Raw genomic sequence first — 115,343 nt, 5'->3', positions numbered from 1 at the left:
AAGACTTCTTCTTTAATATTTTTTTCGTTGTCTAGGCTGTATTTTTTTTGTTCCCAAGTTTCTGGGATAATTTTTATTTCTTCTTCGCTGCCGTCTAATACGACGCTTATTTCGTCACCATTAATGTAGGATACTTCACCAAGTTTTCCGTTGTAATATTTTTTATCAGGCGAAGTGTCATTTCTGATAAACATAACCTGAGAACCAATTTTAAGCTCTAAAGTCTGTTCATTAGGATATTGATTTTCCTTAAAATCTCCAACAATTTCCGCATCAAAAAAGTGAGAACGATGTCCTAATTCTTTTAGCTTTTGTTGATTGATATTATCTGCCATCTTGTTATGAGAACAGAGATAGACGTAGGATTCTTCCTTTGGGTCAAAATCCGGGTCGTAACGAGAATTAAGTTCATTAAAATCAATATTGGCTGTGTCTCCGTTTCGGATCGCATTAAGAATTTCGAGAAACTTTTCATCCGTCTGTCGATATACTTTTTGAAGTTCAATCGTGATAAGTGGATAGTCTTCTAGAGCTTTAGCATTAAAAAAGAAAGGCGAAGCATAATACTGATTGAGTAGATATTCGTCTCTAACAACGGGTGGCAACTGATAAAGATCACCGATAAATAGCATCTGTACACCACCAAATTTCAACGGATTTCTTCGGATATGACGCAGTGCAAAATCCATCATGTCTAAGACGTCGGCGCGCAACATAGAAACCTCGTCTATAATGATGATTTCTATCTCGCGGAGAAGTTTCAGTTTATCTTTTCGGTATTTAAAATGCGGCATAAGATCCGCAATATTATTGGCGATATTTTGGTCTATTCTTTCTGTCGTTGGTATAAAAGTCCGCAACGGTAGCCCGAACATGGAGTGGATGGTTACACCGCCAGCATTAATGGCTGCAATACCCGTTGGGGCAATGATGACGTGTTTCTTTTTGGTCTTTTTCACCAAGTTATTAAGGAAGGTGGTTTTCCCAGTTCCTGCTTTCCCGGTAAGAAAAATACTACGATTGGTATGTTCTATGAGATCAAAAAGTGCGTCGTTCATTATATTAATTTGCGGATGTTTTATTTAATTTGGCTTTTACAAAATAACGAAATTTATTATTTCAGTCTTTTAGGATTTTGTTTTAAAAAACTTTCCCAGCCGGTGTAAGATTTGTCTTGAGATAAAGTCCCTGAGTTAAAGTGATGACAGACCGCGACGGCTAGTCCATCTGTGGCATCCAGATATTTGGTCGGGAATTCTTTCAGGTGGAGGAGGTTTTTTAGCATGCCCGCCACTTGCTCTTTGCTGGCATTTCCGTTACCTGTTATCGCCATTTTAACTGATTTAGGAGAATATTCTGTAATGGGAATATCTCGATGCAAGCTTGCCGCCATAGCAACACCTTGCGCACGACCTAACTTAAGCATACTTTGTACATTTTTTCCAAAGAAAGGCGCTTCTAGAGCAACTTCATCAGGATGATACTCGTCAATTAAAGACAATGTACGGTCAAAGATATGTTTCAGTTTTGTTTCGTGGTTATCGTATTTTTTAAGAATTAATTCGTGGATGGCAATGAGTGACATTTTACCCGCTTTAATTGTGATAATCCCGAATCCCATAACAGCAGTGCCGGGATCAATTCCTAAAATAATTTTCTCAGTTTGCATTAACGCAAATTTACGTTAACATTTTTAAAAAGTTTAATCAATTTTAATTTGATGTCAAATAATAGTTTAATTTTATACCTCACATTAAATCATCGATATTTATGAAAAAATTAATACTTATTTCTGCAATGAGTGCGACATTCGGAATGGCTCCAATTGCCATTTATGCTCAGAAAGCAGATGCTCCTATCTTTGTTAGTAATACCGAAGGTATTAAAGAATATACCCTGAAAAATGGGATGAAAGTCCTATTAATCCCGGATGCTTCTCAGAGTAATATGGTTGTAAACATCGTTTATAATGTAGGATCTCGTCACGAAGGCTATGGCGAAAAAGGAATGGCTCACTTGTTGGAGCACATGCTTTTTAAAAGTACTAAAAAATTAGGCGATATCAAGAAGCAATTATCTGATAAAGGTGGACAGGCCAACGGGACAACTTGGTATGATAGGACTAATTATTATGAAGTCTTCCCAAGTAATGATGAGAATCTTCGTTGGGCGTTGGATATGGAGGCAGATCGTATGATTAATGCTACCATTCTTCAATCTGATCTTGATAAAGAGTTTTCTGTGGTAAGAAATGAATTCGAGATTGGAGAAAACAATCCAGGTGAAGTATTGCAAGAGAGAATTGTTTCTACAGCTTACCTGTGGCACAATTACGGAAATTCTACCATCGGAAGCAAGGAAGATATAGAAAGAGTGAAAGCACCTACGCTAAGAAAGTTTTATGAAAAATTCTATCAACCAGATAATGCAACATTAATTGTAGCAGGAAAATTTGATGAGAAAAAAGCTTTAGAATATATTACTCAATATTTTGCATCAATTCCTAAGCCGACAAGAGTTATTGATCCTACTTATACCGTAGAACCTGCTCAAGATGGAGAACGTTTTATAGAGCTAAAACGTACCGGAGATAGTAAAGTTGTTGGAGCATTATACCACACTACGCCTTATGCGGATAAGGATTATGCAGCGTTGGATGCGCTATCTGAAATTTTAACGTCTGATCCGTCAGGTTATCTATACAAAGCATTTGTTGATACACACAAAGCGGCTTCTGTCTATGCTTGGCAACCAACGGTGAGAGATGCAAGTTATATGTATTTTGGGTTAGACGTTCCGGCAGATAAAGATGTTAAAGCAACACAGGGAGAATTCCGTACAGAGTTGGATAAGATTGCTTCTATTAAATTTACGGATGATGATGTAAAAAGAGCAAAAGCTAAAATATTAAAACAACTAGAAAACACTAAAAATAACACGATTGGCTATGCTATTAATTTAACAGAAATTATTGGCGCTGGTAATTATAAACTTCAAATGTTATACCGCGATAATATCGAAAAGTTAACTAAAGAAGATATCCAACGTGTTGCGACCAAATATTTTAATAACAACAACAGAACGATTGGAGTCTTTATCCCAACTAAAGACGAAGTCAGAGTCAAAAATGTAGAATATACAGATCCTCAGATTGTAAGCCTAACCAAAGATTATAAAGGTCGTGCAATAGAGAAAGAAGCTGCACCTTTTGAAGCAAGTATCAAAAATCTTAAGGCTAATCTTACAGAATCTAAGCTAAGCAATGGTCTGAAGTATGGCGTGATCAAAAAAGAAATTAAGGGTGGCAAAGTACTAGCAAGTTTCCGTTTTCCTGTTGGTAATCAGAGTGATCTTAAAGGAAAATCAGATGTAGCGTCATTAATGGCTCAGGTTCTTAAAACTGGTACAAAAACGCATACTAAAGAACAAATTCAAGATTTATTGGATGAGTGGAAGTCCAGTTTAGGTTTCAGCTTTAGCGGTCAGACATTATTTGTTAACGTCAATACTTACAAAGAAAATTTAACCAAAGTAATGGGCTTGTTAAAAGAGATTTTGACAGAATCTACTTTCCCAGAAGCAGAATTGGTTAAGACTGTTACAGAATATAATACTTACCTAGAAAGTTCGTTAAATGATCCGCAGACTTTGGCTTTCACAGAAATAGAAAGACAGACGCAATCTTATCCTAAAGAAAGTATCTATTACACAGCGTCCATTAAAGAACAAATTGACAACAACAAAAATGTTAAAAGAGATCAATTAGTAGCATTTTATAATTCTATTTTAGGAAGTAATAATGGCGTTGGTAGCATCATTGGTGATGTCGATCCTAAAGCGGCTGGTGATCTTATAGAGTCTACTTTCGGGAAATGGAATTCTAAATCAAAATATGAATACATTAAGCCAGAATTATTTTCAACTAAAAAGTTAGATAAAGATATTGTCACTCCGGATAAAGAAAATGCAGCGGTTGTTGGTAAAGTAAGTTTTGCAATGGACAGAAACAGCCCAGATTATCCAGCATTAATTATGGCTAATGAGATCTTAGGAAGCGGTGGTTTCTTATCTGCAAGAATCCCAATGCGTCTTCGTGAGAAAGAAGGTATCAGTTATGGTGCAGGATCTTACATTAGTGTACCAGTTAATAACAATGTTGCATCTTGGGCATATTATGCATTTTTTAATCCAACTAAAAAAGATGCCGTTAACAAGGCTGTAAAAGAAGAAGTTGCTAAAGCAGTGAAAGATGGTTTTACACCAGAAGAAATGAAATCTAATCTAACCTCTTGGCTTAACTCTCGTAAGACAGGATTAGGTAATGATGGGACATTAATGAGTTTAGTTAATGCCAAATTACAGTACGATGTTCCTTTAGAAGATTACGATAGCTTAGAAGCAAAAGTATCTGCGCTTAAGCTAGATCAAGTTAATGCAGCGTTAAGAAAGTATATTTCAGAAAATCAATTAACGTCAATCTTTGTAGGAGATTTTAACAAAAAATAATTAATTAGTAATTATTAATGAAAAGTCTGGGTATTATTGCTCAGACTTTTCTATTTTTATAAGAGCACAATTTATTTAGTATGGTAAAGAATATTTACGCGTTTATAGCTTTGATGTTAAGTTTTCTGTCGATGGCGCAAGTCGGGAATTTAGAAATTCTTAATGAAAAAGGGAATGTCAAGAAAAATAATCCGGTTAGGTTAGAAAAATTAGAGGTTACGACGAAGATTGTTGGCAACTTGTCTAATACCATTGTTACGATGGAGTTTCTTAATTCGTCCAATAACATTCTGGAAGGGAGATTAACTTTTCCTTTGCCGGAAGGCGTGACAATAAGTGGCTATGCGTTAGATATTAATGGGAAACTGAGAACTGCCGTTCCTGTAGAGAAGGAGAAAGCTAAAGAAGTTTTCGAAAGTATCGTTCGCAAGAAGGTTGATCCAGGTATTATTGAGAAAGTTGAAGGCAATAATTTCAGAACACGCATCTATCCAATTCCTGCCAAAGGAAAAAGAATTGTGCAGATCTCTTATAATCAGAATTTGAAAACCTCTAATGGCCAATTGTATTACAATTTCGTGTTTAACAAAGATTTGACAATCCCAGAATTTAATCTTAATGTTCAGGTTTTTGATGAGGTTAACATTCCAAAATTAGAACAAAGACCAGACGGTGATTTTAATTTTGTAAAACAAGGCAATGTCTGGACTGCGAAAATGTCGCAAAAAGATTTTAAGTCTAAAACTAACCTTAGAGTATATCTAGAGCCATCCTTACAACCCAAGTTAATTAGTCAAGCTGCTTCTGGCAACTATTATTTTTTGTTGAATGATCCAATTGTGGGGAAAACTAAAGCTAGAGTTCTTCCTAAAACAATCGGACTCATTTGGGATGCTTCTCTGAGTATGATTAATAGAGATCTTAAAAAGGAATTACAACTTTTAGAAGATTATTTTAAGTTAAATAAAAATGTTACAGTTAGAGTGGTGCTGCTTAATAATCGATGGGGTGATGAGAAACAATTTAATATTTCTAACTCTAACTTTGCGGAGCTAAAACAATATTTATCCAATATCAATTACGATGGCGGGACAGATTATAGTCAATTGAAAAACATGGATGTTGATGAGTATTTGTTTTTCACAGATGGTATTTCTGGCTTCGGAGATTTGAAACTTAATCTTAAAAAACCAGTTTTCTGTATTACTTCTAATGTGACGTCCAACTTTAGTCAATTGCAATATATCAGTTCTAAGACGGGTGGTGAAGTGATTAATATTGCATCTAATGATCTTAAATCTGAGATTAAAAAACTCTTGTTTAGTAATTTGAAATTTCTAGGAATAAAGCCTAATTCTGCGATAACTGAAGTGTACCCGAAAACAGGAAAAACCATTGATAATGCCATTAATATAGCCGGAATATCTAGTGCAAAATCTACAGAAATCACCTTATTGTTTGGTTTTGATAATCAAGTTACAGAAGAGAGAAAAGTTAATCTTGATTTTGAAAAAAATACGTCTAACAACTGGAATATTGCGCAAGTCTGGGCTCAGAATAAAATTGAAGAACTAGAACTTCAGCCTAAAGAATATCAAAAGGAAATAAAAGCTATTGGAAAACAATTCGGGATTGTGACATCTAACACAAGTTTAATTGTTTTAGAAAACCTAGATGATTATGTTAAGCACAACATTATTCCACCAGACGAGCTACGAGCAGATTATGATAAATCCATGAAATCCAGACAAGACAATGCAACTTCTGCACGAAAAAATATTATGAGCCGTGCAGAGAATATGACAGAAGAGCTTAAGACGTGGTGGAACACAGATTTTTCTAATATTAAAAAATATCCAAAAGTTGACCAAGTTGCAGCCCAAGCAGATAGACCTAATAACAACCCAAGATCTAGAAGTGATACGACCAACGCCAATCAACAAATAGAAGAAGTTGTTGTCGTAGGATATGCTACACAATCAACTATTAATAGAAGCTCTTCTTCTGTGGTTACTATAGAAAATGCTTTAGCTGGGAGCGTTGCAGGTATAAGAATAAATACAGTGATCGATGAGATCAAAGCCAATGTTAGAACTTTAGACATAAAATCTACAGAAGCTTATATGACACATTTTGAAGCCTTAAAATCTGCAGATTCTATCTATAGAAAATATCTTAAACAAAGACCAGAATATAAGGACACGCCAAGTTATTACTTTGATATTGCCAATCTGTTATTCAATCTTAATGAGAACGAACTGGGCTTGAGAGTGCTGAGCTCTATCACAGATTTGGATTTAGAAAATGAAGAACTTTATAAGTTGGTTCTATATCAATTAAAGAAACAAGGCGTTAATGATAAGTCTGTTTTTATAGCCAAGAAAATTCTGGATTGGCGACCAATGGATCCACAAAGTTATAGAGATTATGCTTTGGCTTTAGAAGATAATGGCGAATATCAGGAAGCATTAACTCAACTTTATAAGATTTTTATAAGAGATTACACTGAAGAAATTGCGGCGAGAGATTTTATGATTGAAGAAACTGTTTTAATGGAGCTTAATCAGTTAATTAACTACAGAAAAGCTAGTCCAACCGATATTAACCCTAAACTTCTGGCAGAGCTTCCTGTTAACATAAGAGTGGTTCTTAATTGGAACAAAGACAATACGGATATTGATCTTTGGGTGACAGATCCTAATGACGAAAAGTGCATGTATTCTCATGAAAAAACAGAAATAGGCGGGAGGATCAGTCAGGATTTTACGGGAGGATTTGGGCCAGAACAATTCCTCTTGAAAAAAGCTATTAAAGGAAAATATAAAATCGAAACCAACTTTTACGGTGATGATCAAGTTTCAATTTCTGGACCGACAGCCTTGATGGCAGAAGTATTTCTTAACTATGCTTCTGGTAAGCAAGAACGGAAAATAGTAGTTTTCCAAAGTGCTAAAAAAGACAATGGCGGAGATAATAATGGTGTATTAATCGCCGAATTTGATTACTAAATATATAATAACAAACGCCTAAGAAATTTCTGAGGCGTTTGTTATATATTAATAAGAAGTTTTTTTAAACAAAATAAAATTCATTCAGTTTTTCCTCGCATAAAGTTTTCACAACATCAATCCATCGGTCTTCGTCATTAAGACAAGGAATGTAATGGAAGTTTTCTCCGCCTCCGTGCAAGAACTGTTCTTTTCCTTCTACAGAAATTTCTTCCAAGGTTTCTAAGCAGTCTGATACAAAAGCCGGACAGACAATCGCTAAGTTTTTTATGCCTTTTTTGCCAATGCTTTCAAGGGTTTCGTCGGTATAAGGTTCCATCCATTTATCTTTTCCCAACCTCGACTGGAAGGTGACCATTACTTTTTCTTTAGGCAATCCTAGTTTTTTAATAACAGAATTGGTAACATCAAAACATTGATGACGATAACAAAACTGATGACTCGGATTGTTTTCTCGTGAGCAGCAATCGTTTAGATTACATGTGTTGGTAGGATCGGTTTTATAAATATGTCTTTCTGGAACGCCGTGGTAAGAAAACTGCAACGCATCGAAGTTCTCGGGAAGCTTTTCCTTTATACTTTCTGCTAGACAATCGATATAAATATCTCTGTTGTAAAAAGGCTGAATGTAATTGATCCTTACCTGCGGAAATTTCTTCTTTCTAACTTCTTCTGCTTTCTCAATCACCGTTTCTGTGGTGCTCATTGCATATTGTGGATAGAGCGGGAACAACACAATTTCTGTTATGCCTTGGTCTACCAGTTTTTTGATGCCCGTTTCTATGCTCGGTTCTGAGTAGCGCATGCCTATTTCTACAGGGACATCTACTATTTTTTGTAACTTTTCTTGGATCTGTTGCGTGATGACAATTAGCGGAGAACCTTTATCAGTCCAGACTGTTTTATAGGCTTCTGCCGATTTTGCGGGTCTGGTTTTTAAGATAATGCCTTGTACTAATAGTGCGCGCCCTATCCAACGGTAATCTATAACGCGCTCGTCCATCAAAAACTCATCCAAATAATCTCTAACATCATTAACTGATGTAGATTTTGGAGAACCTAGATTAACTAATAAAATTCCTTTCTTTGAGTTTGATTCTTGCAAGATTTTAGATTTTAATTAAACAAAAATTATCCGTTAACGGCTTCTACAGATTCTACCAGTTCTGGTACAAATTGTTTTAAGATATTTTCGATACCATTTTTAAGCGTCGCTGTTGACGAAGGACAACCGCTACAAGCACCTTGTAAAAGCATCTTGGCAACTTTACTGTCTTCATCATATTCCATTAGGGAGATTTTGCCACCATCATTTTCTACAGCTGGTGCCACATATTCCATCAAGATGTCGCTGATTTTCTGCTCATTATCTGTATAATCTCTGTTAAGGATTTTCTGTACAGGATTCTCGTGTTGCTGTGCTTCTACGTTAGAAATAGGATTACCCGCTTGCAGATAATCGGCAACTTTGGATCGTACTTGCGTCATGATCTGGTGCCACTCGTACTGATGATCTTTGGTCACAGCGACAAAATTATCACTGATAAAAACTTCTGTTACAAAATCGAATTCGTCAAACAATGCTTTAGCCAAAGGAACGCCTTCTGACTCTTCAACATTTTTGCACTCGATAAAGCCGTCTAATAACATCTTGCTTGCCACAAACTTCATGACATTAGGATTAGGTGTCATCTCAGAATAAACTTGGTAGAGTTCTTTCTTTTTCTGAAGATAGATTCTCGGGTTAGCGAGTAACTCGTCTTCGATGACATTTTTTAGACTTTCCGAAATATGTTCCCATTCTACAGTGTCTTCTTTGGCCACTGCGATAAAATTGGCTGTGATAAATATTCTGCTAACGAATGGATAGTTAAATAATTCCTGAGCTAAAGGAATCTCTGAAATATCAGATTCTCTATCCAATTCTAAAGATCCCGGAATTAAGTTGTAATCTGCTACAAACTTAAGGACTTTCGGGTTTTCTGTAGGCTCTATTAAAATTTGTCTCATTGACTGATTTTTTCTAATGCAAAATTATCGTAATTTGGTGGAAGAAAAAAATGTTGTTCTTCAAGAAATAGTGTATAACACGTGATGATTAACGTCTTAACGGTTTTTGATTCTTTCTATCATGATCATTGGATATGGTCTGGATTTTGAAAGCTTAGAATTATACCTAATTAAAGACAAATTTTATTTTAAAAACTAAATTTAATTAGCCCCGATAGAAGCGGCATCCTTTACTGGGCGAGTGAGGTGGCGGAGCGTAGCGGAGCCGTCCGAGCGAGCTAAGGAAAGATATAGCTGAAAGCGTGATGAAGCTACTAATAACAAAAACAATGGCAATAGTAAAAGAACTTTTAGGGAAAACACCAGTAATGGGTGAAAACGTATTTTTGGCTGAGACAGCAACGGTTATCGGTGATGTAACGATGGGTAACGATTGTAGCATTTGGTATAATGCTGTGCTGAGAGGCGATGTGCATTATATAAAAATGGGTGACAAGGTTAATATTCAGGATAACGCAATGATCCATTGTACGTATCAAAAGAGTCCAACAATCATCGGAAATAACGTCTCTATCGGTCATAACGCCATAGTGCACGGTTGTCTCATAAAGGATAATGTATTGATAGGGATGGGAGCCATTGTGATGGACGATTGTATTGTAGAGAGTAACTCTATTGTAGCGGCAGGTGCTGTTGTAACGGCTAATACACACATCCAAGAAGGCGAAATCTGGGCAGGTGTACCCGCCAAAAAAGTGAAAGATATTTCGCAACAATTAATTGAGGGTGAGATTAAAAGAATAGCAGATAATTATGTAAAATATTCTAGCTGGTATAAATAATGAAATTTCTTACTAATATTTGGAGTTTGTTGAAGGATACCTTTAATGAATTTATGAATTCTTCTGCTAGTAAAGACAGCGCTAGTATTGCTTACTATGCTATTTTTTCGCTGCCCGGATTATTGATTATCGTGATTTGGGTAGCGGGAAATTTCTTTGGAGAAGATGCCATCCAAGGTGAGATTACCAACCAATTTCGGGGATTGATGGGCAAAGATGTTGCTCAGACTGTCCAGAGTATATTGACAAGTGCGGTGCTAGATAAACAAAATATCTGGATGAAAATTTTAGGAATAGGGACTTTGATTTTCGGGGCAACCACCTTATTCTTTCAGATGCAAAGTGCTCTCAATAACCTTTGGGATATAGAATCTGCACCCAAAAAAGCTTGGCAAAAATTTCTTCTCGATCGCGCCAATTCCTTAGGCATGATTCTCATTATTACATTTCTCCTGTTGGTAAGTATGGTGCTGTCCTCCATGTTAGGATTAGCTAATAATCTTATCACGAGTTATTTTGGATTTAAAACTTATGTCCTTATGCAAGCGACTAATTTTGTATTAGGATTTGCGGTGGTCACTTTGTTATTCGCATTTATGTTTAAGGTTTTACCAGATATAGAAATCTCTTGGAGATCTTTGTGGATGGGCGCTATTGTAACGGCTTTGTTATTTAATATCGGGAAAATGTTGTTGAGTTTTTATTTTGAATATTCTAAACCGACGACTGTTTTTGGAGCGGCAGGGACTATTATTCTGTTGATGATGTGGATTAATTATAGTTGCCAATTGATATTTTTCGGGGCCGAATTTACCAAAGTCTATGCCTACAAATACGGCTATAAAATAAAACCATCGAAGTTTGCCAAATGGACTGCGGCGAAAATATTGAAAGATCAACAATCCGAAAAGTCTACTCAGTATCCATCTTAACTTTTAGTGTTATTTAGATAAAAAATGAAATTTGTTTCAAATTAAGCTTCAGGATTTTTATGCTGAGATCGCTATGTTAATTATTTGAGATCAATAAAATTTGGCATATTTTTAGTTATTAGGTTTTACCTACTACCATTTGTAACAAAATAATGATTAGTAGGACAAATTGAAATATAAAAACCTCATATAACATGAATTGGTTACAACATTTTTTAATATTATGCTCTGGAGGAAATATTCATTTACTCAAAAAATCCCCTTCAGAATGGAATAAATTTTCCGGAATAGGAGGGATTGTCCTCTTTACGGCAATCTTTGCAACATTGTCGGCAGGTTATGCAATTTACACAGTTTTCGATAATGTATGGACGTCAGTCGGTTTCGGAATATTGTGGGGATTAATGATTTTTAATCTTGATAGATATATTGTTTCGTCCATTAAGAAAACAGGAAGTTGGTGGCATCAATTGTTAATGACTTTGCCAAGGTTAGCGCTCGCGACGTTCTTAGGAATTATTATTGCAAAACCTTTAGAATTAAAAATCTTTGAGAAAGAAGTTAACAAACAACTTAATACGATTATCCAGCGGAATAAAAAGCAACTTCAAACCGAAATGAATGCCAGGATTCTACAACAATCTGGTCCTTTTGATACAGAGAAAAAACAGATTGCGAGTAAAACTTTAGAATATCAAAAAGCCTATGATTCTGCAGCGGTAGAATTAGAAAAAGAAATTTTAGGAACTAAAACAGGACTTACAAGTGGTAAAGAAGGTTATGGTTCTAACGCAAAACGAAAAGCTGAGCTTAAAAAACAACGCAAGCAAGACCTTGAAAATTATCAAAAACAAGTGGCTTCTCGACAAGATTATTTGGATAAAGAAATTTCTAAAGTCTATACCAGCTTAGAAAGTGAAAGAAAAAATACGGACGTTTTCGAGGATAAATTCAATGGTTTTGCAGCGCGATTACAGGCATTGGATGAGTTGGGACAAAACTCTGCCATTATAGCTTTGGCGGCATCTTTTATCATGGGATTGTTTATTTGTCTTGAGATTTCTCCTGTGTTAATCAAGTTGATATCATCTGTTGGGCCTTATGATTATCTTTTAGAAAAAACCGAAAATGAATTCAGGCTTTATGCTAAAGAAAAAATTGAAAAAGCAAACTTTGCTACTGATCATAGGATTGAAACTTTTAAAGATGACCTGAACCGAAAAACGTAATATTATTAATCTTTAGAAGAAATCTCATTGGATTAGTCTGAGATGAGAAAATAGTTTTGATACGATAAACATCAATAAAAAAGTGCCTGATATTTCGGGCACTTTTTCGTTTTTTGAAAAATTAAATAGTGATAAAAGTATTTATTTTTTGATGAATTTATAATTAGTTTTTAGTTCTTCTAAAGTGAATTTTGCAGGGACAATTTCTTTCCCATTTTTTGTAATATAACCGTACTGGCCAGATCTATTTTTGACCATTGCCCAATCTTTATGTTGCTCCCCAAAAGGCCATATTTTTTCATAAATGACGGGAGTAACTTCTTTACCAGATTTATCCAATAATCCGTAAGCATCGGACACATTTTTCACTAATATAAAATCACCATTTTTTTCGATTTTAGAATAGATTGGTTGCACCACAATTTTTTTGTCCTTGTTGATAAAACCGAAAGTCCCCGCATTGGTTTTTACCATTGCCCAACCTTTATTGTAATCATCATAGGCATAGACTTTAGCATATTCTGATTGTGCCAATGCAAGACTACTAATCCAGACAAAAGCGCAAATTATTAATTTAGTTTTCATAGTTTTTAGATTTAATTAAATTTGACTTTAATGTTAGATTTTTCTGTGGCGTTAATTAATTTTGAAATATCATCCGCTGTAAATTTACCCCTAACATCTACAAAAACAGCATTGTTGTCTTTAGAGTTGATGGTTATCATTAGGTTTTTTATCATGTCATCATTTTGTAAAGCATTAATTTTTATGATATTACCATCATTTTTGATCGATGCCCATTCTTCAAATTTTTGATCTTTAAGATGTTGGTTGAAATCTGTAATGATATTTGCATTAATATGATCGGACATCATTAACTTTACTTTAGATACTTTCTTTACTAGATCGATAACTTCCTGACTTTCTCCGTCATTTCTTAATTGGGTTTTAAGATAATTTTTTGCCAGAAAAGTTGGGACATTAATGCTCGTGAAGTTGGCTTGTTCTCTATAGTAGCTTGTGTTGAAAAAATCAATAGAAGGTTTACTAGAAACGACACAAGAGCTCAGACTTGCTAGTAATATTGCGACAATACCTAGATGTAAAACTTTTTTCATGGCTTTGATATTAATTAATTTGAGTAATGCTTGCTCCTGTTATTTTTTTAGCGTCTGTCACAATACTCGTAGGATTACCTTTATATTGAATAGATGACGCTGATGACGCCGAAGCCGTTAATGCGTCACTCACTGCCAATTTTACATTACTTCCAGAAGAGGCACTTACTGTAGCTCTCTTGGTTGAGAAGTTAACAGCATCACATGATGCGCCACTAGATACGCTGTAGGCAACTGTATCTGCATTGCCGGTTAATTTTATAAAAGATCCACTAGAAATGTCTAATGCTAAGTTACTTGTTTGTAAGTTCATTTTTACTGTAGATCCAGAGCTTAATTGAAGAGCAGAGGCAGATGATATTTTGAAATCACCCTCTACTCTTGATCCAGATGAGGTCTCTATGGCTAAAGCACGATCTGTAATAGTGTTAGTAGCTTCGAAAATAGCGCCTGATTTGGTTACAATTTTATTCATTTTTGGTGAAGAAACTGTTACAGAAAGATTTCTAATATTAAGATTTCTGACTCCGTTATTTCTGATAAATATTTTTAAAATACCGTTTTCTACTTCGGTAATAATATGTTGTTGTTTTTCAGGATCTACATTAACAACAACAGAGTAGTCGTTAGCTTGTGTGTACTTTACCAATACACCCGAAGATAGCTCGATACCATCAAAATTACTTAACTTTCTTACGCTACTGACATTAGTATTAGTAGAATTGATGCTTGATATTGGGCTAAGCGCAGTAACATTCTTAGTTTCCTCAATCATTTTAGAAACGTCGTCCATAGAGATTTTTCCGTCTAACATCATGAGAACACTGGCATCTTCGGAGACAATATTTAAGATTAAATTATCAAGCACACCGTTGCTGGCTTCCTGGGAAATAAATTTGATTTTATTATCCTTGCTATTAACTGTGATAAGCTCTTCGTATTTCAAAGCTTTGAGAGATGTATTAATCTCATTTTGAATACGTGTTGTCTGATCTAATATTTTTTGATCTGCTTTGTCAGGATTCATTGAGCTGCGAGGCTTCTCTAGGACTAACATTTTTAGACCATTTACTTTTCCTAAAAGCGGTTGGATGCGGTTAAGATCTTCATCATTTATTTTTAAACTACCAAGAAGACGAAACATTGGTTTTGCTATTTTGATAGACGTGACACCTTCTACATCTTGATATTGGTCAAAAAGTTGATTTAGTTTTTCAGATTGACCAAAAATGTTGGTGGATAAGAAAAAAAGGACGAATAATATTGATAACTTTTTCATGATTTATTTATTTAAAATCAAGTGATAAATTTTTTACACTTTGGGCGTGATCTACGGTTTTGCTTACGTTACTTGCAAGATAATTGACTGCATCTTCTGTTAATGAGATTGCTTCTTGCTCGTTATAGACTGGTTTTCCGTTAATAATCACATAATTAGGGTTGTAGGCATAATCAGTTGTTTGTGATTTGCTTGTATATTTTGTTTTATTCGTTGCCGGGTTGGTTACTTTCTGCTTGGACGCCGGCGTCGTTGCAGTTTTCTCCATAATGATCTTTTCTGGTGATTTCTTATTAGGATTAGAAATCTGTTGTTCTTGAGTAGGATTTTCTACTACGTTGTGTTGTTGTGTTGTTTCTGTATGAATGATAGCTTCTGGCTCAGTATCTTGTTTTACAACTGTTTTTAGAGGTTTTGTAACCTCTCCAGATTCTTCATTAATAAAGAGATAACCTCCCAGAACTCCCATAAACATGACAAGACTTGCTGCCATCCAATAATTCTTAAGACCATGTCCGAAACTAGGTCTAGCCTTAGTTATAGGAATAACAGGTGTCGCATTGTTTTGGTCAGGGCTTATGCCTTCTGCTTTCGATAAAAAATCATCGAAACTCATCTCTAATCTTCCTTCTTTCTCATCTTTAAGAAAAGAAAAATAAGGATTGTCGCTTTGTTCTTTTAAGAGTTGCTCTTCTTCTGGTGATAGCGCTTCACCTTCAAAAAAGTTATACTCCAAGTCCTTGTATCTGTCGATTTTCATACGCGTAAAGTTTGTTAATGGCTTCTCTCACCTTCTGACGGGCCCGCATCAGGTTTATTCTAACTGCATTTTCTTCCATCTCGAGAATCCCGGCTATCTCAGAAATGTCATGTTCTTCTACATCTTTAAGGTGGATCACCATCTTTTGTTTTTCGGGCAGATCATTGATAAATTTCAAGATATGCTCTTTTAGATTATTGGTTTCTATCTGATAAAGGTCTGATCGTCCGTATTCTAATTGTGCAAAATTCTGTTTGACATCATGGTGCTTCAGCCGGTTGAGGCACTCATTTTTCACACATCTTAATACGTACGATTTTAGATTATCTATAGAAATTAATTCTTCTTTTTTTTGCCAAAATTTCATCATTAAATCCATTGTTACATCTTCGGCTTCATCACCGCTGGTTACAAAACGTTTCGCAAAGCGATACATCTCATCCTTGAGTGTATATATCGATTCTTGAAACTGTTCTTTAGTCATATAATCAGCGTTGTTATAATAAAGACATTTAGAATTGCAAAAGTATTACATTTAAAAATAAAAAAGATTAGATTAAAAACTAAAGTATTGATATTCAGGATAAAAAAATGAGCAATAGAAAAGTCTATTGCTCATTTTTAATTGATATGAAAGTGAAATTAATTTTTATCCCAGAAAAGCTTTGTCGTTACTGCATCACCACCAATTTTTGCAGCGGCAGCATTAACATTTTTTTTATTAAGTGTATATTCTTGGTCAGAGTATATCATTCTTACAGGGACTCCTGCAACATTTGAGTTAGGTGGATTAACCAAAGAAGGTGTGTCCAATCTTCTTACAAAATTCCACGCTGCAAATGCTCTATTATACATGGCTACCCAAGCTTCTTCTCCTATAGATTTTTTCCAGTTAGCAGCGTTGTAAGGGTTAGCAATAAGGTATTTTGTAGCAGCTTCTGTTGGTAATCCATATTCTGACATAGACTCCGTTATAGCAGTACCATACAAAGTTTCGGCTGTATTACCCATGTTAAATCCTCTTGCAGCAGCTTCTGCTTTCATGAATAAAACTTCTGAATAGCTCAATAAGTTAGATGGTGTTGTCGTTTTTTTAAAGCTATCAGCAACGTGAGAATAGTTAGCATAGGTATTAAGAGAACCGTAGATACCTCCTACATATTGTCCATTAACCTTTGTGAACCAAGCATCTCTACGAGGATCTGCTTTGGTGTTCATCATGTTAACTAAAACATTTGATGGAACAAAATCATCTCTGTTAGATGCTACTAAGTTGTCAAACAATGGGTTGGTAAATGTCACTCCGTCATACACAAAAGTATAAGAGTCTGATGTTGTAGTCATTACGCCTGAGGCAATTGCTTCCTCTGCTAATTGTTTCGCTTTTGCAGGATCTACATCAGATAAATTAAGTGCTAGTCTTAATTTAATAGAATTGGCCAGTTTTTTCCATTTATTCATATCGCCTTTGTAAGCAATATCGTTGGTCTCATAGCCTTTTGAAGATGTTTTAATCTTTGTAATTGCGAAATCAATTCGTTTAATAAGATCATTATAAATGGTTCTCGCATCATCATATTTAGGTGCGAAACCATTGTCATAAGCCTTTAATGCTTCAGAATAAGGAACATCTCCCCATGTATCTACTACGTTTTCCCAAACAAAAATTTGAGAAATTTCATTGGTCGCCCATTTATTGTCTGCAACAGCAGGATCATTGGTTTCCTTTGCTAATGCATCTTGTGCTTTACTGAAATTATTGAGGCTATATACATACATTCTTTGGAAATGACCTCTTGGCTGTGATCGAGTGATGAGGTTATAATTCATCTCATCAACGTAAGTTGTCTCAGACCATTGTTGTGTAAAGAATCTATAATTATTAAAGTTAACACTTGGATTATCTATATAATAAAATTCTTGATATTGCCCCATTGACAACAATACGCCAGAAGTTAAGTTAGATGGATGCTTTTCGTCATTATTTAAAAGTGTTGTATCCCTCTCGCAAGAAGAAAGTGCAGTCACTGCTATTGCTAAACCTAGAAAGGCCTTATATATTTTTTTCATTATAAATTTGATTTAGAATTTGAATGTTACATTAACTCCGACATCTCTTGTTGTTGGCAAAGAACCAATAGAGTAGCCATAGCCTCTTACACCACCACCAAGAGTTGATTCTGGATCAGCATAAGGTAAGTTTTTGTGTATTATCCATAGGTTTCTTCCAACGATAGATACTTTGGCTTCGTTAACAAATGTTCCTTGTAATAATTTTTTTGGTATAGCGTAGCTGATACTTGCTTCTCTAAGTTTTACAAATGATCCATCATATACATAATCTTTGGTTGGTCTTTTCTGATAGCCCTGGTTGCCATAGATTGACCCATCAAACGCAGTTGTGTTAACCTGACCTGTCTGTGTAACACCAGGTAAAATAACTTGACCTGTTCTATAGTCACCTTGTGCCGTATTAGTATATAGACCAGTAGAAGATGCATAGTACATATCTGTTGAGAAAATATCTCCACCTTTTCTCACATCAATTAAGAATGATAGAGTTAGTCCCTTATAAGAGAAAGAGTTTCTCACACCTCCAATCCAATCGGGTGTTGTATTACCAATAATTTGGTTACCGTTAAGCTTATAGAAGCCTTTAGCATCAACAATTTTATTCCCATTAGCATCGTAAGTATAGTCGGTACCTCTAATCGTTCCCCACTTTTCTCCTTCGGTTGCATTAACAGAAGCACCTCCTTGTATGCTTGTTAATAGATAGTTACTAACATCACTTGTTTCATTATGAAGTAATTCTACAACTTTGTTTTCATTTTTAGACCAGTTGATGTCCATATTCCAAGTGAAGGTATTAGTTTTTATAGGAACTAAACCTAATTGGAATTCTATCCCTTTATTGTCAATTTGCCCTGCGTTAACCATAGCAAAATTAAGTCCTCCCCCTGCTGAAATAGGCAATTGAAGAATTTGATCAAAGGTTTTGGTCTTATAAAATGCCGCATCAAAATTTATTCTACCTTTCAAGAATTGGAACTCTGTCCCGAATTCATATTCTTTAGATCGTTGTGGTTTTAAGCCTTTATTAGGCAAGATAGTCTGGCTATTTTGCATAACGATGGAATTGTTAAACAAACCAGCATAAGAATAATAGAACTGTAACTGATAAGGGTCTGCTGTACCGCCCACTTCAGCATAATTCGCTCTTACTTTCCAGAAACTTAACCATGAAGGTTTGATAAATTCGGATAGGATGAATGATCCTGTAAATGAAGGGTATCTGAATGTGTTATCGCCCTTAGGAAGCGTTGATGTATTATCTACTCTAAAAGTAGCATCTAAATAAAAGAATTTATAAAAATCGAAAGAAGTAGTTGCATAGGCACTAGACGTCACAGTTGTATAGACATTTTCATCCGGAGGCAGTATTGGCAATTTAGAATTAGCCAATGCGTATATGCCTGGTGTCTCAAGTCCTCCTTCAGTAGATGCATAGATTGAGTTAGAATAATTACGACGTACGTTAGCTCCAACAATTCCACTAACATTAATATCTTTTGTGATATCAAACTTATAATTAAAGAATAAATCATAATTAGCTTCAGAAGTCACTAAGTTTTGTCTACTAAATCCAGAACTTACATTTTTTTGAGACGCTCCAAAAGTTTTTGGAATAGAGTTAGGTGCTAATCTATTCTCGAATAAAGTGGTAGCGTTATCATAAGAAACCTTTCCTGTTAAAGAGAATTTTTTATTAAAATCATAAGTAACCTGAGCATAAGAGAAGCTTCTCGTTCTGTCATCCGTACCGTAACTTTGATAACGTTGATAATATGGGTTATTCCAATATGCTGCTACAGGGTTAGTTGCACTTTTTAAATTCCAAGTTCTGTTAAGTTCTCCACTATTATAGTATGCATCTCTAACGTCTGCAATATCTACGTTGGTTTGCCACCATTGTCTAAAACCACCAACGAGGTTACCAGAATAGTTAGCATCATTACGTCCTTTAGTTTGTTGCATTACTAATGTAGAATATACTGTAGCATGCAATTTATCAGTTAGATCATAATTAATTTTGGTAGTTATGGTGTTTTTTCTTAGATCTGAGTTAGGTAATAATCCGTTAGACAGCATATTGTCATATGACAACATAAAATTATTACCTTTTTTACCTTTCTCTAAAGTGATACCATTGACATAGCTAATCGGAGTTTCGAAGAAATGAATTGGTCCACGCTTAGCAGCAACATATGGCGTTGCTTTCTTATAATTTTTAGAATTAGGATCAAAAGAATCCCATTGATAAACTAAAAGATTCGGGTCGTATGCAGGGCCCCAAGAAGCATCATCACCTAGGTTAAGATAGGGTTTTCCATCAACAGCTGTTTCTTTAAATTTCAGTGCATATCCAGCACCATATCTAGTTTGATATTCTGGAAATGTAGATTTATCTATAAAACCAGCTTGTATAGAGCTAGAAAGTGTTACGCCCCAGCTATCATCATTACCACTTTTTCCATTTTTAGTTGTGATGACGATAACACCATTAAGTCCTCTTTCTCCATATAGAGCAGATGCTGCTGCACCCTTCAAAACATTAACAGAAGCAATATCGTCTTGGTTGATATCGGAAAGTAAATTTCCCATATCCTGATTGGATTTTGTATCGTAAGTAGAAGAGTTATTAACAGGTGAGCCATCAATTACGATGAGCGGGCTTGCACCTCCTAAACTTTTGATTCCTCTAATAACTAAGTTTGAAGATCCTCCAAAATTACTATTAGTATTAACTTGTAATCCAGCAACTTTACCAGATAGTTGAGAAGCAATATTCCCAGTATTAGTTGTTCCTTCAAAAAGCTTATCAGCCTTTACCTCTTGAGATGCGTAGCCTAAAGATTTTTTTTCTCTTTTAATACCAAGTGCTGTTACTACGACCCCGTCAATATTAGTTAACTTAGTGCTATCTTGTTTTTTTACTTGTGCATTGAGCATAGCAAAAGAAGAGGATAAAACAATTGCCAAAGCCGTACTTGTCAATTTCTTCATATTAGTTATTTTTTTATGATCTCACAAATATGTGAAACTTTATTAAAAAAACAACAATAAATGTTAATTTTTGTTAATTTATATTTAATGAAAATAATTTTTTATTGTAAGTATTGGTAAATCAGCTAGTTGTGATTTTTTTTAATGATATGATAATTTAATATTTAATAAAAATTAATACGAAAAACGAAATAATATATTCAATTAAGCTTCATAAAATCACCAAAATAAGAAGCTAAGTGCGTTTTTAATAATTATTAAAAATATATTTCAATATATTTTTGTCCTCGTCAGTTAAAGTGACTTTACGACGTTCCATAACTTTTGCAGATACTTCGTAGGCTTTTTCTAGTTTAAATTTTTCATCACATTTCATGCCGCCCCAAGAGAAGTTTTCTACAAGATTAGGCGGGAAGTTTGGTTTGAAAATATTAGCAGCAATACCAACAATTGTCCCAGTGTTTAGCTGAGTATTAATCGCAGTTTTAGCATGGTCACCCATGATTAATCCGCAAAACTGAAGTCCTGTATCTTCGAATCTTTTACTCTTATAGCTCCAGAGTTTTACCGAGGCATAATTGTTTTTAAGGTTAGAAGAGTTGGTATTTGCGCCAAGATTACACCACTCTCCAATAACCGAATTACCGACAAAACCGTCGTGTCCTTTATTGGTAAATCCAAAAATCACAATATTATTCACCTCGCCGCCTACTTTGGAGTGTGGACCAACGGTTGTAGCGCCGTAGATTTTTGCTCCTAGATTAAATTTAGAACCTTCACACAAAGCAATTGGCCCACGTAGATTACAGCCTTCCATAACTTCTGCATCTTTTCCGATGTAGATTTTACCAGTTTTGCAATTAATCGTTGCCAATTCTACCGAAGCACCTTCTTCTATAAAGAGATCTTTCTTATCGCCAAGAAATCCGCAAGTTAAAGATAATGGCTGAGAAGTTCTGCCTTTTGTTAATAAATCAAAATCAAAATCAATGGCTTTATCGTTAAAACTGAAAAGATCTGTCGGTTTTTTAAAGAACAATAATTCCTCCGTAATATCGGTCATTTTTTCAATCTGATTAAGAGAGAAATTGTCCATGTTGATATTGGCGGCAAGAAGTTCGTTGTCGTATACAAGAGCTTCTCCGGGTTTTAGGTTTTTAATTTGAGTTAAAACCTCATCGCTTGGTAAAAAGTTGGGAACCAAAAAAAGGCTTTGTTCGTCTGCTGGTTTTTTATATTTCTCTTGTAAAAAATCCTCGGTAATGTAGGATGTTTTTTGGATATCAAGAAGTTTTTGCCAACGTTCTGTAAAGGTCAAAATCCCTACACGCATTTCTGCAATAGGTCTTGTGAAGGAAAGCGGAAGAAAGTCTTCCCAATATTGTGCGTCTGAAAATACGAGTTGCATTTTTAGTTTAGATGTTAGATGTTAGACTTTAGAAATTAGACAAGAGTATATTAGATTTAATTTCTAGCTTCTGTTGTATAATTTCTACCCTTACAAAAATAACAAAAAAACCTCTCGGAAATCCGAAAGGTTTTTAGTATTTCAATAAATTTCTAAAATTATTTAGAGAATTTTTTGTATTTGTTCATGAATTTGTCAACACGTCCTGCAGTATCAACTAACTTCACTTTACCAGTGTAGAAAGGGTGAGACGTAGAAGAGATTTCCATTTTGATTAATGGGTACTCAGCACCTTCATATTCGATGGTGTCTTTAGTGTCAGCAGTAGATTTACAAAGGAACATTTCTTCGTTACTCATATCTTTGAAAACTACTAATCTATAGTTACTTGGGTGGATATCTTTTTTCATTTCCAGAAATTTTTAAATTTTTAATTAAATATGAGTAGAGAAGTAATGGCTTCAATAACTCTGGTTTTGAGACGGCAAAAATAAGAATATATTTTTTATTCTGCAAATTATTCTATGTAGTTTCTCGCTGATATTTTAAAAATTAAAGCATTGTTGTAATTCTCAAAATTCAAATTGTTTAAATTACATCGTATTAATCGAACAATTTTTAATTGCCTTTTTTAGAGGTGGAGGTGTTATTCTTATGAAAAAAGTTGCCCTTTGCAGGACAACTTCCGTTTAATTAGTTTTAATAAAATCTATTCCCAATCATAGGTTTTTTCAAGCGAAGACCTTTCTTTAGATGCGGTTCTTATGCCGCCTGGAGAGCCTTGTGTCGGTAAACCTTTAAAGAATTGTTGCCTTTTCCTATCATATAATCTCACATATTCTTGTATATCGATGATGTTGATATTATCCAATGGTGGATGATAACTAACATTGTCTTTATTCTTAAGATCTATAGATACGGCTTTCCACATATAATAACCTAGACCAACAACTTTAGCTTCGAGAATGAGACCTGGCAATCCATAAAATTTAAAAGGACCAGCACTGTAAGGGAGATCTTTTGTAAAATAAACTTCTATCATGCGTCCTCTAAAATTAGTAGTTGCTTTGAAACATAGATAATTTAATATTTTTTTTTGACTCTTCTCATCAACCTCCCAAACTATTTTCACTAAAGGATCTTCAACTAGAAATATATTTTGTTTATCCCTACCAATAGATTCTGTGAAAATGAAGGTTTTCCCTTTTTCATTGTTGCTTAAGTCTGAATAAAATGTTGGAGAGAACTGATTATCAAAAATACGATGCACTTTTTCATCAGGCATTTTAATATTACTTAACGAGTCTTGTATAGATATTGACTTGTTTTTATTACTACTGATATACAGCGTTTCTTTGCTACTTGCAATATCAGATGGTATAAATAAATATTCTACCTTGATTTGTTGGGCTAATAACAATTGTTGAAAAAGGAAAAAGAAAATAGAATAAAATTTCATGCATTTGGTTTTTAAGCTTTAATATTCTCAAATGTACAAAAAAGCCACTAAAATTTTAACAATAGTGGCTTTTGTTTTGTGATCTAAAGTTTTACTACTTTGATTTGAATTGATTAATTGCATTAACTGTAAAGTCAGAAAGCACCAATTGTCCGCTAACGGCGGCGCGTTCTGTTAAGAGATCATCCCAATGTTCGGTGCCTTTCCAGAAGATTTCTTTAAGATGGAACATGGCTTCAGGGTTAGAACTCGCTAATTTTTCTGCTAAAACTTGAATCTCGGCGTCCATTTCTTCTGTGGTTTCATAGACGTCCTGGTACAGATTTTTTTCGCGTGCCCAATCTGCCGAATAAAACTCAGTCGCATTAATTGCTAATTGTGCAAAAGCTGCCGTTCCGATCTTTTTTTCGACAACTGGGCCGATGACGAAAGGTCCAATGCCTACGGCCAATTCGCTGAGTTTAACAGCAGCATTTTCTGTGGCAAAGGTGTAATCTGCAGCACAAGCAATGCCAACACCACCGCCAACAGCTTTGCCGTGAATTCTGGCAATAATTAATTTGGGTGACTTTCGCATGGCGTTAATCACATTAGCAAAACCTGAGAAAAAACTTTTCCCAGTTTCAAAATCTTGAATTGAAATCAATTCATCGAAAGATGCGCCAGCACAAAAGGCTTTTTCGCCACCACTTTTTAGGACGATGACTTTGGCGTCTTTGTTTTTGCCCAACGCTTCAATTTCGTTAGCGAGGTTTTTTAGTTGGCTTCCCGGCATCGAGTTGCTCTGCGGATGGAAAAATTCGATAGTTCCGATTCCGTTTTCTATGGTTGATGTTACGTAGGCTTCCATTTCTTTTTTATGTTGAATATTAAATCTTGGCACTCATCTCGCAGCCCGACTTGAGCGGAGCTCATTTTTATTTTTTGTCCTTCGACGCACTCAGGCTGACAAAAATGAAAATAGCGGGAGCGGAAGGCGGATTAAGCTGCCCAAATCTATAAATTAATCTTGATTAAGTTTCTTTACCATTGTTAGAATTGTCGCGATAGCAACGGTTTCTCCGGTTTCGTCATAGACATCTACCAGCCATTTTACGATGCCACGTGCGGCTTCGTCCTCGCGTTTTTCTTGTTCTATTTTTTCTTTACAGGTAAACTTAACGCCAATGGTCATCCCTGGATAAACAGGTTTTACAAAACGACATTCGTCTAAGCCGTAATTGAGTAAAACAGGGCCTTTTCTTGGGTCAACAAATAATCCTGCAGCTTTACTCAAAATGAAATAGCCGTGCGCCACAGTTCTCTCGAAAATGGTGCCTTCCAAGGATGTGGCATCCATGTGAGCATAAAAATTATCTCCCGAAACATTAGCGAAATTAGTGATGTCAGCTTCTGTAACAGTATGTTTTGCTGTGATATAAGTTTCGCCAACTTTAAGTTCTTCAAAATGTTTTCTGAATGGATGGATCCCATCATCAAACTGCTTACCACCGTACTGATATTGTTGTGTAATATGCGTTAAAGTCGTTGGAGAACCTTGGATCGCTGTACGTTGCATGTAATGAAGAACGCCACGTTTGCCACCCATTTCTTCGCCACCACCAGCGCGCCCTGGACCACCGTGAACCAACATTGGTAATGGAGAACCGTGCCCCGTACTTTCTTTGGCACAATCCGAATTGAGAATTAAAATCCTACCGTGCATAGACGCTGCGCCGATGACAAATTCTCTCGCAAAATCATCATCTGCCGTCACGACAGAGCAACAAAGTGAGCCTTTGCCCATTCTTGCCAAGTCAATCGCTTCGTCGATATTGTTGTAAGGCATAATCGTACTTACAGGGCCAAAAGCCTCGATGTTGTGGACATCTGTATTTCTAAAAGGATCTGAATTGACGAATAATATTGGTGAGATAAATGCTCCTTTGTTTTTGTCAGCACCTTTCACTTCGAAATTGTCTAAACTCCCAAAAACAATTTCTTGAGTTTTGGATAATTCCTGAACTTTCTCAGAAACTTCCTTCACTTGATCTTTATTAGCCAAAGATCCCATTCTAACCCCTTCTACATTAGGATCGCCAATAACCACTGTTGATAATCTGTGACCTAAAGCGATCTGTACATCTTCTACAAGGTTTTTCGGGACAAGCAATCGTCTCACTGCTGTACATTTTTGACCGGCTTTAGTAGTCATTTCGCGAGAAGCTTCTTTAATAAACAAATCAAATTCTGCCGTGCCAGGTTTTGCATCTTCGCCTAAAACCATCGCGTTAAGAGAATCGGCTTCCAAATTAAATGGTACAGATTCTTCGGTGATTTTTGGATGAGATTTAAGCATTTTCCCTGTTGAGGCTGATCCTGTGAAAGTGACAACGTCTTCAGAAGTGACATGGTCTAAAATTCCGTTAGCAGAACCGCAGATTAATTGTAAGCTTCCTTCTGGTAAAATCCCTGAAGCGATAATTTCTTTAACGACAACTTCCGTTAAGAAACTAGTTGCTGTTGCTGGTTTCACGATGGCAGGAACGCCAGCCAAAAGGTTGACCGCAATTTTTTCCAACATTCCCCAAACGGGAAAATTAAATGCATTGATATGAATGGCTACACCACGTTTGGGCGTGCAAATATGATGTCCGATAAAAGTACCTTCTTTGGATAACTTCACCGCATCACCATCCACGTAATATGGTAAATCAGGAAACTGCCTTCTAAGCGACGCATTGGAAAATAAATTGCCAATGCCACCCTCGATGTCTACCCATGAATCTGCTCTAGTAGCACCAGTTGCCCAGCTTACTTTGTAGAATATATCTTTCTTATCCATTAAGTGAAACGCTAATTTCTTAAGCATTAAACCTCTTTCTTGGAAAGTCATTTTTCTCAGTAATGGCCCACCAACTCGTCTGGCGTAATCCATCATTTCTGCAAAGTCCAAGCCTTTGGAAGTTGCTGTCGCCATCAAATCACCGTTGATGGAATTGTATAAAGCTTGGCCTTCTCCTTCTCCTTTTATCCAACGTCCTAAAGCATAATTTTCTAGTTGCATCATTTTTTTTAGATTTTAGAAATTAGATTTTAGAAGTTAGATGAGAATAGTTCTAAACTCTAACTTCTTTCTTCTAACCTCTGATTATTAAACTTTCTCAATAATCACGGCGTAACCTTGTCCAAGGCCTACACACATGGTTGCTAAAGCGTATCTTTTATTTTGGTTATGAAGTTCATACATTGCAGAATTAAGGATTCTTGCGCCACTCATCCCCAATGGATGTCCGAGTGCAATAGCGCCGCCATTTGGGTTGATTCTAGGATCGTTGTCCTCTAATCCCCAAGCTCTGATACATGCTAAACTCTGTGCCGCAAATGCTTCATTCAATTCGATAATATCAATATCATTGAAAGTCAGTCCTGCTTTTTTAAGGGCCAATTCTGCGGCTTTTACAGGGCCTATTCCCATTAATCTAGGTTCTACACCAACAACGGCGCTAGAAACAATTCTTGCTTTTGGCGTTAAATTAAATTTTTTAGTAGCTTGTTCTGATGCTAAAAGATTAACCGCCGCGCCATCATTTAAGCCCGAAGCATTACCTGCGGTTACCGTTCCATCTTTTTTGAAAGCCGTTCTTAATTTAGCAAGACCTTCTAGAGTGGTGTCATTTTTAGCAAACTCATCTCGATTAAAAATTAAATCATCGCCTTTTCTTTGAGGTAAATTAACCGCTACAATTTCTTGAGCTAATCTTCCGTTGTCTTGTGCGGCTTTGGTTTTCATTTGAGAATTCAACGCAAATAAATCCTGATCTTCACGAGAGATATTATCACGTTCTGCAACATTTTCTGCCGTTTCTCCCATAGCATCTACACCGTACATTTCTTTCATTTTCGGGTTGATAAAACGCCAACCGAAAGTCGTGTCAAAAATCTTAGCGTCGCCACCAAAGGGCGTTTCGGATTTTGAAATAACCAATGGACCGCGCGTCATATTCTCGACTCCACCAGAAATCATTAAGTCTGCATCGCCCACTTGGATTGCTCTGGACGCGCTGATAGCAGCCGATAAGCCAGAGGCGCAGAGTCTATTAACGGTTTCTCCTGGTACGCGGTAATCCAGGCCAGAAAGAAGACCAGCCATTCTTGCGATGTTTCTGTTGTCTTCTCCTGCTTGATTGGCACAACCTAAAATCACATCAGCGATTTGAGATTGATCGATATTTTTGTTTCTTTCTAATAATGTTTTGATGACAAATGCCGCCATGTCATCAGGACGAATGTTGGCTAGGCTTCCTTTGAGTTTTCCGATGGGTGTGCGGACGCCGTCTATTAGGTATGTTTGGTTCATTATTTAGTTTATAGTTGTTGGTATTTGGTTTTTAGAATTATGAATAGAATTTCTTATTCTGGGTTGCTAAATTTCTGATGATTGGACTGCATCTATAGCGGTCTTCATGATAGAAATGATAGAGTTTATCCAATTCTTTCTCTAGTTTATCTAAGCCGAATTCATCTGCCCATTGCAATAATCCTTTGGGGTAATTAACACCTTTGGTCATTGCCAGATCAATGTCTTCTACCGAGGCAATATTTAAGAAATAAGCATCTGCAGCTTCATTCATCAACATTATTAAGATTCTGGTAAAGATTTGATTTAATAATTCTGGGTTTTCATTGGGTTTGATTAGTTCTGCAGCTTCGGTATAATCGTAAAATCCTCGTCCTGATTTTCGTCCGAAGTAACCCGCTTCAAATAATCGCTTTTGAGTAAATGAAGGTTTGAATTTAGGATCATAGAAAAACTCTTTGAAAACACTTTCCGTTACGCGATAATTAACATCATGACCAATAAAATCCATCAGTTGGAAAGGTCCCATTCTAAAGCCTCCAAGACTCGTCATGGCAAAATCTATCGTCGCACAATCTGCTATCCCTTCCTCTAAAATCCTAACCGCTTCTCCATAAAAAGGTCTCGCCACACGATTGACAATAAAGCCTGGTGTGTCTTTGGCAATAACGGGAAGTTTGCCCCAAGAATCAACCAGAGATTTGGTTTTAGCGATTAACGCTTCGTCCGTTTGTACTGCAGGGATAATCTCTACCAAAGCCATTAATGGCGCTGGATTAAAGAAATGAATCCCAATCACACGGTTAGGCTTTTGACAAGCCGACGCAATGGATGCAATGGATAATGATGAGGTATTGGTTGCCAAAATACAATCGTCAGAAACAAGGTTTTCTAGTTTTTGAAACAAGTCTTTTTTGATTTCTAAATCCTCGATAATGGCTTCTATGATTAATTCGGAATTAGACAGCGCTTCTAATTTGGTAATCAGTTTTATATTATTGAAATAGGTTTCTGCATTCTCGTAAGAAATTTTGCCTTTTTCGGCTAGCTTTTGAAAGGTTGCTTCTAAGTTTTTTTCTGCTTTTTCTAAAGCTAAAGGATTGCTGTCGTAGAGCGAAACATCGTTGCCTGCTGTTGCAAGAACTTGTGCTATGCCGCTTCCCATTGCGCCACTACCTATGATTGCTATTTTCATTTATTTAAAGATATTAGACATCAGATGTTAGACATTAGACGTCAGAAATTAGATTTTTAATTTCAAATTAACTCACCACCACATTATCACATCATTATATCACTTTAGTGGCATTTAAAATAATCAAATGGTTCTTGGCAAGCATCGCATTGATATAAGGCTTTGCAGGCTGTTGACCCGAATTGACTAACCAGATGTGTGTGCGTAGAGCCACATTGTGGACATTCTACAGCGTCTGACTCTGCGAACAAATCATTGTGATTCGATTTTGAATAGACAGGTGGTGCTATGCCGTACGCTTTTAGTTTGGCTTTGGCTTCATCTGTCATCCATTCTGTTGTCCATGCTGGGCTCAATCTGTTGGTGACTTTAACATTTTTAAATCCTTTTTCGATGAGTTTTAACTTGATGGACATATTAATCATGGAAGTCGCTGGACAACCCGAATAAGTGGGTGTTGCAACAACCTCAATATGGTCACCATCCAAAATTACCTCTCGTACAATTCCTAAATCCAAGATGTTGAGAACGGGTACTTCAGGATCCTGAACTTCCTTTAATATTTGCCAGATATGTTCTTCTGTTATGGTCATTTTTTTATTACAAAGACGCTAATTATTTTACCATTCCATTCCGGGGTAGGTGCGTTGCATATATTGCATTTCTGCTAATAAGTAGCCTAAAGCTTCGGTATGTTGTCCGTCTTTGCCACCTACTAATTGTCTGGATTTAGCAAAGTCGACACTTAATGTTGCTTCGTCTAAAACTTGAGTAACTACCGTTAACCATTGGTTCTTGAATGTTGTAATGTCAGGCATCATACCTTCATTAATCAATTCTTTTTCCCAAAGAGTAGGGATGAAAAACTCGTCCGTATAATCCACCAATTGGTTAATAGACTCTTGGATTTTGTCATGACTCTCTGCAGTGCCATCACCTAGGCGGATGACCCACTCTGAGCTCCATCGTTGATGATAAGTCGCTTCTTTAAGAGATTTTTCTGCAATGGCTGCTAGTTTTTCATGATTAGATTTTGCTAATTCTGTTAAGAGCAAAACATGATAAACATCAAAGAAAAACTGTCTGGCAATGGTATCTCCGAAGTGTCCATTAGGACGTTCTACCAACAATAGATTCTTATAATCTCTCTCGTTACGGAGAAAGGCTAGATCATCTTCGGTTTTGCCTTCACCTTGTGCTTCTGCTGCTAACTCGTAATAATGGGTAGCTTCTCCCAAGATGTCCAAAGCAATATTAGACATCGCGATGTCTTGCTCCAGAACGGGGCCTTTACCACACCACTCGGACAGGCGTTGCCCTAAGACCATACTGGTATCAGCAAGATGTAAAAGATAGTTGAGTTTATTATTTGTAGTCATTTTAATTTAGTTTTCTTATCCTATTAGATTGATTAGGATTTGATATTAATTGAGCTTGAAATAAAAGCAAGCTTGTTAGTTGTAAAAAGCAGGCTTGCTATTAGTCCATGACAAGCTTGTCGTGAGGTCGTGACAAGCTTGTTGTATGCTCGTGGCAAGCTTGTCTCTGTAAAGGCTCTATCCATAGCTGTTGGCGAGGGCTAGTTTTTACATATTTTTCACTTCCTCAGGAACGTGATAGAAGGTCGGGTGTCTGTACACTTTGTCCTCCGATGGCTCATAAAAAGCACCTGCGTCATCTGGGCTAGATGCCGTGATAAACTGAGACTCTACGACCCAGATGCTCACGCCTTCTGTCCTTCTGGTGTAGACGTCACGCGCATTTTGTATTGCCATTTCTGCGTCTGCTGCGTGAAGACTGCCAACGTGCTTATGATCTAGACCTTGACGGCTTCTGATGAAAACCTCCCAAAGTGGCCATTCTGTATTTTGCATAATATTTTAGATTAGAGACAAAAAGATTAGAGATGATGGGCTTTAATCTTCGTACTTATTTTATACTGTTTTTCTTAATTCTTCTGTTCTTAGTTTTCTTTTTTCGTGGTAGGCTGTTGCGGCTTCTCTTACCCAAGCACCATCTTCGAAGGCTTTTTTTCTAACGCTTACACGCTCTTTATTGCACATTCCGTTGCCTTTAACCACCTTCCAGAACTCATCCCAATTGATCTCGCCGAATTCATAATGACCTGTTTCTTCATTAAATTTCAGATCAGGGTCAGGAATGGTTAATCCTAAATATTCTGCCTGAGGAATGGAAACGTCCACAAAACGCTGTCTTAGCTCATCGTTGGTAAATCGCTTGATTCTCCACTTCATAGACATTTCTGTATTGCCAGATTCCGAATCTTTAGGCCCGAACATCATTAAGGTTGGCCACCACCAACGGTTGAAGGCATCTTGTGCCATGGCTTTTTGCTCTGGTGTACCTTGGCAAAGCTTCATCATAAGCTCATAACCTTGACGTTGATGGAAACTTTCTTCTTTACAAATCCTAACCATTGCTCTCGCATAAGGACCGTAAGATGCTCTGCATAATGGGACCTGATTAAGAATTGCAGCGCCATCTACCAGCCAGCCAATAGCGCCCATATCTGCCCAAGTCAAAGTCGGATAATTGAAAATGCTTGAGTATTTGGCTTTCCCAGAATGTAGGTCATTAATGGTTTCGTCTCTTGTAACGCCAAGCGTTTCGGCAGCACAATAGAGATACAAGCCGTGACCCGCCTCATCTTGGACTTTGGCCAGAAGGATTTTTTTACGATTGAGGCTTGGTGCTCTGGTAATCCAATTGGCTTCTGGTAACATGCCTACAATCTCAGAATGGGCGTGTTGAGAAATCTGACGAATCAGAGTTTTGCGATATGCATCTGGCATCCAATCTTTTGGTTCGATACGGATTTCGTTGTCTATTTTGTTTTGGAAATGATCTTCCAAGTTGATTTCTGTTGTTTCCATACTGTGTTGTTTTAATGGAATTTCTTTACTTATTTTTTCTTTAACGTAAATAGCCTAAGGTTTTTTTTCATTCTGTTGAGATTCCTACGGAATGACAAATTTGGTGCTTATGGCTTCTCTTGTTTTATGCTAAATCTATTTGATATCAAAATTAACTACAACCTCTGCAGAACGTGGATGCGCCTGACATGACAAGATAAATCCTGCGTCTAGCTCATCTTGCTCTAAGGAGTAATTAATATCCATTTCTACTTCGCCTTTTTCTAGTTTACACTTGCAAGTCGCACAAACCCCACCTTTGCAAGCATAGGGTAAATCTGCTCCATTCTGTAATGCGGCATCCAAAATGGTCTGTCCGTGATATGCCAAATCCATGTTAAGAGCTGATGCATCTAGCTTAACCACAACTTTGCTGTATTGGTCATCTGCACGATTAACGGCTTCTTTGTGTTCCTTTTTCTTTTGGGCAGATGCCGCACTGTAAAATAACTCAAAGTGTATCTTTTTAGCATCCAATCCTGCGTTAACCAAAGTATCGCGAACGCCTAAAATCATATCTTCTGGGCCACAAAGAAAAACCTCATCTATCTTATCAGCGGGAATAATGTGATTAAGGAAGAATTGAGCTTTGTCAGCGTTAATTCTGCCACTTAAGATGTCTGCATCTGCCATTTCGCGGCTTAAGATGTGATACACGCTAAGACGTTGCATATATCTATTTTTAAGTGCTTCTACTTCTTCTTTGAAAATAATACTGGCTTTATTACGGTTGCCATAGATCAAAATGAATTGACTGTTGGGCTCGTTTTTCAAGACAGATTTAATGATAGAAATGACAGGTGTAATCCCGCTTCCTGCAACAAAAGCCACATAAGTTTTCTGGTGGTCTTGGTGAAGTTCTGTAAAGAAAGTGCCTTGTGGTGGCATTACTTCTAGCACGTCGCCTTCTTTGGCAAGATCATTAATATAAGAGGAGAATACGCCTTCTGATATTTTTTTGACCGCCACTTTAAGTTCGTCTTCGCAAGGGCTGGCACAAATGGAGTAGGAGCGGCGAATTTCTTCTTGTCCGTCTTTACTTTTAAATGTCAAATATTGACCTTGTTTAAATTGAAATAATTCCTTTAAGTCTTCTGGTACGTCAAAGCTTACCGAAACGCAATCGTTGGTTTCTCGATTGATGCGTTTGATTTTTAAAGGATGAAATGAGGTTGACATTATAGTATTAAAAGTTTAATCCGTTAAGTAATATGGTAGAAAGTTCGTGTTCTAATTCTTCGGGTGATATGTCTCGGCTTGGCTTGTACCAAAGCTCGATCCAACGCAATGAAGATAAGATGGTGAAAAGTGCCACGGAGACATTCATAGTTTTGAATTCTCCAGCTTGCATGCCTTGTTCTAAGATATTGGCAAAGCTTTTCTCGTAGGACTTTCTGATGGCTTTGTATTCTGTTTTTTTCTCTTCTCGGAGGTATTTCCAGTCATTGTTAGCGACAGAAACCGATGCTGCATCATTAATCATTAAGTCGATATGAAGCTTGATAACCAAACTTAATTTCTCCTGAAAGCTGAGTTGCATGATTTCTATCTCCGACAATTGTGAAATGTACGCTGCTGCAATTTTGAAACAAATCAATTCTAGAATTTCGTCCTTAGATTTGATATGATTATACATGCTGGCGGCTTCCATGCCTACTTTTTCTGCCAAGTCACGCATGCTTGTACCTCCGAAGCCTTTTTCTCTAAATAGTTTGGCCGCTTCGAATAAAATCAATTCTTTTTTATTGACTTTGGCTTTTTTCTCTATGTTAATCGCTTGTGTCATCTTAATATTTCAAAAGATTTTCAATACTGATTTTCAACTTTTCTGCGTTAGGTAACATGGTTTCTTCTAAAACAGAATTAAGCGGAATAGCAGGCATATTCTCTGCGCCAATCACTTTAACTGGGGCGTCCAGATCGCGGAAACATTGGTCAGAAATTCTTGCGGCAATGCTCTGTGCAAAAGAATTGTTAACCGGTTCTTCTGTTAAAACAATGCAACGATTATGTTTTCTCACACTTTCGAAGATTCTGTTCTCGTCCAATGGCGCTAAAGTTCTTAAGTCTATAATTTCTACTTGATTATCGAAATGTTTCGCCGCATTAGATGCCCAATAAACACCCATTCCGTAAGTGATAATGGTTAATGTAGGTTTGTCTTTTCTGCTGTCACAAAGAATCACTTCTCTGGCTTTCCCTAATGGAATGATATAATCCTCGTCTGGCTCTATGGTTTTAGCATCTTCAGTACCTTCAATTTTTGACCAATACAAGCCTTTATGTTCTAGCATCACAACAGGATTAGGGTCGTAGTAAGCTGCTTTCATTAGACCTTTAAGATCTGCACCAGTTGATGGATAAACAATTTTAATTCCTCGGATATTGGTTAAGACACTTTCTACCGAGCTAGAGTGGTAAGGACCTCCGCTTCCGTAGGCTCCAATCGGAACTCTAAGAATCATAGACACAGGCCATTTGCCATCTGATAAATAACAACTTCTCGCCACTTCTGTAAATAACTGATTGAGGCCTGGCCAGATGTAATCAGCAAACTGAACTTCAACAATCGGCTTTAGTCCAACAGCGCTCATCCCAACGGTAGATCCAATGATAAAAGCTTCTTGGATAGGTGTGTTGAAGACTCTCTTGTCGCCAAATTGTCCAGCCAAAGTAATCGCTTCTCGGAAAACTCCGCCTAATCTTGCGCCTACATCTTGTCCATATAATAAAGCTTCTGGATGTTTTGCCATTAATTCTCTAATTGCAAACAATGCGCAATCTACCATTACGGTTGGGATTTTGCCTTCTGGTGCGCGGATTCCTTTTTCTTCTGTGATAGGCGTTGGAGCAAAATCGTGGGTGAAAAGATCTTCTGGTTTAGGATCTTCTGCCAACAGCGCTTTTTCGTAATCTGCCTTTACAAGGGCAATAGCATCTTGTTCTATCTGATGAATTTCGGCATCATCAATCCCGAATTCTGATAATTTTTCTTTTAATTTTGGTAAAGGATCTCTAGTTGCTGCTTCTTCCAGATCATCGCGGTACCATTCTTTTCTTACGCCAGAAGTGTGATGATTAAGTAACGGAACTTTAGCATGAATCAGCATCGGACGTCTTTCATCACGAATGATTTTAATACATTCTTTAACGGTTTCATAAGATTTAATAAAATCTGTTCCGTCTATGGTTCTGGCTTCGATACCTTCAAAACCTTGTATGTATTTCGATATATCTTGCGCTCTGATTTCTGAAGCGTGCGCAGAGATATCCCACTCATTATCTTGAACTAAATATAAAATAGGTAATTGCTTAAGCGCAGCCATCTGGAAAGCTTCTGCGACTTCTCCCTCTGTGCAACTTGCATCTCCTAGAGAACATACCGCAATTGGTTTTTGGTCAAAATCTTCTGATAATTCTAGTTCTTCCAGGTACTTAAGCCCCATTGCAACACCAGTTGTTGGGATAGCTTGCATACCAGTTGCACTACTTTGATGAGGTATTTTTGGCATGTCATCACGGCGCAAACTTGGGTGAGAATAGTAAGTTCTTCCTCCCGAAAAAGGATCATCTTTTTTTGCTAATAACTGTAACATTAGCTCGTAAGGTTTCAATCCAATGGATAGCAAGACGCTGTCGTCTCTATAATAAGCACTTAAAAAATCTTGAGGTAAAAGTTGTAATCCTAACGCAATCTGAATGGCTTCGTGGCCACGAGATGTTGCATGAACGTATTTTGAAGCAATACGCTTTTCTTCTTCAAAAAGTTCTGTCATGCTCTTAGCGGTGAACATGAGTCGGTAGGCTTTTTTCAAAAAATGTTCTAGATTAGTTTCTAAGGTGATATTCTGTGATTTTGTGATTTCCATAGATTTTTATAAATTAAATATCCTCAGTGTTTTCATTTTCAATTATTATTTGATTAAATAAAACAAGAGGAAATTATTGTTGCTACTTTTAATTGAAGTAACAATAACATAAACAAATATAACAAAAAACCCGAAACTAACAAATGTTAGTTAGTGAATTTTATCAGTAATTGGGATTCTGTTGGTTTTTGGTTGATAGAGAAAAAAAAATATTGTAGTTTTGGACATCTAATTATAATTGAATGAAATTAAGAGTATTATTAGGATTTGGTTTTTGGGTAGCATTATTAATGGTGTCATGTAATAATGATGACATTAGCTTTGAAAAACCTTCACAAATGTTACGATTTTCAACGGATACCGTATTTTGTGATACCGTTTATAACCAGATGAGATCCGAAACTTATGCTGTTAAAGTTTATAATAAGGATAATAAAAATGTGCAGATTCCTAAGATCTATCTAGAGTCTGGCGCGAGTTCTCTTTACCGTATTAATGTGGACGGAAAAGCGGGTACTAGCTTTAATAATGTATCATTAAGAAAAAATGATAGTCTTTATATTTTTGTAGAGATTGCGCCTCTTGCTAATGCTCCAGAAGCTATTGCTGAGGATAAAATTGTTTTTGAGTCACCAGCGGGACAGCAGAAAGTTACTTTGTTTTCTGTAGTGCAGGATGCAGAATATTTTATAAAAACGGATTCTAATCCTAACATTTTAAGCCAAAATACAACTTGGACTAATAATAAAGCTAAAATTATTTTCGGGGATTTAACCGTTGCTGAAGGAAAATCATTAAACATCGAAAAAGGAACTAAAGTCTATTTTCATAAAAAAAGTGGACTTAATATTTCTAAAAATGCAACACTTAATATTAGAGGAGAATTAAATCAAGAAGTCATCTTACGTGGCGACAGAAATGACACGCGTTATGATACTTTGCCGGCTAATTGGAATGGTATAAAGATGGAGCAAGCCTCTTTGCTTAATATGAACTACGGAAAATTATTCGGGGGGAATATTGGACTTCAGCTTAAAGATAATAAAGCGGTTATCAATAACTCTATTATTCATACGTTTCAGAATTTTGGTATCTATGCTATCGGCGCAGATCTGAAAACTAATAACGTTGTGATGAACAATTGTGGAGAAGCGGATCTTGCTATTTTTAAAGGAGGTAAATATGATCTTACACATACAACTTTTGCCAATTATTGGAATCTTAATTCAGCGTTATTAAGTTACAGCATTTTTGCCACTAATTCTTGGAGTGACAATGGATCAACAGTTAATGGGGCACTAGATTTTAATATGAAAAATTCTATCGTGTATGGTGATCGTCCTAATACCATGCTTTTTGCGCCGGTCACAGGACAGACTTTCGCGTATAAAATCCAAAATTCTTTGTTAAAAGTTGGAGATAAAGCAGGATTTGTATTTGATAATAACAGTAATATTATTAACTCGATTAAGAATGTGGATCCAAAATTCATGAATTTCTACACGCAGAAAATGAACATGAGAGTTAAAAATGATTCTCCAGCAAAAGCAAAAGGTAATCTAAATTTCACAACATTACCAACCGATATTACAGGTGTTGCCAGAGGTTCTCAACCAACAATGGGCGCTTATCAATAAAATATGGAAATCATAAAGCTGCAACGAGAGGTTGATAATTGGATAAAAACCATAGGTGTTAGATATTTTAATGAACTAACCAATATGGCGATGTTGACGGAAGAGGTGGGCGAAGTTGCCAGGATTATTGCCAGACGTTATGGCGAGCAATCCGAAAAAGAATCGGATAAAACCAAAGATCTTGGAGAAGAGTTGGCTGATGTTTTGTTTGTGACTTTATGCTTAGCTAACCAGACGGGTGTGGATCTCCAAGCTGCTTTTGACAATAAAATGAAAGTTAAAACAGATAGAGATAAAGATCGACATCAGAATAATGAAAAATTAAAATAGTAAGAAACGAGATGTAAGCATTTTGATAATTCTCTCACATCTTGAATCCGAAATCTTAAATCTTAAAAAAATGATTATAAAACAGTCTGAACTTATAGACGGAAAAAATATACAAATTACCGGTTCGAAAAGTATTTCGAACCGTCTTTTGATTTTAGCGCACTTATTCGGGAATATCGATATGATTAATTTATCCAATTCTCAGGATACAACTTTATTAAAAAAAGCTATCGAAAGCGATGCTGACGTTATCGATATTCATCATGCAGGTACGGCGATGCGTTTTCTAGCATCTTACCTTGCGATACAAGAAGGAAGAAGGACTGTATTAACGGGTTCTGATCGTATGAAGCAACGCCCTATAAAAGCTTTGGTAGATGCGCTTAGAGATCTTGGTGCAGATATTACTTATCTAGAAAATGAAGGTTATCCGCCTCTTAAAATTGTTGGTAAAAAGCTAACTAAAAACGAGGTAAATATCCCAGCAGATGTTTCTAGTCAATTTATCACATCTTTGGTATTAATTGGAGGGAAATTAGAAAATGGATTAACCATTCATCTGGATAATGAAGTAACCTCAAAGCCTTATCTAGAAATGACTTTAACCATGTTGGGTAGTATTGGGATTAATGCTAAATACCAAGATAATAGTATTTTTATAGAATCACATTCTGGCTCGTTGCGCACTAATCATTATGAGGTAGAAAGCGATTGGTCATCTGCATCTTACTTTTATTCTTTAGCAGCAATTGGTAGAAAAATTGTTAGCCTGAAAAGCTACAAAACGCTTTCGCTACAAGGCGATAGCGTGATTAAAGAAATCTATTGGAAATACTTCGGAATTAACACATTGTCTGATTTTGCGGATAATAGCATTACATTAATGCCAGAAAATAACTTTGAGAGCCCAGAAAAAATAATTTTGGACATGAATGATTGTCCAGATATTGCCCAAACGCTTTGTGTGACGGCATCTGTCTTGAAATTTCCGTTTGAGATTTCTGGATTAAAAACCTTGAAGGTTAAAGAAACAGATCGATTGGTTGCTTTGCAAAATGAACTAAAAAAAATGGGCGTAGCAACAATTATCACCAATGATACAATAGAATCAGTAAGTTTTGGGGAAGCAGATCAGCATATCCAAATCGAAACTTATAACGATCACCGTATGGCAATGGCTTTTGCGCCAGTTGCTTTGGTTAGTGATATCGAAATTTTAGATGAAAATGTAGTCGAAAAATCTTATCCCGAATTTTGGGATGATTTTGATAGTGTTACAGAAATCAAATCGTAGAACAAAAGTAGAAATCTAGCAATAGTAGCCCCGATGGAAGCGGCATCCTTTTTTTAGCTGGGCTCCTTGACAAGCTCAAAGTGAAAGCGTTGGCAGAAAAAGATACAGCGGACAGCGGGACTTATTGTCTTAGAATACATAATTTTTATTGCTCCTTAAAAAAGAAATGTCAAAAGTATATATCATCACAGGCAGCTCAACGGGCATTGGTTGGGCACTAGCAGAATATTTTGGTAAGCAAGGTCATAAAGTCTATGGGCTGAGCAGAAAGTTAACAGAAAGCTCTTTCTTTACTTGTATACCGACGGATGTTACCAAGAAAGAACACGTAGATAAAGCAATTGCAGAGATTTTGGCGAAAGAAAGTAGAATTGATGTTCTTATCAACAATGCCGGAATGGGAATGGTTGGCGCTGTAGAAGATTCTACGCAAGAAGATATTCTTAACCTTTTTAATCTTAATCTGGTAGGAACGGTGCAGATGATGAGTGGCGTTTTGCCAACGATGAGAGGGCAAAAGATGGGTCAGATAATCAATATTTCTAGTATTGGTAGTGAGATGGGTTTACCGTTCCGAGGCTTTTATTCGGCGTCAAAATCCGCGGTAGATAAAGTGACAGAAGCCATGCGTTATGAGGTTGATCAATGGAATATTGAGGTGTGCAGCCTCCATCTTGGTGATATCAAAACTAATATCGCAGATAACAGAATTAAAACTGAAGTATCTGCGCCATACAAAAGTATTTTTGAGAAAGTCTATGCTTTGATGAACGCCCATGTGGATAAAGGTAACGATCCGCAAGAGGTTGTGGATTATATAGAAAAGCTACTTCTCAAGAAAAAATGGAAAGCGCATTATTATTTTGGGGCATTCGGGCAGAAGATTGGTGTACCTCTCAAGTGGATCTTGCCACAGAAAGTCTATGAGAATCTAATGAAGAAATATAATAATCTTAAGTGATTTCTGTTATTCTAATGTCTGGAAAATGCACTATTGAAGAAGTTTTGGTACATATTTTTAATTTTAATCTCTGTTGTAGTTAATGCTCAGAAACATGAGTATTGGCTTATTGACAAAGATTCTAAAGAGAAAAATGTCGTCCAGGATTCTGTTAAAGCGGTTAAGTTTTTAGATAGTTTATCTCAATCATCTTATTTCTATGCCAGCTTAAAATCAGTTAACAAACTTAATAATCATACCGAAATTATCTATGATAAAGGGCCTAACTTTAATCAAGCTCGGGTAAGATTTTCGGATTCTTTGGTTAAAGATCTCGGATTGCCTAAAGAAATTTTTGTAAAAAATCTTGATTCTCTTCGGCAAAAAATTAATCAGAAATACCGTGATAAAGGTTTTGCCTTTAACAGAGTGAAAACCAAATTTATCAAAATGAATGATAAAGTGCCGGAGATTAATATCTCTGTTGTGCCAGCATCCCAAAGAAAAATTAATGGTTTTGTACTGAAAGGTTATGATAATGTGCCAAGAAAATTTGTGAAAAACTTGGAGAAAGCCTACCTCGGAAAGACTTATGATGATAAAAATTTGGTAGCTATTAATAACAGTTTGGTAGGTCATCCTTTTATCACTTTAGAAAATCCTCCTCAGACTTTGTTCACCAAAGATTCTACACAAGTTTACCTATTTATGCAAAAGCGAAAAACCAATAGTTTTGACGGTATGGTTGGCTTTGGGAATGATAAAACAGAAAAATTTACGGTTAACGGTACGCTTAATGTGGCGCTGAGAAACATGTTTAATAGTTTCGAAAGTATTGCCCTCTATTGGCAACGTAATCCAGATAAAGGACAGACTTTTGACCTTCAGGCGGATGTTCCTTATACTTTTAATAGCAATGTTGGGGTTAATCTTAATGTTAATATTTATCGACAAGATTCTACTTTCGCTAACGTAAAATTCCGTCCGTCTTTGTATTATCATCTTTCTGAAAAGCAAAAAATTGGTCTTCGTGGTACTTTTGAAACCTCGGCAGTTTTGGACTCTTTATATTCACAAGCTGTAGACTTTCGTAAGCAAGGTGTTGGATTATGGTATCAATATCAGAGCGGAAGTGATGTCGCCTTGTTTCTTCATAAGACTAACATCCGCGTAGAAGCTGACTTTCTTAAAACGACTTATGACAAGACTAATGAGAATGTTAATCAACTGAAATATTTTATTTCTGGCGAACATAATTTTCATATTAATGGCAATCATTACCTTAATATAAGGGGAGAATCTGCTTTAATGAGCTCCAAAAAAGAATTATCCATTAATGAGCTTTTGCGCTTCGGTGGGTGGAATTCTTTTCGGGGTTTTAACGAGTTGAGTTTGATAAGTGACTTTTATGCTTATGGCGGTGCAGAATACCGTTACCTTGTCAACGATCAGGCATTTTTTGATATTTTTGCGCAGTATGGACATATGAGCAATAAGTCTCTTAATATTAATCCAAGCTTGTACAGTTTGGGTTTAGGTTTCAATTTCTTTTTACCAATTGGGCTTATGAGTTTCCAGATTTCTAATGGAAATCAATTTGGAAATCCGTTTAAATTTAACGAAACCAAAATCCATTGGGGTATTGTTAGTCGGTTCTAAAAAATAAAAAACCTGCAAAATTTCTTCCGCAGGCATTACCAAAATTCTAGACTACAAAATGACGTCTAATGGTTATTAGTTTTGGGTTTTTGGTTATTAGTTTTATTTTTAATCATATTTAATTTATACAAGATCAATTTTATCTATAATATTTTAATAACGGTATATTAATGATATATTTTTCGCTTTGTCATTTTATTTATATTACTGAGGGTGCAAATTTGGGCTAATTATTATATTTTTCCTATTTTTGCGCGAGTAGTATTTGGGTAGTTTATGATACTACCTAGCGGGTAGTTGGTTAATTATCTGTAAATAAATAGATTAGTATTTTTTTATTCTTGAAAAGTTGAATATGAGTAAATCATTATTATTTTTTTTTGGTCTATTATTTCAGTTTAGTTTTTGTCAAACTATTAATTCTGAAAGGCTCAATACAGAGATTGCTAACTTTAATGACAATTACCAATATCAAAAATCTATTATAAGGCTAGAAGAGATTATTAATAATAAAAGATCTACAGCTTATGATCGCTATAATGCATACTTACAAAAGTCTTTAACCTATAAAAGATTATTTAATTATCCAGAGGTTTTAGAGAATCTTAATTTGGCATTAGAAGTGTCCGAAAATCAAAATTTTCACGAGGAAGCAGAAGTTAGAGTTCTTACAGAGCAGATGTTTGTAGAATTTGACTCTAGAAAATATGAAGAAGCTAGAAAATTAATTAGCATTTTACAGCTTAAGAACACCAATCTTTTGCGCGGAGAGACGCAGGCTTTCTATCTTGGAGCCATAGCGGTGATGGATATTTTTGACAAAAAATATGACCAAGCACAATTAACGCTTGACGATGCTATTGCTATTTTGAAAAGTGAAAATCCCAAACACCTACCGTTGATCTACAGTAAAATGATTGGGATTGCAGAGCATCTTCGGGATGAGGAATTGGCGATTAAAGCTTTCGAAGAAGGTATTTTTTATGCTAATAAATATAAGTTAGATCTCTATCGTATTTCTCTCTATTTTACAATGAGTCATTTTTATTTTACAATAGAAGATTATAAGAATGCTTACATATATCAGAGCAAAGGGAGTGATGTTTCCTCCAGATATAATGCTGCTTTTCGCAATGGTCAATTAACGGTTTTAGAAAAAAGTATCATACAGAAAAGAAATAATGTAGAGATAGATTACCAACGAAAGTTAAAATATGCACTCGGATTTTCTAGTTTTATTCTATTGGCATTTTTAATTGTGGTCATCAAGCTTTACAAAGCTAATCGTCAGAAAGGCCTCCTTATCGAAAGAGAAAATGTCAGAATGAGGATAGAGTTAGAAACATTAGCCAAAGAAATAGATGATACAGGAGAAGAAAAACTTCAGACCGAAGATTTCGATTTAACAGAAAGACAATTAGAAATTATAAAGTTGGTAAGAGAAGGCAAGACTAATAAGGAAATAGGAACAGAACTTTTTATTTCAGAAAACACCGTAAAATACCATCTTAAGATCATTTATAATGTTCTGGGCATAGAAAACCGCTGGGATCTCAAACCTTAATTATAGGAGCTATTTAACCCAATTAATTTTTTTGGAGCAATTCCTGCTGTCCACTATATCTTTTTTGCCAACGCTTTCACTCTGAGCCTGTCCAAGAGTCCAGCCACAAAAAAAGGATGCCGTTTCCATCAGGGCTATGAGATTGATTTTGTAAAGCGATTGAGTATTAATAAATTAATTTTAGTTAATATCAATCAGATAATTTTTAATTTTCCGTAAAAAGTTATAATTTTGCCAAGAAAGTAAAAATGTCTATTCATAACAAAATTGTAGAAACGGCTATCACTTTCGATGACGTTCTTCTCGTCCCTTCTTACTCAGAAGTTTTACCTAATCAGGTTTCTCTCAAATCAAGACTTACCGACAAAATTACGCTTAATACACCCATTGTTTCCGCAGCGATGGATACTGTGACAGAAGCAGATTTGGCAATTGCTATTGCAAGAGTTGGTGGTTTGGGATTCATCCATAAAAACATGACTATTGCAGAGCAAGCCTCGCAAGTTAACCGTGTAAAAAGATCAGAAAACGGAATGATTTCTGATCCCGTAACTTTATCTAAAGACCATACTTTAGAACAAGCCAAAGATCTAATGGCTAGATATAAGATATCAGGTCTGCCAGTTGTAGACGCTGATAATGTATTGATTGGGATTATCACTAATCGTGATGTAAAATATCAGGAGAATCTAGGATTAAAGGTAGAAGATCTTATGACCAAAGATAATCTTATCACTTCTGATAAAGATACTAATCTAGAAAAAGCTAAAGAAATTCTTCTTAAAAGCCGTGTAGAAAAATTGCCAATCGTTGATAAAAAGAACAAATTAGTTGGACTAATTACTATTAAAGATATCGACAATCAATTAGAATATCCTAATGCTAATAAAGATGCTAAAGGAAGACTTATTGTAGGTGCAGGAGTAGGTGTTGGAGAAGATACTATGGACAGGATTAAAGCATTGGTTGCTGCTGGTGTAGATATCGTTGCAATAGATTCTGCACATGGACATTCTAAAGGTGTATTGGATAAAATTTCAGAAATCAGATCAACATACCCAGAGTTAGATATCGTTGGTGGTAATATCGTTACAGCAGATGCCGCTAAAGATCTTATTAAAGCCGGCGCTAATGTATTAAAAGTAGGTGTTGGTCCAGGATCTATCTGTACTACAAGAGTAGTTGCAGGTGTTGGTGTGCCTCAGCTTTCTGCTATCTATAATGTTTATGAATATGCCAAAAAGAAAAATGTGGCTGTTATTGCAGATGGTGGGATTAAGCTGTCTGGTGATATTGTAAAAGCTATTGCTAGTGGTGCTGGAGCAGTTATGTTGGGTTCACTTTTAGCAGGAACTGAAGAAGCGCCTGGGGAAGAAATTATTTTCCAAGGAAGAACTTTTAAGTCTTATCAAGGTATGGGAAGTCTTTCTGCGATGAAACGTGGCGGTAAAGAGCGTTATTTCCAAAGTGAAGCTAAGAAATTTGTCCCAGAAGGTATCGAAGGACGTGTACCTTACAAAGGGAAATTGGAAGATGTGATTTTCCAGTTAACGGGAGGTCTTAGAGCTGGGATGGGCTATTGCGGCGCAAAAGACATCGAGGCTTTACAGAAAGATACTAAAATGGTAATGATTACTGGCAGCGGCTTGAAAGAATCTCATCCACACGATGTGATTATCACGCAAGAAGCACCTAATTATTCTTTATAAAAACTCAAAGAAGCTGTTCTATTAGAACAGCTTCTTTTTTTTTTGCTATAAACAATTTAAACAAAAAAGGAATTTATTTTTTAATAAACTTGAACTCTCTTTTACCTTCATCTTTCGATGTGATATACAAGATGTAAGTTCCGGGATTTAATTGAGAAACATTAATTTTAGAACTAAAGTTTTCGGATTGGATAAGTTGCCCAGACATGGTGTAAATCATAATTTTTTCTCCATTTTGGATGCCAGAAATATTAATAATGCTAGTCACGGGATTAGGAAAAAGCTGAATTTTACCTTTGTCAAGATCATTAACTGCTAAAGTTGTGGTATGTACATCACCGGTCATATTGGTATTTGTAGGGCTTAGGTTACCACCACATTTAGATTCTGTAATGCTTTTGTTTTCTTCCCAAATTCCGATAGCAGGACTTGGGGGATTGCTGGCATTATTATTTCCCTTGGAGTTATAAAAAACGAGATAAGGATTGATGAAATCTCCATTTCCAGAATCTGCTAAAAATTCCCATCTCTTTAGAGTATTATTCCATTGGATTTTGAACTCGCAAGTGCCAAGACCACTACAACTTTGTTCTCCATCCACAGGTGTAGTGATATAGACTCCTTTGCCTTGTGCATCTGTCTCGGTTTTGGTAAAGATATAATTGTTGTCGTCAAATAGATTAGGACAACCATTAAAGTTAATCGTTTGCGCATTGGTATTAATTAACATTAATGATAATGCGAAAATTGAATATAATTTTTTCATAATCTTGGTTGTTAGTTTCGTGATGGGTATCTGCCTTCTAATGCTATAATACACTTAAAGGTAATGTAGGGCTGTATATTATTGTGCGATTGATTTCCTCCAGTTGGATTAACAACGTTAGGATTCATAGTTACTAGGTTTTCCGTAGTAAAATTTGCATACTCCTTGTCCAATACTTTGGTGTCAGCAGGTAAGTTGCCTGTTGGAGAGTTTTTGTTTCCAACCGAAGATACGGCATTAACAGTGTGGGTATGAGCTGGCATTTCATTAGTTGTTAATGTATGGGATTCTGTTCCACCAATTACTCCTCGTTTATAGGTGGCATCATCATCTCCAATTAAAACTCTATTTTGGATATTAGGTAATGCAAAAGTTGTTAAGCCATTACCACCATAAGTTGTTCCTAATAGAGAAAATAATGCTTGATTTTGATTTATTGATAATTCTTGACCATTGCAATCTGCCCATCCTTTTGGAGCAAAGGTGAAAGAAACATAAAGCATCTGTCCTAAATATGGTTCGAAAGCTTGTCCCTTAATTTTCAGAGAACTCATTCCCAAAATCATAAAGAGTAATAATGTATAATTTTTCATTTTTTTTAATTTTATGTTTAATTTTTTGGAGGAAAATTCCCGTGTAGTGAGATAATACACTTGAGAGCGGCGTACGGCTGCATGTTATTGTGTGGTATATCACTTCCTGTTACTCCAATCATGTTTTGACTCATAGTGGTATTAGTAGGTGCGTCAGAGTATTCAGGATCTTGTACTTTAGTATCTGCGTAAAAATTATTGGTTGGCAGATGATCATTTCCTTCTATTTTAACGGCATTCACGGTGTGGGTATGCGTAGGTAATTCTGAGGGTTTGAGAGTCACACTAGATTCACCATTCTTATTTCCTATTGGATATTTTTGGCTAGCACCTATTATAGTTCTGCCTTGCATATCAGGTAATGCAAATGTAGTCGTGCCGTTACCCCCAAACTGAGTACCTAGTAAAGAAAATAAATTGGAGTTTTGAGCTATGGATAACAATTGTCCATTACACTGTGCCCAACCATAAGGAGCAAAATCATAGGGTACCCACATAATTTGACCTAGATAAGGATTATACGCTTGTGCTGATGTTTTAATAAATAATGTAAGGAAGAGAGCTGCTGATAGTATTTTTAATTTTTGCATAATTTTATCTTTATTTACTTATGGGTGGCTAGGATATATTCCAGACATAGAAATAATACATCTCAGTGCTAATGTTGGCATCATATTATTATGCGGGGAGTTACCACCAGCCATATTAAGCATTGTAGGTTTCATCGTTGTTTTAGACGCTGTATCTGTTGTATTAGAGTATTCTTTGTCTAAGGCTTTGGTATTAGCAGGTATACCGTTGGTTGGAGAATTCTGAGTGCCTACAGATGTCGTAGCTCTTACAGGGTGGGTATGAGATGGCATTTGATTAGTTGTTAAAGTAACACTTTCTGTACCTCCAGTTTGTCCTAGTTGATATGTGCTTAGGTTTTTGCTTGTGCCGTCATCTATAATCACTCTGCCTTGGGCATTAGGTAGTGCAAATGTTGTCTGTCCGTCACCGCCGTAAGTGGTGCCAATTAAGGAGTATAGAGCCTCGTTTCCAGAAATTTTTATTAATGACCCGTCACAATCATGCCAGGTAGATGGTGTAAAATTGTAAGGGACAAACATAATCTGACCAAGAAATTGATCCTGAGCAATGGCGAGGCTCGGGAAAAAAAATAAAAGAGAAAGCAGTTTTATTGTTTTCATAAACATAATGATATTATAATATCAAAATTAGATTAATATAACCTTTTGTAAAGAAAAATAGGGGTGGACAAATGGGGGACAAATGATTTTACAAATAAGTAATGCTGATAATCAAAGTGTTGAATTTTTATAAAATAAGTTGAAACTAAATATCAAATATTTTAAGTAAAATATGCTAAAGTTTAGGCTTATATTTTAACTAAATAAATGATAATAAAAAGCAAAAAAAATCTCCAAACTCATTGTTATAAATGAATTTGGAGATTTATAATTTTAAAATCTATAAAATTATAATCGCTTATTATCCTTCAATAAGTTCTTGTAATTCCATCCAACGCATCTCATAATTTTCTAGTTTGTTAGATAGTTGCTCTAGCTCAGCAGAGAGCACGGCAATTTTTTCGTAATCCGCTTCGTTGTTGAGTTGTTCTAGGATTTTGTTCCTTTTTTGCTCTAGATCGGGCATTTCTTTTTCTAAATTTTCTAGCTCGCGTTGCTCTTTGTAAGAGATTTTTTTCTTGGCAATTGTTGGTTTTGGCGCTTCTACTTTTGGCGTTTCGGTAATGATAGGTTTAGCAACTTCTTTTTGTTGGTTTTTTTCATCTTTGGATTTCTTTTCGTATTCTCTATACTCAGTGAAATTACCTACAAAGTTTTTAATTTTTCCTTCACCTTCAAAAGCCAAAATATGATCCACAATACGATCCATAAAATAACGGTCGTGAGAAACGATGATTAACGTCCCTTGGAACTGTTGCAGGAAGTTTTCCAGAACTGTTAGAGTAGGAAGGTCAAGATCATTGGTTGGTTCATCAAATATCAAAAAGTTAGGGTTTTTGTACAAAACATACATCAAGTGAAGTCGTCTTTTTTCGCCGCCCGATAATTTTGAAATTGGAGAATATTGCGTCTGATCATCAAACAAGAATAATCTTAAAAACTGTGATGCAGAAAGGCTTCTACCGTTAGCTAACGGATAATGTTCTGCAATATCTTTAATAAAATCAATCACGCGTTCGTTCTCTTTATAGACTAATCCTTTTTGAGAAAAATACCCGAAAGAGATGGTTTCTCCCGTTTCTATTTCGCCACCGTCATATTTCTCTAAGCCTTGGATAATATTAAGAAGGGTAGATTTTCCGGCGCCATTTTTTCCAACAATACCGACTTTCTCACCACGCTGAAATTGATAACTAAAATCCTTTAATAATAACTTATCGCCGTAGCTTTTGCTAATGTTTTTTAACTCTAAAATTTTATTCCCAAGACGTTTCATCTCAAATTCTAGTTCTAGAGCTTGCTTGCGAGTATCAGTTTTTGCAACTTTTTCAGTTTCGTAGAAGTCATCAATTCTACTTTTAGATTTGGTTGTTCTTGCTTTGGGTTGTCTGCGCATCCACTCCAATTCTTTGCGATAAAGGTTGTTAGCCTTGTCTATGGTAGAGTTGAGGTTGTCTTCTCTAATCATCTTATTTTCTAGATAAGTGGCGTAAGAACCGCTGTGCAGAAAGAGTTTTTGGTCTTCCATTTCCCAGATAATGTCACAGACGCTGTCTAAGAAATAACGGTCGTGCGTTACGAGAAGCAAGGTGATTTTGGCTTTGCTGAGGTAGTTTTCTAACCATTCCACCATTTCTACATCAAGGTGATTGGTAGGCTCATCCATAATGAGAAGTGTGTGGCGATGTTCTGCTCTGGTTTCTGTTAATAATTTTGCTAATGCAACACGTTTTATTTGTCCGCCAGAAAGCGTACCCATTTTGGCTTCTAAGTCAGTAATTTTAAGCTGAGATAAGATCTGTCTCATTTCATTTTCTAGATCCCAAGCTTTGTGTACTTCCATGTCTATCAATGCTTTTTCTATAAAATCATTGTCTGTAGAAAGTAGTGATAGATGATAATTTTTTAATGCTAAAATCGGTGCCGAATCTAAGGTCATCATAAATTCTTCGATATTGATATTAGGATCAAAATCTATTTCTTGGTCAAAAAGAACTACTTGGATATCTTTATTAATGATTGCGTTGCCGCTGTCCGCGATTTCTTTGCCCATCAATATTTTTAGAAGAGTAGATTTTCCGCTTCCGTTTTTGGCAACAATAGCGATCTTATCGCCCTCGTTAATATGGAAGGTAATATCTTGAAACAAAACCTTTATGCCATAAGATTTGGTTAGGTTTTCTGCGGTAACGTAATTCATTAGAGAATTTTTAGGTTAAATTTTATCCCGCGAAAATACGAAAATTAAACGGTTGTCTTAAGTGATGCTTTATGACATATTTATAAAAGCCGTGTTATGTTATAGGGTTCTAAAAAAAGATAAAAAGTATAATAAGTGAAAAGCGGGTTAATACTTGCTAATTTATGTTAATAGTAAGTTAATCATTGTGGCTCGTCTCAAGAATTTACTATCTTAGAATTATCAAATCTGATGTTATGAGAAAGATGATCTGTTATGGGGAAGTTCTGTGGGATATTTTTCCGAATAATAAAATAGCTGGAGGTGCCCCTTTGAATGTAGCTGCTCGCTTATCTTCTTTTGGGGTATCAAGTAGGATTATTTCTAAAATAGGAAATGATGCCTCTGGTAGAGAGTTATTAAGATGTATTCAGAATAGTAATCTGACGGGTGTTTTTGTTGAGATAGATGCTAATTATGCAACTGGTGAAGCTAGAATTATTACTGATGTAGAAGATGACATTATTTATGATATAGCTTATCCTGCCGCATGGGATAAGATTCTTCCTAATCCAGTGACAGAAGAAGCTGTGAAGAATGCCGATGTCTTTATTTTTGGGTCTTTGGCGACTCGCGATGAAGTAACGAGAAATACTTTATTTCATTTTCTTGACATGGCAAAATATAAAGTATTTGATGCTAATGTCAGAAAGCCTTATTGCGACATAGATATGGTTTTTTCTTTGATGAAAAAAGCAGATTTTATAAAAATGAACGATGAAGAATTACTTTATATTACCAAAGCTTTGGGCTCAGAAGCTGATGCTTTAGAGATTAATATATTGTTTTTATCGGAGATTACAGAGACCGAGGATATTTGTATTACGAGAGGTCATGATGGAGCTGTATTACTAACAGGAGAAAATTTTTATTCTCATCCAGGTTTCTCTGTAGATGTTGTAGATGCTGTAGGCTCGGGCGATAGTTTTTTGGCAGCCTTGCTTTCTAAGTTTTTCGAGACAGATAATTATGAGCAATTGTTAGAATTTGCTTGTGCTGTTGGTGCAATAGTTTCTACTAAGAAAGGAGCTGTTGGGAAAATAGAGTTTCATGAAATAGAAAATTTAATCCAAGGTCAACTGCTTTAATGACCAATAACTGCCGTTGTAGATATTAAGGTCAACTTTGACGTTAATGCCATATGCTATTCCTTTTTCTGAAAATTGCCAAAATAACCAATTCTCTTCTGGGGAAGGAGCAGGGACGTCATTGTAGTTGGCAAGCCACAAAGGATATTCTGAAAAGTCATCTTTTAGCACATCTTTATAATAATGATAGTAGGTGTAGATAATAGGTTTAGTGCCGTAGGTTGCTTCCATTATTTTTAGCCAGACTTTAAGATCTTCTACCAATTGTTTTTTTGATTTTAGACGAGGAAGTTTTTCTATATCCAAAACAGGCGGTAGATCTCCGGACTCTAACTTTACAGTTGCCAGAAAAGAGTTGGCTTGTTTTATAGGATCTTCATCTGGGCGAAAGAAGTGATAAGCGCCTCTAAGTAAGCCATGTTGCTTTGAAGTTGTCCAAAAATGATCAAAATTTTTGTCCGTTTTCTTGTTTCCCATAGTTGCTCGCAATAAAACAAATTTTAGAGGAATTGCTCTATTGCCAATACTTAGACTATCCCATTTTATATCTTCTTTGTTTTGATAATGAGAAATGTCAAAGCCAAATGTTTTAGTCGCATAACCTCCAATAATTCTATTAATTCTTGCCTCCTCGTCTTCAGTGTTTTTAAGCTTTTTATGCTCGAAGCGATCGAAGTATGATGCATAATAAAAAATAATTGTCTCTTTGAGATAATAACCTGTTCCCAATAAACCAAGCACTAAAATACCCAACAATATCCATCTTTTTTTGAGATAGTTTTTCTTTCTTTGTTGATGTCTTTTATGAGTTGTTTTTTTTCTAACAGGTTTTCTGGGCATAGTTGCAAAATTACGAAAAGACTTTTTGTTGATAAGCTTTAATTATTGAAAATCAATTAACAGAAAGTATTTTTTGAGAGGACTGATTAATTAGGAAATGGTCACCAGAAGTTTTACTCCATAACGCTTTAGCTAAGGGGCTTTGCTCTGAAATGATAAAGATTTTTTGATTGTCAAATGTGATTTCTCCCAGCGAAGTTGCAATAAAGAAAATAGCTTTTTCTGTTGTAACAATAGTACCTAGAGAGACGTTTTTCTTAAGGAGGGTTGGTACTTTTTTCAAGACTTGTAATTGATTATTAACTTCATTAAGTTGCTTTTGGAGATTGTTGATTTCTTGTTGTAACATTTCTCTTCCAGTTTCATATTTGTCGCCCATGCTACTTTTAGTATCATTATTAGAGGCTCTAGTTTCTTCAATTAGGTTGTGGAAAGCATTGGCTTTTTCTTCTAATTTTAGTTGGATGAAGTTTATAAGTTTTGATTTGTCAATATCGATCATCATAATCAGAAAACGCCCTTTCGGGCGCTTATTTTTTTAAGAATTAAACTCTTTATCCCATTCTGTTGCGGCATCGCATAGCGTTTCATAAAACTCAGCACCATATTTTCTGGTCAAAGGTTCTTTCAAGAATTTATAAACTGGTACTTGCAGCTCTTTTCCTAGAGTACAAGCGTCGTCACAGATAGGCCACTCGTGATAATTGAGTGCAGAAAAAGTACGATATTCTGTTACTCGGATAGGGTATAGGTGACAAGAGATAGGCTTTTTCCAGTCGATAACGCCATCTTCGTAGGCTTTTTCTATGCCACATTTTGTCCAGCCTTTTTCGTCAAAGATAACATAAGCACATTCAGAATTATCTACCAATGGCGTAACAAGATCTCCCTCGAAATCTGTGATGTGCGTGCCTTGCTCTTCTATAGCTAATACGCCTTCTGGACGTAAGTAAGATTTTATTTTCGGGAAAATCTCTTCCAAAATAGGAAGCTCGCTTTTATCAAGTGGTGCGCCAGTGTCTCCGTCTACACAACATACGCCTTTACATTTTGAAAGGTTACATACAAATTCTTCAGAGAAAATATCTTCAGAAATTAGTTTATCATCAATCTGGATCATTATAAATTGAAATTAAAATAAGGTGAAATTTTATAAATTAAAAGGCAAAAGAAAATGAGCCATACGCCAGATTCTTGCATCCAATATTTAGGAAAAAACTTTAGCATCCTACTAAGAATTATACTTGCCGGAAGTGCTAAGAGTAATATATATTCGTGGTTTTTCCCCATATAAAGGACTATGCTTGTTAATTGTGCTATACTAAACATTAATAAGAAAGTGTACTTATATTTGCTACTAGGACTTTTTTCGTTAAAATGATTAAAGTGATCTATTATAGCATAGATTAGTAATAATACAATTGGAATCAAAAAATACAACGGAAAATAGTCTGTCAAGATTTTGAAATCTCTATTAAAAGGTAGATAATAAGGATTCCAGCTTCTGTAGTCAATAATATACATCAGTCCAAAATAGCTTAAACTGATTAATAAAGCTCCAAATATAAATCTAAAAAAATTAAGAGCAGCATTTCCTGATGTCACAAAAATATGTATCCCAACAAAAATAATCATTGGCCAACATTCTGGAGCAAAAAGAAAGTTAGTCGTTAACAAGGCGCCAACCAATAAGTAAGAACCTTTCCTTAATCTATCACTATTATCAGTTAATATAAACAACAAAAAAGAGTTGATAAGCAAGGTGACAGATAGCCCTAAGCCAATATTACCGGGATAAAAGGCAAAAACTAAAAATGTATATAAAAATAAAGGAAGATGTGTCTGATAATTAAGCGCAATTCTGTTAAACAAAAAATAGCCCAATGCAAATCCTGCAAAGGTAATTATAGTATTTCCTATGTCTAATGTATTGATGTCTAGTGTGTTGAATCCAATTATAATCAACAGTAGAAAACCAATATACACTGGAATCGAAAAAATATTGCTTTCTTTAGAAAGTAATCGAAACATTTTTTATAAATTTGTGCAAAGTTAATTTAAAAAAGGAAAAGCAATGACATCTTTTTGGTTGTTCTTAGGTAGTGTTTTCAAAGGGACCTTTGGTTTTTTTGATTTTGCAGGTAATTTTCTTAACTGGATACTATTTTTTGTAGCTAGTGGATTTTTCTGCTATTGGTGTTATATCTTGATTGTAACACTTGGAGGTGATAAGGATAAAAAATATCATTCTGAAACAGAAGGTAAATTCCCTTACTACGATCCTAAAATTTATAAAAACGAAGGTTAAATAAATTGATTATATAAAAAAGAAAAACCCGATTCTTTAGAGAGTCGGGTTTAACTTTTTATATAAAATTATTTATGACAAGGCACTACTAGGACAGGTATGTGTGATTTTTTGGTTAGATCTTTAGTTAAGCTCCCAATAAAAACATCATACATTCCACTTCGTCCGTGAGATCCCATTACAATGTAATCTGCATTTTTTTCTGTCGCGTACTCTAATATAACATCCGCTGCAATACCTTGCTTCAGGAGGTGATCAGCCTCAACACCTTGAGAAATAACGCGCTGTTCTAGGCGATTAAGCTCCTGTAACTCAAACTTAATTTCACTCTTTTCAAGCTCTGGGAAATATTGAAATCCCATATCGCCAACTATAAATCCTACGTCAGAAGGCGTTACATGGATCAAAGAAATTTTAGCATTAAGGTCTTTAGCAAAATTAACAGCATAATCTAGCAATGCATCTGTTTTGTCAGAAAAATCCAAAGGCAAAATAATCGTTTTCATAGCGTAACATTTTTTGAAATTAATAAATCACTTAGCGTGTATTAAAGATACAACAAAAATCTAGCCTTTCCATTAATTTGAGATTAATAATCATTAGGGCGGCATTTCGGGCTGTGCAGGGGTTTCGTCCCAAAAAAAGCCAGACACCATAATGTCCAGCTTCTATTTTTTTGTGACCGCTCGCTTCGCTCGCGCCCTTACCATCCCGGCCGCGCTGCGCAAAGAAGACCTATTACTGTATCCTTAGAGAGAATAGTTTTTTATCTTCGATATAAGCATCTAAGACATCGTTTTCTTTTACCTTTCCCACACCTTTTGGTGTTCCTGTAAAAATAATGTCGCCAATTCTCAAACTGAAATATTGAGAAGCAAACACAATAATATCATCAATATTGAAAATCATATCCTTAGTATTACCATCTTGTACAACTTGTTGATTAAGTTGCAGAGAGAAGCCAAGGTTTTCCAAATCAAATTGAGCCTTCGGGAAAAAGTCGCTGATTACTGCGGAGCCATCAAAACCTTTTGCTAATTCCCAAGGGAGACCTTTCGATTTCAATTCGGATTGTAGATCACGCGCCGTAAAGTCTATACCAAGTCCTATTTCTTCGTAATGTTTAGCGGCGTTTTCTTTTTGGATATACTTGCCACCTTTTGATATTTTAACCGCAACTTCCAGTTCATAATGGATGTCGTTAGAAAATTCGGGGATATAAAAATCAGTGTCACGCTTGAGTATTGCCGTATCAGGTTTTATAAAAATAACCGGATTTTCTGGGATTTCGTTACCTAATTCTTTGGCATGTTCGCTATAATTACGACCGATACATATAATTTTCATCTTTAGTTTTATTTAAAAATGGGTAGTTAGAATTTACTTAACAATTGGATTTTGGTCCAGATTTTTTTTGTGTACAGCGGGAAATCAGCATTCTGAAGCCATCCGTAATAACCAAGATCTTTCTGGAAAACGCTTTTTACCGTCTGACCTTTATATTTCCCAAAGTTGAATGTTTCTTCTTGCTTGTCATTATAACCGATAAAACCTGCAAGATCTGCATTTTTCTGATGGAAAGAATATTCGCTAAGTCCAGCAATATCGTTAGGTAGATCTTCATATTTGCCAACTTGAGCGTCTAATACTTCAAAGGTTGCTAAAGTATCCGCTTCTGCAGAGTGAGCGTTTTCTAAAGCTTTGTCGCAATAAAATTGATAAGCAGCGCTCAAAGTTCTTGGTTCTTTTTTGAAGAAAATCGTCTGTGCATCCACAAAACGATGCTTGCTAAGATCGAAATCTATCCCAGCTCTCAACATTTCTTCTGCCAAAACAGGAACGTCAAATCTGTTAGAGTTGAATCCTCCAAGGTCAGAATCCTTTATCATTTCCAAAACTTTAGAAGCAATTTCTTTAAAGCTTGGCGCATTCATCACGTCTTTGTCGTAGATGCCGTGCACAAGGCTAGATGCTTCTGGGATTGGCATTCCTGGGTTAACCAACCAAGTTTTGCTTTCTCTGGATGCGTCTGGGTTAACTTTTAAGATACAGATTTCTACAATCCTGTCAGACGAAACGTTAACGCCAGTGGTTTCTAAATCGAAAATACAAAGCGGTTTGTGAAGTTTAAGGTTCATTATTTTAATTTGATAATTTGAAAAATGGGGTAATGGGATAATTTTCTTCTGACTTCTTACTTTAGTTGCTTTTGAAAGATTAAAGAAATCAACATGTAATATAAAATCACAAGCGGAATGCCTGTTGTTTTTAAAACAACTAATATTAGAATTGCGCCAATTAATAAAGCAACTTTTGGATAATTGTCTTTTAGTTGCATGGATTTGAATTTCATTGCAATCATTTTTATGGGAGAAATTAGCAACCATGATGAGATAATTGTTACAAGAATAATCATCCACTCATTGGAAAATAATTGATTAAAATGTCCCATTTCTAAAAATGAATAATACAACCCGAAAATTAAAATAGTGTTACTTGGTGTGTTTAATCCTTTAAAATAATATTTCTGATCTTCGTCTAGATTAAAAATAGCGAGTCTAAGACAAGAGAATAAAGTAATTAATAATCCAAAATATTTAATTTCAAAAGGAAAATCAATGCCTAGGAAAGTATTGCCAAACGGTTCTAAAGCTTTTAACATTACCATTCCTGGTAAAACCCCGAAGCTCACCATGTCTGCCAAAGAGTCTAATTGTACACCGAGATCACTATTAGCCTTAAGCGCTCTTGCTATAAAACCATCAAAAAAATCTAATACTAGAGAGATGATGATGCATAAAGCGGTAATTTGATAATTTCCAGAGAGCAGATGGATGACACCAATACAACCAGAGAATAGATTGCCTAATGTAAAAGCGTTCGCAAGATTATTCTTTATAAAATTCATAGTACAAAAATAAGAAAACTATTCTTGAGAACTTCTTTCTATCGAGAGATTATCATAAAGTCATCAAGCAACTCATAAAATACTTATTTTTGCATCATGAAAAACTTTAGATGGCAAGAGTTGCTTGTCTTATTATATAGATTGTTTTTGGCTTATTTCTTTTATCAGATTGCAAGGTTATTGTTTTGGATATTTAATAAAGATTTAATAAAAATAGATTCGGTGTCGGATTATTTTTCTTTGTCTTATTATGGGATTGCTTTTGATACTACGGCGATATTGTATGTTAATTCTGCTTTTATATTGTTGAGTCTTATTCCGATTGTTATTAATTCTAAAAAATCATATCAGAAATTCTTAATGTATTGGTATTTTGTGACCAATGCGATTGCATTTTCTTTTAATTTCGGAGATTTTATTTATTATAGATTCAGTCAGAGTAGATTAACGTCTGCTGTATTGTCCGTTGGAGAGAATGAGAGCAATTTGGGCAAAGTGTTTTTACAATCGGTGATCGATCATCCTATGGTGATTATTTGGTTTGTAGTTTGTCTTTTAGTTTGGGCTTTATTGTATAAAAAAGTGAAGGTTACAGAGCGCAAACCAGATAATCTATATATTTATTTTGCATCCGGAGTTTTAGTTTTATGTGCTGTGGCAACCTTGGTTGTTGGTGGTATTAGAGGTGATTTTAAACATAGCACGCGCCCGATAAACTTGGTAGATGCTAATAAACATGTCAAAAATCCTTTACAAGCCAATATCGTTCTTAATAGTGTTTTTTCATTTTTTAGAACGATTGATACTAATGGTTTTAAGCTGGTTCACTTTGTGGATGATTCTTTTATAGAACAAAATATCCATCCTTATAAAGAATATAACAGAACGGTTGATGAAAAACCAAATGTTGTTATTTTTATCATGGAAAGTTTTGGGAAAGAATATTCAGGTGCGTTTAACAGAGATACGAAGATTAAAGATTTTGTCTCTTACACGCCATTTTTGGATAGTTTAGCTCAAGAAAGCTTAATTTTCACTAATGCTTTTGCTAACGGAAGACAATCCATTCATGGGATGAGTTCTGTGTTGGCGGGGATTCCGAGTTTGGCAGATGCCTTTACATCGAGTCCATATTCTAACCAAAAAATACAATCTATTGTGTCTGTGGCTAACGATTTGGGTTATGATACCAGTTTTTATCACGGAGCGCCCAATGGTTCTATGGGATTTCAAGGATTTGGGAATATATTGGGCTTCAAACATTATTTTGGTAAAACCGAATATAATAATGATGACGATTTTGATGGAATGTGGGCAATTTGGGACGAACCTTTTTTTCAATATTATGCTAAAAATGTTGGGAAGAAGCAACCTTTTCTAAGTACGATGTTTTCGGCATCATCACATCATCCATTTAAAATTCCGGAGCAATATCAAGACAAGTTTAAAAAAGGACCGTTAGAAATCCACATTCCGATACAATACACGGATTTTGCCTTGAAAAAATATTTTGAAATAGCCAGTAAGCAAGCTTGGTTCCATAATACTATTTTTGTGATTACAGCAGATCATACCAATCAAATCTATTATCCAGAATATCAAAAAGTAATGAACCGTTTTGCGATTCCGTTATTGTTTTATTCTCCCAATCCTAAGTTTAACCTAAAAGGCGTAGATGATCGTCTGGCACAACAGACAGATATCTATCCAACGTTGGCAGATCTTATGGGTTATCACAAAAAGATTAGAAGTTGGGGTAGAAGTCTAGTTTCTGACAAAAATGAAGATCCTATCATTGTTAATTCTAACGCCATCGAAGAACAAATGATAATTGACAATTACATCTATGTCTTTAATGGTAAAGATGTGACGGCTATTTATGACAAAAATGATTTAGGTTTTTCTAAAAATCTTATCAATCAACCAAAAAATAAAGAGCAAGAGTTAGGCATATTAAAGGTGAAAGCGTGGTATCAAGACTATATGGATCGTGTTATTAACAGAAAATTATATTAATGGCATAAGAATTTCTAAGTACTTTATAGAAAAAAGATTGCAGTTAACGATTATTTAATTATTTTTAGCCAATGTTAAATTAAGTTTAAATATAGAATCAAATTACAATTAATCAATAAAAATCGATACAATGAAAAAATTAATGTATGCCTTTGTAGCCATTTTCTTTAGTGTATTATCTTACGCTCAAATTGAGGGAAAATGGAAGACGATAGATGACGAATCAGGAAAAGAAAAATCTTACGTAGAAATTTTTAAAAAAGCAGATGGGAAATACTATGGTAAAGTAATACAACTATTAATTAAGCCAGAAGATCCTAACTGTAGCAAGTGTAAAGACGACAGAAAAGGAAAACCAATCGTAGGGATGGAGGTAATTAGAGGATTGTCTAAAGACGGTAATGAGTTCACAGGAGGGACTATTACCAACCCTAAAGACGGTAAATCTTATAAGACAGAAGTCGTAAGAGATGGTAATACTATTAAGGTCAAAGCTATTGTTTTTGGTATAGCAGTAAAGACTCAGGTTTGGCATAAAGTAGATTAATAACAATCCATTTTATATAAGACAAAGCAAGCTTTTTTCAAGCTTGCTTTTTTTATGTGATGCGAATAATAAAAAATTCTCTATTTTTGTACTCTAATTTTTCGATATATATGAAAGAATATACATTTCGTGAAGTCATTGCTCAAGCTATGAGCGAAGAAATGCGCAAAGACGAATCCATATTTCTTGTAGGAGAAGAAGTGGCAGAATATAATGGAGCCTACAAAGCATCTAAAGGTATGTTAGATGAATTTGGTGAAAAAAGAATCATTGATGCTCCTATTGCAGAACTAGGTTTTACAGGTATTGCTGTAGGCGCTGCTATGAATGGTAACCGTCCAATTGTGGAGTTCATGACCTTCAACTTTTCTATGGTTGCCATAGATCAGATCATCAATAATGCTGCTAAAATGTTCCAGATGAGCGGTGGACAATGGAATGTGCCAATCGTTTTCCGTGGGCCAACAGCATCAGCAGGACAATTAGGAGCAACACACTCGCAAGCTTTTGAAAGTTGGTATGCCAACTGTCCAGGGCTTAAAGTAGTTGTACCTTCTAACCCTTATGACGCAAAAGGATTGTTGAAAACAGCAATTCAGGATAACGATCCAGTTATTTTCATGGAGTCAGAGCAGATGTATGGCGATAAGATGGAGATTCCAGAAGAAGAATATTACATCCCAATCGGTAAAGCAGACATCAAGAAAGAAGGAAAAGACGTAACCTTAGTATCTTTCGGTAAAATAGTGAAGTTGGCAATGCAAGCAGCCGAAGATCTAGAAAAAGAAGGAATCTCTGTAGAAGTTATCGATCTTAGAACTGTTCGTCCATTAGATTACGATGCGATTTTAACATCAGTTAAAAAGACCAATCGTTTAGTTGTTTTAGAAGAAGCTTGGCCATTCGCTTCAGTTGCTTCTGAGATCACTTATATGGTACAACAGCAAGCATTTGATTATTTAGATGCTCCAATCAAGAGAATTACCACGCCAGATGCACCAGCGCCATATTCGGCAGCATTATTTGCAGAATGGTTTCCAAAACTTGAAAAAGTTAAAGAAGAGATTAAAAAAGCAATGTATATCAAAGCTTAATTCATATAAAACTCCTGAGCAATCAGGAGTTTTTTTGTTTCTAGGAGCTTAATCCCGCTTTCCGTTGCAATCTTTTTTGCTCGGCAATTTTGTAATTAATAAGAACTCAACAAAACGCAAAAAAGGATTTTCACTATAATCGGGGCTAGGAGATTTGTCATCCAATCAACATTCATTATAAACACAATATTGCCATTACGTAAGAAGCCTAACAAAGTGTTTCGACTTAGTCAATCGATTTCTACGGAATGACAAACTTACTTTTTGATTTTGTTTTTGCTTAGTATAAGCGCCTTTGCCAATCTTAAAATATTTTCAATACTGACAAAAAATCTTATCGGTCTTTGCGTTATAAATATTTAGATGAAAAAAACTTCTTGATAATTTTAAAAATAACTCTGTAAAAATTTGCATATCCAAAAAATAGTTATACTTTTGCAACTCAAAATGAGATGTAAAATATGTTAATAATTCCAGTAAAAGACGGAGAGTCTATCGACAGAGCGTTAAAAAAGTACAAAAGAAAATTTGATAAAACAGGTGTTGTTCGTAAACTAAGAGCAAGACAGCAGTTTAACAAGCCTTCAGTTGTAGGAAGACAAGCACTTCAAAAAGCAGCTCATAAGCAAAGATTGCAAAGCAAAGAAGAGCAGGCATAAGCCAAAGTTCTACTTTAAAACTTATAAAAAACACTTTCAAATTCTTATATTTGGAAGTGTTTTTGCGTTTATACACTTTATATATAAACTATGCTAGAGAAATTCTTGGATTATATTACCATAGAGAAACGGTATTCTCCCCATACCATAACATCTTATAAAAAAGATTTGCAAGACTTTGCAGACTTTGTATTAAAGACCGAAGCCTCGGACAATCTGAAAACTGTAGATAAAAAAGTAATTCGTAATTTTATTGTTCATCTTAGCGAACGTGAAATAGCCAAAAGAAGCATTAACAGGAAACTTTCTTCACTAAGGAGCTTTTATCTTTATCTATTAAGAATAGGCGATGTAGAAAGCACGCCAATGGAGACTGTTGCTTCGCTTAAATTTTTTGTAGAAAAACAAATTCCGTTCTCTCAAGAAGAAATGCAACAGTTAGAAGTAGAGGTGGAGCGTAAAGCTGATATGACACTTTTAGAAAAGTTGATTATAGAAACGCTTTACCAGACGGGTATGAGAAAGTCAGAATTATGTAATCTCCAATACCAGAATGTTGATTTTTCTAACATGGAGCTTAAGCTACAAGGCAAAGGTAACAAAGAAAGAGTGGTGCCAGTATCTCAGAAGCTAATTGAAGAATTTTGTAATTATTTGGCAATCAGAGTTGCGCAGGCTGATTTTGAAGATTATTTTTTTGTTAATCAAAAAGGTAAAAAACTCACAGAAAAATTTGTCTATTTAGTGGTAAATAAGTACCTTAGTTATGTTACTACAAAGACTAAGAGAAGTCCACATATTTTAAGACATAGCTTTGCAACACATATTTTAAATAATGGTGCGGAGATTTCTAAGGTTAAGAAATTATTAGGTCATGCTAGCTTAGCATCCACGCAAGTGTATACATCTGCTAATATAGAAGAGTTGAGAAAAGTAATAGAAAATGCTCATCCAAGAGCAAAAAAGAAAATGGATGGCTAGACACCAGGCATCCAAAATATTAATTTTAAAAAATGTATTGTTATGAAAATTACAGTTCAGGCAATGGGGTTGACTCCTCACGAACCACTTGAAGAAAGAATTGAAAAAAAATTAAGCAAGTTAGAAACCTTTTATGATAAAATTATCGAGTGCCAGGTCTTTCTAAAAGTGGAAAATACATCGGATAAAGAAAATAAAACGACAGAGCTAATTGTTAATGTTCCGGGTGAAGATATAGTAGTAAAGAAGACTTGTGCGACTTTTGAAGAAAGTTTAGACCAATGCGCTGAAGCAGCTAAAAAATTGTTAATCAAGAAGAAAGAATTAGCTTAGAAAAAAAGTTTAAAAAACTTTCTAAAATAATTTGTGGATTTCAAAAAAAGTATCTTATATTTGCACTCGCAAAAAGGGAACAGTTTTTGAGATCCACTTTAGTTAAAAGCCTTGTAGCAAAAGAATGTTAAAAGCTTAAGACGAAAAAAAATCAAAAAAAGTTTTGGAAGTTTAAAAAAAACTTCATACATTTGCAACCGCTTAACAGAAGCAAGAAATTAGTTCTTAAATATAAAATGCCTCCATAGCTCAGTTGGCCAGAGCACGTGATTTGTAATCTCGGGGTCGTGGGTTCGAATCCCTCTGGAGGCTCAAAATAAAAACAATGGGGAGATTCCAGAGTGGCCAAATGGATCAGACTGTAACTCTGCTGTCTTACGACTTCGTAGGTTCGAATCCTACTCTCCCCACTATTTTATTTTAAAACAATGTTGTAGATTATAAAATTTATTTTTAAATTTGCAACGCGTTTACCAACATTTTTTGGAAACAAAAATTGCGGAAGTAGCTCAGTTGGTAGAGCGTCAGCCTTCCAAGCTGAATGTCGCGGGTTCGACCCCCGTCTTCCGCTCAATTTGCTGCCGATGTAGCTCAGGGGTAGAGTGCTTCCTTGGTAAGGAAGAGGTCACGGGTTCAAATCCCGTCATTGGCTCTACAACTTTAACAAATTTAATCTCTCTTATTGAGGGATTTTTTTTTGAACCAGTTGTCAGATTTTTTCAATATTTTTTTGTAAATTTGCCAACTAAATTAGGTGTCTGATTTTTTTTTGAAAATGATAGATGTTAACAGTATTTTAAAAACTGTATGTCAATTAATTAAAAAAATATAAAAATATTTTTAATATTCAAAAAATCATTATATTTGCACACCGAAAAAAACAATAGTTAATAATTAAATATTAAAATCATGGCAAAGGAAACGTTTAATCGTAACAAACCCCACTTGAACATTGGTACTATTGGTCACGTTGACCATGGTAAAACAACACTTACTGCAGCTATTTCTGCTGTATTAGCGAGCAAAGGTCTTGCTGAGAAAAAAGACTTCTCTGCAATTGATTCTGCTCCAGAAGAAAAAGAAAGAGGTATCACTATTAATACTGCTCACATCGAGTACGAAACTGCTAACAGACACTATGCACACGTTGACTGTCCTGGTCACGCGGATTATGTTAAGAACATGGTAACAGGTGCTGCTCAGATGGATGGAGCTATCGTAGTATGTGCTGCAACTGACGGACCAATGCCTCAGACTAGAGAGCACATCTTGCTTTGTCGTCAGGTAAACGTACCTAGAATCGTTGTTTTCATGAACAAGGTTGATATGGTAGATGATCCAGAATTGTTAGAGCTAGTTGAAATGGAATTAAGAGACTTATTGTCTACTTATGAATTCGACGGAGATAACTCTCCAGTAATTCAAGGTTCTGCGTTAGGTGCTCTTACAGCAGCTACAGCAGCTACTCCAGATAGCGAAGATAAATGGTTCAAGTCTGTTGAAGAGTTAATGGATGCAGTTGATAACTGGATCGAGCAACCACCAAGAGATACTGATAAGCCATTCTTGATGCCAATTGAAGATGTATTCTCTATTACAGGTAGAGGTACTGTTGCAACTGGTAGAATCGAAGCTGGTATTATCAACACAGGTGATCCTGTTGATATCATCGGTATGGGTGAAGAAAAATTAACTTCTACTATTACAGGAGTTGAGATGTTCAGAAAAATCCTTGATAGAGGTGAAGCTGGAGATAACGTAGGTCTATTGTTGAGAGGTATTGAAAAAACTGACATCAAGAGAGGTATGGTTATCGCTAAGAAAGATTCTGTGAAACCTCACAAAAAATTCAAAGCATCAGTTTATATCTTGTCTAAAGAAGAAGGTGGACGTCACACTCCATTCCATAACAAATACCGTCCTCAGTTCTACGTAAGAACAACTGACGTTACAGGTGAGATCTTCTTACCAGAAGGTGTAGAAATGGTAATGCCAGGAGATAACTTAGAGATTACTGTAGAATTATTACAACCAATCGCTCTTAACGTAGGTCTTAGATTTGCAATTAGAGAAGGAGGTAGAACAGTAGGTTCTGGTCAGGTTACTGAAATCCTAGACTAATCATCTTAAAATAAATTAAGCTTCCGAGAGGAAACAATCGGAAGCTTTTAATCTACGGGCATCGTCCAATGGTAGGATACCGGTCTCCAAAACCGTTGATCTGGGTTCGAATCCTAGTGCCCGTGCTAATAATAAAGTTTATGAGCTCACTAGTTAATTTTTTAAAAGGTTCTTATACTGAATTTAAAGATAAAGTTGAATGGCCAAAGTGGCCAGATCTACAATCTTCTACGATTGTAGTGGCTGTTTCGACAGTAATTTTAGCTATTTTTACTTTCGGAGTAGACACTTTATTTAGTACAACTATTAAAAACTTTATTGCAACATTTATTAATCTTTTCAATTAAAATATTTTCCAACAATGAGTGACTTAAAATGGTATGTTCTAAAATCCATTAGCGGACAGGAAAATAAAGTAAAAAACTACATTGAGAATGAAATGAAGCACCATAATATGGAAGCTTTTGTTACTCAGGTAGTAATTCCTATGGAGAAGGTTATCCAAATTCGTAATGGTAAAAAAGTAGCTAAAGAAAAGCCTTATTATCCTGGCTATCTTATGGTAGAAGCTAATCTTGTAGGAGAAATTCCTCACATTATTAAGAATATACCAGGGGTTATTTCTTTCTTAAGCTTAACAAAAGGTGGTGATCCTGTACCGATGAGAAAATCTGAGGTTAACAGAATGCTAGGTAGAATGGATGAGTTATCCGAGTTTGCTACAGATCTAGAAATTCCTTTTGTTGTAGGAGAAAATGTGAAAGTTGTAGATGGTCCTTTTAACGGATTTAATGGTACAATTGAAAAAATTCTTGATGACAAGAAAAAATTAGAGGTATCTGTTATGATTTTCGGTAGAAAAACACCAATGGAACTTAGCTTTACGCAAGTAGAAAAAAATTAAAAGAAATTAAATTCTTATATTTGAAACCACTCATAACGAGTGGTTTTTTTTATGTTGATATAATGCGCTATCGTTTCAGTTTTCACGCAATCATTTTTTTATTGTCCTTTTGTATTTATGGTGCAATTGGTTTTTTGTTTGCTTATAATACTAAGTTAGTCTATAATCCAGATTATATTTGTGACTTGTCTTATGGATTCGATAATGCATATTTAGCAACGAGTTTTGTAAGACATCCATTACTAAAGGTTTTTTCTTTACTTTTAAATTTTCTTTTTGGAAGTTACGATTCAACGACTATTTCATTTTTATTAGTTAGTATTTGCTCTGTTTTATTGAGTGTACAGAATCTCTTTCTTTTCAAGATTTTTGATCAGATTTTATTATTCTCAAGGAAAAAAGCGCTTTTATTTACCTCTGTTTTTTCAGTTTTTGGAGGTAATTTATTATTGAGTTTCACATTCGATTCGTATGTTTTTAGCGGATGTTTTATGATGATGTTTCTTTTCTATTTTCTCAAAGCAGAGAAAGAAAAAGAAAGAATGTCTCTAAGTAGACTATTTCTTTTTTCAATGATAATCGGAGGTATTACCGTGACTAATTATATTAAAGTTGCCCTAATATCGTTATTTTCTGTATTTCGTAGGAGTTATTATAAAATAATTTTGTTGGCCTTTAGTAGTCTTATGATATTATATTTGACTTTCTATAATCAAGTAAAGGCTTCGTTATTATTCATTTCTCAGCATACCAATGTAAAAGGTCTTTTTTTTAGGAATGTTACAGATTATTTTCTTGCCAGTCCTTTTTTGATCCCTAAGGCTAAGATTTCACAGATTGATTATATTGATGGTACTAAAATGTATGCTGTTGTAGGTGAATATTTCTCATTTCCAGAATTGTTAGTTTTAGTAGTTTTAGGCATTGCTATATTCTTGATAATTTGTGTAAATATTAAAAAAAAGATTGTTCAAATTTTGTTACTGTGCTTTTTGGTTGATATTTTTATTCATGTTATTTGGGGATTAGGAATTAGTGAAGCTTATATTTTCTTTGGTAATTTCAGTTTTATTTTACCCATAATAATAGGGATTGGTTACCAGTCTATAGATGATGAATTTTATAGAAAGGTTTATGTAATAGGTCTATTAATTATGAGTGGTGTTTGTTTATTTCTCAATATTAGGACACTAACTACTTTGTATAATTTTGGACTCAATTATTATTAGGGATAAAAACTTGTTGATTTTTAGTAAATTAATGTTTGTTAATTGAAAAATATTTTATAATTTTGCAATCCGAAATATCATCTTGTTATGTGAGATTCCAAGATGGTGTTAAATAATTAATGCTTCCACATTCATTATTTTTAATTTTAAACAAAAAGAAATGGCTAAGAAAGTCTTTAAAATGGTTAAACTTCAGGTTAAAGGAGGGGCAGCAAACCCTTCTCCACCAGTAGGTCCAGCATTGGGTTCTGCAGGTGTTAACATTATGGAGTTTTGTAAGCAATTTAACGGAAGAACTCAGGATAAGCCAGGACAGGTTTTACCAGTAGTAATTACAGTTTATGAAGATAAATCTTTTGAATTCGTAATTAAAACGCCTCCAGCTGCAATACAGCTTATGGAAGCTTCTAAGGTAAAAAAAGGTTCTGGAGAACCTAACAGAGTAAAAGTAGGCTCTGTGTCTTGGGATCAAGTTAAAAAAATTGCCGAAGATAAAATGGTAGACCTTAACTGCTTTACAATGGATTCAGCATTGACTATGGTTGCAGGTACTGCAAGATCTATGGGATTGAAAGTAACAGGAACTAAACCAACTAACGCATAAGAATTATGGCAACATTAACAAAAAAGCAAAAGGAAGCTTTAGCAAAAGTAGAAAAGAACAAAATCTATTCTTTAGAGGAAGGTTCTGCTTTAGTAAAAGAAGTAAATACTGCAAAGTTTGATGCTTCTGTAGATATCGCTGTAAGATTAGGCGTAGACCCAAGAAAAGCTAACCAGATGGTAAGAGGTGTTGTATCTCTTCCTCATGGTACAGGTAAGGATGTTAAAGTTCTTGCTCTTGTAACTCCAGATAAAGAAGCAGAAGCTAAAGCTGCTGGTGCAGACTATGTAGGTCTTGATGAATATTTACAAAAGATTAAAGAAGGTTGGACAGATGTTGACGTTATCGTTACAATGCCAGCTGTTATGGGTAAATTAGGTCCATTAGGACGTGTATTAGGACCAAGAGGTCTTATGCCAAACCCAAAATCTGGTACGGTAACTATGGAAGTTGGTAAAGCTGTTGCAGAAGTAAAAGCTGGTAAAATCGACTTCAAAGTTGATAAATATGGTATCATTCATGCTGCAATTGGTAAAGTATCTTTCGATGCTGATAAAATCAAAGAAAATGCACAAGAATTAATCCAAACTCTATTGAAATTAAAGCCAACTGCGGCTAAAGGGGTATACGTTAAGTCTATCTACCTTTCTTCAACTATGAGTCCAGGTATTGCCATTGACACGAAATCTGTAAACTAAAATCGAGAAGAAATGACAAAAGAAGAAAAAGTATTAGTAATACAAGAATTAAAAGATTTACTACAAGACGCAAAAGTAGTTTATGTAGCTGATCTTGAAGGATTGAATGCTGGTCAGACTTCAGATTTTAGAAGACAAGCTTTCAAACAGAATATCCAAGTAAAAGTTGTGAAAAACACACTTTTGCAAAAAGCTATGGAGCAGACTGAAGGTGTAGACTTCTCAGAAATGTTCCCTACTTTTAAAGGAAACTCTGTAGTTTTAATCTCTGAAACTGCTAATGCACCTGCAAAATTAATCCAAGGATTCAGAAAAAAAGCTGAAAAACCAGCTCTTAAGTCTGCTTACTTGCAAGAAACTGTTTACGTTGGTGATAACAACCTAGACGCTCTTGCTAACATCAAGTCTAGAGAAGAGATGATCGGAGAAATCATTGGATTACTTCAATCTCCAATCCAAAGATTGGTGTCTGCTTTACAAAACAAATCTGAAGCATCAGAAGTAACTGAAGAAGTTGCTGCTCCTGCTGTAGAAGAAGTAAAAGTAGAAGACGCTCCAGCTACTGAAACTCCAGAAGCTAGCGCAGAATAATTAAACTCAAGAAAATTAAATAAAAGTTCAACAAAAAAACATTAATACAATGTCAGATTTAAAAAACTTAGCGGAAACGCTTGTAAACCTTACTGTTAAAGACGTTAACGAATTAGCTACTATCCTTAAGGACGAGTACGGAATCGAGCCTGCTGCTGCTGCTGTAGTTGTAGCTGCTGGTGGTGCTGGTGATGCTGCAGAAGAAAAAACAGAATTCGATGTAATTCTTAAGTCTGCTGGTGCATCTAAGTTAGCTGTTGTTAAATTGGTTAAAGATTTAACTGGTGCTGGTCTTAAAGAAGCTAAAGATATCGTAGACGGAGCTCCTTCTCCAATTAAAGAAGGTGTATCTAAAGACGAAGCTGAAGCGCTTAAGAAGCAATTAGAAGAAGCTGGTGCTGAAGTTGAAGTAAAATAATTTTACTCCAATACCATATATGAGACCGTCAATTATTGACGGTCTTTTTTTTGTTTGTATATGTGATTAAATGTTAAATTTTATTTATTTATAGTGATTGTGTATTAGTAGTTGTTTTTTTTTATGTTTTTATTGGTTATTTTCAATTATATTTGATTAAAATAAAATCCATGTATCATGAAACTCAATTTGTTAATCTTCGTATTGTTCTATGCTATTGTTAATTCTCAAGTAGGTATTAATACTAATAATCCTTTAGTTACTTTAGATGTTGTTGGTAAACCTGATATTGCGGCTAGTATTGATGGGGTTGCTCCACCAAGAATTACGGGAGATCAATTAAAAGCAAAAACTTATCAAGCCATTCACGATGGTACATTGGTATATGTTACAGTTGCTGCTTTATCCTCTAATCAAACGGGACAGACTATTAATGTTAATATGCCAGGTACTTATGTTTTTGATGGCTCTACTTTAACCTGGGCGTATCTAGGGACTAATCCTGCTATGACTAATTTTAGATCTTCTATTGCACAGCCTCTTACAACAAATACTACTGCAGATCAAATTATTACTTTTTCAGGAGGAGATAATCTAGTTAATTATGCAACAGCCTTTGATCAAGTTGATAATACCTTTACTGTTTTATATGATGGTTATTACCAAATGTCTGCATTTATCGGGTTTAATGCTAATCGTCCGGATCTGACTGCTCTTCAGTTTGTTGCTGTTAACTTAAAAATACAATTGTCAACTAATGGAGGTGCTCTTTGGACTACAGCAACAGGTATTAGATCTGTTTTTCCTGGTATTGCTGCTGGGACAGGTACAGCTATTCAGGTGCCAAATACAATTTTAGCGCTTAAAAAAGGTAATAAACTAAGATTGGTTATAGAGCGACCTTCTCTAAATATTGGGGGGCAAACTAATCAAGAGTATGGTCCTTATCCAGATGGGAGTAATAATGGACATGTTAATTTACCCAATGGGCAATCGTTTACTAAATCATTTATCTTACTTAAAATTAAATAATAGAATATATTTTTAATATCAATAAATAATAAAAACTACTTTGCATTAATTGTGAGGTAGTTTTTATTTTAGCATTTGTACTTTTGTTTATTATTTAGAAGAAGAAATGACAAAAACTCAATATATTCAGAGGTTAGAAAATATTTTAGATATCAACATTAACGCAACTTTGCAATTATTATCAGAAGATTGTACAATCCCTTTTATAGCGCGTTATAGAAAAGATAAAACTGGTAATCTAGACGAAGTTCAGATAGAGCAAATTGCTAAATTGTCTAAGCAGTTTGATGAGATTATAAAACGTAAGGATTCAATTTTAAAATCTATTGAAGAGCAAGGTGCATTAACAGATGATTTTAGGCAAAAGATTGTTAACTCTTTTAACCTTCAAGAGTTAGAAGATCTTTATTTGCCTTATAAGAAAAAACGTAAGACCAAAGCGGATACAGCAAGAGCATTGGGGCTTGAGCCTTTGGCTAAAATTATCATGTCACAGAACTCTAATGATATAGAAAATTCGGCGACAAGATTTGTTAATTCTGAGGTTCCTTCCATAGAAGATGCCTTACAAGGTGCTCGTGATATTATTGCAGAATGGCTTAATGAGCATTTTTTTATCAGAAAACAATTGCGTTATTTATATCAAAGAAAAGCATTAATTGTATCGAAAGTTATTAAAACTAAAAAAGACGAAGAAGCGGCACAAAAGTTTTCTCAATATTTTGATTGGGAAGAGAATTTAGCTAAAATTCCATCACATCGATTGCTTGCGATGTTACGGGCAGAAACAGAAAGTTTTGTTAAAGTCAATATTTCGATAGATAAAGATGAAGCTTTACAGATTATAGAAAAAGCAATCATTCGATCTAATAATGACTCTTCTGACCAGATTAAATTAGCGGCGAAGGACTCTTATAAAAGATTATTAGAGCCTGCTATTTCTAATGAAGTTTTGCAAGAGGCTAAGTTGAAAGCGGATCAAAAAGCAATTTCTGTTTTTGCCGAAAATCTTAAACAACTTTTGCTGGATTCTCCTCTTGGTGAAAAAAGGATTCTAGCCATAGATCCTGGTTATAGAACGGGTTGTAAAGTCGTTTGTTTGGATGAGAAAGGAGATCTATTGCATAACGAAACCATCTATCCGCACGCGCCACAAAACGAATCTGGTATGGCGATGAAGAAGATCAGATCCATGGTTAATGCTTATAATATCGAAGCAATTTCTATCGGAAATGGTACTGCCTCTCGCGAAACCGAATTTTTCATTAAGAAAATAGCTTTTGATAAACCAATTCAGGTTTTTGTCGTGTCAGAGGCGGGCGCCTCGGTGTATTCTGCGTCTAAGATTGCAAGGGAAGAATTCGGGAATTATGATGTGACAGTTCGTGGAGCGGTTTCCATTGGTCGTAGATTATCAGATCCGTTGGCAGAATTAGTGAAAATTGATGCCAAGTCCATCGGTGTTGGGCAGTATCAACATGATGTGGATCAAACGTTATTGAAGGAAGAATTAGATTCTACGGTGATAAGATGTGTTAATTCTGTTGGGATTAATCTTAATACAGCGAGTAAGTCGTTGCTGAGCTATGTCTCTGGTATTGGCGAAAAAATGGCGGAGAATATTGTCGCTTATCGCAGTGAGAATGGTGCGTTCGCTTCTCGTAAGGATCTTAAGAAAGTCCCACGTTTGGGTGAAAAAGCATACCAGCAAGCGGCTGGATTTTTGAGGATTAAATCTGCTGTTAATCCTTTAGATAATTCTTCGGTGCATCCAGAGGCTTATAGTTTAGTCGAAAAAATAGCAAAAGACCTAAAGATTTCGGTTAATGATTTAATTTCGAATAAAGATCAAATTTCTAAAATTAAAGCAGTTGATTATGTTAATGATAGTTTTGGAATTTTGCTGATTCAAGATATTTTAAAAGAATTAGAAAAGCCAGGTTTGGATCCTAGAAAAGCCTCTAAAGTTTTTGAATTTGATAATTCGATTAGAAAGCTACAAGATGTCAAAGTTGGAATGGTGCTTCCCGGCATTGTCAATAATATTACGGCTTTTGGCTGTTTTGTAGATATTGGGATTAAAGAAAGTGGGCTTGTGCATATTTCTCAGCTTAAAGAGGGTTTTGTGTCCGATGTTAATGAGGTGGTAAAGCTTAATCAGCCGGTAAAAGTTAAGATTTTAGAAATCGACGAACAACGAAAAAGATTGCAATTAAGCATGATTTTATAATAACGATAAGCTTGGTGAATTTGCCGAGCTTTTTTTTTTTGAAATTAAATAACTGTTTGTTTTTCAGAATAAAAGTTGTAACTTTGCAATTCGTTTTGGGCTTATTATATACACGTAAATAATCAATTTTTATAAAAAGATCTCTTATGCTTTGGTATGAGGGCTTTTATTGTTTTTGCGTGTTCTGATATTTCCAAGATTATTAACATAGAAAAAAGTATTTTGCACTACACTGTGAAAAGATATACCAGTGTTGCAGTTAGGAATAAGACGCTAGAAGTTAGAAAAAGAGAAAAGATTCCCTTGATAAGCCCAAAAAATCAACATCTTTTGTCTTCTGTATTTCATCTTTCGTTTTTTGTTTCTGATATTTTTGAGATAAACAAAATATTTTTTAACCTTTTCTTGTAATTTTATGAGTAAAACACAGGCAACTCCGAAGATTAAAGGGACTGAGAGAATCAACTTTTCCACTGCGAAAGGTAGAATCGAAACCCCAGATTTCTTGGATATCCAAATCCAGTCTTTCAAGGAATTTTTCCAGTTAGACACGCTTCCTGAGCAAAGATTGAATGAATCACTTCACAAGACTTTCCAGGAGAATTTTCCAATTACAGACTCTAGAAACCAGTTTGTTTTAGAGTTCTTAGACTATCTAGTGGACTCACCACGTTACTCTATAGACGAGTGTGTGGAGAGAGGATTAACGTACAACGTTCCATTAAAAGCTAGATTGAAGTTGTATTGTACAGATCCAGAACATGAAGATTTTCAAACTGTTGTTCAGGACGTTTATTTAGGGCCAGTGCCTTATATGACGCCAAGTGGATCTTTCATCATCAATGGTGCAGAGCGTGTTATTGTAACACAATTACACAGATCACCAGGTGTATTCTTCGGTCAGACTTACCACGCTAACGGTACTAAGTTGTATTATTCTAGAATTATTCCTTTTAAGGGATCTTGGATGGAATTTACAACCGATATCAACAGCGTAATGTATGCGTATATCGACCGTAAGAAAAAATTACCTTTAACAACTTTACTTCGTGCAATTGGTTACGAGTCTGATAAAGAGATTCTTCAGATTTTCGACTTAGCAGAAGAAGTGAAAGTTAATAAGGCTAACTTGAAGAAAGTTCAGGGTAGAACTTTGGCTGCGAGAGTATTGAACACTTGGTTCGAGGATTTCGTAGACGAAGATACAGGTGAAGTTGTTTCTATCGAAAGAAACGAAATTATCCTAGATCGTGAGACGGTTCTTGAGAAAGAGCATCTTGATATTATTTTGGAGTCAGGCGTTAAGACTATCTTAATCCACAACGAAAACTCTAATGAGTTCTCTATCATCCAAAATACATTACAAAAAGATCCAACTAACTCTGAGAAAGAAGCTGTAGAGTATATCTACCGTCAGCTTCGTAACGCAGATGCGCCAGATGAGGAAACTGCAAGAGGAATTATTGAGAAATTATTCTTCTCTGAGCAACGTTACTCTTTAGGTGAAGTTGGTCGTTACAGATTAAATAAAAAATTGAATCTTAACATTGCAGAAGATATCCAAGTTTTAACTAAGGAAGATATCATCTCTATCGTTAAGCACCTTATTGAGTTAGTTAACTCTAAAGCAGAGGTTGATGATATCGATCACCTTTCTAACAGAAGAATTAAAACTGTTGGTGAGCAATTATCAGGACAATTTGGTGTAGGTCTATCAAGAATTGCAAGAACTATTAAAGAAAGAATGAACGTTAGAGATAACGAAATCTTTACGCCAATAGATCTTGTTAATGCTAAGACTTTAACATCAGTTATTAACTCATTCTTTGGCACCAACCAGCTTTCTCAGTTCATGGACCAGACTAACCCTCTATCAGAGATCACTCACAAGAGAAGATTATCTGCACTAGGGCCTGGTGGTTTATCAAGAGAAAGAGCAGGTTTCGAGGTTCGTGACGTTCACCATACTCACTATGGTCGTATCTGTCCAATCGAAACTCCTGAAGGACCAAACATTGGTTTGATCTCTTCATTAGGTATCTATGCTAAAATCAATACACTTGGTTTTATAGAAACACCTTATAGAAAAGTAGAAGATGGTAAAGTAGATCTAGATACAGCGCCAATTTTCCTTAATGCAGAAGACGAAGAAGATAAAGTAATTGCACAGGCTAACGTTGAGTTGGCAGATGATGGTAAATTTATCACGGACCGTATTATTGCGCGTCTAGATGGAGATTATCCTGTTGTAGAGCCTAACCAAGTTAACTTAATAGATGTTGCGCCTAACCAGATCTCTGGTATTTCTGCTTCATTAATTCCGTTCTTGGAGCATGATGATGCTAACCGTGCCTTGATGGGATCTAACATGATGCGTCAGGCAGTTCCTCTTCTTAAGCCAGAAGCACCAGTTGTTGGTACAGGTTTAGAAAAACAAGTAGCAAGAGATTCTAGAATCTTAATTAATGCAGAAGGTGCAGGTACTGTAGAGTATGTTGATGCTAACAAAATTGTTATCAATTACGAAAGAAGTGCAGACGAAGATTTAGTACATTTCGATACTTCAGTTAAGACATATAAGTTAACTAAGTTTAGAAAAACTAACCAAAGTACAACCATTACACTAAGACCTAACGTAAGAGTTGGTGACAGAGTAGAGAAAGGACAAGTTCTTTGTGATGGTTATGCAACCGAAAATGGAGAATTAGCATTAGGTAGAAACTTAGTTGTTGCCTTCATGCCTTGGAAGGGTTATAACTTCGAGGATGCGATTGTAATTAATGAGAGAGTAGTTCGTGAGGACTGGTTTACATCAATCCACGTTGATGAGTATTCATTAGAAGTTAGAGATACCAAATTAGGTATGGAAGAACTTACAGCAGATATTCCTAACGTATCAGAAGAAGCAACTAAAGATCTAGACGAAAACGGTATGATCCGTATTGGAGCAGAAGTTAAGCCTGGAGATATCTTAATTGGTAAGATTACACCAAAAGGAGAGTCAGATCCAACACCAGAAGAAAAATTACTTAGAGCAATCTTTGGTGATAAAGCTGGTGATGTAAAAGACGCTTCTCTTAAGGCAGATTCTTCTCTAAGAGGTGTTGTTATCAACAAGAAGTTGTTCGCTAGAAACATCAAAGACAAAAAGAAAAGATCTGAAGAAAAACTTAAGCTTGAAGAAATCGAAAATACTTACAAAGATAAATTCGATACTTTAAGAAATACTTTGATCGAGAAACTTAACATTCTAGTATCAGGAAAAACATCTCAAGGTGTTAAGAATGACCTAGACGAAGAAATGATCGGTAAAGGTGTTAAGTTCACTCAGAAATTATTGACAAGCGTTGAGGATTATGTTAACATTAGCGGTTCTGACTGGACAGTAGATTCAGAAAAGAATGAGTTAATTAAGCAATTAATCCACAACTATAAGATTAAATATAACGACCTTCAAGGTGTTAAAAATCGTGAGAAATTTGCACTATCTATCGGAGACGAGTTACCAGCAGGTATTATCAAGCTAGCAAAAGTATACATCGCTAAAAAGCGTAAACTTAACGTTGGTGATAAGATGGCAGGACGTCACGGTAACAAAGGTATTGTATCAAGAATTGTACGTCAAGAAGATATGCCATTCTTAGAAGATGGGACACCAGTAGATATCGTATTGAATCCACTTGGGGTACCTTCTCGTATGAACATTGGTCAGATCTACGAAACCGTTCTTGGATGGGCAGGTCAGAAATTAGGATTGAAATTTGCAACACCAATCTTTGATGGTGCAGAGCTAGATCAGATTACTGAGTACACAGAAAAAGCTAACCTTCCAATTTACGGTAGTACATATCTTTATGATGGTGGTACAGGAGAAAGATTCTCTCAACCAGCAACAGTTGGTGTGATCTATATGTTGAAACTAGGACACATGGTAGATGATAAGATGCACGCGCGTTCTATCGGACCATACTCATTAATTACGCAGCAGCCATTAGGAGGTAAAGCGCAATTTGGAGGTCAGCGTTTCGGAGAGATGGAGGTTTGGGCATTAGAAGCATTTGGTGCATCTAATATCCTTAGAGAGATCTTAACTGTGAAGTCGGATGACGTAATTGGTAGAGCAAAAACTTATGAAGCGATTGCGAAAGGAGAAGCAATGCCAGAGCCTGGTATTCCAGAATCTTTCAACGTATTACTTCATGAGCTACAAGGTCTTGGACTTGATGTAAGACTTGAAGAATAATTTTAAATTTTAAATTATAAATTTTGAATCTAAGCATTCAAAACAATTAATCTAAAATCAAAAATTTAAAATCAAAAATCTAACAAATGTCAAATAAAAATAAAACTAGTCGATTTAATAAAATCACTATTGGTTTAGCTTCACCAGAATCTATTCTTCAAGAATCTAGAGGTGAAATCCTAAAACCAGAAACGATTAACTATCGTACACACAAACCAGAAAGAGATGGTTTATTCTGCGAGAAAATCTTTGGTCCTATTAAGGATTATGAGTGTGCTTGTGGAAAATACAAACGTATCCGTTATAAAGGGATCGTATGTGACCGTTGTGGGGTAGAAGTGACAGAGAAAAAAGTAAGACGTGAGCGTATTGGGCATATCAATTTGGTAGTTCCTATTGCACACATCTGGTATTTCCGTTCTTTACCTAACAAAATCGGTTACCTTCTAGGGATTCCTTCTAAGAAATTAGACATGATTATCTACTACGAAAGATATGTAGTAATCCAGCAAGGTATCGCTAAGAAAGCAGACGGTTCTGATTTCGATGATAAAGAATTCTTAACAGAAGAAGAATATCTAGACGTATTAGAAACTCTTCCTATCGAAAATCAATATCTTGATGATGCTGACCCTAACAAATTCGTTGCGAAGATGGGAGCAGAAGCTATCGAAGAATTATTGAAAAGAATCGATCTTGATGCATTGTCTTTCGACTTAAGACATAAAGCACACAACGAAGGTTCTAAGCAAAGAAGAACAGAAGCTCTTAAAAGATTAAATGTTGTAGAAGCATTAAGAGGTGCTAATACAAGAATGATCAACCGTCCAGAGTGGATGGTAATGAGAGTTTTACCAGTTATACCACCAGAATTAAGACCATTAGTTCCGTTGGATGGTGGACGTTTTGCAACTTCCGATCTTAATGATCTTTACCGTCGTGTAATCATCAGAAACAACCGTCTTAAGAGATTATTGGAGATCAAAGCTCCAGAAGTAATCTTAAGAAACGAGAAGCGTATGCTTCAAGAATCTGTAGATTCATTATTTGACAACACAAGAAAATCTTCTGCTGTTAAGTCAGAATCTAACAGACCTCTTAAGTCACTTTCAGATTCATTGAAAGGTAAGCAAGGTCGTTTCCGTCAGAACTTACTAGGTAAGCGTGTTGACTACTCTGCTCGTTCTGTAATTGTTGTAGGACCTAGTCTTCAACTACACGAGTGTGGTCTTCCAAAAGATATGGCTGCAGAGCTTTACAAACCATTTATTATTAGAAAATTAATAGAAAGAGGTATTGTAAAAACTGTAAAATCAGCTAAGAGAATCATCGACAGAAAAGAACCTGTAGTATATGATATCCTAGAAGGTGTGATGAAGGGTCACCCTGTTCTATTGAACAGAGCACCTACGCTTCACAGACTAGGTATCCAGGCTTTCCAACCTAAGATGATCGAAGGTAAAGCAATCCAACTTCACCCATTGGTAACAACGGCTTTCAACGCCGATTTCGATGGTGACCAGATGGCGGTACACTTACCTTTGGGTCCAGAAGCAATTTTGGAAGCTCAATTGTTGATGTTAGGTTCACAAAATATCCTTAACCCTGCCAATGGTTCTCCAATTACGGTACCATCTCAGGATATGGTTTTGGGTCTATATTTTATGACCAAACAATTAGATTCTACAGAAACAATGAAAGTAAAAGGCGAAGGTCTTGCTTTCTATTCTCCAGAAGAAGTAGAGATCGCTTATGCAGAAGGACAAGTGTCTCTTAATGCAAAAGTAAGATGTCGTCTTCCCGTTAAAGAAGATGGAGAATTGGTAACAAGATTAATCCCTACGACTGTTGGTAGAATTTTGTTTAACCAAATTGTTCCTAAACAAGTAGGATATATCGATGAATTATTGACTAAGAAATCTCTTAGAAATGTTATCGGTAAGATCTTAGATGATACGGATTTCCCTACAACGGTTAAGTTCTTGGATGATATGAAAGACTTAGGTTATTCTAACGCATTCAAAGGAGGATTATCGTTCTCACTAGGAGATATCGTAGTTCCTGTAGAGAAGAAAACAATGATTGCTACGGCAATTGAGTCTGTTGACGAAATTAAGGCTAACTATAACATGGGTCTTATTACAGATACAGAACGTTATAATCAGGTAATTGACGTTTGGACTAATACCAACGCAGGATTAACTGAAATGATCATGAGCAGAATGAAAACCGACCAAGGTGGTTTCAACTCTGTATACATGATGCTTGATTCTGGTGCAAGGGGTTCTAAGGAGCAGATTCGTCAGTTATCAGGTATGAGAGGATTGATGGCAAAACCACAAAAAGCAGGTTCTGTAGGTGCTGAGATTATCGAAAACCCAATTATCGCAAACTTTAAAGAAGGTCTTTCGATTTTGGAGTACTTTATCTCAACCCACGGTGCTCGTAAAGGTCTTGCGGATACCGCTCTTAAGACTGCCGATGCAGGTTACTTAACACGTCGTTTGGTAGATGTTGCTCAGGACGTTATCGTTACACAAGAAGATTGTGGTACATTAAGAGGTACAGAAATTACAGCTCTTAAGAAAAATGATGATATCGTAGAGAGAATTTCAGAAAGAGTATTAGGTAGAGTTTCTTTACATAATATTTATGATCCAGAGACAGATGAGTTAATTGCTAACGCAGATGACTTGGTAGATGAAGTGATTGCTAAGAAAATCGAAGCTGCAGGTATCGAGGCCGTAGAAGTACGTTCTCCATTAACTTGTGAGGCTAAGAAAGGTATCTGTGCTAAGTGTTACGGACGTAATTTGGCAACAGGTAAAGGCATCCATATGGGAGAAGCTGTTGGTGTAATTGCTGCACAATCTATTGGTGAGCCAGGTACTCAGTTAACATTGAGAACTTTCCACCAAGGGGGTACTGCAGGTAACATCTCAGAAAATCCATCTATCGTAGCTAAGAGAGACGGTATTGTAGAAATGGACGAAATCAGAACTATTAAGTCTGAAGACGAAAATGGTAACACTGCAGACATCGTTGTATCTCGTTCTACAGAATTCCGTTTGGTAATGGATAATGAAGCACGTACACCTATCATGGTGGCTAACGTACCTTATGGTTCATCATTATTCGTGAAGCCAGGAGACAAAGTAAGCAAAGGTGATATGATCGCGAAATGGGATCCATATAACGCCGTAATTATTGCAGAAACTTCTGGTAAAGTAGAGTACGAAGATATTATCCAAGGTATTTCATTCCAATTAGAGATTGATGAGCAGACAGGTTTCGAAGAGAAAGTAATCTCTGAATCTAGAAACAAAAAAGCTGTACCAACACTTAAAGTGGTTGACTCTAAAGGTATCGAGCAAAAAGCATATAACTTACCAGTTGGTGCCCACCTTATGGTTAACGACGGAGAAAAAATTAAGGCTGGTAAAGTCTTGGTTAAAATCCCTAGAAAATCTGCTAAGGCAGGGGATATCACCGGTGGTCTACCGAGAGTTACAGAATTGTTCGAAGCTCGTAACCCTTCCAACCCGGCAGTTGTTACAGAGATCGACGGTGTAGTATCTTACGGTAAGATCAAGAGAGGTAACAGAGAATTAGTTGTAGAAGCTAAAACTGGTGAAATCAAGAAATATTTGGTTAAATTATCTAACCAGATCTTGGTACAGGAAAATGACTTCGTAACAGCAGGTTCACCATTATCAGATGGATCAGTTACGCCAGACGATATCCTTCACATCAAAGGACCAACTGCAGTACAAGAATACCTTGTTAATGAGATCCAAGAGGTTTACCGTCTACAAGGGGTGAAAATTGATGACAAACACTTCGAGATTATCGTTCGTCAGATGATGACCAAAGTTTCGATTGTGGATGGCGGAGATACACAATTCTTGGAAGGAGCACTAGAACACAAGTATGATTTCTTAGAAGAGAACAACCGTGTATTCGGTCTTAAAGTAGTAGTTGACGCTGGAGATTCTAAAGAATTGAAAGCAGGTCAGATGATTACTGCAAGAGAACTTCGTGACGAGAACTCTAAGCTAAAACGTGAAGATCAAGCTTTAGTACAAGTAAGAGAAGCACTTCCAGCAACAGCAACGCCAGTATTACAAGGTATTACAAGAGCAGCGTTACAGACTAAGTCATTTATGTCTGCAGCATCGTTCCAGGAAACTACCAAAGTACTTAACGAAGCAGCTGTATCAGGTAAGATAGACTTCTTGAGCGGACTGAAAGAAAATGTAATTGTAGGACACAGAATCCCTGCAGGTACAGGACTTAAAGAGTATCAGAATGTTATCGTAGGTTCTAAAAAAGAATTCGAAGATATTAACTAAAATAAGATGATAGAGGTTAGATTTAAGATATTAGATTTGTATATTTGCAATGAAAGTTATCTAAAATCTAACTTCTAAAATCAAACATCTAAAAAATAAAATTTTAAAATGGACAACAATCAAAACCAAGATCCAAACAACATCAACATCAACCTTAACGAGATGATCGCTGCAGGAGTATACTGTAACCTAGCTTTGGTTAACCATTCTCCTTCAGAATTTGTAGTAGATTTCATCCAGTTAATGCCAGGTGTACAACAAGCTAACGTGCGTTCTAGAGTAATTCTTGCGCCACTTCACGCTAAGAGAGTACTTACTGCATTACAACAGAATGTTGCTAACTATGAGCAGCAATTCGGAGAGATCAAAGAAGTAGAGCCTTTCGTATTAGGAGGTAACAACGTACAAGCTTAAGATTTTTCTTAACAACATATTAATCCCGATTCTATTAAGAGTCGGGATTTTTTTATTTTGGGCGCCTATATCCGTCTTCCGTTCCCGCTTTTTTTCTGCGTGAGGCAATAATTTCGCTTGCGCTTCATCATCGCCTCACGCAGAAAAAAGAGCTCCGCTCAAGCCGGGGCGCAGATGGGCGTAACAATTAACAAAACCTTACCACAATTAAGTTCTCTATATTGTAGAAGAGCTATAATTTTGCAATCGTAAAAAGTAAATCTTTAAAACAATGAAAAAGTTCTTCGTCATTCTGCAGCTATCTTTATTCAGTTGGAGCTATGCGCAAGCAGACACCGCACAGGTTGTGGTTCCTAATCGGGTTAATACCGCCGTAGATTTCAATGATAAGCCTTACGTTATCATGATTTCTGCCGATGGATTTCGATACGACTATGCCAATAAATATAACGCCGAAAATCTTAACCGATTATCCACAGAAGGCGTAAGAGCAGATTATATGACGCCCAGTTATCCATCGATTACATTCCCCAACCATTATACATTGGTAACAGGATTATATCCGTCGCATCATGGATTGATAGACAATTTCTTCTACGATTATACTCGGAAAGAAAACTATAAGATGAACGATGATAAGATCGTGAGTGACGGCTCTTGGTACGGTGGAAAACCATTATGGAGTCTTGCCGAAGAACAAGGACTGTTGGCAGCATCTTTATTTTGGGTAAGCTCTCAGAGCGATGCTGGCAAAACCAGACCAACCTATTATTATAACTATCATGAGAAATTCAATAATGATACAAAAATTAATATTGTCCTCAATTGGTTGAAGTTACCAGAAGCACAGCGTCCACATTTTATCACGATGTATTTCCCAGAAGTAGATGGCAACGGACATCGTTACGGACCTGATACACTAGAAACCGAAAAAGCAGTAAAATCTGTAGATCAAAGCATCGGTGAGTTAGTTCAAAAAGTAAATGCTTTAGGACTAAAGAATGTTAATTTCATCTTTGTGTCAGATCATGGGATGATCAAGGTAGATAAAGAAAATGCGATGGACATCCCGGAAGTGCTTAAGGATAAAGAACGTTTCGATTATTACAACAGCCAGACTTTGCTTAGAGTAAAGGTCAAAAATCCTGATGTGATCCAGTCGGTTTATAAATCACTTAAGAAAAACCAACATGGAGATTATAAAGTTTACACCGCAGACAATCTCCCTGATAGATTGCATTATGGGAAATCGGATGATCGTTATAACAGAATTGGTGAGTTATTACTTTTACCAAAAGCGCCTAAGATTTTCTTAGAAAAAGGTAAAAAAACAAGCGTAGGAAAACATGGTTACGACCCTCGAAAAGTCCCAGAAATGCGAGCGACTTTTATGGCTTGGGGACCAGCTTTCAAACAAAATTTAGACATCAAAGCTTTTGATAACGTTAATGTTTATCCCATTGTTACTAAGATTTTAGGTTTGGATATTACATCACCTATCGATGGTACAGAGAAAGTTTCTAACAAAATCTTGAAATAGAATCTTAATCATCTTAACATAAAAAAGTCTCAACATGATGAATGCTGAGACTTTTTGTTTAATATTGTTTCTTTGTTATTTACTTATTAACACATACGACTTTAAACTCGGTTCTTCTGTTTTTTTGATGTTGAGATTCTGTGCAATTAACATCATTTTTACAGTCGTTAAGGAGCATTGTTTCGCCGTAACCTTTGGCGGTAATTCTGGTTTTATTAATGTTTTTTGAAACTAAATAATTAACGACGGCGTCAGCTCTTTCTTGTGAAAGTTTTAGATTATAAGCGTCAGAACCGCGAGAATCTGTGTGAGATGACAACTCTAGTTTTATGGTTGGATTATCAATTAAAAATTGATAGAGCTTGTCCAATTCGGTTTTTGCATCATCTCGTATGGTAGATTTATCTAGGTCATAATGGATGTTTTTTAGGTTAATAGCTTTGTTACAAACCGTTTCTTCCATGCAAACTTGAAGGTTGATAAAGAGTTTTTTCTTGCGATCGTTAGATGATGCGTTGAGGTTTTCGGTTTGAGAAAAATAATTGCCTTTTTTGCCATAGATGCTTAAGATATCGTCTTTAGAAGCCATAAAACTGAATGTTCCATCTTCGTTGGTTTTGATATTTGTAACCTCCTTGGTTGTTTCGTTTTTTAGAGTAACGGTAGAGAATTTCAATGGTTTTTGGGAGTTGCAATCTGTTACTTTTCCTTCGATAACAAAACGCTCATCTTGGTTCTCGATGTCTATTTTCATCGGAATTAATATCAACATTGTCTTCTTTTCGACTTTAGTATTGACCAAAGTAATCTCTCGGAACTTTCCTTTAACTTCATAATCGTCAGGTTTCACATTTTTAAAGGTAATTTCGCCTTTGTTATTGGTTGTTCCGTAGTAAGAACGTTGTCCTTGACTATTATAGACTGCAACTTCAGAATACGGCAATATTTCTCCTGTGTAAGCATCTTTAGCGGTAATCTGGAGTTGATACGGATGCGGTGAGTTACTCTTTTTTTTATGTTTTGGTGTGTCAGAGAATTTGTAAGTGAACCCCACAAAAGCGCCGTAAGAATGGGCTTCGTGGTTGTTGGTATTACGAAATTGACTTCCGGAGATTATATCCAGATTGTTATTGTTATTATTGGCTATAAAAGGAAAATAGGAAGAAGCAATTGACGATTGGTCATTGTCTTTAACCTTAAAATGTTCTATGAAATAAGCACCGAAATTTAACCCAAAATTATCGCTAAAGAAATAATTGAATTCTAATTGCGCTTTAGCAGAAAGTATATTTTTCGCATCATAATTATTATGATAATTTAGAATTGAAGTTTGATTAGAATTAAATGTTGAGGTTAATGACAAATCGCCACCTTTTACTGTACTTATGCCACCTCTCAATTTAAGAATTGCAGAAAAATCATCGTTGATCTGATGTTTAAAATTAGGCCCAATACCAATGAAAAGCCTTTTTATGTTATTTTCGGATAAAGAAAAATTGGTTAATCGCGTTGTCCCAAAATACAAATTGTCCGTAGGGAAAGTGCTTTTGCTAGCATTAGAAAAATAATCAATATCAGCACCTGCACCAATCCGATCCCAATAATAATCAGCAGAAATGCCAAGATTGACGCCTAATTTATAATCTATATAAGGCGTTTTGTTATCTAGAGAAGGGACGTCTAACCCGCCTTTAATACCTAGTCTAAAGCCAGAATCCTCCCAATATTGTGCATTGTAAAATGTAAAAAAGAAAATAAGTAGAGAAAATTGATAGAATTTTTTCACGAAAATAAGTTTGAAACAAATTTAACAATATTTTCTGGTTAAAGATTTTATATACAGAGACTTAATTCTCAAACTCTTCGAAAGGGATTTTTAGTTGTATAGATACTTGTTTCTTATCGTCCGTGTTAAGATTAGATAATGATAAACCGAGTAATCTTACCGCTCTGTCGTAAGGGCGTTGTTGCCATAGACTTTTGGCGGTAACATAATAATCTTCGGTAGATTGATAATAATCGTTCCTGGTAAAGCTCCTTGTGTAAAGAGAAAAATCCTTGTATTTGATTTTTAAAGTTAAAGATTTACCTAATATTTGATGTCTAGATAATCTGTTATAAAGTTCTTCGCTCAGGCTTTTTAGTTTGTCATTAATCTGTTGTTCGTCAGAAAGATCATCGGAGAAAGTCCGCTCTACAGCAACACTTTTTTGGATTCTGTTAGGTTTTACTTCACTGTTATGGATGCCTCGTACAACATTATAATAATATTGTCCTGACTTCCCGAACAGTTGTGTGAGCTGTTGCAGTGTTTTTTTCTTAAGATCTGCACCTTTATAGATAGAAAGGCTGTACATTTTATTAGCGGTAACCTTGCCTACACCATAAAATTTTTCCACGGGAAGCTCTTCTAAAAAAGGTTCTATATGTTGTGGATGTATGGTTTTTTGACCATTCGGTTTATTAATATCAGAGGCTACTTTTGCTAAAAATTTGTTGACAGAAATTCCTGCCGAAGCTGTTAATCCTGTTTCCTCAAAAATCCGTTTTCTTATTTCGCGAGCAATTTGATTCGCAGATTCTATGCCTTTTTTATTTTCGGTGACATCTAAGTAAGCTTCGTCTAAAGAAAGTGGCTCTACAAGATCGGTATAATCATAAAAGATATTTCTTATCGTCCTAGAAATCTCTTTGTACCGCTGAAATCTATGCGGGACAAAAATGAGATGCGGACATTTTTCTCTAGCTGTTTTACTTGGCATTGCGGATCTTACGCCGTATTTTCTGGCTTCATAACTTGCCGCAGAAACTACACCTCTGTGCCCACCGCCAACAGCGATAGGTTTACCTCTCAAGTCTGGATTATCCAACTGCTCTACGGACGCATAGAAAGCGTCCATATCAACATGAATAATTTTTCTTTGAGATGATGGCATTGCACAAATTTATAAATAAAAAACTCAAAGCTTTTGCCTTGAGTCTATTTTAAAAGATTATCAATCGTTTTCTGGATATCTGGATCTTCTGGGGAGATAGCATAATATTTTGCAATGCCCGATTTTTGGTTAATTACCATATATCTTGGGATCCAATTGAGGTCGATGTAATTATTGAAATCGTTTTTCCAGCCGTTAGAAAACCAATAATTTTCTTTTTCTTTCATGCTGAATCTTGCTAAACTTTTGTCAAAGCCTTCTTTGGATCGTTCTAATGACAAGAAAACGAAATTGATATTAGGATTGTTCTTTTCTAATTCTTCTGCTTTGGGCAATGCCAAAAGACAATCTCTGCACCAACTTGCCCAGAAATCAATGACCAAAACTTTGCCTTTATGTTGGTCTAGAATATTTTGAATACTTATTTTCTTGCCGTCTTTGTCTTCTAATTTTTGAGCTAATGCTGCTTTAGAAAATTCGGTTTTTAAGACGCTAGGGATTTTTTGAGAATAGCTGATGCTAAATATTCCTATAGCAAGTATGCTGATGATCTTCTTCATTGTTATATTAACTTACTGCAAATCTAAGAAATGAATTTCTATTGTTTTGTTGATAAATGATAATATTTTGATGTGGCGATTGAGTATATGTGATTGGGTTGGGTACGATTGCCTGCGCCCCAGCTTGAGCGGAGCTCTTTCTGTAATGTGAGGTGGACGCTGAGCGAAGCGAAAGTGTCCGCCTTACTTTACTTGAAAAGCGGGAGCGGAAGATGGATATAGGCGCCCAAAAATAAAAAATGCACTCAGATATGATTCTAAGTGCATTTTTATATTGATTGAAAAATAGATTAGTTATAATTCTTAACCAATCCTTTAACGATTTTTATAACGTTTGGCATCGCTTTGTTAGCGGCATTAAGAACTTCTTCGTGAGAAACTGCAAAAGCAATCTCTGGGCCACCAAGATCGGTAATAATAGAGATACAGAAACAATCCATACCCATATGCTTAGCCACGATCACTTCTGGCACAGTGCTCATCCCAACGGCATCACCACCGATAAATCTTACTAAACCGTACTCTGATGGTGTCTCAAAAGTAGGACCTTGCAAACCAACATATACACCTTCGTGAACTAAAATGTTACTTTCTGAAGCAACATCTTTAGCCGTTTGTAACATCGTTCTGTTATAAGGTTCGCTCATATCAACGAAACGTGGACCTAACTCGTCTATGTTTTTGCCTCTCAACGGATGCTCAGGCATCATGTTGATATGGTCTTTTACAAGCATGATATCACCAACGCTGAAGTTAGGATTAACACCTCCAGATGCATTAGATAAAAGTAAATTTTTAATTCCTAATAAATGAAATACTCGGAAAGGGAACGTAACAGTTTCCATCGGATAACCTTCGTAATAATGAAAACGTCCGCTCATCATTAATACTTTTTTGCCTTCTAGGATACCATAGATTAACTTGCCTCCGTGACCAACAACGGTAACTTCTGGGAAATTAGGGATGTCGCCATATTCGATGGTGCGGATAGGTTGCAATTCGTCTTGTAATTTTCCTAGCCCAGACCCTAAAACAATAGCAAAATCAGGCGTATCCTGAATGATATTTTTGATAAACGCTGCGGTCTCTTTAATTTTTTCTAACATAATCGATAATGATTTGGTTGAATTCTTCTTGTTTGTCTATTTCTACATTTATAGGCCAATAATAAACTTTTTCTCGTAGATAATCAAAAGTCTTAAGGCGTACATAATCTTTCTCTGTGGTTAGGATGAGTTTATATTCTCCTAATTTTTTATATTCAGCTACAATTTTTTTGATGTCGTCATCGGTAAAATTGTGATGGTCTTTATATTTAAGATGTTTAATTTTCTTGGTGTATTTTCCGACTTCTTTTAGGATTTGTGTCGGATTAGCAATACCAGTTATCAGTAGAACATCATAATAGTCCAAATTTTTAACGGGCATATATTTGTCCAGACTCATAATGTTTTCGTCATAGGCAATTGCTGAGAAAAAAACTTTTTGGTAATGTTGAGGTCTTATTCTGGAGATGTAATATTGCTTTTTCTCTTCTGTAAGGTCATCAGGACACTTAGTAACCATAATGATGTCGGCTCTTTTGGCACCTCTTCTGCTTTCTCGTAAGTCACCTGCTGGGAGAATATAATCTTTAAAATAAGGGTCATTATAATCTGTCAACAGAAGATTAAGTCCTGGTTTTATAGCGCGGTGTTGATAGCTGTCATCCAAAACCAAGGCATTAAGATCCATGTCTTCTATCAGCTTTTTGGCTCCGAAAACACGGTCTTCACAGACACCAATAACGAAACGATTTTTGAATCTTTCGAAGAGTTGCATAGGCTCATCACCAACTACTTTATAATTGCTATCATAGTTAACAACGCCATAACCTTTGGTTACTCTGCCATAACCTCTTGATAATACGCCTGTACGGTAATATTTTGATAAAAAATCAGCCAGATACATGACCATAGGAGATTTTCCGCTACCGCCAACAGACAAGTTACCCACACCAATGATGGAGGTTTTAAATTGTTTTGAAGAAAAAATTCCCCAGTCATACATTCGGTTTCTAATGGAAGTTCCTAAATGATAACCTAAGGAAAAAGGGTAGAGATACCATCTTTTCATAGCCGACAAAAATACAATATTTAAAATTTTTTATCAAGGTTTAATTTAATAAAAATGTTAATTTATGGCTTCATGTGATGTTTTTAATAAAAAGTTATGGTGTTGGTTTTAGTAAAAAATGCAAGTTTTGGCTGATTATTTCTTTTTAATAATTACAAAATAGCTTCCTGATAAGCATTAAAAGTTGATTAACTCTCATTTTTCGTTCAACATCATTATATTTGCATCTATAAAATAGAACTATGGTATTATCTATGACGGGATTCGGACGCGCAGAAGCGGTGTACGAAGGCAAGAAAATTTCTGTTGATATAAAATCGCTTAACAGCAAGACTTTTGACCTTAACATCAAAACTCCGATGCGTTACAGAGAAAAAGAATACGATATCCGTAAGATTTTGAATGATAAATTATTGCGTGGTAAAGTTGATTGTTATGTTAATTGCGAGAATCTTGACGATAATAATGACATCAACATCAATCAAGAGATTGTAAAAAATTATATCAATCAACTTAGAGAGATCTCTCCAAGTTCTGACGAGATAGAATATCTTAAAATGGCTGTGCGTATGCCAGAAGCCATCACCAATAAAAGTGCAGATATCGAAGATGCAGAATGGAAGTTTCTATTCTCAGTGGTTAATGAGGCCGTTGTAAAGTTTTTAGAATTTAGAAAAACTGAAGGTCAAAACTTACAAATAGAACTAGATAAAAATATCAAAAGTATTGAGGCTAAGTTAACTGAAGTTCCTCAATATGAAGAAGAAAGAATAACAGTAATCAAAGAACGTTATCAAAATACACTGAAGGAATTCGATAATCTGGATGAGACGCGTTTTTACCAAGAAATGGCATATTACACAGAGAAGCTGGATGTTTCTGAAGAAAAAGTAAGACTAGCGCAACATCTCAAATATTATCAGGAAGTTATGGTCAAAGAAGATTTTAACGGAAAGAAATTAGGCTTTATTTCTCAAGAAATGGGTCGTGAGATTAATACTTTAGGATCAAAAGCTAATCATGCAGCGATTCAAAAATTAGTAGTCGAAATGAAAGACGACTTAGAAAAGATTAAAGAACAAACTCTTAACGTCCTGTAATCGTCTTTAAATTTCTAAAATCTAAAATCCAACTTCTAATCTCTTATCTAACTTCTATCAATAATGAACAAAGTCATCATATTTTCTGCGCCATCAGGCAGTGGCAAAACAACTTTAGTTAAGCATAGCTTGGGACAATTTTCTGAGTTACAATTTTCGATTTCTGCAACAACAAGAAGTCCGCGAGGCGAGGAAAAACACGGCGAAGATTATTATTTCTTAACGCCGGATGAGTTTCGGGATAGGATTTCAAAAGAACATTTTGTAGAATTTGAAGAAGTCTACACCGACAAATTTTATGGTACTTTAAAAGAAGAAATAGAAAGAATCTGGAAAAGTAATAAAATTGTAATCTTTGATGTGGATGTCAAAGGAGGCGTTGCTCTTAAGAAGATATTTGGTGAGCAGGCATTATCTATTTTTATTGCGCCACCTAATATAGAAGAGTTGGAGAGACGATTAATCTCGCGCGCAACAGATTCAGCAGAAACTATAAAAACCCGTGTAGAAAAAGCGGAAGAAGAAATGGCTTTTCAGAGTCAATTCGACAAAATAGTAATTAATGACGATTTAGATATTGCTAAACAAAATTTGGAAAGCATTTTGCAATCATTCATTAATTCTTAATTTAAGGAGATAAAAAGGATATGGAACAAACATTAGAAAAAGCAACGTCTAACCTTCCGGTAAGAGGGTTTTTGGACATTAAAGATATAGCAATTCCGCAAGGCGAAGATTTGGTAAAAGCCATTCTTAAGCTTAAAGAAGAAAAAAATGCGGTAATTTTAGCACATTACTATCAGCCAGGAGAGATCCAGGATATCGCAGATTTCTTGGGAGATTCTTTGCAATTGGCACGTCAGGCAAAAGATACAGATGCAGATATGATTGTATTTTGTGGCGTTCATTTTATGGCAGAAGCTGCTAAAATCCTTAACCCTACCAAGAAAGTTGTGTTGCCAGATACATTGGCTGGATGCTCATTGGCAGACGGATGCAGTGGAGAAGGACTTAGAAAGATGAGAGCAGAACATCCCAATGCTTTAATTGCGACTTACATCAATTGTAATGCTGAAACTAAAGCAGAAAGTGATATCATCGTAACCAGCTCTAATGCCGAAACTATTATAGAAGCTTTGCCAACCGATCGACCAATTATCTTCGCGCCAGACAAAAATTTGGGTAGATATTTATCTCAGAAAACAGGAAGAGATATGATTTTGTGGGATGGTAGTTGCATCGTTCACGAGGCGTTTTCTATGGAGCGTATCGCACAGCAATTGGTAGATCATCCAGAAGCCAAACTTATTGCGCATCCAGAAAGCGAAGAATCTGTGCTTAAGCTAGCGCATTTTATTGGCTCTACATCGGCTTTGCTTGACTATGTTGAGACAAGTGATGCACAACAATTTATCATTGCGACAGAAGAAGGTATTTTGCATGAGATGAAGAAGCGCGCTCCGCATAAAGAATTGATTCCTGCTTTGGTATTTGACGAAAGTTGCAATTGCAGTGAGTGCTTTTACATGAAGCGTAATACGATGGAGAAACTTTATCTATGCATGAAGTATGAGTTGCCGGAGATCTTAATCGATGAAGAACTTCGCCTAAAAGCTTTGAAGCCCATCGAAGCCATGTTAGACTTATCCAAAAGCATCAAGTAATCTTTGGGCAATCCCGCGCCATGACTTTCCTAAGTTAGCGGTCGGGCTATCCGCTGTATCTTGGAGTGCTTCGCTCGGACGACTCCGCTTACGCTCCGTCGCCTCGCTCCGCTCCCAAGGATGCCGCTTCTATCCCTATTGCAGATGGAGGTTACTCAAGAAAATAAAAAATAATTAGAAAAGTTTTGTCTTAATATTGACAAAACTTTTTTAGTTTTAGAAATAGAAAAATCAAAATTAAAAATCCAAAATAATGACATCCAAAATAATTTTAGAAAACGTAAAAATATACGCTTACCATGGCGTCCTTCCCGAAGAAACAAAAATCGGAACTTATTATATCGTCAATGTAGAATTACATGCTGATCTAGAGAAAGCAACTGAGTCAGATGATTTGACAGACACGATTAATTATGCTGAGGTTAATGCAATTATTCATGAAGAAATGGCAATTCCGTCGCAGTTGTTGGAGCATGTTATTGGTAGAATAATTATTAGGCTAGAAGAACAATTTCCACAATTGACAAACATCAAAATAAAACTTACCAAAACTCGTCCACCAATGCAGGGCGAAATGTATGGCGTAAGCATAGAAATAGAAAAAGTACTAAATAACTAAAACTTGTAAATGAAAAAAAATCACCAACTTGTTGACGTTCATCAAGCAGAAAAAATATTAAGATTTTTCAATTTTATTATAGACTTTACATTAACTTATATTATGGTTATTTTGTTTTATAGTTTTAGCGTATTTATTTATTCCATAGTTAAAGGAGGAGATTATATAGCTAATGCAGAATCTTTCGGAGAGATTAATCCTCTTTTAGACAGGCTTATCACTGCGGTGATGTTTGCTTTGATTATGTTTTTTGTGGAGAAAATTACAAAAGGAAGAAGTCTTGGCAAATTTATTACTGGCACCAAAGTTATTATGGTTGATGGTAGAATACCGACTAATGATGATTTGTTAAAAAGGAATTTCTCTAGGGTTATTCCGTTTGATGTTTTTTCTTTTATTGGACGTATTGGCTGGCATGATAAGTGGAGTGATACACGCGTTGTCAATTGGAAAAAATATGAAGAAGCTCTAAGACGAGAAACAGAATTAGACCAATTAGGAAATAAAGAAGAAGCTAATTTCTAGAGATTAAAAAAATAGAAGCAAAGTTCTATTCACTTATTATACTTTAAAGTCGCCAATTTATTTGCGACTTTTTTATGATTTATGCTTTAAAATGTTAACAAAGTCTTCATCCTTTTGGAATACCTTTTGATGGGAATTAAATAATCAAAATACAAAAACTTAAGATGAAACAATATATTACCGTTGGGATTGCAGCATTAGGGCTTATTATTGCGGCTGCTTTTTTAGGAAATGCTATAAAAAATAGAAATAAAACTAACAATACGATTTCGGTGACTGGATTAGGCGCTAAGAAATTTACCTCAGATCTAATTACTTGGTCGGGAAGTTTTTCTAAAAATAATACAGATCTTAAATCTGCTTATGATCAATTGGCTAATGATAGAAATGTCATTTCAGGCTATCTAAAATCAAAAGGAATTAAAGATAATGAAATGGTTTTTTCTGCCGTAGATATTCAGAAGAATTTTAGAAGCTATACCGATTCTAATGGTAATTATGTGCAAGGTGAGTTTTCTGGTTATAACTTAACACAAACTGTAAGCATAGAATCCAAAGAAGTTGCAAAAGTTGAAAACATTTCTAGAAATATTACCGAGATTATCAATCGTGGTATTGAGTTTACATCTTCTACGCCACAATATTTTTACACAAAACTAGCTGAGGTTAAGCAACAGATGATTGCAGATGCGACAAAAGATGCTAAGGAGCGTGCTCAGAAAATTGCAGATAATGCAGGGAGCAGCTTAGGGAACCTTAAGAAGGCAAGCATGGGTGTGATTCAGATTACGGCGCCTAATTCTGGTGAAGATTACTCTTGGGGTGGTGCTTTCAATACGTCTTCTAAAGAGAAAGAAGCGAGTATTACCATTAAGTTAGATTATCAAGTTGATTAATGGTTTAGCGTTTTAACCACTTTAAGCTTTAGTTTTGCTGTCCATTACGATTGTAACAGGGCCGTCGTTAATGAGCGAAACTTTCATATCTGCGCCAAAGATTCCACTTTCAATTTTTAGTCCTGATTTTTTTAGTTCATCTTTAAAATAATCGAATAACGGAATGGCTTTGTCGGGTTTTGCAGCTTTGATAAAAGATGGTCGATTTCCCTTTTTGTAATCGGCAATTAAAGTGAATTGGCTAATGCAAAGTATTTCTCCGTTAATATCTTTGATAGAAAGATTGAGTTTATCATTCTCATCACCGAAAATTCTAAGGTCAAGTATTTTTTTTACAAGCCAGTTAGCATCTTCCGTTTCGTCCGTTTCGTCAATACCAATCAGAAGCATGTATCCTTTTTGGATTTGACCAACAATAATGTTGTCTACTTTTACACAAGATTCTGATACACGTTGTATAACTACTTTCATAATTAATAATATATAGAGATGGTCCCTGCAGCAGGGTCGAAAGAATAAGGATAAGTTTTAGGAGGGACAGAGGTTTTTTCTTTGCCATCAACTTTTAAGGGTTGTCCTGTAAGTAGCATCCATTCTGCGCCATCTTTAGGACAGTAGATTTTGGTCTCGCTTTTTACTTCCAAAGTTGTGTTGTTATCTGGGCAAATATGAGGTGCGTTACGATCATAAACTTTAAAACCAGAAGACGTTCTCACAATGATTAATCCTCTTGTGCCTGAGCCAACCTCGTTAACATAAACCCAGCCGCCATCATATTGTAATTTCTGATAGAGAGGCAAGCTAATGTTAACCAGTACATTAATCTGAACTCTTGGGAAGCAACTTACAGTATCTGCTCTCTCACTACAGTTGTTAAATATTAATTGACTGAAAATCAGAAAAATAAAAGCGGTGATAAATCTTGAAGTTCTTTTCATATCAAAATAAAATTTATATATTTGTAGAACGAATCAACAAACAAAAATAATATCCGGCAAAGGTCGGATAATTTTTTTATACCAACGTTAAAAATTATTGACATGAATTACGTAACTAAAGAAGGTTTGGATAAAATGAAGTCTGAGTTAGAACAGCTGGAGACTATTGAAAGACCAAAAGTAACACAACAGATTGCTGAAGCACGTGATAAAGGAGATTTATCAGAAAATGCTGAGTATGATGCTGCTAAAGAGGCTCAAGGTCTTTTAGAAATGCGTATTTCCAAATTAAAAGATATTGTATCGACTTCCAAAATCATAGACGAGAGCCAGTTAGATACTTCTAAGGTTTCTATACTTACTACAGTTAGATTAAAAAATAACGGGACTAATGCAGAGCAAAAATTCACATTAGTGCCTGATAACGAAAGCGATCTTAAGGCTGGTAAAATATCAGTGAATACGCCTATAGCAAAAGGGTTACTAGGTAAAGTAGTGGGAGATATGGCAGATATTACATTGCCTAATGGTAATAAGCTTTCTTTTGAAGTTTTAGAAATTTCTTTATAAATTTGCATTATTAATTCTATTGGTGTAATTTTTGCATTAGTTAATTTAAGTTAAAATCAAAAATGAGTAGTGTTTTTACAAAAATTATAAAAGGAGAAATCCCAAGTTATAAAATTGCAGAAAATGATAATTTTATAGCTTTTTTGGATGCTTTACCTTTAGTGAAAGGACATACTTTGGTTATTCCAAAACAGGAAGTAGATCTAATATTTGATTTAGATTCTGAGAGTTTTAAAGAATTATGGGCGTTTGCACAGAATATTGCTAAGAAAATTGAAAAAGCGATTCCGTGTAAAAGAGTAGGTGTTGCGGTAGTTGGCTTAGAAGTGCCACATGCACACATCCATCTCGTTCCTATTAATAAAGTGGAAGATCTTAATTTTAAAAATGAACGACTCGCCTTTACGCCAGAAGAATATAAGATCATCCAACAACAAATTATCAATTCATAAAAGAAGTTTACACTTCTTTTTTTTATAAATAACGACAAGATTTATATGAACCCCAATCAATGTTCCTTCTGTGGAAGAAAGAAAAGCGAAGTTCAAATATTAATATCAGGGCAAAACGGATTTATCTGTGAGAACTGTATAGAGCAGGCACATGCTATTGTTAAAGATAGTCCGCAAAAGTCAGGAGAGCCTGCTTCTCAATTAGAAGATTTAAAAAAACCAAAAGAGATTAAGGCTTTTTTGGATGAGTATATTATAGGTCAGGATCAAGCTAAGAAGCAATTGTCTATTGCGGTATACAATCACTACAAGAGACTTCTGCATAAGCAAGATGAAAATCGTGAAGTAGAGATTGAAAAATCTAATATCTTAATGGTTGGCGAGACAGGTACTGGTAAGACTTTATTGGCTAAAACTATTGCCAAGCAGCTTAATGTTCCGTTTTGTATTGTAGATGCGACAATTCTTACAGAAGCAGGTTATGTAGGAGAGGATGTAGAAAGTATCTTATCTAGATTGTTGATGGTAGCGGATTATGATGTAGAAAAAGCCGAACGAGGAATTGTTTTTATCGACGAGATTGATAAGATTGCAAGAAAATCTGATAATCCTAGCATAACAAGAGATGTTTCTGGAGAAGGAGTGCAACAAGGTTTGTTGAAATTACTGGAAGGAAGTATTGTTAATGTTCCGCCACAAGGAGGTAGAAAGCATCCAGATCAGAAATATATTCAGGTTAATACTCAGAATATTCTATTTATTGCTGGCGGTGCTTTTGATGGGATTAAAGAAATTATTGAAAGAAGACTCAATAAGCAAGCTATTGGTTTTAGTGCTGAGAAGTTAAATAATGTAGAGGAAGAAGATTATATTTTAAGCAAAATAAATGCGATAGATCTTAAAAGTTTTGGGTTAATTCCGGAGCTTTTAGGTAGATTTCCTATTATTACTTATTTAGATAAACTCACTAAGGAAACTTTGGTGAGAATTATGAAAGAACCTAAGAATTCTATTATTAACCAATTTGTAGAATTGTTTAAGATGGATGAAGTTAAGTTAGAATTTAGTAATGAGGCAATAGAGAAAATTGTAGAAGAGACTATTAATAAAGGGTTAGGAGCTAGAGGATTACGCGGAACCACAGAAAAGGTGTTAGAAGACTATATGTATGATATAGACGCCTACACGCAGCTTAAGGTGGAGTTTGACGATGTGGTAAGTAAAGTTTTATAATCATTTAATAATTTTTAATGTTATTACGATTTTTTTGTTTTAAAAAAAAAAGCTAATTTTGCACTTTAATGACTTTAAATTAAAATACACAAAACATAAAATGCTATGAAGAAAAATTTATTAACGATTGGTATTTTAGGCATGTCTATATCAGCCACTGCGCAGCTTACAGTTAGCATTGGAGACAAAGCCTTAGTAACGGTCAAATCTGAAACCTAGTTGTATAACGGAGGTAGCCTTAAGACAAAAGGAAGTGGAGTCTTAGACATCTATGGTAATGTTATTGTTAATGGAACAGGAAATAGTAATAGTGTCTTAGAAACATTGAAAGCAGACGGTATTACTAAAAATACTGATGGAGGTAATATTATACTAAGAATAACAGAGGCGGATAATTCTAAATATGGGCAACTTGCTATTATAGGATTGTCTCAGTCTAATATCACAGGTATTGTAGATAAAGAATATAGAGATAGAAGCCACGGTAGTTACCAACAGCTTGCAATCCCATTTAATAATAAAGCTATAAAGTCTCTTTCTAGCGAGTTTCATAAGACTTTTACAGATGTACGTCGTTCTAGAAATGAGGTATTAATCTATAATAATAGTGTTGTGAGATCTGAACCAGCTAAAGTAGAAACTTTAACATCATATGACAAAGCTACAGGTTATTACATGTTGGGGTCTTTATTATCGGGAAATAGCAATTTAGATTATTCTAATAATAATACAGTTGAGACTAACCCCAATAAGGTGAATAACCCACAAGTGCCTGCTTATACTTCTAAAGCTTACGTTTTAAGAGGTGTGCCTTTTGATGATAACAATAAAGCTTTGATCTTAGCAGACGCAGGAAAAAATATTTATTTTGGTAATAGTGGCGAAGAAAGAAATTACTACCAAGAGAGGTATAACACTTACTTGCAAGATGCATGGGATTTTCCTAATGGTGCTTGGAAAGGTACGTATGGTAAAAATATTTACCAGTTCGGAAATCCATTTTTAACTAACCTTGATCTTAAGTATATAGGAAAAGATGAAGGTACTGGTGGAGATGGTAATAATTTAGCAAAAATAAAAGGTATTAGGATAGATCCAGGAACTGTGGCATCAGGATCTAAAGGTAGTACTTATTCTACTAATGCAAAGTTTATTACTTTTGCTAGTGGTCTTCCTACAGGAGATGTAGGAGTTATTATAAAACCAATGCAAACTTTTGTTGTTAAGCTTACTGATAATACAAGTACGACACAACAGGCTACACTTAATTTTAATACACTAAGAAGATTTAAGTATGAGCCAAGAGGAGGCGATACTTATTCAGGGCCTACTTCTGCAAAGGTTGCTAGTGCTAGTGCTACCGTAAAGCAATTAGGAGTTATTGCTCTTGATGCTGATGGTAACGAAATGGGTAGATGTTATTATGTTGTTTATCCTGATGCTACAACAGGAAAACCTACAGAAGGTCTTAATACGACACAAGTTATAAATGCTTCAACTGATGTTATAGGTACATTTGAAGAGGATGCAATTAATGGAGGTTATGATAATAATTTAACGGGTGCATATTGGCTTTATATTAATGAGGCTAATGAGGTTGATTTTAAAGGAAAGTCTATACCAATGATGCTTTATAATGATGATATTAAGTCTCTTAAGTTTGAGATTCGTGAAAATGCGGAGTTAATAGAAGAAGGAGAGCAAGTATTGTCAACAGGTAAAGAGTTTTACTATAAAGTTGGTCAAAATGACATTAAGGTTATTAAAAATGGGCAGACAGTTCCTGTTAACTCAAAATCATATGGATTGTTTTATGATAAACCAGAAGTATCCTTAACTACTAATAATGATTTGAAACCATCAAGAACTAAAGTCGTTTATAACTCTAATATTGATGATTTCTTAGTTTTCTTTGATCCTGATTGGAAACAAGCTGATATTAAAGTTTATGATGCTAGTGGTAAACTAGTCATTTCTAAAAATAACGTTTCAGCTAAAAGTGAATATGTTTTAAATGTTCAGAAAACAAAAGGAGTATATGTTGTGATAGCCACTTCAGATAGAGGAGATGTTGTTAACACAAAAATTATCAGATAAAACAAATTATGATGAAAACATTTTTAAAAATTTTTACAGTATTTTTCTTCGCAGTTAGTAATTTATTACTAGCGGGTGACCCTCCTGTGCCTAATGGGCCTATAAATAATGGAACAGGAACTGGAGGTGGTACTACTGGTACTGGTTCAGCACCGGATAATCCTATAGATATGTATCTTGTTTGGTTGGGTATAATAGCGATAATATCGATTTTTTATCTAGCAAAAAAGAATAGTAAAAGAATAGCATAATTAGCTAATCAATACGTATAAACTCACTTATTAATAAGTGAGTTTTTTTATATTTGTATTATGAAAAAAATAATATTAAGTCTTGCAATTGTAAGTTTTGGGATTGTGAAGTCACAATTTACGGTCTCAGTAGAACTACCAACAAATTATAAAGCAACAGAAGCATATCTTTACTCTTATGATGGGTCTAAAGATGTTTTGGCAGCCAAGGGAAGTATCAAGTCTAATGTAGAATTTAAAGTCCCTAAAAGCTACAAAGGCATGTTGAGAGTTGCCTTGTATCCAGGAAATAATTCTATCAATATTATCTCAGAAAACAAGAATATTGAGATTATAGCAGGTAAATCCGACAATAATTCTTTGAGGGAAATTAGCTATAGAGATGAGGCTAATAAGCTCTTAGAGTCTGAGCAGGCTGTACAAAGAAAGAGGACATCTATTTATCCTGCTTTGCTCCAGATTAAAGAATATTATAAAAGTAATGACGAGTTTTACACAGCATTAAACAAAGAGATTACGCTTTTATCTTCTTCTTCGGATAAGATTCAAAACAATGATTATCCGACTGTAAAGTTCTATTTGGATATGATGGGCAAGTATGTATCTAATCCTAATATAAAGAGCGTATCTAATGATGATTTTATTAATTTGTTTGTTAAAACTGATAATAAATTAGAGACTTCCTCTTTGATGAAGCCAATTTTGATTTCATTTTTAAATACTTCTAATCGAGAAAATCCTAGTATTGATATTGATAAGTTATTAGATGCTGTAGATCTGGAGTCGCCAAGAGGTCAGACTATTTTATCAGAACTAATAGAGATTTTTGATACCTACGATATGAAAGATCTTAAGGAAAAATATCTTGCTAAAGCTAAAGGACTAAAATGTACAATTAATGATCGATTAGCTGGCACTATTAAGACTAATGATAATGTTGCGCTAGGAGCTGTATTTCCTAATAATGTATTCCAGAATTCTATCAATACGAAAGCAAAGTCTATCTATGATGTAAAAGCTAACCATAAGGTAGTGATATTCTGGTCTTCTACATGTTCTCATTGTGTAACAGAGTTACCAAAGATTTTAGAGAAATATTCTACACTCAAATCAAAAAATATTGAAGTAATTGCTTTGTCAGTAGATCAAGATATTAACTCTTTTAAAGATATGGCGAGCAAGTATCCTTGGATTAGCGCATCAGAAGGAAAGGGGTGGAGTAGTTCTTATACGGATACTTATAATGTACACGCTACGCCTACATTTTTTATTTTAGATGCTAACAATAAGATAATCAATAAACCAGACCATGTTCAGGATGTTTTAACGTATTTTAATGTAAAATAATTTTGGAGGGTTGTAAATATTTTATATATTTGCACCACCAAAAAGGCGAGGTAGCTCAGTTGGTTAGAGCGCAGGATTCATAACCCTGAGGTCACGGGTTCAATTCCCGTCTTCGCTACAAAAAAACCCAATAGATTTTCTATTGGGTTTTCTTTTTTTTATATCTGTTAATATCGATTGAGGTGCTTTTGCTGAGTTTATTAGTTAGAATATCAACACGTTAATGTATATAAAAGTAATTGTTGAAAATTTCCCATAAAAAGATTGTTTATTAAAAAATAAATCGTACTTTTACATCGCTTTGAAAGGGCAGCAATGCTTAACAAAGCATAAATTTTTTTTCATCATTTGTGTTTTTAGAATCGTATCTTTTGGTACGATTCTTTTTTATATCTATAACTCTTGTTCGTGTTTTATTAATAATTCTGTAAAATAACTGTAACTGATGCTGCCATCTTGGCGGTTAGTTTTTAAGAATAAATCGTTAGTCCAAGAAAAAAAATCACTCCATTTACCATAATAACGATTAGAAAACTGCTTTTCGTGCAATCTATCTCGTTTCATTCCATCAGAATATTGTAATAATATATATTTTGACAAGTTAGGATTAGTTGATTGTAATGCAGAAATAAGACTCTTTAGTGCATAAAGGCTACTGCTATATTGTAAACCAATGTTGCCAGACTGTTGACAGGATAAATAACCTATAAAGCTGGCTTCTTGTTCTCTTGCGTAGCCAAGTTGATGCGCCATTTCATGAGAGATCGTAAAGCCTAAGTTAGTGTCTGGTAGATTGGGATTATATTGAGCTTCTGCAGTAAAAGGATTATAATAACCAGAAATTCCGGTGTAGCTTAATAATTGATTGAGTAAGCTTGGTTTTACGCTTTTTATAAGGCTTGTTGTTTTTGAAGAGAATTGTTTTGGTAACTTCTGTTGAGCGGACAATAGATTGTCGGTAAGTGTTGTAATCTCGTTTAATTGAAAAACGCCATTTTGGTCTTCGTTAACTTGTTGTCTTAATATTTTACAACGATCTAAAAACTTGAAAGCTAATTTTTCTACTTCCTTATTTTCAATTTTATTATTAGGAAATTGATTTCTGATAGGTTCTTGAAAATATAATAATCCCCAGAAAATTTGATATAAAAAGTAAAGACCATTACTTAAGATTAAAATTCTTTTCAAGCTTTTATTTAATCCTTTTTTAAAACATAGATAAACTTCAAAGCCTAAATAAATTATTAGTATTCCATAAAAAATATCTCCCACAGAAAATGGGAAAGTAGAAAATAATAATTGATGTCCATTTTTTTGATAATCAAAAAAGCGAGCATTAAAGCTAACTATACTATCAATTTTTGATATAATGTAAAATAAAAAAAATTGGGCAAGCAATAGGCTTACCCAAAATTTATTAATGTTTAATATGTTTTTTTTAGTGTCCACCTTCTACAGTTTCTAGATAATCTACGTCTATATTTTGTTTCTTAAGCGATTGCTTAGCAATGTAGGCAAAAAGCGCAATGTAAGCAAAGCAAATTGCTGGGATGATATAAGAGTAGTGGATCCCAATGATGTCAGCTAATTTCCCTTGTAATGGTGGGATAATACCGCCACCAAGAATCATCATGACTAAGAATGCAGAACCTTGTGCGGTATACTTGCCTAGGCCTGTAATGGCTAATGTGAAGATGCATGGCCACATAATGCTACATGCTAGCCCTCCAGAAAGAAAAGCATAGATTGCAATATTTCCTGTTGTTACTAATCCTATAATCATTGCTAACACTCCGAAGATTCCAAAATAAATTAATGTTCTGGCAGGTTTGTCACCACTAATTAAGAAAACGATTACTTGCAGTGCAATACATATTGCATAATAGTATAGATGAGACATGTCTTTCTGAGCAATACTATTAAGTCCTATAATTACAAGAAATGCAATAAACGGAACAACAATTATGGCAATAAGATGGTTTCTTTTACTTAGATTAAAAACACTAATTGCTCCTGTCCATCTACCAATCATAAGACTTCCCCAGTACATAGAAATATATGGTGCAAGATCAGAGGATTGATGTCCTCCGAATTCTGGTAAATTCAATAATTCTCCAAGATTACTTCCGATTGCTACTTCTACTCCTACGTAGGCTAATATCCCAATCATACCGAGTACTAACTGTGGATATCTCATAGCGCCCCAACCTTCAGATTTCTTTTTTGCTCTTTGGTTAGCATATAATAGAGATGATAAAACAACAACTAATACAGCAGTTAGATATATCATTCTAGTTTTTTCTAATGGATGTCTTATCTCTTCTATTTGATTCGTTTTTGTTTCATTAGAAGAGTTGTAACTCGCAATAATAGCAGGATCTTTTTCTGTTTTAATTTTTTCTTTAAGTAATTCTATTTCTGATTTTAAAACTTCAATTTTCTTAGCTTCTGGTGAATTGTAGCTCTTGAATACTGGCGCAAATAAAACAATAATTAAGATTGACATTATAATCAAAACATTCCTTGCTTTTACTGCTTTTTCCATTGGTTCTAAATTGGTACCTGCAGGTAATTTTTTAGAAAAATGAAAAATAGCTGCAGCGATTAAAAATAGAATGCCAACCGCTATATAAAGTAGTATGACCTTGTCTAAAGCCAAATGTTTTATTTGTTCGTCACTTACAGAAGCTGTTGTGCCAAATAGTGCAAAACCTACTATAATTGGGCCGATAGAGGTTCCTAAAGAATTAATACCGCCAGCTAGATTTTGACGGCTAGCACCAGTTTTTGGGTCACCTAATGATACGGCAAAAGGATTGGCGGCAGTTTGCTGGATAGAGAATCCTAATGCAACTACAAATAATCCAGCGAGCATACCATAATACTGATTGCTTTTTACAGCAATAATCATTAATCCGGCACCAACTGCTGATAATAAAAGACCGTAAACGATACTTTTCTTGTAGCCCCATTTTCCAATGATGTCTACACCTTTTATGGTACTAAATATAAATAGCAATAATGCACCAATAAAGTAGGCGGTGTAAAAGGCAAAGTCAATTAATTGGGATTGAAATTGATCTAATGAGAAATAATTTTTACAAAAAGGTATAAATATACTATTTCCGGCAGCGATAAATCCCCAGAAGAAAAACACTAAAACCAGTGTGTATAGCGCTGGATAATTAGTCGGTTGTTGTTTTGTTGGCATTTATAAAGTTTATATTTAAAGCAAAAGTAATTAAAAATTTACACCAACAGTGCAATTCTTTTACGTTAAATTTTTCTCCAAGGTTTGTTTTATTTCATCAAAGGCGATGGATTTCTGCTCAGAGATTGTTAAGTTTTGGTCTAGAATAGTATTGAAAACAACCTTTACTTTTCCTGGATAGCCTTTTTTATTATCAAAAGGAAACATCTCTTTTAGTCCAATAAAAGTAAATATAACAATAGGAAATTGATGCTTTGTAGATAGGATAAAAGCACCGTCTTTAAATTGGTCTAATATAACAGAAGTGTCGTCTGGTACGCCGCCCTCCGGAAAGATCACAATGCTGTTGCCTTCTTCCATTTTTTCTGCACAACGACGATAAACATCCGCGCGGCTTCTAGCACTATTTCTGTCAACCATGACGCAGACTCTTTTATAAATGGTACCGAAAATTGGAATCTTTACCAACTCTTTTTTACCAACAAAACACAATGGGTGATTAGGAAAGAGTATGCAGATTAGCATAATGTCCATTATCGAAGTATGATTAGCGATGATGACATATTGTTGGTCACTAAGGATTTTTTGATCAGTTAGAGATTTTAGATTAAAGCTAAATCCCATTCCGTAGAAAAGACCTTTTGCCCAAATTCTTATAAATTGATAGCAATACTTATAATGGCTTTTTCGGAAAGAAAGAGCATAGACTATTGCTCCGATTGTAATAGTAAGCACAAGACCTAAGATTACCATCCACAATCGCCAAAGATAGACGAGTAAAACCCTCATTATGACAAATTTTATTAAAAATTGAATGCCAAAAATAAGGTTTTATCCATTAAAAATAATTTTTTTCTTTATCGTATAATTTAAAATAGAAACCACAACAATTGCGGCGATTTTGCTTATGACTTCTGAAGAAAAAGTAAATAACCCAATCTTTATGTGACTCAAGAAAACATAATGATAAAATAATTGAAATAAAATAAGACTTACGATAGTAGAGAAAAAAGACACAATCATAAAGTACATAAATTCTTTCTTTTTAGAATGTTTTCCTCTTTCGAAAACAAACCAAATACTCAGGAAATAATTAAAGACAATCCCACAAGTGGTGGAGAAAATATTGCTTAAAGGATATTTTATGCCATGAAAGCTGTATTCTGATGTGATAATGCTTGGTAGATAAGTACTAAATAGTTTAAAACTTCCTATCTCAACAATAGCGCTTAGGCCTCCTGCAATTATAAAAAATATAATCTGTTTTTGTTGTAGTAATTTCTGTAGCATATCGCGCAAAGTTATGATTTTAAAGTTAAAAAGAGATCAAAAAAAGAGTCCTATTTTCTCTGCCTTTCCATAATTATTTTTAACAATATATTAAGTAATTGTTAAGTAAAAAATATGATAATAGACAAGATATGAAGGCTTATATGGTAGTTTCTATTTTTTACAATATGGATTGTTTTAATTATAAGTGGTTGTTTTGTAATATATTATGATTGTAAGTGGTGGTGTTTGTAGATTTTAATACTTATTAAGACAGATTGTTATAAATAATGTTATTTTTTATTTTTTAATTCAAAAAAATATTTACATTTATTATTCAAATTAATGCTAATTTTTCAGAGCCATTTTCGTCTAAATAAGAATTTGGTTTTTATAAATTATTATTATTTGAATTTATAATATGTTTTTATGTAATAACTAATAACAATGAAAAACCGTAATTCTTACCGAAAATTCCAGCCACAAATAAAAAAAATTGAGGCATTGGAGAAGAGTAATTCTCGTTTTAAAAGAATATATGACGAGTACGAGCATATGTCTGATGAGCTATGGGAGCTAGAGAGTAATGTAGGCCCTTCTTTGCCAGACGATTTTATTAGCGCCATACAACTGCAGGCTAATTATCTAGAAGATGAGATAGATCAGTGGCTAGAAGATAATCCTCAGCCAGATTAAGCATTGGTTTTAGGCGTGTTTCAATAATTATTTCCTAATTTAGCATTCTTAAATTTGTTTGAAAATATGATTGCGATTGTCGATGGTGGATCTACCAAATGCGATTGGGTAATTCTTGAAAATGACGGCACAGAAGTCTTTAAAACTGAGACCATTGGCTTTAATCCCAATATTACATCTCCAGAATTAATTTCCCCAGAAATAGAAAAAAACAAAGACCTTTTGTTTGTTAAAGATAACATCAGAAATGTGTTTTTTTATGGTTCTGGTTGTGGAGTACAGGCAAATAAGGATCTTGTGAAAAAAGAATTTTTAAAAGTTTTTCCCCATGCTGATGTCATTGTCAAAGAGGATCTTACTGCGGCAGCATTTGCAGCCTATAGAGGAACTCCAGAGATAGTTTGTATCCTTGGGACAGGTTCTAATGCTTGTTATTTTGATGGAGAAACCGTTAAGGTAGAGTTGCCTTCTTTAGGATTTTTAATTGGTGATGAAGGTAGTGGTAGCTCTCTAGGAAAACAATTGGTACGTCATTTTTTCATGAAAAAGTTACCGGTAGATCTTCACAAAGAGTTTGAAGAAATCTATCAACTTAATATTGATATATTAATGGATAAGATGTATCACAATCCACGTGTTAACGCTTATATGGCAGACTTTACAAGATTTATTGTCGATAGAAAATCTCATCCTTATTTTCAACAATTTGTATATAAAGAACTAAAGAACTTTTTAGAATATCAGGTGCTTCCTTATAAAGAATGTCGAGAAAGCGAACTTAACTTTATAGGATCTGTTGCCTATTATTTTGAAGATATATTGCGAGCAGTTGCTGCCGAATATCATTTTAAAGTAGGCAGAGTTGTCCAAAAACCAATAGAAAGTTTGGTAGATTATCATAAAGAGTATATTTTACCTGCTTTAAGCGTAGCAAAATAAAATTATCACATATATAATACACAGGAATTTACCTGTATTAAAATTGAATTAAATGTCGAAGAACAATCAAAGAGATCAGAATGCATTCAATAAGGCTGCTTTAGATTATCACAGAGCAGAGCCGAAAGGTAAGATCGAAGTTATACCGTCCAAGCCGCACTCCTCGCAAAGAGATCTTACTTTGGCGTATTCGCCAGGTGTAGCAGTACCTTGTATGGAGATTTATCATAATCCAAGTACGGTGTATGATTATACAGCAAAAGGAAATTTGGTAGCTGTTATTTCTAATGGTACAGCTGTTTTAGGATTAGGAGATATCGGTCCAGAAGCATCAAAACCTGTAATGGAGGGTAAAGGACTTTTGTTTAAAATATTTGCCGATATTAATGTTTTTGATATAGAAATTAACGAGAAAGATCCTGATAAATTTATTGATATTGTTAAAGGTATTGCACCAACATTCGGAGGGATTAACCTAGAAGATATCAAAGCACCAGAAGCTTTCTATATAGAACAAAGACTTAAGGAAGAGCTTAATATCCCATTAATGCATGACGATCAGCATGGGACGGCAATTATTTCTGCAGCAGCTTTGCTTAATGCTTTAGAGTTGGCTGGTAAAAAAATTGACGAAGTTAAAGTTGTTGTTAATGGAGCTGGAGCTGCAGCAGTAGCTTGTACCAAATTATATATCAGCTTAGGTCTAACAAAAGAAAATGTCTTGATGTGTGACTCCAAGGGGGTTATTAATCATAAAAGAACCAATCTTACTCCAGAGAAACTAGATTTTATTATCAATACAGATATTGATACTTTAGAAGATGCGCTAAAAGGTGCTGATGTATTTATCGGTTTGTCTAAAGGTGATGTGATGTCTGCAGCAATGCTAAGCAGTATGGCAGATAATCCTATCGTTTTTGCATTAGCTAATCCAGATCCAGAAATAGATTACAACCTTGCTGTAGAAACCAGAAAAGATGTTATTATGGCAACAGGCCGTAGTGATTATCCTAATCAGGTTAATAATGTACTAGGTTTTCCATATATTTTCCGTGGAGCATTAGATGTACAGGCAACAGGTATTAATGAGGCGATGAAGTTAGCTGCAGTTCGTGCATTGGCTGATTTGGCAAAAGAAGCAGTTCCAGAAATGGTAAAGCTTGCTTACAATCTTAAGAATCTTAATTTCGGAAGAGAGTATTTTATCCCAAAACCTTTTGATAATAGATTAATTACAAGAGTTTCTATTGCAGTAGCAAAAGCAGCGATGGAAAGTGGTGTAGCACAGAAAAATATCGAAGATTTTGAAGCTTATGAAAATCAACTTCTTGATAGAATGGGGCGTGATGAGAAACTGATAAGAATGATGCAAAATCGTGCTAAAGCTAACCCAAAAAGAGTCACTTTAGGCAATGCAGAAGAGTACAACATCTTGAAAGCTGCGCAGATTTTATCAGAAGAAGGGATTGCTTATCCTACATTGTTAGGTGATAAAAAATTGATTCTTGAAGAAATGGCAAAACATGGCATGGAGCTGGATTTGCCAATCGTAGATCCTAATGACGATGATCAAGAAGAAAATAGAAAAAAATATAGAGAAACCTTCTGGCAACTCAGAAATCGTAAAGGTATTAATGAGTACAAAGCTAAGCGTTACATTAGACAACGTGATTACTATGGACCATTAATGCTAAGACACGGAGATACAGACGCATTAATTGTTGGTTTCTCAAAGAGCTATGCATCGGTACTTAAGCCTGTTTTGGAGGTTATTGACAAAGCACCTGGAGTAGAGAAAGTAGCTTCTATGATGATGGTTTTAACAGAGAAAAAACCAATTTTCTTTGCAGATACATCCGTTAATATAGAGCCAAGTGTAGAAGATCTAGTCAATATTGCAAAAATGTCAGAAATGACGGTTAGATCATTTGCCATAGAACCAAGAATTGCAATGCTTGGATTTGAGAATTTCTCTGCAAGAGCTGAAACTTCTAAAAAGGTAGCGGCGGCTGTAAAAATATTACATGAGAAGTATCCTAAAATGATTGTGGATGGAGAAATTCAGCCGGACTTTGCAATGAATAGTGATCATCTTAGTGATTATCCTTTCTCAAAATTAGAGACGACGCCAGCTAACGTATTTGTTTTCCCTAACTTGGCTTCTGCCAATTTATCATACAAGATCATTAGAGGTATGAAGGTTGCACAAACCATAGGCCCAATCCTTATGGGGATGAAACAACCGGTACATGTTTTACAGATGAGATCTAGTGTAGACGAAATCGTAAACCTTGCTACGGTAGCAGTTCTAGATGCTCAGATGAGAGAAGAAAAGTAGATTAACATCAACGTTAATATTTTAAAAAAATCGAAACCTTAATTAGGTTTCGATTTTTTTTATGTTATAAAAATTAAAATTTATAGCCTTTCAAGCCTTATTATAACGATTTCATAATTAATTATTCGTTGCTTATTAATATATTAGCAACTTTAATAAAAGTTATGATTTATTCCCTAAAAGGAACTGTAGAAGAATTATCTCCAACTTATGCCGTTATTAATGTTAATGGAGTGGGATATTATGTCGGGATCAGTCTTCAAAGCTCGCAGCATTTGTCTGTTGGTAAGTCGGTTCATATTTTTACACAACATATTGTTAGAGAAGATGCTAATCTTCTTTATGGATTTATCACAAAAGATGAAAAAGAAATGTTTAATCTGTTAATAAGTGTTAACGGTGTAGGAGCTGCTTCGGCTCTAATTTTATTATCATCTCTTAGCCTTTCTGAGATTGCTAGTTCTATCTTATCTGGTAGTGGTGTTAGCCTTCAAAAAGCTAAAGGTATTGGAGCAAAAACTGCTGAAAGAATTATCGTAGACCTAAAGGATAAGGTAGATAAATACGGGATTTCTGCAGAAAATATTTCTAATAGTCTGAATAATAAAGTGAAAGAAGAATCGTTATCTGCTTTAGAGGTATTAGGTATTCCTAAAAGAACCAGTGATAAGATTGCGGATAGAATTTTAAAACAAAATCCAGATCTTTCTGTTGAAGAATTAGTGAAACAAATTTTAAAGAATATTTAACACATTAGAGAGAAGAACGTTTTTTTTGCGTTTGAAATTTTCTTCTCTCGGATGTCATTAAAAAACATATAAGTGAAGAGAGAAATTTACCTTAATAAAATATTAGTACTACTAGTATTTTTGGTAGGATGGAGTAGTGTCAATGCACAGATAACACCTACAGATAGTACATCAATACGACATAATTTTAACATCCCTAGTCCAATCAAGTATGAAGCATTTTATGATGTGAAAGATGGACTTTACTATCTGTATCCCAAATTAGGAAATACAGTAGTGGGGACGCCTATTGCTATGACTTTTGAGCAGTATCGACAATATATGCTTAAAAATCAGCTTCAGAAGTACTTTCAAGAAAAATCAGACAATCATAACCTCGGAAACAGAAAAGACAAAAGTGACATTGTCAAAAAAGGTCTTTTACCTACAGTTACCGTAAAGAATAAGATGTTCGAAAATATCTTCGGGAGTAATAAAATTGAATTAATTCCTCAGGGTTTTGCTTCATTTGATCTAGGAGTATTAATGCAGAAGATTGATAATCCAATGATTCTTCCGCAAAATCGTAGCAGTTTTGCCATTAATATCCAGCAAAGAATGCAGTTGGGATTAACTGGGAAAGTAGGAGATAATCTACAGCTTAAAGCCAATTATGATACCCAAAGTGGATTTGCCTTCGAAAACAGAATGAACCTTGTTTGGCAATCTAAAGGAACTTGGAAAGACTTACAATCCAAAGGACTTAATACAGACCCTAATAAAACTGATCCAGAAGATCGTATCATAAAGAAAGTAGAATTCGGGAATGTTAATATGCCTCTTTCTACCAGCTTGATAAGAGGGTCGGAGTCTTTATTTGGTTTAAAAACAGAGTTTCAGTTGGGTAAGACAACGGGGACTTTTGTGCTTTCTCAGCAACAAGGTGAAGCTAGAAATATTGTTGTACAAGGAGGTGGTGCAGTGTCTACCTTTAAGGTAAATGCCTATGATTATGAAGATAACCAACACTACTTTGTAGGACATTATTTTACAGGGAAATATGATGATGCTCTAATTAACTATCCATTAATTAATTCTAGAATTAATATTACAAGGATGGAAGTCTGGGTGTCTGATCAGGGCGCAGGTAACTTACAAGAACAAAAAAGTATTGTTGGGATAAGGGATCTCGGTGAGGGAGCTGCTGGTTACCCAGGCAATGCACAGAATGGAATTTATCAAGCCATAACGAAAGCTTTAGGAACTACAAGGGATGTTGCTACAGATTATACTAATAGCATTAACGGACAGCCTTTTCCTACTGGAGATGGGACTTCTAGTCCATACAATAACGGAGAAGAATTTATATACAACAGAAAAGCAAGACGTCTTAGCGCTAATGAATATAAATTCAGTCCGCAATTAGGTTACATATCTTTAAATCAAAGATTGAACGATAACCAGTTTCTAGCAGTGTCTTATTCATATACGATTACGGGATCTGATCAAGTCTATAAAGTTGGAGAATTTTCTGAAGAAAGTCCAGTGTTAGTTACCAAGCTTTTGAAATCCAATCTTAAGAATACGCCAACTTCTCCAATGTGGAAGTTGATGATGAAAAACATCTACCCGATGAATGCTAATCAAATCCAAAAACAGGATTTCTTGCTTAACGTATTCTACAGAGATCAAATTTCTGGTGGTAAACTTAATTATTTACCAATAACAACTAAGACAACAAATGTTACTAATCCTAACTTATTGAAATTATTAAACTGGGATAGGCTTAATGTTAATAATGACATTCAATCTGATAATGGTGTTCTTGGAGATGGTATTTTTGACTTTGTTCCTAATATCACAATAGAGCCAGAAAACGGTAAATTAATTTTCACAAAAGTAGAACCTTTTGGTAGCTTTATAAAGTCTCAACTTAAGGATGGCGAGGATGAGTCTAAGTATGTCTATAAAGAATTATATAATGTACAAAAAGAGACCGCCAAAGGAAGTAATCTATCTCAACGTTATGTTATAGAAGGACGTTATAAAGGTAGCCAAGGACAAGGTATTTCTCTAGGAGCTATTAACGTACCACAAGGATCGGTTAAAGTTACAGCTAATGGCGTACAGTTAGTAGAAGGTGTAGATTATACTGTAGACTATATGCTTGGTGCGGTAACGATTATTAATGAGGCTGTAAAACAATCTGGACAGGCAATTAATATTTCTCTGGAAAACCAAATGATGTTTAATACCCAAAGAAAAAGCTTCTTAGGATTAAATTTAGAAAGAAAATTCAATGACCACTTGACGCTTGGAGCAACGGTTGTTAATTATGCAGAAAGACCATTAACGCAAAAGGTTAATTATGGTCAAGAAGCTGTTAACAATACGATGGCAGGCTTCAATATTATGTATAATAATGAGTTGCCATTCTTGACGAGGTTAACAGATAAGATTCCTTTTATTAATACAGAGGCGCCTTCTAATCTTAATTTCCGTGCAGAAGCAGCTTATCTAATGCCGGGACAAAATAACAGTACCAACAATCAATCTTATATTGATGATTTCGAACAAACTACTTCTAAAATTTCTCTAAAAGAACCAGGTCTTTGGAGCATTGCTTCTAAGCCAGAAAAAAGTGGTACACAATTCGGTAGTTTTGCAGATAATGATTTAAAATCAGGATATCTCAGAGGTCTAACGTCTTGGTATAATATTGATCCAAGATTTTATGGTGTTGGAGGTAAAGCTCCTAATGGTATTAATCCTCAAGTTATTTCTAATCACAGATCGAGAAGAGTGCATATGTCTGAACTTTTTAACGAAAGAGATTTTGTTGCAGGAGAGCAGACTTTGCTTAATACCTTTGATGTGACTTTCTATCCTAACTTAAGAGGACCTTATAATGTTAATAGTTTGGAAGAAAATCCAGAGCAACGTTGGGGTGGATTAATGCGACCTATTAATGTCTCTAATTTTATTAATTCTAACATCGAGTATGTAGAATTCTGGATGATGGATCCTTATGCAGATGGTAATAACTTAGGCCCAAATCCTAAATTATTACTTCAATTAGGTAACGTTTCTGAAGATGTTCTTAAAGATGGTAAACTTAATTATGAAAACGGAATGCCAACTGCATCTACACCATCTCAAACGACGACATCTAATTGGGGAGATCAACCAAAGCAATTCCCGATTTTGTATGCATTTTCTACAGAAGGAGAAGAGAGAGCGCAACAAGATTTAGGTTATGATGGACTTAATGACGAATTTGAAGCAGCGAAGTATAACGTTAACTTTATCAATCCAATTACTAATGAGCTAGATCCAGCGTCTGATAACTTCTTGTTTTATATGTCAGACAAATTCCAGGGAGAGTTGGCGTCTTCACTAGTTGATCGTTATAGATACTTCCGTAATCCACAAGGTAACTCTAATGCTAATAGCTTACAAGTTGCATCACAAACACCAGATGCAGAAGATATCAATAGAGATTATAACTTAGATACAAGTGAAGATTATAATCAATATACAATTGACTTGGCTAAAGACAAAATGGTATTGAACGGAACTAACAAAATTGTTGATATCAAAGAAGTTAACGTAAAGTTCGAAAATGGACAAAACTCAAAAGTAAAATGGTATCTTTTCCGTGTGCCAGTGTCTCAATATGATATTGGTGCAGGAGTAGGTAATGCAGATCCTACAATCCTTAATAATGTGAGATTTGCCAGAATGATTGTTAATGGTTTTAATCAGACTTCGACTTTAAGATTTGGATCATTAGATTTAGTAAGATCAGATTGGAGAAAATATACTAATAAATTGGCAGCTGGTGATGTTACTGCTCCTGATGAAGGCCAGGCAAGTATTGATACTTCTGTAGGTTTTGATGTCGGAAGTGTAAACTTAGAAGAAAATGCACTGGGGAAACCACCATATGTTATTCCTCCAGGGATAGACAGACAGATCTTAAGTGGTAATGCAGGCGCACAAAGACAAAATGAATCTTCACTTTACATGAAGGTGACTAAACTAGAAGACAAAGCTAGAGGTGTTTTCAAAAATACCAACTTGGATATGCGTCGTTACAAGAAACTTGAGTTATTTGTACATGCAGAAAACCTGAAAAACACGATCGACAAAGAAGTTGATGAAAATTCCAAATTCTTTATTCGTTTTGGGACTGATGCTACAGATAACTACTATGAATATGAAGCTTCTTTAAAATATACAGCGCAGAATGCTATCTCGCCATTAGATATTTGGCCAACAGAAAATCAGGTTAACTTGGCAATTCAAGAGTTTGTTAATGCAAAGCAAGCGCGTGATGAGGCAGAAAGAGCTGGCGGAAATAATAATTTGTTCAATACCCGTTATTCTTATACGGAATATAATTCTCAAGATCCTAACAAGCAGATTTATATTAAAGGACGCCCGAGCCTAGGTAACGTAACAACCATTATGCTTGGTGTCCGTGGTAAGAATAAAGATCCTAGAGATATAGTACTTTGGGTTAATGAGATTAGATTATCAGAGATAGAAAACAAAGGCGGTTATGCAGGTAATGCGAGTCTTAACTTTAATCTTGCAGATTTTGCTTTGGTTAATGCTAATGTTTCTCACTCGTCAGTTGGTTTTGGGGCAATAGACCAGAAGCCAGCAGAGCGTGCGCAGTCTGCTCACACAGCATTTAGTATTAATACGACGGTTAACGTGGATAAGTTTATTCCAGAAAAAATAGGATTAAAAATCCCGCTTAACTATTCTTATTCTCAGACCATGGAAGATCCTAAGTATAATCCATTAGATAATGATATTCAGCTAAAAGGAGCACCTAATGAATCTGAACTGAAAAAAGTAGTAAGTACCTTTACACAACAGCGTAGTATTGGAGTGGTTAACATGCGTAAAGACCGTATGAACCCTAATAAAAAACCGAAATTTTATGATGTAGAAAACTTATCATTAACAACAGTTTATAATGATGATTATTTCCGTGATATCTATACAAAACGTAATTACAGACAATATCTTAAAGGATCGTTGGAGTACAACTTTACCTTTAAGCCATATGTTTTAAGACCGTTTAATAAAATGATTAGCGACACTGCAAAATCATATAAATATTTGAAATGGGTAAAAGAAGTTAACTTTAACCCGATACCAACGAGATTATCATTCAGAACTATTTTGGATCGTAATTATAACGAGTTAGAATTTAGAAATGTAGAAGCAATTCTTAGTGGTAACTCTAATAATAACTTTGATGTTCTTAGAAATAGGATGTTCTATTTCGGGTGGCAATATAGCTTAGGATTTAATTTTACTAAGTCTTTAAAGATGGAAATTAACTCGGAGACGAGAACGCTTAATGATAATCTTAACGTTAATGATATGTCAACATCAAGCATTTTTGGCAATCCTTTCCGTGCGGGACGTCCTGTGCAATATAATCATAGAGTTCAGCTTAATTATAGATTACCTTTTGAGAATTTACCTTACTTAGATTTTATCAATGCTGAGGTGGGTTACGGTTTCCAGTATAATTGGAATGCTAGATCAACAGCTTTGAGAAGTTTTGTAGATCCGGAAAACCCTAATGTTGTACATGATCTGGGTAATATAGGACAAAATACCAATACAATTGTTGCTACTTCTACTGTAGATATACCTAAGTTTTTTGGTAAGTTTAAATATTTCCAGACTATAAATGACAAGATGCAAAAACGTAGACAAGAAATTGACTCTCTTAATAATGCTTATAGTCAAAATTTCTTGAAGAAGAATAGAAAGTCTGCTTTCAAATCTTATAAATTTAAAAA

Annotated in this window: 100 protein-coding genes and 6 tRNA genes (2 of these 106 running past the window's edge); 57 read left to right on the top strand and 49 right to left on the bottom strand. The window is 35.1% G+C overall.

Translation table 11 applies throughout. From position 1 onward, the window contains the following. Both ACQQ6V_RS09765 and ruvC read right to left on the bottom strand, forming a co-directional pair. Window positions 1-1,058: the beginning of a helix-turn-helix domain-containing protein gene (locus tag ACQQ6V_RS09765; protein ID WP_448845329.1), read on the bottom strand. The gene continues 1,069 nt to the left of window position 1, outside the view; the window shows 1,058 of its 2,127 coding nt (coding positions 1-1,058); it begins with the start codon at window positions 1,056-1,058; the stop codon falls past the left edge of the window. 56 nt (window positions 1,059-1,114) lie between these two features. After that, a complete protein-coding gene (ruvC, locus tag ACQQ6V_RS09760) occupies window positions 1,115-1,669 on the bottom strand; it encodes a crossover junction endodeoxyribonuclease RuvC (protein WP_448845328.1) in 555 nt (184 codons plus the stop codon). A gap of 101 nt (window positions 1,670-1,770) precedes the next feature. Here ruvC and ACQQ6V_RS09755 point away from each other — a divergent pair, with 101 nt between their 5' ends. Together ACQQ6V_RS09755 and ACQQ6V_RS09750 are read left to right on the top strand one after the other, a co-directional pair. Next, window positions 1,771-4,506, top strand: a complete 2,736-nt coding sequence (locus tag ACQQ6V_RS09755) for a M16 family metallopeptidase (RefSeq protein WP_448845327.1) — start codon at window positions 1,771-1,773, stop codon at window positions 4,504-4,506. A gap of 80 nt (window positions 4,507-4,586) precedes the next feature. After that, window positions 4,587-7,514: a DUF2135 domain-containing protein gene (locus ACQQ6V_RS09750; protein ID WP_448845326.1), complete on the top strand. Its 2,928-nt coding sequence runs from the start codon at window positions 4,587-4,589 to the stop codon at window positions 7,512-7,514. A gap of 64 nt (window positions 7,515-7,578) precedes the next feature. Here the strand turns inward: ACQQ6V_RS09750 and hemH are convergent, their stop codons facing one another. Together hemH and ACQQ6V_RS09740 are read right to left on the bottom strand one after the other, a co-directional pair. Then, entirely contained in the window at window positions 7,579-8,622 is a 1,044-nt protein-coding gene (gene hemH / locus ACQQ6V_RS09745) for a ferrochelatase (RefSeq protein WP_448846196.1), read from the bottom strand. Window positions 8,623-8,645: 23 nt separating this feature from the next. Then, a complete protein-coding gene (locus ACQQ6V_RS09740; RefSeq protein WP_448845325.1) occupies window positions 8,646-9,524 on the bottom strand; it encodes a NifU family protein in 879 nt (292 codons plus the stop codon). Window positions 9,525-9,853: 329 nt separating this feature from the next. Here ACQQ6V_RS09740 and ACQQ6V_RS09735 point away from each other — a divergent pair, with 329 nt between their 5' ends. From ACQQ6V_RS09735 to ACQQ6V_RS09725, 3 genes are all read left to right on the top strand, one after another. Then, window positions 9,854-10,366, top strand: coding sequence for a gamma carbonic anhydrase family protein (locus ACQQ6V_RS09735; protein ID WP_448845324.1), 513 nt, complete (start codon window positions 9,854-9,856; stop codon window positions 10,364-10,366). Beyond that, entirely contained in the window at window positions 10,366-11,298 is a 933-nt protein-coding gene (locus ACQQ6V_RS09730; RefSeq protein WP_448845323.1) for a YihY/virulence factor BrkB family protein, read from the top strand. The genes ACQQ6V_RS09735 and ACQQ6V_RS09730 overlap by 1 nt, the downstream gene beginning before the upstream one ends. Before the next feature lie 194 nt (window positions 11,299-11,492). Further along, window positions 11,493-12,527: a DUF4407 domain-containing protein gene (locus tag ACQQ6V_RS09725; protein WP_448845322.1), complete on the top strand. Its 1,035-nt coding sequence runs from the start codon at window positions 11,493-11,495 to the stop codon at window positions 12,525-12,527. A 141-nt stretch (window positions 12,528-12,668) separates the two neighbouring features. Here ACQQ6V_RS09725 and ACQQ6V_RS09720 read toward each other — a convergent pair whose 3' ends face one another. The 21 genes from ACQQ6V_RS09720 to ACQQ6V_RS09620 all read right to left on the bottom strand — a co-directional run bounded on the left by ACQQ6V_RS09720 (window position 12,669) and on the right by ACQQ6V_RS09620 (window position 35,954). Further along, a complete protein-coding gene (locus ACQQ6V_RS09720) occupies window positions 12,669-13,112 on the bottom strand; it encodes a WG repeat-containing protein (RefSeq protein WP_448845321.1) in 444 nt (147 codons plus the stop codon). Between the two features lie 11 nt (window positions 13,113-13,123). After that, window positions 13,124-13,645, bottom strand: a complete 522-nt coding sequence (locus tag ACQQ6V_RS09715) for a DUF4252 domain-containing protein (protein WP_448845320.1) — start codon at window positions 13,643-13,645, stop codon at window positions 13,124-13,126. Between the two features lie 10 nt (window positions 13,646-13,655). After that, a complete protein-coding gene (locus tag ACQQ6V_RS09710; RefSeq protein WP_448845319.1) occupies window positions 13,656-14,924 on the bottom strand; it encodes a DUF4252 domain-containing protein in 1,269 nt (422 codons plus the stop codon). Window positions 14,925-14,931: 7 nt separating this feature from the next. Then, window positions 14,932-15,684, bottom strand: coding sequence for a hypothetical protein (locus ACQQ6V_RS09705; protein WP_448845318.1), 753 nt, complete (start codon window positions 15,682-15,684; stop codon window positions 14,932-14,934). Next, a complete protein-coding gene (locus ACQQ6V_RS09700) occupies window positions 15,650-16,168 on the bottom strand; it encodes a GFO_1088 family ECF-type sigma factor (protein ID WP_448845317.1) in 519 nt (172 codons plus the stop codon). Before ACQQ6V_RS09700 ends, ACQQ6V_RS09705 begins: the two co-directional genes overlap by 35 nt. 158 nt (window positions 16,169-16,326) lie before the next feature. After that, entirely contained in the window at window positions 16,327-17,754 is a 1,428-nt protein-coding gene (locus ACQQ6V_RS09695) for a SusD/RagB family nutrient-binding outer membrane lipoprotein (RefSeq protein ID WP_448845316.1), read from the bottom strand. 12 nt (window positions 17,755-17,766) lie between these two features. Further along, the gene (locus ACQQ6V_RS09690) at window positions 17,767-20,751 is read right to left on the bottom strand and encodes a SusC/RagA family TonB-linked outer membrane protein (protein WP_448845315.1); all 2,985 of its coding nucleotides are present in this window, start codon (window positions 20,749-20,751) and stop codon (window positions 17,767-17,769) included. 247 nt (window positions 20,752-20,998) lie between these two features. Beyond that, window positions 20,999-22,159, bottom strand: coding sequence for a GlmU family protein (locus ACQQ6V_RS09685; protein ID WP_448845314.1), 1,161 nt, complete (start codon window positions 22,157-22,159; stop codon window positions 20,999-21,001). A gap of 158 nt (window positions 22,160-22,317) precedes the next feature. Next, complete coding sequence (locus ACQQ6V_RS09680) at window positions 22,318-22,569, bottom strand: type B 50S ribosomal protein L31 (protein WP_448845313.1); 252 nt, start codon at window positions 22,567-22,569, stop codon at window positions 22,318-22,320. A 299-nt stretch (window positions 22,570-22,868) separates the two neighbouring features. Continuing rightward, the gene (locus tag ACQQ6V_RS09675) at window positions 22,869-23,618 is read right to left on the bottom strand and encodes a GLPGLI family protein (RefSeq protein ID WP_448845312.1); all 750 of its coding nucleotides are present in this window, start codon (window positions 23,616-23,618) and stop codon (window positions 22,869-22,871) included. Between the two features lie 94 nt (window positions 23,619-23,712). Then, on the bottom strand, window positions 23,713-24,468 hold the full coding sequence (locus ACQQ6V_RS09670; protein WP_448845311.1) for an enoyl-CoA hydratase/isomerase family protein: 756 nt from the start codon (window positions 24,466-24,468) through the stop codon (window positions 23,713-23,715). Between the two features lie 153 nt (window positions 24,469-24,621). Further along, complete coding sequence (gene paaZ, locus ACQQ6V_RS09665; protein WP_448845310.1) at window positions 24,622-26,667, bottom strand: phenylacetic acid degradation bifunctional protein PaaZ; 2,046 nt, start codon at window positions 26,665-26,667, stop codon at window positions 24,622-24,624. A gap of 84 nt (window positions 26,668-26,751) precedes the next feature. Beyond that, on the bottom strand, window positions 26,752-27,957 hold the full coding sequence (pcaF, locus tag ACQQ6V_RS09660) for a 3-oxoadipyl-CoA thiolase (RefSeq protein ID WP_448845309.1): 1,206 nt from the start codon (window positions 27,955-27,957) through the stop codon (window positions 26,752-26,754). Between the two features lie 37 nt (window positions 27,958-27,994). After that, complete coding sequence (locus tag ACQQ6V_RS09655; protein WP_448845308.1) at window positions 27,995-29,152, bottom strand: 3-hydroxyacyl-CoA dehydrogenase NAD-binding domain-containing protein; 1,158 nt, start codon at window positions 29,150-29,152, stop codon at window positions 27,995-27,997. A 104-nt stretch (window positions 29,153-29,256) separates the two neighbouring features. Beyond that, window positions 29,257-29,745 (bottom strand): 1,2-phenylacetyl-CoA epoxidase subunit PaaD, encoded by a 489-nt coding sequence (paaD, locus tag ACQQ6V_RS09650; RefSeq protein WP_448845307.1) that lies wholly within the window; start codon window positions 29,743-29,745, stop codon window positions 29,257-29,259. A 27-nt stretch (window positions 29,746-29,772) separates the two neighbouring features. Beyond that, window positions 29,773-30,531, bottom strand: coding sequence for a 1,2-phenylacetyl-CoA epoxidase subunit PaaC (paaC, locus tag ACQQ6V_RS09645; RefSeq protein WP_448845306.1), 759 nt, complete (start codon window positions 30,529-30,531; stop codon window positions 29,773-29,775). A 207-nt stretch (window positions 30,532-30,738) separates the two neighbouring features. Continuing rightward, window positions 30,739-31,026 (bottom strand): 1,2-phenylacetyl-CoA epoxidase subunit PaaB, encoded by a 288-nt coding sequence (paaB, locus tag ACQQ6V_RS09640; RefSeq protein WP_448845305.1) that lies wholly within the window; start codon window positions 31,024-31,026, stop codon window positions 30,739-30,741. A gap of 60 nt (window positions 31,027-31,086) precedes the next feature. Further along, window positions 31,087-32,046 carry a 1,2-phenylacetyl-CoA epoxidase subunit PaaA gene (gene paaA, locus ACQQ6V_RS09635; protein WP_448845304.1) on the bottom strand — a complete coding sequence of 320 codons (960 nt, stop codon included), beginning with the start codon at window positions 32,044-32,046 and terminating at the stop codon, window positions 31,087-31,089. 135 nt (window positions 32,047-32,181) lie between these two features. Then, window positions 32,182-33,264, bottom strand: coding sequence for a 1,2-phenylacetyl-CoA epoxidase subunit PaaE (gene paaE / locus ACQQ6V_RS09630; RefSeq protein ID WP_448845303.1), 1,083 nt, complete (start codon window positions 33,262-33,264; stop codon window positions 32,182-32,184). A 7-nt stretch (window positions 33,265-33,271) separates the two neighbouring features. Continuing rightward, a complete protein-coding gene (locus ACQQ6V_RS09625) occupies window positions 33,272-33,871 on the bottom strand; it encodes a TetR/AcrR family transcriptional regulator (protein WP_448845302.1) in 600 nt (199 codons plus the stop codon). 1 nt (window position 33,872) lies between these two features. Next, window positions 33,873-35,954: an alpha-ketoacid dehydrogenase subunit alpha/beta gene (locus ACQQ6V_RS09620; protein ID WP_448845301.1), complete on the bottom strand. Its 2,082-nt coding sequence runs from the start codon at window positions 35,952-35,954 to the stop codon at window positions 33,873-33,875. Window positions 35,955-36,196: 242 nt separating this feature from the next. Between ACQQ6V_RS09620 and ACQQ6V_RS09615 the strand changes: the two genes are divergently transcribed. The 7 genes from ACQQ6V_RS09615 to guaB all read left to right on the top strand — a co-directional run bounded on the left by ACQQ6V_RS09615 (window position 36,197) and on the right by guaB (window position 45,087). Continuing rightward, window positions 36,197-37,591, top strand: coding sequence for a hypothetical protein (locus ACQQ6V_RS09615; RefSeq protein ID WP_448845300.1), 1,395 nt, complete (start codon window positions 36,197-36,199; stop codon window positions 37,589-37,591). A gap of 3 nt (window positions 37,592-37,594) precedes the next feature. Next, window positions 37,595-37,921 carry a nucleotide pyrophosphohydrolase gene (locus ACQQ6V_RS09610; RefSeq protein ID WP_448845299.1) on the top strand — a complete coding sequence of 109 codons (327 nt, stop codon included), beginning with the start codon at window positions 37,595-37,597 and terminating at the stop codon, window positions 37,919-37,921. 70 nt (window positions 37,922-37,991) lie between these two features. After that, window positions 37,992-39,215 carry a 3-phosphoshikimate 1-carboxyvinyltransferase gene (locus ACQQ6V_RS09605; protein ID WP_448845298.1) on the top strand — a complete coding sequence of 408 codons (1,224 nt, stop codon included), beginning with the start codon at window positions 37,992-37,994 and terminating at the stop codon, window positions 39,213-39,215. Between the two features lie 166 nt (window positions 39,216-39,381). Further along, entirely contained in the window at window positions 39,382-40,176 is a 795-nt protein-coding gene (locus ACQQ6V_RS09600) for an SDR family oxidoreductase (RefSeq protein ID WP_448845297.1), read from the top strand. A gap of 33 nt (window positions 40,177-40,209) precedes the next feature. After that, entirely contained in the window at window positions 40,210-41,814 is a 1,605-nt protein-coding gene (locus ACQQ6V_RS09595) for a BamA/TamA family outer membrane protein (RefSeq protein WP_448845296.1), read from the top strand. A 355-nt stretch (window positions 41,815-42,169) separates the two neighbouring features. Continuing rightward, on the top strand, window positions 42,170-43,378 hold the full coding sequence (locus ACQQ6V_RS09590) for a response regulator transcription factor (protein WP_448845295.1): 1,209 nt from the start codon (window positions 42,170-42,172) through the stop codon (window positions 43,376-43,378). 248 nt (window positions 43,379-43,626) lie between these two features. Beyond that, window positions 43,627-45,087, top strand: a complete 1,461-nt coding sequence (gene guaB / locus ACQQ6V_RS09585) for an IMP dehydrogenase (protein ID WP_448845294.1) — start codon at window positions 43,627-43,629, stop codon at window positions 45,085-45,087. A 73-nt stretch (window positions 45,088-45,160) separates the two neighbouring features. Here the strand turns inward: guaB and ACQQ6V_RS09580 are convergent, their stop codons facing one another. The 5 genes from ACQQ6V_RS09580 to ACQQ6V_RS09560 form a co-directional block, all read right to left on the bottom strand. Beyond that, on the bottom strand, window positions 45,161-45,853 hold the full coding sequence (locus ACQQ6V_RS09580; RefSeq protein ID WP_448845293.1) for a T9SS type A sorting domain-containing protein: 693 nt from the start codon (window positions 45,851-45,853) through the stop codon (window positions 45,161-45,163). Between the two features lie 11 nt (window positions 45,854-45,864). Then, the gene (locus ACQQ6V_RS09575) at window positions 45,865-46,446 is read right to left on the bottom strand and encodes a phage tail protein (protein WP_448845292.1); all 582 of its coding nucleotides are present in this window, start codon (window positions 46,444-46,446) and stop codon (window positions 45,865-45,867) included. Window positions 46,447-46,463: 17 nt separating this feature from the next. Next, complete coding sequence (locus ACQQ6V_RS09570) at window positions 46,464-46,943, bottom strand: phage tail protein (RefSeq protein ID WP_448845291.1); 480 nt, start codon at window positions 46,941-46,943, stop codon at window positions 46,464-46,466. Window positions 46,944-47,054: 111 nt separating this feature from the next. Next, a complete protein-coding gene (locus ACQQ6V_RS09565; RefSeq protein ID WP_448845290.1) occupies window positions 47,055-47,639 on the bottom strand; it encodes a phage tail protein in 585 nt (194 codons plus the stop codon). Between the two features lie 301 nt (window positions 47,640-47,940). Beyond that, entirely contained in the window at window positions 47,941-49,839 is a 1,899-nt protein-coding gene (locus ACQQ6V_RS09560) for an ABC-F family ATP-binding cassette domain-containing protein (RefSeq protein ID WP_448845289.1), read from the bottom strand. Between the two features lie 236 nt (window positions 49,840-50,075). Between ACQQ6V_RS09560 and ACQQ6V_RS09555 the strand changes: the two genes are divergently transcribed. After that, the gene (locus tag ACQQ6V_RS09555; RefSeq protein ID WP_448845288.1) at window positions 50,076-50,966 is read left to right on the top strand and encodes a carbohydrate kinase family protein; all 891 of its coding nucleotides are present in this window, start codon (window positions 50,076-50,078) and stop codon (window positions 50,964-50,966) included. On the opposite strand, the gene ACQQ6V_RS09550 is transcribed toward ACQQ6V_RS09555, so the two are convergent. From ACQQ6V_RS09550 to ACQQ6V_RS09535, 4 genes are read right to left on the bottom strand one after another with little or no spacing between them, the layout of a single operon-like run. Continuing rightward, complete coding sequence (locus ACQQ6V_RS09550; RefSeq protein ID WP_448845287.1) at window positions 50,943-51,806, bottom strand: glycoside hydrolase family 25 protein; 864 nt, start codon at window positions 51,804-51,806, stop codon at window positions 50,943-50,945. The genes ACQQ6V_RS09555 and ACQQ6V_RS09550 overlap by 24 nt on opposite strands. 52 nt (window positions 51,807-51,858) lie before the next feature. Further along, window positions 51,859-52,311, bottom strand: coding sequence for a hypothetical protein (locus ACQQ6V_RS09545; protein WP_448845286.1), 453 nt, complete (start codon window positions 52,309-52,311; stop codon window positions 51,859-51,861). A 33-nt stretch (window positions 52,312-52,344) separates the two neighbouring features. Then, complete coding sequence (locus ACQQ6V_RS09540) at window positions 52,345-52,926, bottom strand: DUF3109 family protein (protein WP_448845285.1); 582 nt, start codon at window positions 52,924-52,926, stop codon at window positions 52,345-52,347. Next, window positions 52,926-53,837: a DUF6427 family protein gene (locus tag ACQQ6V_RS09535; protein WP_448845284.1), complete on the bottom strand. Its 912-nt coding sequence runs from the start codon at window positions 53,835-53,837 to the stop codon at window positions 52,926-52,928. Before ACQQ6V_RS09535 ends, ACQQ6V_RS09540 begins: the two co-directional genes overlap by 1 nt. Window positions 53,838-53,880: 43 nt before the next feature. Between ACQQ6V_RS09535 and ACQQ6V_RS09530 the strand changes: the two genes are divergently transcribed. Then, window positions 53,881-54,114: a hypothetical protein gene (locus ACQQ6V_RS09530; protein ID WP_448845283.1), complete on the top strand. Its 234-nt coding sequence runs from the start codon at window positions 53,881-53,883 to the stop codon at window positions 54,112-54,114. Window positions 54,115-54,182: 68 nt separating this feature from the next. Here ACQQ6V_RS09530 and ACQQ6V_RS09525 read toward each other — a convergent pair whose 3' ends face one another. From ACQQ6V_RS09525 to ACQQ6V_RS09510, 4 genes are all read right to left on the bottom strand, one after another. Further along, window positions 54,183-54,620 (bottom strand): universal stress protein, encoded by a 438-nt coding sequence (locus tag ACQQ6V_RS09525; protein WP_448845282.1) that lies wholly within the window; start codon window positions 54,618-54,620, stop codon window positions 54,183-54,185. 232 nt (window positions 54,621-54,852) lie between these two features. Then, on the bottom strand, window positions 54,853-55,461 hold the full coding sequence (locus ACQQ6V_RS09520; RefSeq protein ID WP_448845281.1) for a fumarylacetoacetate hydrolase family protein: 609 nt from the start codon (window positions 55,459-55,461) through the stop codon (window positions 54,853-54,855). Between the two features lie 26 nt (window positions 55,462-55,487). Beyond that, window positions 55,488-56,252, bottom strand: coding sequence for an exonuclease domain-containing protein (locus ACQQ6V_RS09515; RefSeq protein ID WP_448845280.1), 765 nt, complete (start codon window positions 56,250-56,252; stop codon window positions 55,488-55,490). A 56-nt stretch (window positions 56,253-56,308) separates the two neighbouring features. Continuing rightward, on the bottom strand, window positions 56,309-57,022 hold the full coding sequence (locus ACQQ6V_RS09510) for a CDP-alcohol phosphatidyltransferase family protein (protein WP_448845279.1): 714 nt from the start codon (window positions 57,020-57,022) through the stop codon (window positions 56,309-56,311). A gap of 96 nt (window positions 57,023-57,118) precedes the next feature. Here ACQQ6V_RS09510 and ACQQ6V_RS09505 point away from each other — a divergent pair, with 96 nt between their 5' ends. The 25 genes from ACQQ6V_RS09505 to ACQQ6V_RS09385 all read left to right on the top strand — a co-directional run bounded on the left by ACQQ6V_RS09505 (window position 57,119) and on the right by ACQQ6V_RS09385 (window position 83,028). Continuing rightward, window positions 57,119-59,038: an LTA synthase family protein gene (locus ACQQ6V_RS09505; RefSeq protein WP_448845278.1), complete on the top strand. Its 1,920-nt coding sequence runs from the start codon at window positions 57,119-57,121 to the stop codon at window positions 59,036-59,038. Between the two features lie 130 nt (window positions 59,039-59,168). After that, window positions 59,169-59,585: a DUF2147 domain-containing protein gene (locus ACQQ6V_RS09500; RefSeq protein ID WP_448845277.1), complete on the top strand. Its 417-nt coding sequence runs from the start codon at window positions 59,169-59,171 to the stop codon at window positions 59,583-59,585. 110 nt (window positions 59,586-59,695) lie between these two features. Then, window positions 59,696-60,679, top strand: a complete 984-nt coding sequence (locus ACQQ6V_RS09495; protein WP_448845276.1) for a pyruvate dehydrogenase complex E1 component subunit beta — start codon at window positions 59,696-59,698, stop codon at window positions 60,677-60,679. Window positions 60,680-61,140: 461 nt separating this feature from the next. After that, window positions 61,141-61,338 carry a 30S ribosomal protein S21 gene (gene rpsU, locus ACQQ6V_RS09490; RefSeq protein ID WP_448845275.1) on the top strand — a complete coding sequence of 66 codons (198 nt, stop codon included), beginning with the start codon at window positions 61,141-61,143 and terminating at the stop codon, window positions 61,336-61,338. Window positions 61,339-61,428: 90 nt separating this feature from the next. Beyond that, window positions 61,429-62,319 (top strand): phage lytic cycle repressor MrpR family protein, encoded by an 891-nt coding sequence (locus ACQQ6V_RS09485; protein ID WP_448845274.1) that lies wholly within the window; start codon window positions 61,429-61,431, stop codon window positions 62,317-62,319. A gap of 42 nt (window positions 62,320-62,361) precedes the next feature. Next, window positions 62,362-62,652: an HPF/RaiA family ribosome-associated protein gene (locus ACQQ6V_RS09480; RefSeq protein WP_448845273.1), complete on the top strand. Its 291-nt coding sequence runs from the start codon at window positions 62,362-62,364 to the stop codon at window positions 62,650-62,652. Window positions 62,653-62,890: 238 nt separating this feature from the next. Further along, a tRNA-Thr gene (locus ACQQ6V_RS09475) sits at window positions 62,891-62,964 on the top strand. Window positions 62,965-62,979: 15 nt separating this feature from the next. Next, window positions 62,980-63,062 (top strand) — tRNA-Tyr (locus tag ACQQ6V_RS09470). Window positions 63,063-63,150: 88 nt separating this feature from the next. Next, window positions 63,151-63,223, top strand: a tRNA-Gly gene (locus ACQQ6V_RS09465). A 9-nt stretch (window positions 63,224-63,232) separates the two neighbouring features. Next, window positions 63,233-63,304: transfer RNA gene (locus tag ACQQ6V_RS09460), tRNA-Thr, on the top strand. Between the two features lie 257 nt (window positions 63,305-63,561). Beyond that, the gene (tuf, locus tag ACQQ6V_RS09455) at window positions 63,562-64,773 is read left to right on the top strand and encodes an elongation factor Tu (protein WP_448845272.1); all 1,212 of its coding nucleotides are present in this window, start codon (window positions 63,562-63,564) and stop codon (window positions 64,771-64,773) included. A gap of 54 nt (window positions 64,774-64,827) precedes the next feature. Further along, window positions 64,828-64,898: transfer RNA gene (locus ACQQ6V_RS09450), tRNA-Trp, on the top strand. A 15-nt stretch (window positions 64,899-64,913) separates the two neighbouring features. After that, a complete protein-coding gene (gene secE, locus ACQQ6V_RS09445; protein WP_448845271.1) occupies window positions 64,914-65,120 on the top strand; it encodes a preprotein translocase subunit SecE in 207 nt (68 codons plus the stop codon). 14 nt (window positions 65,121-65,134) lie between these two features. Beyond that, window positions 65,135-65,677, top strand: coding sequence for a transcription termination/antitermination protein NusG (nusG, locus tag ACQQ6V_RS09440; RefSeq protein WP_448845270.1), 543 nt, complete (start codon window positions 65,135-65,137; stop codon window positions 65,675-65,677). A gap of 20 nt (window positions 65,678-65,697) precedes the next feature. Further along, entirely contained in the window at window positions 65,698-66,906 is a 1,209-nt protein-coding gene (locus ACQQ6V_RS09435) for a DUF6080 domain-containing protein (RefSeq protein WP_448845269.1), read from the top strand. A gap of 160 nt (window positions 66,907-67,066) precedes the next feature. Beyond that, complete coding sequence (gene rplK, locus ACQQ6V_RS09430; protein ID WP_448845268.1) at window positions 67,067-67,510, top strand: 50S ribosomal protein L11; 444 nt, start codon at window positions 67,067-67,069, stop codon at window positions 67,508-67,510. Between the two features lie 5 nt (window positions 67,511-67,515). After that, on the top strand, window positions 67,516-68,208 hold the full coding sequence (gene rplA / locus ACQQ6V_RS09425; RefSeq protein ID WP_448845267.1) for a 50S ribosomal protein L1: 693 nt from the start codon (window positions 67,516-67,518) through the stop codon (window positions 68,206-68,208). A 12-nt stretch (window positions 68,209-68,220) separates the two neighbouring features. After that, window positions 68,221-68,799 (top strand): 50S ribosomal protein L10, encoded by a 579-nt coding sequence (gene rplJ / locus ACQQ6V_RS09420; RefSeq protein ID WP_448845266.1) that lies wholly within the window; start codon window positions 68,221-68,223, stop codon window positions 68,797-68,799. A 49-nt stretch (window positions 68,800-68,848) separates the two neighbouring features. Beyond that, window positions 68,849-69,217 (top strand): 50S ribosomal protein L7/L12, encoded by a 369-nt coding sequence (gene rplL, locus ACQQ6V_RS09415; RefSeq protein ID WP_448845265.1) that lies wholly within the window; start codon window positions 68,849-68,851, stop codon window positions 69,215-69,217. 177 nt (window positions 69,218-69,394) lie between these two features. Continuing rightward, window positions 69,395-70,249 (top strand): hypothetical protein, encoded by an 855-nt coding sequence (locus tag ACQQ6V_RS09410; protein ID WP_448845264.1) that lies wholly within the window; start codon window positions 69,395-69,397, stop codon window positions 70,247-70,249. A 106-nt stretch (window positions 70,250-70,355) separates the two neighbouring features. After that, window positions 70,356-72,479, top strand: a complete 2,124-nt coding sequence (locus ACQQ6V_RS09405) for a Tex family protein (RefSeq protein WP_448845263.1) — start codon at window positions 70,356-70,358, stop codon at window positions 72,477-72,479. Between the two features lie 415 nt (window positions 72,480-72,894). Continuing rightward, window positions 72,895-76,722 (top strand): DNA-directed RNA polymerase subunit beta, encoded by a 3,828-nt coding sequence (rpoB, locus tag ACQQ6V_RS09400; protein WP_448845262.1) that lies wholly within the window; start codon window positions 72,895-72,897, stop codon window positions 76,720-76,722. Between the two features lie 86 nt (window positions 76,723-76,808). Next, window positions 76,809-81,074 carry a DNA-directed RNA polymerase subunit beta' gene (rpoC, locus tag ACQQ6V_RS09395; RefSeq protein WP_448845261.1) on the top strand — a complete coding sequence of 1,422 codons (4,266 nt, stop codon included), beginning with the start codon at window positions 76,809-76,811 and terminating at the stop codon, window positions 81,072-81,074. A gap of 108 nt (window positions 81,075-81,182) precedes the next feature. Next, window positions 81,183-81,488 (top strand): DUF3467 domain-containing protein, encoded by a 306-nt coding sequence (locus ACQQ6V_RS09390; protein WP_448845260.1) that lies wholly within the window; start codon window positions 81,183-81,185, stop codon window positions 81,486-81,488. A 271-nt stretch (window positions 81,489-81,759) separates the two neighbouring features. Beyond that, window positions 81,760-83,028 (top strand): alkaline phosphatase family protein, encoded by a 1,269-nt coding sequence (locus ACQQ6V_RS09385; protein ID WP_448845259.1) that lies wholly within the window; start codon window positions 81,760-81,762, stop codon window positions 83,026-83,028. Between the two features lie 79 nt (window positions 83,029-83,107). Here the strand turns inward: ACQQ6V_RS09385 and ACQQ6V_RS09380 are convergent, their stop codons facing one another. From ACQQ6V_RS09380 to lpxK, 5 genes are all read right to left on the bottom strand, one after another. Continuing rightward, the gene (locus ACQQ6V_RS09380) at window positions 83,108-84,814 is read right to left on the bottom strand and encodes an OmpA family protein (RefSeq protein WP_448845258.1); all 1,707 of its coding nucleotides are present in this window, start codon (window positions 84,812-84,814) and stop codon (window positions 83,108-83,110) included. 61 nt (window positions 84,815-84,875) lie between these two features. Further along, entirely contained in the window at window positions 84,876-85,964 is a 1,089-nt protein-coding gene (gene dinB / locus ACQQ6V_RS09375; protein ID WP_448845257.1) for a DNA polymerase IV, read from the bottom strand. Between the two features lie 44 nt (window positions 85,965-86,008). Continuing rightward, complete coding sequence (locus ACQQ6V_RS09370; RefSeq protein WP_448845256.1) at window positions 86,009-86,524, bottom strand: TlpA family protein disulfide reductase; 516 nt, start codon at window positions 86,522-86,524, stop codon at window positions 86,009-86,011. 290 nt (window positions 86,525-86,814) lie between these two features. Next, complete coding sequence (locus ACQQ6V_RS09365; protein ID WP_448845255.1) at window positions 86,815-87,630, bottom strand: purine-nucleoside phosphorylase; 816 nt, start codon at window positions 87,628-87,630, stop codon at window positions 86,815-86,817. Next, complete coding sequence (gene lpxK / locus ACQQ6V_RS09360; protein ID WP_448845254.1) at window positions 87,614-88,639, bottom strand: tetraacyldisaccharide 4'-kinase; 1,026 nt, start codon at window positions 88,637-88,639, stop codon at window positions 87,614-87,616. The genes ACQQ6V_RS09365 and lpxK overlap by 17 nt, the downstream gene beginning before the upstream one ends. A 242-nt stretch (window positions 88,640-88,881) precedes the next feature. Between lpxK and ACQQ6V_RS09355 the strand changes: the two genes are divergently transcribed. From ACQQ6V_RS09355 to ACQQ6V_RS09330, 6 genes are all read left to right on the top strand, one after another. Then, a complete protein-coding gene (locus tag ACQQ6V_RS09355; RefSeq protein WP_448845253.1) occupies window positions 88,882-89,739 on the top strand; it encodes a YicC/YloC family endoribonuclease in 858 nt (285 codons plus the stop codon). A gap of 63 nt (window positions 89,740-89,802) precedes the next feature. Further along, window positions 89,803-90,366 carry a guanylate kinase gene (gene gmk, locus ACQQ6V_RS09350; RefSeq protein WP_448845252.1) on the top strand — a complete coding sequence of 188 codons (564 nt, stop codon included), beginning with the start codon at window positions 89,803-89,805 and terminating at the stop codon, window positions 90,364-90,366. Between the two features lie 20 nt (window positions 90,367-90,386). Then, a complete protein-coding gene (gene nadA, locus ACQQ6V_RS09345) occupies window positions 90,387-91,403 on the top strand; it encodes a quinolinate synthase NadA (protein WP_448845251.1) in 1,017 nt (338 codons plus the stop codon). A gap of 253 nt (window positions 91,404-91,656) precedes the next feature. Next, entirely contained in the window at window positions 91,657-92,022 is a 366-nt protein-coding gene (folB, locus tag ACQQ6V_RS09340; RefSeq protein ID WP_448845250.1) for a dihydroneopterin aldolase, read from the top strand. A gap of 9 nt (window positions 92,023-92,031) precedes the next feature. Continuing rightward, the gene (locus tag ACQQ6V_RS09335; protein WP_448845249.1) at window positions 92,032-92,547 is read left to right on the top strand and encodes an RDD family protein; all 516 of its coding nucleotides are present in this window, start codon (window positions 92,032-92,034) and stop codon (window positions 92,545-92,547) included. A 164-nt stretch (window positions 92,548-92,711) separates the two neighbouring features. Continuing rightward, window positions 92,712-93,443, top strand: coding sequence for an SIMPL domain-containing protein (locus ACQQ6V_RS09330; RefSeq protein ID WP_448845248.1), 732 nt, complete (start codon window positions 92,712-92,714; stop codon window positions 93,441-93,443). A gap of 21 nt (window positions 93,444-93,464) precedes the next feature. Here the strand turns inward: ACQQ6V_RS09330 and dtd are convergent, their stop codons facing one another. Continuing rightward, complete coding sequence (gene dtd / locus ACQQ6V_RS09325; protein ID WP_448845247.1) at window positions 93,465-93,914, bottom strand: D-aminoacyl-tRNA deacylase; 450 nt, start codon at window positions 93,912-93,914, stop codon at window positions 93,465-93,467. A 2-nt stretch (window positions 93,915-93,916) separates the two neighbouring features. Beyond that, a complete protein-coding gene (locus tag ACQQ6V_RS09320; protein WP_448845246.1) occupies window positions 93,917-94,381 on the bottom strand; it encodes a hypothetical protein in 465 nt (154 codons plus the stop codon). 102 nt (window positions 94,382-94,483) lie between these two features. Here ACQQ6V_RS09320 and greA point away from each other — a divergent pair, with 102 nt between their 5' ends. The 7 genes from greA (at window position 94,484) to ACQQ6V_RS09285 (ending at window position 100,449) form a co-directional block, all read left to right on the top strand. Next, window positions 94,484-94,951, top strand: a complete 468-nt coding sequence (gene greA / locus ACQQ6V_RS09315; protein ID WP_448845245.1) for a transcription elongation factor GreA — start codon at window positions 94,484-94,486, stop codon at window positions 94,949-94,951. 62 nt (window positions 94,952-95,013) lie between these two features. Then, window positions 95,014-95,403, top strand: a complete 390-nt coding sequence (locus ACQQ6V_RS09310; RefSeq protein ID WP_448845244.1) for an HIT family protein — start codon at window positions 95,014-95,016, stop codon at window positions 95,401-95,403. Between the two features lie 45 nt (window positions 95,404-95,448). After that, the gene (clpX, locus tag ACQQ6V_RS09305; RefSeq protein ID WP_448845243.1) at window positions 95,449-96,636 is read left to right on the top strand and encodes an ATP-dependent Clp protease ATP-binding subunit ClpX; all 1,188 of its coding nucleotides are present in this window, start codon (window positions 95,449-95,451) and stop codon (window positions 96,634-96,636) included. Between the two features lie 219 nt (window positions 96,637-96,855). Then, entirely contained in the window at window positions 96,856-98,733 is a 1,878-nt protein-coding gene (locus ACQQ6V_RS09300; RefSeq protein ID WP_448845242.1) for a DUF8694 domain-containing protein, read from the top strand. Window positions 98,734-98,741: 8 nt separating this feature from the next. Next, window positions 98,742-98,984: an Fjoh_0651 family PID-CTERM protein gene (locus ACQQ6V_RS09295; RefSeq protein WP_448845241.1), complete on the top strand. Its 243-nt coding sequence runs from the start codon at window positions 98,742-98,744 to the stop codon at window positions 98,982-98,984. A gap of 60 nt (window positions 98,985-99,044) precedes the next feature. Continuing rightward, the gene (locus ACQQ6V_RS09290) at window positions 99,045-100,331 is read left to right on the top strand and encodes a peroxiredoxin family protein (RefSeq protein ID WP_448845240.1); all 1,287 of its coding nucleotides are present in this window, start codon (window positions 99,045-99,047) and stop codon (window positions 100,329-100,331) included. Between the two features lie 44 nt (window positions 100,332-100,375). Beyond that, window positions 100,376-100,449, top strand: a tRNA-Met gene (locus tag ACQQ6V_RS09285). A 275-nt stretch (window positions 100,450-100,724) separates the two neighbouring features. On the opposite strand, the gene ACQQ6V_RS09280 is transcribed toward ACQQ6V_RS09285, so the two are convergent. The 4 genes from ACQQ6V_RS09280 to ACQQ6V_RS09265 are packed head-to-tail and all read right to left on the bottom strand — an operon-like array spanning window position 100,725 to window position 104,832. Then, a complete protein-coding gene (locus ACQQ6V_RS09280; RefSeq protein WP_448845239.1) occupies window positions 100,725-101,780 on the bottom strand; it encodes a DUF3810 domain-containing protein in 1,056 nt (351 codons plus the stop codon). Then, complete coding sequence (locus ACQQ6V_RS09275) at window positions 101,770-103,542, bottom strand: MFS transporter (RefSeq protein WP_448845238.1); 1,773 nt, start codon at window positions 103,540-103,542, stop codon at window positions 101,770-101,772. Before ACQQ6V_RS09275 ends, ACQQ6V_RS09280 begins: the two co-directional genes overlap by 11 nt. Before the next feature lie 60 nt (window positions 103,543-103,602). Then, window positions 103,603-104,331 (bottom strand): lysophospholipid acyltransferase family protein, encoded by a 729-nt coding sequence (locus tag ACQQ6V_RS09270; RefSeq protein WP_448845237.1) that lies wholly within the window; start codon window positions 104,329-104,331, stop codon window positions 103,603-103,605. Window positions 104,332-104,373: 42 nt separating this feature from the next. Then, the gene (locus ACQQ6V_RS09265; protein ID WP_448845236.1) at window positions 104,374-104,832 is read right to left on the bottom strand and encodes a GtrA family protein; all 459 of its coding nucleotides are present in this window, start codon (window positions 104,830-104,832) and stop codon (window positions 104,374-104,376) included. Between the two features lie 426 nt (window positions 104,833-105,258). Between ACQQ6V_RS09265 and ACQQ6V_RS09260 the strand changes: the two genes are divergently transcribed. From ACQQ6V_RS09260 to sov, 5 genes are all read left to right on the top strand, one after another. Next, on the top strand, window positions 105,259-105,507 hold the full coding sequence (locus ACQQ6V_RS09260) for a hypothetical protein (RefSeq protein WP_448845235.1): 249 nt from the start codon (window positions 105,259-105,261) through the stop codon (window positions 105,505-105,507). 66 nt (window positions 105,508-105,573) lie between these two features. After that, the gene (locus ACQQ6V_RS09255; RefSeq protein WP_448845234.1) at window positions 105,574-106,446 is read left to right on the top strand and encodes a BadF/BadG/BcrA/BcrD ATPase family protein; all 873 of its coding nucleotides are present in this window, start codon (window positions 105,574-105,576) and stop codon (window positions 106,444-106,446) included. A gap of 52 nt (window positions 106,447-106,498) precedes the next feature. Continuing rightward, window positions 106,499-108,784, top strand: coding sequence for an NADP-dependent malic enzyme (locus ACQQ6V_RS09250; RefSeq protein ID WP_448845233.1), 2,286 nt, complete (start codon window positions 106,499-106,501; stop codon window positions 108,782-108,784). Window positions 108,785-108,948: 164 nt separating this feature from the next. Further along, on the top strand, window positions 108,949-109,533 hold the full coding sequence (gene ruvA, locus ACQQ6V_RS09245; RefSeq protein WP_448845232.1) for a Holliday junction branch migration protein RuvA: 585 nt from the start codon (window positions 108,949-108,951) through the stop codon (window positions 109,531-109,533). 72 nt (window positions 109,534-109,605) lie between these two features. Beyond that, window positions 109,606-115,343, top strand: partial view of a T9SS outer membrane translocon Sov/SprA gene (gene sov / locus ACQQ6V_RS09240; RefSeq protein ID WP_448845231.1) — the 5' portion only. The gene runs 1,369 nt beyond the window's last position; the window shows 5,738 of its 7,107 coding nt (coding positions 1-5,738); the start codon lies at window positions 109,606-109,608; its stop codon lies off the right edge, out of view.

It is taken from the genome of Chryseobacterium electrogenes, from assembly GCF_053553015.1.
Note: the sequence above shows the minus strand (reverse complement) of the source record. Positions and strands in the feature narration are given on the sequence as shown.

What these genes read in the sequence shown, in the direction of transcription:
- rplJ (WP_448845266.1), top strand. Translation starts at nt 68,221, where the DNA reads ATGACAAAAGAAGAAAAAGTATTAGTAATACAAGAATTAAAAGATTTA.
- ACQQ6V_RS09715 (WP_448845320.1), bottom strand. Translation starts at nt 13,645, where the DNA reads ATGAAAAAAGTTTTACATCTAGGTATTGTCGCAATATTACTAGCAAGT.
- ACQQ6V_RS09505 (WP_448845278.1), top strand. Translation starts at nt 57,119, where the DNA reads ATGAAAAACTTTAGATGGCAAGAGTTGCTTGTCTTATTATATAGATTG.
- ACQQ6V_RS09485 (WP_448845274.1), top strand. Translation starts at nt 61,429, where the DNA reads ATGCTAGAGAAATTCTTGGATTATATTACCATAGAGAAACGGTATTCT.
- ACQQ6V_RS09755 (WP_448845327.1), top strand. Translation starts at nt 1,771, where the DNA reads ATGAAAAAATTAATACTTATTTCTGCAATGAGTGCGACATTCGGAATG.
- paaB (WP_448845305.1), bottom strand. Translation starts at nt 31,026, where the DNA reads ATGCAAAATACAGAATGGCCACTTTGGGAGGTTTTCATCAGAAGCCGT.
- ACQQ6V_RS09535 (WP_448845284.1), bottom strand. Translation starts at nt 53,837, where the DNA reads ATGTTTCGATTACTTTCTAAAGAAAGCAATATTTTTTCGATTCCAGTG.
- ACQQ6V_RS09750 (WP_448845326.1), top strand. Translation starts at nt 4,587, where the DNA reads ATGGTAAAGAATATTTACGCGTTTATAGCTTTGATGTTAAGTTTTCTG.
- ACQQ6V_RS09275 (WP_448845238.1), bottom strand. Translation starts at nt 103,542, where the DNA reads ATGCCAACAAAACAACAACCGACTAATTATCCAGCGCTATACACACTG.
- ACQQ6V_RS09610 (WP_448845299.1), top strand. Translation starts at nt 37,595, where the DNA reads ATGGAAATCATAAAGCTGCAACGAGAGGTTGATAATTGGATAAAAACC.
- rpoB (WP_448845262.1), top strand. Translation starts at nt 72,895, where the DNA reads ATGAGTAAAACACAGGCAACTCCGAAGATTAAAGGGACTGAGAGAATC.
- folB (WP_448845250.1), top strand. Translation starts at nt 91,657, where the DNA reads ATGACATCCAAAATAATTTTAGAAAACGTAAAAATATACGCTTACCAT.
- ACQQ6V_RS09295 (WP_448845241.1), top strand. Translation starts at nt 98,742, where the DNA reads ATGATGAAAACATTTTTAAAAATTTTTACAGTATTTTTCTTCGCAGTT.
- ACQQ6V_RS09335 (WP_448845249.1), top strand. Translation starts at nt 92,032, where the DNA reads ATGAAAAAAAATCACCAACTTGTTGACGTTCATCAAGCAGAAAAAATA.
- ruvC (WP_448845328.1), bottom strand. Translation starts at nt 1,669, where the DNA reads ATGCAAACTGAGAAAATTATTTTAGGAATTGATCCCGGCACTGCTGTT.
- ACQQ6V_RS09625 (WP_448845302.1), bottom strand. Translation starts at nt 33,871, where the DNA reads ATGACACAAGCGATTAACATAGAGAAAAAAGCCAAAGTCAATAAAAAA.
- paaC (WP_448845306.1), bottom strand. Translation starts at nt 30,531, where the DNA reads ATGACTACAAATAATAAACTCAACTATCTTTTACATCTTGCTGATACC.
- ACQQ6V_RS09730 (WP_448845323.1), top strand. Translation starts at nt 10,366, where the DNA reads ATGAAATTTCTTACTAATATTTGGAGTTTGTTGAAGGATACCTTTAAT.
- greA (WP_448845245.1), top strand. Translation starts at nt 94,484, where the DNA reads ATGAATTACGTAACTAAAGAAGGTTTGGATAAAATGAAGTCTGAGTTA.
- ACQQ6V_RS09615 (WP_448845300.1), top strand. Translation starts at nt 36,197, where the DNA reads ATGAAATTAAGAGTATTATTAGGATTTGGTTTTTGGGTAGCATTATTA.
- ACQQ6V_RS09385 (WP_448845259.1), top strand. Translation starts at nt 81,760, where the DNA reads ATGAAAAAGTTCTTCGTCATTCTGCAGCTATCTTTATTCAGTTGGAGC.
- pcaF (WP_448845309.1), bottom strand. Translation starts at nt 27,957, where the DNA reads ATGAACCAAACATACCTAATAGACGGCGTCCGCACACCCATCGGAAAA.
- ACQQ6V_RS09690 (WP_448845315.1), bottom strand. Translation starts at nt 20,751, where the DNA reads ATGAAGAAATTGACAAGTACGGCTTTGGCAATTGTTTTATCCTCTTCT.
- paaZ (WP_448845310.1), bottom strand. Translation starts at nt 26,667, where the DNA reads ATGATGCAACTAGAAAATTATGCTTTAGGACGTTGGATAAAAGGAGAA.
- rpsU (WP_448845275.1), top strand. Translation starts at nt 61,141, where the DNA reads ATGTTAATAATTCCAGTAAAAGACGGAGAGTCTATCGACAGAGCGTTA.
- ACQQ6V_RS09260 (WP_448845235.1), top strand. Translation starts at nt 105,259, where the DNA reads ATGAAAAACCGTAATTCTTACCGAAAATTCCAGCCACAAATAAAAAAA.
- ACQQ6V_RS09510 (WP_448845279.1), bottom strand. Translation starts at nt 57,022, where the DNA reads ATGAATTTTATAAAGAATAATCTTGCGAACGCTTTTACATTAGGCAAT.
- dinB (WP_448845257.1), bottom strand. Translation starts at nt 85,964, where the DNA reads ATGCCATCATCTCAAAGAAAAATTATTCATGTTGATATGGACGCTTTC.
- ACQQ6V_RS09700 (WP_448845317.1), bottom strand. Translation starts at nt 16,168, where the DNA reads ATGACTAAAGAACAGTTTCAAGAATCGATATATACACTCAAGGATGAG.
- ACQQ6V_RS09680 (WP_448845313.1), bottom strand. Translation starts at nt 22,569, where the DNA reads ATGAAAAAAGATATCCACCCAAGTAACTATAGATTAGTAGTTTTCAAA.
- nadA (WP_448845251.1), top strand. Translation starts at nt 90,387, where the DNA reads ATGGAACAAACATTAGAAAAAGCAACGTCTAACCTTCCGGTAAGAGGG.
- ACQQ6V_RS09525 (WP_448845282.1), bottom strand. Translation starts at nt 54,620, where the DNA reads ATGAAAACGATTATTTTGCCTTTGGATTTTTCTGACAAAACAGATGCA.
- ACQQ6V_RS09530 (WP_448845283.1), top strand. Translation starts at nt 53,881, where the DNA reads ATGACATCTTTTTGGTTGTTCTTAGGTAGTGTTTTCAAAGGGACCTTT.
- ACQQ6V_RS09735 (WP_448845324.1), top strand. Translation starts at nt 9,854, where the DNA reads ATGGCAATAGTAAAAGAACTTTTAGGGAAAACACCAGTAATGGGTGAA.
- ACQQ6V_RS09740 (WP_448845325.1), bottom strand. Translation starts at nt 9,524, where the DNA reads ATGAGACAAATTTTAATAGAGCCTACAGAAAACCCGAAAGTCCTTAAG.
- dtd (WP_448845247.1), bottom strand. Translation starts at nt 93,914, where the DNA reads ATGAAAGTAGTTATACAACGTGTATCAGAATCTTGTGTAAAAGTAGAC.
- ACQQ6V_RS09575 (WP_448845292.1), bottom strand. Translation starts at nt 46,446, where the DNA reads ATGAAAAATTATACATTATTACTCTTTATGATTTTGGGAATGAGTTCT.
- ACQQ6V_RS09495 (WP_448845276.1), top strand. Translation starts at nt 59,696, where the DNA reads ATGAAAGAATATACATTTCGTGAAGTCATTGCTCAAGCTATGAGCGAA.
- nusG (WP_448845270.1), top strand. Translation starts at nt 65,135, where the DNA reads ATGAGTGACTTAAAATGGTATGTTCTAAAATCCATTAGCGGACAGGAA.
- ACQQ6V_RS09320 (WP_448845246.1), bottom strand. Translation starts at nt 94,381, where the DNA reads ATGAAAAGAACTTCAAGATTTATCACCGCTTTTATTTTTCTGATTTTC.
- ACQQ6V_RS09540 (WP_448845285.1), bottom strand. Translation starts at nt 52,926, where the DNA reads ATGATCCAGATTGATGATAAACTAATTTCTGAAGATATTTTCTCTGAA.
- ACQQ6V_RS09500 (WP_448845277.1), top strand. Translation starts at nt 59,169, where the DNA reads ATGAAAAAATTAATGTATGCCTTTGTAGCCATTTTCTTTAGTGTATTA.
- ACQQ6V_RS09555 (WP_448845288.1), top strand. Translation starts at nt 50,076, where the DNA reads ATGAGAAAGATGATCTGTTATGGGGAAGTTCTGTGGGATATTTTTCCG.
- ACQQ6V_RS09390 (WP_448845260.1), top strand. Translation starts at nt 81,183, where the DNA reads ATGGACAACAATCAAAACCAAGATCCAAACAACATCAACATCAACCTT.
- ACQQ6V_RS09695 (WP_448845316.1), bottom strand. Translation starts at nt 17,754, where the DNA reads ATGAAAAAAATATATAAGGCCTTTCTAGGTTTAGCAATAGCAGTGACT.
- ACQQ6V_RS09725 (WP_448845322.1), top strand. Translation starts at nt 11,493, where the DNA reads ATGAATTGGTTACAACATTTTTTAATATTATGCTCTGGAGGAAATATT.
- ACQQ6V_RS09655 (WP_448845308.1), bottom strand. Translation starts at nt 29,152, where the DNA reads ATGAAAATAGCAATCATAGGTAGTGGCGCAATGGGAAGCGGCATAGCA.
- lpxK (WP_448845254.1), bottom strand. Translation starts at nt 88,639, where the DNA reads ATGAAAAGATGGTATCTCTACCCTTTTTCCTTAGGTTATCATTTAGGA.
- ACQQ6V_RS09560 (WP_448845289.1), bottom strand. Translation starts at nt 49,839, where the DNA reads ATGAATTACGTTACCGCAGAAAACCTAACCAAATCTTATGGCATAAAG.
- ACQQ6V_RS09410 (WP_448845264.1), top strand. Translation starts at nt 69,395, where the DNA reads ATGAAACTCAATTTGTTAATCTTCGTATTGTTCTATGCTATTGTTAAT.
- paaA (WP_448845304.1), bottom strand. Translation starts at nt 32,046, where the DNA reads ATGGAAACAACAGAAATCAACTTGGAAGATCATTTCCAAAACAAAATA.
- ACQQ6V_RS09265 (WP_448845236.1), bottom strand. Translation starts at nt 104,832, where the DNA reads ATGCTACAGAAATTACTACAACAAAAACAGATTATATTTTTTATAATT.
- secE (WP_448845271.1), top strand. Translation starts at nt 64,914, where the DNA reads ATGAGCTCACTAGTTAATTTTTTAAAAGGTTCTTATACTGAATTTAAA.
- ACQQ6V_RS09520 (WP_448845281.1), bottom strand. Translation starts at nt 55,461, where the DNA reads ATGAAAATTATATGTATCGGTCGTAATTATAGCGAACATGCCAAAGAA.
- ACQQ6V_RS09550 (WP_448845287.1), bottom strand. Translation starts at nt 51,806, where the DNA reads ATGCCCAGAAAACCTGTTAGAAAAAAAACAACTCATAAAAGACATCAA.
- ACQQ6V_RS09310 (WP_448845244.1), top strand. Translation starts at nt 95,014, where the DNA reads ATGAGTAGTGTTTTTACAAAAATTATAAAAGGAGAAATCCCAAGTTAT.
- tuf (WP_448845272.1), top strand. Translation starts at nt 63,562, where the DNA reads ATGGCAAAGGAAACGTTTAATCGTAACAAACCCCACTTGAACATTGGT.
- ACQQ6V_RS09270 (WP_448845237.1), bottom strand. Translation starts at nt 104,331, where the DNA reads ATGAGGGTTTTACTCGTCTATCTTTGGCGATTGTGGATGGTAATCTTA.
- guaB (WP_448845294.1), top strand. Translation starts at nt 43,627, where the DNA reads ATGTCTATTCATAACAAAATTGTAGAAACGGCTATCACTTTCGATGAC.
- rpoC (WP_448845261.1), top strand. Translation starts at nt 76,809, where the DNA reads ATGTCAAATAAAAATAAAACTAGTCGATTTAATAAAATCACTATTGGT.
- clpX (WP_448845243.1), top strand. Translation starts at nt 95,449, where the DNA reads ATGAACCCCAATCAATGTTCCTTCTGTGGAAGAAAGAAAAGCGAAGTT.
- ACQQ6V_RS09675 (WP_448845312.1), bottom strand. Translation starts at nt 23,618, where the DNA reads ATGAAATTTTATTCTATTTTCTTTTTCCTTTTTCAACAATTGTTATTA.
- ACQQ6V_RS09480 (WP_448845273.1), top strand. Translation starts at nt 62,362, where the DNA reads ATGAAAATTACAGTTCAGGCAATGGGGTTGACTCCTCACGAACCACTT.
- ACQQ6V_RS09600 (WP_448845297.1), top strand. Translation starts at nt 39,382, where the DNA reads ATGTCAAAAGTATATATCATCACAGGCAGCTCAACGGGCATTGGTTGG.
- ACQQ6V_RS09290 (WP_448845240.1), top strand. Translation starts at nt 99,045, where the DNA reads ATGAAAAAAATAATATTAAGTCTTGCAATTGTAAGTTTTGGGATTGTG.
- ACQQ6V_RS09365 (WP_448845255.1), bottom strand. Translation starts at nt 87,630, where the DNA reads ATGTTAGAAAAAATTAAAGAGACCGCAGCGTTTATCAAAAATATCATT.
- ACQQ6V_RS09710 (WP_448845319.1), bottom strand. Translation starts at nt 14,924, where the DNA reads ATGAAAAAGTTATCAATATTATTCGTCCTTTTTTTCTTATCCACCAAC.
- gmk (WP_448845252.1), top strand. Translation starts at nt 89,803, where the DNA reads ATGAACAAAGTCATCATATTTTCTGCGCCATCAGGCAGTGGCAAAACA.
- ACQQ6V_RS09670 (WP_448845311.1), bottom strand. Translation starts at nt 24,468, where the DNA reads ATGGAAGCCTACGTAACATCAACCATAGAAAACGGAATCGGAACTATC.
- ACQQ6V_RS09605 (WP_448845298.1), top strand. Translation starts at nt 37,992, where the DNA reads ATGATTATAAAACAGTCTGAACTTATAGACGGAAAAAATATACAAATT.
- ACQQ6V_RS09685 (WP_448845314.1), bottom strand. Translation starts at nt 22,159, where the DNA reads ATGCAACTCGTATTTTCAGACGCACAATATTGGGAAGACTTTCTTCCG.
- ruvA (WP_448845232.1), top strand. Translation starts at nt 108,949, where the DNA reads ATGATTTATTCCCTAAAAGGAACTGTAGAAGAATTATCTCCAACTTAT.
- ACQQ6V_RS09355 (WP_448845253.1), top strand. Translation starts at nt 88,882, where the DNA reads ATGGTATTATCTATGACGGGATTCGGACGCGCAGAAGCGGTGTACGAA.
- ACQQ6V_RS09255 (WP_448845234.1), top strand. Translation starts at nt 105,574, where the DNA reads ATGATTGCGATTGTCGATGGTGGATCTACCAAATGCGATTGGGTAATT.
- ACQQ6V_RS09250 (WP_448845233.1), top strand. Translation starts at nt 106,499, where the DNA reads ATGTCGAAGAACAATCAAAGAGATCAGAATGCATTCAATAAGGCTGCT.
- rplA (WP_448845267.1), top strand. Translation starts at nt 67,516, where the DNA reads ATGGCAACATTAACAAAAAAGCAAAAGGAAGCTTTAGCAAAAGTAGAA.
- ACQQ6V_RS09370 (WP_448845256.1), bottom strand. Translation starts at nt 86,524, where the DNA reads ATGAAGAAGATCATCAGCATACTTGCTATAGGAATATTTAGCATCAGC.
- ACQQ6V_RS09405 (WP_448845263.1), top strand. Translation starts at nt 70,356, where the DNA reads ATGACAAAAACTCAATATATTCAGAGGTTAGAAAATATTTTAGATATC.
- rplL (WP_448845265.1), top strand. Translation starts at nt 68,849, where the DNA reads ATGTCAGATTTAAAAAACTTAGCGGAAACGCTTGTAAACCTTACTGTT.
- ACQQ6V_RS09720 (WP_448845321.1), bottom strand. Translation starts at nt 13,112, where the DNA reads ATGAAAACTAAATTAATAATTTGCGCTTTTGTCTGGATTAGTAGTCTT.
- ACQQ6V_RS09330 (WP_448845248.1), top strand. Translation starts at nt 92,712, where the DNA reads ATGAAACAATATATTACCGTTGGGATTGCAGCATTAGGGCTTATTATT.
- paaE (WP_448845303.1), bottom strand. Translation starts at nt 33,264, where the DNA reads ATGTCAACCTCATTTCATCCTTTAAAAATCAAACGCATCAATCGAGAA.
- ACQQ6V_RS09545 (WP_448845286.1), bottom strand. Translation starts at nt 52,311, where the DNA reads ATGATGATCGATATTGACAAATCAAAACTTATAAACTTCATCCAACTA.
- paaD (WP_448845307.1), bottom strand. Translation starts at nt 29,745, where the DNA reads ATGACCATAACAGAAGAACATATCTGGCAAATATTAAAGGAAGTTCAG.
- ACQQ6V_RS09590 (WP_448845295.1), top strand. Translation starts at nt 42,170, where the DNA reads ATGAGTAAATCATTATTATTTTTTTTTGGTCTATTATTTCAGTTTAGT.
- rplK (WP_448845268.1), top strand. Translation starts at nt 67,067, where the DNA reads ATGGCTAAGAAAGTCTTTAAAATGGTTAAACTTCAGGTTAAAGGAGGG.
- ACQQ6V_RS09705 (WP_448845318.1), bottom strand. Translation starts at nt 15,684, where the DNA reads ATGAAAATCGACAGATACAAGGACTTGGAGTATAACTTTTTTGAAGGT.
- ACQQ6V_RS09620 (WP_448845301.1), bottom strand. Translation starts at nt 35,954, where the DNA reads ATGGAAATCACAAAATCACAGAATATCACCTTAGAAACTAATCTAGAA.
- ACQQ6V_RS09565 (WP_448845290.1), bottom strand. Translation starts at nt 47,639, where the DNA reads ATGAAAACAATAAAACTGCTTTCTCTTTTATTTTTTTTCCCGAGCCTC.
- ACQQ6V_RS09580 (WP_448845293.1), bottom strand. Translation starts at nt 45,853, where the DNA reads ATGAAAAAATTATATTCAATTTTCGCATTATCATTAATGTTAATTAAT.
- ACQQ6V_RS09515 (WP_448845280.1), bottom strand. Translation starts at nt 56,252, where the DNA reads ATGAACCTTAAACTTCACAAACCGCTTTGTATTTTCGATTTAGAAACC.
- ACQQ6V_RS09570 (WP_448845291.1), bottom strand. Translation starts at nt 46,943, where the DNA reads ATGTGGGTACCCTATGATTTTGCTCCTTATGGTTGGGCACAGTGTAAT.